Origin of the sequence: Alteraurantiacibacter aquimixticola (genome assembly GCF_004965515.1) — a bacterium.
GTDB classification, from domain to species: Bacteria; Pseudomonadota; Alphaproteobacteria; order Sphingomonadales; family Sphingomonadaceae; genus Alteraurantiacibacter; species Alteraurantiacibacter aquimixticola.
This window is the reverse complement of record NZ_SSHH01000001.1, coordinates 342,226-456,165: the sequence shown is the minus strand read 5'-3', so window position 1 is coordinate 456,165 and position 113,940 is coordinate 342,226. Positions and strand designations below refer to the sequence as shown.

Annotated in this window: 104 protein-coding genes, 2 tRNA genes and 2 pseudogenes (2 of these 108 cut by a window edge); 53 read left to right on the top strand and 55 right to left on the bottom strand. The window is 63.6% G+C overall.

Annotation, left to right across the window (positions count from 1 at the left end):
* From E5222_RS16865 to E5222_RS01890, 5 genes are all read right to left on the bottom strand, one after another.
* Positions 1–561: the 5' portion of a cell wall hydrolase gene (locus E5222_RS16865; RefSeq protein WP_342773159.1), read on the bottom strand. Its footprint begins 429 nt before the window's first position; 561 of the gene's 990 nt are visible here — the first part of the coding sequence; its start codon is at positions 559–561; the stop codon falls past the left edge of the window.
* A 67-nt stretch (positions 562–628) separates the two neighbouring features.
* A complete protein-coding gene (locus E5222_RS01905; RefSeq protein WP_136691973.1) occupies positions 629–988 on the bottom strand; it encodes a Rap1a/Tai family immunity protein in 360 nt (119 codons plus the stop codon).
* A 16-nt stretch (positions 989–1,004) separates the two neighbouring features.
* The gene (locus tag E5222_RS01900) at positions 1,005–1,616 is read right to left on the bottom strand and encodes a polysaccharide biosynthesis/export family protein (protein ID WP_211196073.1); all 612 of its coding nucleotides are present in this window, start codon (positions 1,614–1,616) and stop codon (positions 1,005–1,007) included.
* The gene (locus tag E5222_RS01895; protein WP_136691971.1) at positions 1,616–2,905 is read right to left on the bottom strand and encodes an O-antigen ligase family protein; all 1,290 of its coding nucleotides are present in this window, start codon (positions 2,903–2,905) and stop codon (positions 1,616–1,618) included. Before E5222_RS01895 ends, E5222_RS01900 begins: the two co-directional genes overlap by 1 nt.
* Positions 2,906–2,986: 81 nt before the next feature.
* A complete protein-coding gene (locus tag E5222_RS01890; RefSeq protein ID WP_169053450.1) occupies positions 2,987–3,994 on the bottom strand; it encodes a glycosyltransferase family 2 protein in 1,008 nt (335 codons plus the stop codon).
* Positions 3,995–4,092: 98 nt separating this feature from the next.
* On the opposite strand from E5222_RS01890, the gene E5222_RS01885 reads away from it, so the two are divergent.
* Positions 4,093–5,196, top strand: coding sequence for a glycosyltransferase family 2 protein (locus E5222_RS01885; protein ID WP_246021510.1), 1,104 nt, complete (start codon positions 4,093–4,095; stop codon positions 5,194–5,196).
* A 433-nt stretch (positions 5,197–5,629) separates the two neighbouring features.
* Positions 5,630–6,424, top strand: a complete 795-nt coding sequence (locus E5222_RS01880; RefSeq protein ID WP_246021509.1) for a sugar transferase — start codon at positions 5,630–5,632, stop codon at positions 6,422–6,424.
* A 69-nt stretch (positions 6,425–6,493) separates the two neighbouring features.
* Here E5222_RS01880 and E5222_RS01875 read toward each other — a convergent pair whose 3' ends face one another.
* Complete coding sequence (locus tag E5222_RS01875) at positions 6,494–6,745, bottom strand: hypothetical protein (protein ID WP_136691967.1); 252 nt, start codon at positions 6,743–6,745, stop codon at positions 6,494–6,496.
* A 446-nt stretch (positions 6,746–7,191) separates the two neighbouring features.
* Here E5222_RS01875 and E5222_RS01870 point away from each other — a divergent pair, with 446 nt between their 5' ends.
* The 6 genes from E5222_RS01870 to E5222_RS01845 all read left to right on the top strand — a co-directional run bounded on the left by E5222_RS01870 (position 7,192) and on the right by E5222_RS01845 (position 13,748).
* Positions 7,192–8,310: an acyltransferase family protein gene (locus E5222_RS01870; protein ID WP_136691965.1), complete on the top strand. Its 1,119-nt coding sequence runs from the start codon at positions 7,192–7,194 to the stop codon at positions 8,308–8,310.
* Positions 8,310–9,071, top strand: a complete 762-nt coding sequence (locus E5222_RS01865; RefSeq protein WP_136691963.1) for a metallophosphoesterase family protein — start codon at positions 8,310–8,312, stop codon at positions 9,069–9,071. Before E5222_RS01870 ends, E5222_RS01865 begins: the two co-directional genes overlap by 1 nt.
* 213 nt (positions 9,072–9,284) lie before the next feature.
* Positions 9,285–10,358: a glycosyltransferase family 2 protein gene (locus E5222_RS01860; protein ID WP_169053449.1), complete on the top strand. Its 1,074-nt coding sequence runs from the start codon at positions 9,285–9,287 to the stop codon at positions 10,356–10,358.
* Between the two features lie 4 nt (positions 10,359–10,362).
* The gene (locus E5222_RS01855; protein WP_136691959.1) at positions 10,363–11,241 is read left to right on the top strand and encodes a glycosyltransferase family 25 protein; all 879 of its coding nucleotides are present in this window, start codon (positions 10,363–10,365) and stop codon (positions 11,239–11,241) included.
* Positions 11,213–12,247: a polysaccharide pyruvyl transferase family protein gene (locus E5222_RS01850; protein ID WP_136691957.1), complete on the top strand. Its 1,035-nt coding sequence runs from the start codon at positions 11,213–11,215 to the stop codon at positions 12,245–12,247. Before E5222_RS01855 ends, E5222_RS01850 begins: the two co-directional genes overlap by 29 nt.
* 4 nt (positions 12,248–12,251) lie before the next feature.
* On the top strand, positions 12,252–13,748 hold the full coding sequence (locus E5222_RS01845) for a lipopolysaccharide biosynthesis protein (RefSeq protein WP_169053448.1): 1,497 nt from the start codon (positions 12,252–12,254) through the stop codon (positions 13,746–13,748).
* Between the two features lie 16 nt (positions 13,749–13,764).
* Here the strand turns inward: E5222_RS01845 and E5222_RS01840 are convergent, their stop codons facing one another.
* Together E5222_RS01840 and E5222_RS01835 are read right to left on the bottom strand one after the other, a co-directional pair.
* A complete protein-coding gene (locus E5222_RS01840) occupies positions 13,765–14,559 on the bottom strand; it encodes a family 16 glycosylhydrolase (protein WP_136691953.1) in 795 nt (264 codons plus the stop codon).
* Positions 14,559–15,320: a class I SAM-dependent methyltransferase gene (locus E5222_RS01835; RefSeq protein WP_136691951.1), complete on the bottom strand. Its 762-nt coding sequence runs from the start codon at positions 15,318–15,320 to the stop codon at positions 14,559–14,561. Before E5222_RS01835 ends, E5222_RS01840 begins: the two co-directional genes overlap by 1 nt.
* 225 nt (positions 15,321–15,545) lie before the next feature.
* On the opposite strand from E5222_RS01835, the gene E5222_RS01830 reads away from it, so the two are divergent.
* Positions 15,546–17,141 carry an FAD-dependent oxidoreductase gene (locus E5222_RS01830; RefSeq protein WP_136691949.1) on the top strand — a complete coding sequence of 532 codons (1,596 nt, stop codon included), beginning with the start codon at positions 15,546–15,548 and terminating at the stop codon, positions 17,139–17,141.
* A 13-nt stretch (positions 17,142–17,154) separates the two neighbouring features.
* Positions 17,155–18,054 carry a glycosyltransferase family 2 protein gene (locus tag E5222_RS01825; RefSeq protein ID WP_136691947.1) on the top strand — a complete coding sequence of 300 codons (900 nt, stop codon included), beginning with the start codon at positions 17,155–17,157 and terminating at the stop codon, positions 18,052–18,054.
* Here the strand turns inward: E5222_RS01825 and cobA are convergent.
* From cobA to E5222_RS01760, 13 genes are all read right to left on the bottom strand, one after another.
* The gene (gene cobA / locus E5222_RS01820) at positions 18,051–18,863 is read right to left on the bottom strand and encodes a uroporphyrinogen-III C-methyltransferase (RefSeq protein WP_136691945.1); all 813 of its coding nucleotides are present in this window, start codon (positions 18,861–18,863) and stop codon (positions 18,051–18,053) included. The two genes, E5222_RS01825 and cobA, sit on opposite strands and share 4 nt — an antisense overlap.
* On the bottom strand, positions 18,860–21,430 hold the full coding sequence (locus E5222_RS01815; RefSeq protein WP_136691943.1) for a nitrate reductase: 2,571 nt from the start codon (positions 21,428–21,430) through the stop codon (positions 18,860–18,862). Before E5222_RS01815 ends, cobA begins: the two co-directional genes overlap by 4 nt.
* Before the next feature lie 2 nt (positions 21,431–21,432).
* On the bottom strand, positions 21,433–21,822 hold the full coding sequence (gene nirD, locus E5222_RS01810; protein WP_246021508.1) for a nitrite reductase small subunit NirD: 390 nt from the start codon (positions 21,820–21,822) through the stop codon (positions 21,433–21,435).
* Positions 21,819–24,305 (bottom strand): nitrite reductase large subunit NirB, encoded by a 2,487-nt coding sequence (gene nirB / locus E5222_RS01805; RefSeq protein WP_136691941.1) that lies wholly within the window; start codon positions 24,303–24,305, stop codon positions 21,819–21,821. Before nirB ends, nirD begins: the two co-directional genes overlap by 4 nt.
* A 223-nt stretch (positions 24,306–24,528) precedes the next feature.
* Complete coding sequence (cynS, locus tag E5222_RS01800; RefSeq protein ID WP_136691939.1) at positions 24,529–24,972, bottom strand: cyanase; 444 nt, start codon at positions 24,970–24,972, stop codon at positions 24,529–24,531.
* On the bottom strand, positions 24,969–26,756 hold the full coding sequence (locus E5222_RS01795) for a bifunctional protein-serine/threonine kinase/phosphatase (protein WP_136691937.1): 1,788 nt from the start codon (positions 26,754–26,756) through the stop codon (positions 24,969–24,971). Before E5222_RS01795 ends, cynS begins: the two co-directional genes overlap by 4 nt.
* A 69-nt stretch (positions 26,757–26,825) precedes the next feature.
* Positions 26,826–27,677 (bottom strand): formate/nitrite transporter family protein, encoded by an 852-nt coding sequence (locus E5222_RS01790; protein ID WP_136691936.1) that lies wholly within the window; start codon positions 27,675–27,677, stop codon positions 26,826–26,828.
* Between the two features lie 34 nt (positions 27,678–27,711).
* The gene (locus E5222_RS01785) at positions 27,712–28,923 is read right to left on the bottom strand and encodes an alginate export family protein (protein ID WP_136691935.1); all 1,212 of its coding nucleotides are present in this window, start codon (positions 28,921–28,923) and stop codon (positions 27,712–27,714) included.
* A 159-nt stretch (positions 28,924–29,082) separates the two neighbouring features.
* Positions 29,083–30,783, bottom strand: a complete 1,701-nt coding sequence (locus E5222_RS01780; protein ID WP_136691933.1) for an ABC transporter ATP-binding protein — start codon at positions 30,781–30,783, stop codon at positions 29,083–29,085.
* Positions 30,784–30,785: 2 nt separating this feature from the next.
* Entirely contained in the window at positions 30,786–31,850 is a 1,065-nt protein-coding gene (locus E5222_RS01775; protein WP_136691931.1) for an ABC transporter permease, read from the bottom strand.
* Between the two features lie 29 nt (positions 31,851–31,879).
* On the bottom strand, positions 31,880–33,313 hold the full coding sequence (locus E5222_RS01770; protein ID WP_136691929.1) for a CmpA/NrtA family ABC transporter substrate-binding protein: 1,434 nt from the start codon (positions 33,311–33,313) through the stop codon (positions 31,880–31,882).
* Between the two features lie 222 nt (positions 33,314–33,535).
* Positions 33,536–34,747, bottom strand: a complete 1,212-nt coding sequence (locus E5222_RS01765) for an ABC transporter substrate-binding protein (RefSeq protein ID WP_136691927.1) — start codon at positions 34,745–34,747, stop codon at positions 33,536–33,538.
* Between the two features lie 3 nt (positions 34,748–34,750).
* Positions 34,751–35,329 carry an ANTAR domain-containing response regulator gene (locus E5222_RS01760; protein ID WP_136691925.1) on the bottom strand — a complete coding sequence of 193 codons (579 nt, stop codon included), beginning with the start codon at positions 35,327–35,329 and terminating at the stop codon, positions 34,751–34,753.
* A gap of 162 nt (positions 35,330–35,491) precedes the next feature.
* Between E5222_RS01760 and E5222_RS01755 the strand changes: the two genes are divergently transcribed.
* A complete protein-coding gene (locus E5222_RS01755; RefSeq protein ID WP_136691923.1) occupies positions 35,492–35,680 on the top strand; it encodes a YgaP family membrane protein in 189 nt (62 codons plus the stop codon).
* Between the two features lie 4 nt (positions 35,681–35,684).
* Here the strand turns inward: E5222_RS01755 and E5222_RS01750 are convergent, their stop codons facing one another.
* Positions 35,685–36,908 carry a sulfotransferase family protein gene (locus tag E5222_RS01750; RefSeq protein WP_246021507.1) on the bottom strand — a complete coding sequence of 408 codons (1,224 nt, stop codon included), beginning with the start codon at positions 36,906–36,908 and terminating at the stop codon, positions 35,685–35,687.
* Between the two features lie 194 nt (positions 36,909–37,102).
* Here E5222_RS01750 and serS point away from each other — a divergent pair, with 194 nt between their 5' ends.
* From serS to E5222_RS01735, 3 genes are all read left to right on the top strand, one after another.
* Positions 37,103–38,386, top strand: coding sequence for a serine--tRNA ligase (serS, locus tag E5222_RS01745; protein ID WP_136691921.1), 1,284 nt, complete (start codon positions 37,103–37,105; stop codon positions 38,384–38,386).
* Positions 38,387–38,494: 108 nt separating this feature from the next.
* A complete protein-coding gene (gene surE, locus E5222_RS01740; RefSeq protein ID WP_136691919.1) occupies positions 38,495–39,250 on the top strand; it encodes a 5'/3'-nucleotidase SurE in 756 nt (251 codons plus the stop codon).
* Positions 39,247–40,329, top strand: coding sequence for a potassium channel family protein (locus tag E5222_RS01735; RefSeq protein WP_136691917.1), 1,083 nt, complete (start codon positions 39,247–39,249; stop codon positions 40,327–40,329). The genes surE and E5222_RS01735 overlap by 4 nt, the downstream gene beginning before the upstream one ends.
* Positions 40,330–40,335: 6 nt before the next feature.
* Here E5222_RS01735 and E5222_RS01730 read toward each other — a convergent pair whose 3' ends face one another.
* Positions 40,336–40,734: a DUF1761 domain-containing protein gene (locus tag E5222_RS01730; RefSeq protein ID WP_136691915.1), complete on the bottom strand. Its 399-nt coding sequence runs from the start codon at positions 40,732–40,734 to the stop codon at positions 40,336–40,338.
* A 76-nt stretch (positions 40,735–40,810) separates the two neighbouring features.
* Here E5222_RS01730 and rimO point away from each other — a divergent pair, with 76 nt between their 5' ends.
* Positions 40,811–42,196, top strand: coding sequence for a 30S ribosomal protein S12 methylthiotransferase RimO (gene rimO / locus E5222_RS01725; RefSeq protein WP_136691913.1), 1,386 nt, complete (start codon positions 40,811–40,813; stop codon positions 42,194–42,196).
* 359 nt (positions 42,197–42,555) lie between these two features.
* Here the strand turns inward: rimO and E5222_RS01720 are convergent, their stop codons facing one another.
* Both E5222_RS01720 and E5222_RS01715 read right to left on the bottom strand, forming a co-directional pair.
* Positions 42,556–42,840 carry a GIY-YIG nuclease family protein gene (locus tag E5222_RS01720; RefSeq protein ID WP_136691911.1) on the bottom strand — a complete coding sequence of 95 codons (285 nt, stop codon included), beginning with the start codon at positions 42,838–42,840 and terminating at the stop codon, positions 42,556–42,558.
* A 100-nt stretch (positions 42,841–42,940) separates the two neighbouring features.
* Positions 42,941–44,536 carry a hypothetical protein gene (locus tag E5222_RS01715; RefSeq protein ID WP_136691909.1) on the bottom strand — a complete coding sequence of 532 codons (1,596 nt, stop codon included), beginning with the start codon at positions 44,534–44,536 and terminating at the stop codon, positions 42,941–42,943.
* A gap of 142 nt (positions 44,537–44,678) precedes the next feature.
* Here E5222_RS01715 and E5222_RS01710 point away from each other — a divergent pair, with 142 nt between their 5' ends.
* A complete protein-coding gene (locus E5222_RS01710; protein ID WP_136691907.1) occupies positions 44,679–45,095 on the top strand; it encodes a secondary thiamine-phosphate synthase enzyme YjbQ in 417 nt (138 codons plus the stop codon).
* A 38-nt stretch (positions 45,096–45,133) separates the two neighbouring features.
* Here E5222_RS01710 and E5222_RS01705 read toward each other — a convergent pair whose 3' ends face one another.
* Positions 45,134–47,713 carry a G8 domain-containing protein gene (locus tag E5222_RS01705; protein ID WP_136691905.1) on the bottom strand — a complete coding sequence of 860 codons (2,580 nt, stop codon included), beginning with the start codon at positions 47,711–47,713 and terminating at the stop codon, positions 45,134–45,136.
* 206 nt (positions 47,714–47,919) lie between these two features.
* Between E5222_RS01705 and E5222_RS01700 the strand changes: the two genes are divergently transcribed.
* From E5222_RS01700 to E5222_RS01670, 7 genes are all read left to right on the top strand, one after another.
* Positions 47,920–48,720, top strand: a complete 801-nt coding sequence (locus E5222_RS01700; protein WP_136691903.1) for a transglutaminase-like domain-containing protein — start codon at positions 47,920–47,922, stop codon at positions 48,718–48,720.
* A gap of 151 nt (positions 48,721–48,871) precedes the next feature.
* The gene (zwf, locus tag E5222_RS01695; protein WP_136691901.1) at positions 48,872–50,302 is read left to right on the top strand and encodes a glucose-6-phosphate dehydrogenase; all 1,431 of its coding nucleotides are present in this window, start codon (positions 48,872–48,874) and stop codon (positions 50,300–50,302) included.
* A complete protein-coding gene (edd, locus tag E5222_RS01690; RefSeq protein ID WP_136691899.1) occupies positions 50,295–52,112 on the top strand; it encodes a phosphogluconate dehydratase in 1,818 nt (605 codons plus the stop codon). The genes zwf and edd overlap by 8 nt, the downstream gene beginning before the upstream one ends.
* A complete protein-coding gene (locus E5222_RS01685) occupies positions 52,112–53,092 on the top strand; it encodes a glucokinase (protein WP_136691897.1) in 981 nt (326 codons plus the stop codon). Before edd ends, E5222_RS01685 begins: the two co-directional genes overlap by 1 nt.
* Entirely contained in the window at positions 53,089–53,724 is a 636-nt protein-coding gene (gene eda / locus E5222_RS01680; protein WP_136691895.1) for a bifunctional 4-hydroxy-2-oxoglutarate aldolase/2-dehydro-3-deoxy-phosphogluconate aldolase, read from the top strand. The genes E5222_RS01685 and eda overlap by 4 nt, the downstream gene beginning before the upstream one ends.
* Positions 53,721–56,495 (top strand): phosphoenolpyruvate carboxylase, encoded by a 2,775-nt coding sequence (locus E5222_RS01675; protein WP_136691894.1) that lies wholly within the window; start codon positions 53,721–53,723, stop codon positions 56,493–56,495. Before eda ends, E5222_RS01675 begins: the two co-directional genes overlap by 4 nt.
* 91 nt (positions 56,496–56,586) lie before the next feature.
* Positions 56,587–57,321, top strand: coding sequence for a L,D-transpeptidase family protein (locus E5222_RS01670; RefSeq protein WP_136691892.1), 735 nt, complete (start codon positions 56,587–56,589; stop codon positions 57,319–57,321).
* A 113-nt stretch (positions 57,322–57,434) separates the two neighbouring features.
* Here E5222_RS01670 and tilS read toward each other — a convergent pair whose 3' ends face one another.
* From tilS to E5222_RS01645, 5 genes are all read right to left on the bottom strand, one after another.
* A complete protein-coding gene (gene tilS / locus E5222_RS01665) occupies positions 57,435–58,418 on the bottom strand; it encodes a tRNA lysidine(34) synthetase TilS (RefSeq protein ID WP_136691890.1) in 984 nt (327 codons plus the stop codon).
* The gene (locus E5222_RS01660) at positions 58,384–59,349 is read right to left on the bottom strand and encodes a tetratricopeptide repeat protein (protein ID WP_136691888.1); all 966 of its coding nucleotides are present in this window, start codon (positions 59,347–59,349) and stop codon (positions 58,384–58,386) included. The genes tilS and E5222_RS01660 overlap by 35 nt, the downstream gene beginning before the upstream one ends.
* 132 nt (positions 59,350–59,481) lie before the next feature.
* Positions 59,482–60,324: a helix-turn-helix domain-containing protein gene (locus tag E5222_RS01655; RefSeq protein ID WP_136691886.1), complete on the bottom strand. Its 843-nt coding sequence runs from the start codon at positions 60,322–60,324 to the stop codon at positions 59,482–59,484.
* A 102-nt stretch (positions 60,325–60,426) separates the two neighbouring features.
* Positions 60,427–62,700: a phosphoenolpyruvate--protein phosphotransferase gene (ptsP, locus tag E5222_RS01650; RefSeq protein WP_136691884.1), complete on the bottom strand. Its 2,274-nt coding sequence runs from the start codon at positions 62,698–62,700 to the stop codon at positions 60,427–60,429.
* 87 nt (positions 62,701–62,787) lie between these two features.
* The gene (locus E5222_RS01645; RefSeq protein WP_136691882.1) at positions 62,788–62,943 is read right to left on the bottom strand and encodes a DUF465 domain-containing protein; all 156 of its coding nucleotides are present in this window, start codon (positions 62,941–62,943) and stop codon (positions 62,788–62,790) included.
* A gap of 197 nt (positions 62,944–63,140) precedes the next feature.
* Here E5222_RS01645 and E5222_RS01640 point away from each other — a divergent pair, with 197 nt between their 5' ends.
* Together E5222_RS01640 and E5222_RS01635 are read left to right on the top strand one after the other, a co-directional pair.
* The gene (locus E5222_RS01640; RefSeq protein ID WP_136691880.1) at positions 63,141–63,338 is read left to right on the top strand and encodes a YdcH family protein; all 198 of its coding nucleotides are present in this window, start codon (positions 63,141–63,143) and stop codon (positions 63,336–63,338) included.
* A gap of 141 nt (positions 63,339–63,479) precedes the next feature.
* Positions 63,480–63,947 carry a DUF1465 family protein gene (locus E5222_RS01635; RefSeq protein ID WP_136691878.1) on the top strand — a complete coding sequence of 156 codons (468 nt, stop codon included), beginning with the start codon at positions 63,480–63,482 and terminating at the stop codon, positions 63,945–63,947.
* Between the two features lie 161 nt (positions 63,948–64,108).
* Here the strand turns inward: E5222_RS01635 and glpK are convergent, their stop codons facing one another.
* Positions 64,109–65,581 (bottom strand): glycerol kinase GlpK, encoded by a 1,473-nt coding sequence (gene glpK, locus E5222_RS01630; RefSeq protein WP_136691876.1) that lies wholly within the window; start codon positions 65,579–65,581, stop codon positions 64,109–64,111.
* On the opposite strand from glpK, the gene E5222_RS01625 reads away from it, so the two are divergent.
* From E5222_RS01625 to E5222_RS01610, 4 genes are all read left to right on the top strand, one after another.
* Positions 65,580–66,494 (top strand): MBL fold metallo-hydrolase, encoded by a 915-nt coding sequence (locus E5222_RS01625; protein ID WP_425456225.1) that lies wholly within the window; start codon positions 65,580–65,582, stop codon positions 66,492–66,494. The two genes, glpK and E5222_RS01625, sit on opposite strands and share 2 nt — an antisense overlap.
* A 66-nt stretch (positions 66,495–66,560) precedes the next feature.
* Positions 66,561–67,547 carry a quinolinate synthase NadA gene (gene nadA / locus E5222_RS01620; RefSeq protein WP_136691874.1) on the top strand — a complete coding sequence of 329 codons (987 nt, stop codon included), beginning with the start codon at positions 66,561–66,563 and terminating at the stop codon, positions 67,545–67,547.
* A gap of 432 nt (positions 67,548–67,979) precedes the next feature.
* Positions 67,980–68,180 carry a hypothetical protein gene (locus E5222_RS01615; protein WP_136691872.1) on the top strand — a complete coding sequence of 67 codons (201 nt, stop codon included), beginning with the start codon at positions 67,980–67,982 and terminating at the stop codon, positions 68,178–68,180.
* A gap of 69 nt (positions 68,181–68,249) precedes the next feature.
* Positions 68,250–69,572, top strand: a complete 1,323-nt coding sequence (locus E5222_RS01610; protein WP_136691870.1) for a DUF2254 domain-containing protein — start codon at positions 68,250–68,252, stop codon at positions 69,570–69,572.
* Between the two features lie 11 nt (positions 69,573–69,583).
* Here E5222_RS01610 and E5222_RS01605 read toward each other — a convergent pair whose 3' ends face one another.
* Both E5222_RS01605 and lipB read right to left on the bottom strand, forming a co-directional pair.
* Positions 69,584–69,859, bottom strand: coding sequence for a hypothetical protein (locus E5222_RS01605; RefSeq protein WP_211196072.1), 276 nt, complete (start codon positions 69,857–69,859; stop codon positions 69,584–69,586).
* 47 nt (positions 69,860–69,906) lie between these two features.
* Positions 69,907–70,530, bottom strand: coding sequence for a lipoyl(octanoyl) transferase LipB (gene lipB, locus E5222_RS01600; RefSeq protein ID WP_246021506.1), 624 nt, complete (start codon positions 70,528–70,530; stop codon positions 69,907–69,909).
* Between the two features lie 110 nt (positions 70,531–70,640).
* On the opposite strand from lipB, the gene E5222_RS01595 reads away from it, so the two are divergent.
* Complete coding sequence (locus tag E5222_RS01595) at positions 70,641–71,492, top strand: DUF7847 domain-containing protein (RefSeq protein ID WP_136691864.1); 852 nt, start codon at positions 70,641–70,643, stop codon at positions 71,490–71,492.
* 25 nt (positions 71,493–71,517) lie between these two features.
* Here the strand turns inward: E5222_RS01595 and E5222_RS01590 are convergent, their stop codons facing one another.
* Both E5222_RS01590 and arsC read right to left on the bottom strand, forming a co-directional pair.
* Positions 71,518–72,144, bottom strand: coding sequence for a class I SAM-dependent methyltransferase (locus E5222_RS01590; protein ID WP_136691862.1), 627 nt, complete (start codon positions 72,142–72,144; stop codon positions 71,518–71,520).
* Between the two features lie 120 nt (positions 72,145–72,264).
* Positions 72,265–72,606 carry an arsenate reductase (glutaredoxin) gene (gene arsC, locus E5222_RS01585; RefSeq protein WP_136691860.1) on the bottom strand — a complete coding sequence of 114 codons (342 nt, stop codon included), beginning with the start codon at positions 72,604–72,606 and terminating at the stop codon, positions 72,265–72,267.
* Positions 72,607–72,764: 158 nt separating this feature from the next.
* Between arsC and E5222_RS01580 the strand changes: the two genes are divergently transcribed.
* Positions 72,765–74,864, top strand: a complete 2,100-nt coding sequence (locus E5222_RS01580) for a TonB-dependent receptor (RefSeq protein ID WP_246021505.1) — start codon at positions 72,765–72,767, stop codon at positions 74,862–74,864.
* A gap of 47 nt (positions 74,865–74,911) precedes the next feature.
* On the opposite strand, the gene E5222_RS01575 is transcribed toward E5222_RS01580, so the two are convergent.
* Both E5222_RS01575 and E5222_RS01570 read right to left on the bottom strand, forming a co-directional pair.
* Positions 74,912–75,457 carry a (2Fe-2S)-binding protein gene (locus E5222_RS01575; RefSeq protein ID WP_136691858.1) on the bottom strand — a complete coding sequence of 182 codons (546 nt, stop codon included), beginning with the start codon at positions 75,455–75,457 and terminating at the stop codon, positions 74,912–74,914.
* Between the two features lie 17 nt (positions 75,458–75,474).
* The gene (locus E5222_RS01570; RefSeq protein WP_136691856.1) at positions 75,475–76,248 is read right to left on the bottom strand and encodes a class II aldolase/adducin family protein; all 774 of its coding nucleotides are present in this window, start codon (positions 76,246–76,248) and stop codon (positions 75,475–75,477) included.
* Positions 76,249–76,323: 75 nt separating this feature from the next.
* Here E5222_RS01570 and E5222_RS01565 point away from each other — a divergent pair, with 75 nt between their 5' ends.
* From E5222_RS01565 to E5222_RS01525, 9 genes are all read left to right on the top strand, one after another.
* On the top strand, positions 76,324–76,905 hold the full coding sequence (locus E5222_RS01565) for a VOC family protein (protein ID WP_246021504.1): 582 nt from the start codon (positions 76,324–76,326) through the stop codon (positions 76,903–76,905).
* 12 nt (positions 76,906–76,917) lie between these two features.
* On the top strand, positions 76,918–78,204 hold the full coding sequence (locus tag E5222_RS01560; protein WP_246021503.1) for an MFS transporter: 1,287 nt from the start codon (positions 76,918–76,920) through the stop codon (positions 78,202–78,204).
* 89 nt (positions 78,205–78,293) lie between these two features.
* Positions 78,294–78,827 (top strand): 2,4'-dihydroxyacetophenone dioxygenase family protein, encoded by a 534-nt coding sequence (locus tag E5222_RS01555; protein WP_136691853.1) that lies wholly within the window; start codon positions 78,294–78,296, stop codon positions 78,825–78,827.
* Between the two features lie 14 nt (positions 78,828–78,841).
* A complete protein-coding gene (locus tag E5222_RS01550) occupies positions 78,842–79,381 on the top strand; it encodes a 2,4'-dihydroxyacetophenone dioxygenase family protein (protein WP_136691852.1) in 540 nt (179 codons plus the stop codon).
* Between the two features lie 13 nt (positions 79,382–79,394).
* Positions 79,395–79,949 (top strand): 2,4'-dihydroxyacetophenone dioxygenase family protein, encoded by a 555-nt coding sequence (locus E5222_RS01545; protein ID WP_136691850.1) that lies wholly within the window; start codon positions 79,395–79,397, stop codon positions 79,947–79,949.
* The gene (locus tag E5222_RS01540) at positions 79,946–80,809 is read left to right on the top strand and encodes an SDR family NAD(P)-dependent oxidoreductase (protein ID WP_136691849.1); all 864 of its coding nucleotides are present in this window, start codon (positions 79,946–79,948) and stop codon (positions 80,807–80,809) included. Before E5222_RS01545 ends, E5222_RS01540 begins: the two co-directional genes overlap by 4 nt.
* Positions 80,810–80,928: 119 nt before the next feature.
* On the top strand, positions 80,929–82,047 hold the full coding sequence (locus tag E5222_RS01535; RefSeq protein WP_136691847.1) for an NAD(P)-dependent alcohol dehydrogenase: 1,119 nt from the start codon (positions 80,929–80,931) through the stop codon (positions 82,045–82,047).
* A 4-nt stretch (positions 82,048–82,051) separates the two neighbouring features.
* A complete protein-coding gene (locus E5222_RS01530; protein ID WP_136691846.1) occupies positions 82,052–83,053 on the top strand; it encodes an alcohol dehydrogenase catalytic domain-containing protein in 1,002 nt (333 codons plus the stop codon).
* A gap of 22 nt (positions 83,054–83,075) precedes the next feature.
* Complete coding sequence (locus tag E5222_RS01525; protein WP_136691845.1) at positions 83,076–84,431, top strand: MATE family efflux transporter; 1,356 nt, start codon at positions 83,076–83,078, stop codon at positions 84,429–84,431.
* A gap of 18 nt (positions 84,432–84,449) precedes the next feature.
* Here E5222_RS01525 and E5222_RS01520 read toward each other — a convergent pair whose 3' ends face one another.
* Positions 84,450–85,244: a response regulator gene (locus E5222_RS01520; protein WP_136691843.1), complete on the bottom strand. Its 795-nt coding sequence runs from the start codon at positions 85,242–85,244 to the stop codon at positions 84,450–84,452.
* A gap of 397 nt (positions 85,245–85,641) precedes the next feature.
* Here E5222_RS01520 and E5222_RS01515 point away from each other — a divergent pair, with 397 nt between their 5' ends.
* Complete coding sequence (locus E5222_RS01515; RefSeq protein WP_136691841.1) at positions 85,642–85,839, top strand: hypothetical protein; 198 nt, start codon at positions 85,642–85,644, stop codon at positions 85,837–85,839.
* Between the two features lie 9 nt (positions 85,840–85,848).
* Here E5222_RS01515 and E5222_RS01510 read toward each other — a convergent pair whose 3' ends face one another.
* Entirely contained in the window at positions 85,849–86,283 is a 435-nt protein-coding gene (locus tag E5222_RS01510) for a response regulator (RefSeq protein ID WP_136691839.1), read from the bottom strand.
* 85 nt (positions 86,284–86,368) lie between these two features.
* Positions 86,369–87,523: an N-acetyltransferase gene (locus tag E5222_RS01505; RefSeq protein ID WP_425456223.1), complete on the bottom strand. Its 1,155-nt coding sequence runs from the start codon at positions 87,521–87,523 to the stop codon at positions 86,369–86,371.
* A gap of 139 nt (positions 87,524–87,662) precedes the next feature.
* Here E5222_RS01505 and E5222_RS01500 point away from each other — a divergent pair, with 139 nt between their 5' ends.
* Positions 87,663–88,754, top strand: coding sequence for a fatty acid desaturase family protein (locus tag E5222_RS01500; RefSeq protein ID WP_136691835.1), 1,092 nt, complete (start codon positions 87,663–87,665; stop codon positions 88,752–88,754).
* 4 nt (positions 88,755–88,758) lie between these two features.
* Here the strand turns inward: E5222_RS01500 and lptG are convergent, their stop codons facing one another.
* The 5 genes from lptG to E5222_RS01475 all read right to left on the bottom strand — a co-directional run bounded on the left by lptG (position 88,759) and on the right by E5222_RS01475 (position 94,627).
* Positions 88,759–89,859, bottom strand: coding sequence for an LPS export ABC transporter permease LptG (lptG, locus tag E5222_RS01495; protein ID WP_136691833.1), 1,101 nt, complete (start codon positions 89,857–89,859; stop codon positions 88,759–88,761).
* The gene (locus tag E5222_RS01490) at positions 89,849–91,093 is read right to left on the bottom strand and encodes an LptF/LptG family permease (RefSeq protein WP_136691831.1); all 1,245 of its coding nucleotides are present in this window, start codon (positions 91,091–91,093) and stop codon (positions 89,849–89,851) included. Before E5222_RS01490 ends, lptG begins: the two co-directional genes overlap by 11 nt.
* Before the next feature lie 130 nt (positions 91,094–91,223).
* On the bottom strand, positions 91,224–91,637 hold the full coding sequence (clpS, locus tag E5222_RS01485; RefSeq protein WP_136691829.1) for an ATP-dependent Clp protease adapter ClpS: 414 nt from the start codon (positions 91,635–91,637) through the stop codon (positions 91,224–91,226).
* 154 nt (positions 91,638–91,791) lie between these two features.
* The gene (locus tag E5222_RS01480) at positions 91,792–92,547 is read right to left on the bottom strand and encodes a phasin family protein (RefSeq protein WP_136691827.1); all 756 of its coding nucleotides are present in this window, start codon (positions 92,545–92,547) and stop codon (positions 91,792–91,794) included.
* Between the two features lie 151 nt (positions 92,548–92,698).
* The gene (locus tag E5222_RS01475; protein ID WP_136691825.1) at positions 92,699–94,627 is read right to left on the bottom strand and encodes a PHA/PHB synthase family protein; all 1,929 of its coding nucleotides are present in this window, start codon (positions 94,625–94,627) and stop codon (positions 92,699–92,701) included.
* 138 nt (positions 94,628–94,765) lie between these two features.
* Between E5222_RS01475 and E5222_RS01470 the strand changes: the two genes are divergently transcribed.
* From E5222_RS01470 to E5222_RS01455, 4 genes are all read left to right on the top strand, one after another.
* Positions 94,766–95,965: an LL-diaminopimelate aminotransferase gene (locus tag E5222_RS01470; RefSeq protein WP_136692878.1), complete on the top strand. Its 1,200-nt coding sequence runs from the start codon at positions 94,766–94,768 to the stop codon at positions 95,963–95,965.
* A 116-nt stretch (positions 95,966–96,081) separates the two neighbouring features.
* Positions 96,082–96,849, top strand: a complete 768-nt coding sequence (locus E5222_RS16725) for a winged helix-turn-helix domain-containing protein (RefSeq protein ID WP_246021502.1) — start codon at positions 96,082–96,084, stop codon at positions 96,847–96,849.
* A 52-nt stretch (positions 96,850–96,901) separates the two neighbouring features.
* On the top strand, positions 96,902–98,350 hold the full coding sequence (locus E5222_RS01460; protein WP_169053447.1) for an MFS transporter: 1,449 nt from the start codon (positions 96,902–96,904) through the stop codon (positions 98,348–98,350).
* Positions 98,351–98,375: 25 nt separating this feature from the next.
* On the top strand, positions 98,376–100,034 hold the full coding sequence (locus tag E5222_RS01455; protein WP_169053446.1) for a dihydroxy-acid dehydratase: 1,659 nt from the start codon (positions 98,376–98,378) through the stop codon (positions 100,032–100,034).
* A 22-nt stretch (positions 100,035–100,056) separates the two neighbouring features.
* Here the strand turns inward: E5222_RS01455 and E5222_RS01450 are convergent, their stop codons facing one another.
* Genes E5222_RS01450 through E5222_RS01440 form a run of 3 tightly spaced genes read right to left on the bottom strand, consistent with a single transcriptional unit; the run spans position 100,057 to position 102,496 of the window.
* The gene (locus E5222_RS01450; RefSeq protein WP_136691821.1) at positions 100,057–101,100 is read right to left on the bottom strand and encodes a succinylglutamate desuccinylase/aspartoacylase family protein; all 1,044 of its coding nucleotides are present in this window, start codon (positions 101,098–101,100) and stop codon (positions 100,057–100,059) included.
* A complete protein-coding gene (rimK, locus tag E5222_RS01445; protein WP_136691819.1) occupies positions 101,100–102,005 on the bottom strand; it encodes a 30S ribosomal protein S6--L-glutamate ligase in 906 nt (301 codons plus the stop codon). The genes E5222_RS01450 and rimK overlap by 1 nt, the downstream gene beginning before the upstream one ends.
* 29 nt (positions 102,006–102,034) lie before the next feature.
* The gene (locus E5222_RS01440) at positions 102,035–102,496 is read right to left on the bottom strand and encodes an ATP-dependent zinc protease family protein (protein ID WP_136691817.1); all 462 of its coding nucleotides are present in this window, start codon (positions 102,494–102,496) and stop codon (positions 102,035–102,037) included.
* A gap of 92 nt (positions 102,497–102,588) precedes the next feature.
* Here E5222_RS01440 and E5222_RS01435 point away from each other — a divergent pair, with 92 nt between their 5' ends.
* Positions 102,589–102,864 (top strand): hypothetical protein, encoded by a 276-nt coding sequence (locus E5222_RS01435; RefSeq protein WP_136691815.1) that lies wholly within the window; start codon positions 102,589–102,591, stop codon positions 102,862–102,864.
* Between the two features lie 160 nt (positions 102,865–103,024).
* Positions 103,025–104,233 (top strand): cytochrome P450, encoded by a 1,209-nt coding sequence (locus E5222_RS01430; protein WP_136691814.1) that lies wholly within the window; start codon positions 103,025–103,027, stop codon positions 104,231–104,233.
* A 9-nt stretch (positions 104,234–104,242) separates the two neighbouring features.
* Here E5222_RS01430 and E5222_RS01425 read toward each other — a convergent pair whose 3' ends face one another.
* The gene (locus tag E5222_RS01425; protein WP_246021501.1) at positions 104,243–105,721 is read right to left on the bottom strand and encodes an FAD-dependent oxidoreductase; all 1,479 of its coding nucleotides are present in this window, start codon (positions 105,719–105,721) and stop codon (positions 104,243–104,245) included.
* A 112-nt stretch (positions 105,722–105,833) separates the two neighbouring features.
* Here E5222_RS01425 and E5222_RS01420 point away from each other — a divergent pair.
* A tRNA-Cys gene (locus tag E5222_RS01420) sits at positions 105,834–105,907 on the top strand.
* Positions 105,908–105,961: 54 nt separating this feature from the next.
* Positions 105,962–106,037: transfer RNA gene (locus E5222_RS01415), tRNA-Thr, on the top strand.
* A gap of 672 nt (positions 106,038–106,709) precedes the next feature.
* On the opposite strand, the gene E5222_RS01410 is transcribed toward E5222_RS01415, so the two are convergent.
* The 4 genes and pseudogenes from E5222_RS01410 to E5222_RS01395 all read right to left on the bottom strand — a co-directional run bounded on the left by E5222_RS01410 (position 106,710) and on the right by E5222_RS01395 (position 110,410).
* Positions 106,710–107,102: a phage integrase N-terminal SAM-like domain-containing protein gene (locus E5222_RS01410; RefSeq protein ID WP_136691812.1), complete on the bottom strand. Its 393-nt coding sequence runs from the start codon at positions 107,100–107,102 to the stop codon at positions 106,710–106,712.
* Positions 107,103–107,325: 223 nt separating this feature from the next.
* Positions 107,326–108,381 carry a methyltransferase gene (locus E5222_RS01405; RefSeq protein ID WP_136691810.1) on the bottom strand — a complete coding sequence of 352 codons (1,056 nt, stop codon included), beginning with the start codon at positions 108,379–108,381 and terminating at the stop codon, positions 107,326–107,328.
* 178 nt (positions 108,382–108,559) lie between these two features.
* Positions 108,560–109,142, bottom strand: a pseudogene (locus E5222_RS16900) (IS6 family transposase); the annotation flags it as partial.
* A 341-nt stretch (positions 109,143–109,483) separates the two neighbouring features.
* Complete coding sequence (locus tag E5222_RS01395) at positions 109,484–110,410, bottom strand: LysR family transcriptional regulator (protein ID WP_136691809.1); 927 nt, start codon at positions 110,408–110,410, stop codon at positions 109,484–109,486.
* Positions 110,411–110,555: 145 nt separating this feature from the next.
* Between E5222_RS01395 and E5222_RS01390 the strand changes: the two genes are divergently transcribed.
* From E5222_RS01390 to E5222_RS01380, 3 genes and pseudogenes are all read left to right on the top strand, one after another.
* Complete coding sequence (locus E5222_RS01390; protein ID WP_136691807.1) at positions 110,556–111,488, top strand: alpha/beta fold hydrolase; 933 nt, start codon at positions 110,556–110,558, stop codon at positions 111,486–111,488.
* Positions 111,489–111,710: 222 nt separating this feature from the next.
* Positions 111,711–112,540 (top strand): annotated as a pseudogene (locus tag E5222_RS01385) (alpha/beta fold hydrolase).
* A gap of 105 nt (positions 112,541–112,645) precedes the next feature.
* A complete protein-coding gene (locus tag E5222_RS01380; protein ID WP_136691805.1) occupies positions 112,646–113,338 on the top strand; it encodes a hydrolase in 693 nt (230 codons plus the stop codon).
* Between the two features lie 306 nt (positions 113,339–113,644).
* Here E5222_RS01380 and E5222_RS01375 read toward each other — a convergent pair whose 3' ends face one another.
* A protein-coding gene (locus E5222_RS01375; RefSeq protein WP_246021499.1) for a LysR family transcriptional regulator crosses the window boundary here: on the bottom strand, positions 113,645–113,940 show its end. It continues 655 nt past the right edge of the window; 296 of the gene's 951 nt are visible here — the last part of the coding sequence; the start codon falls outside the window, past its right edge; it ends in the stop codon at positions 113,645–113,647.

The window sequence follows — 113,940 nt, the reverse complement described above, 5'->3', positions numbered from 1 at the left end:
CGCAATGTCCTGCGCAGCGTCCCAGGCCTGCGGGATCGGCTGCCGGTTCAGCGAACCATCGCAGGTGAAGGTGAACTGGCAGCCGGTACTGCGCTCCGAACCCTGGAAAACCACGTCGCAAACCGAGTTGGGATAGGCCGGGTGATGCACGCGATTGATCACCACCTGCGCCACCGCGCGCTGCCCATCCGCCGGCTCGAAACCTGCTTCGTAATAGATCGCGGCGGTAAGGCAGTGCGCCGCAGCGTCGAAACTCTCGCTACTATCCGGCAATTGCAGGCGCATCCCCGGCGCGAAGTCCGTTTCCGCCACGGGCACCAGCGCATTGGCGATAATCGCTTCTTCGGCGGTGAGCGGCTTGAATGCCCCCGGCCCCGGCTCTGAAATGAGCGCGAGCGCATTGCCCGACGTCTCGCCATTGGCGGCCGGTGCAACAGTCTCGGGCATGGGCGAGCCTTGAGCGATGAAGCGGTCGGCCAGGAAGTAAACGGAGACGATCAGCGCAAGGCAGATCGCGCCGATCCAGATCATGCGGCCATCGGGCCCCTCAGGCTTGGTCAAGCGACCGGTCTCCGGAGCCAGACCATCGTTAGGGGGCGCCTCAAGCTCCGTAGGCGGCTCTTGGGGATCACTCTGCGCCACAGGGGAATGCTTCCTTGAGCGCTACCAGCACGACAGAGGCGGCCTGCCCCTCGCGCGCGGATGGCTCGCTTTCGATCTTGGCGAGAAAGATGTCGCGGATTTCGCTCTGCGCGGTGCCCGCAGGCATGCAGAACTCGCGCTGGTTGATCCAGATCTCATAGGCCCTGGCCGTATCGCGCACGGCGGCCATGAAGGCGAAACAGTAGCTGAGGCTCTCTGCCGAATTCTCGCCACAGCGGTCGGCAAGACCCCCAGCCGTCAAATAGCCGATCGACCCCGGCGAATCCTGCGCGACCGCCGGAGCAGCCGCTCCCGCGAGAAGGACAAGGGCCGCAGGCAGCCTCAAAGGGCGATCCCCTCGATCAAAAGAACCGCTCCGGAATCATGATCGTATCGCCCGGCTGGACGGCAACCGACGTCCCGTCGAGCCGCAGCTCACGCTCGGCATCCTCGGCCGAACGGGTGATACGCACGCGGTCGCGCTTGGCGCGATAGGTATAGCCGCCCGCGGTCGCGATAGCCTGCTGCAGCGTGAGACCGGCAACATATGGATATTCGCCGGGCCGGTTGACCTCGCCAAGGATGTAGAATGGCCGGAAGTCGATCACCTCGATCGCCAGCCGGGGGTCTTCGATATAGCCCGAAGCCAGCGCATCGCGCATGGCCACCTGCAACTGATCGACCGTGCGGTCCTGCGCCTGGACGCTTCCGATCAGCGGGAAGACGACATTGCCGTCCGCCGACACGGAATATTCGCCCGTCAGCCGCTCTTCCCCGAAGACGCGGATGCGCAGCTTGTCGCCAGCGCCAAGAAGCAAGGGAGCCGGTTCGGAAGATATCTCCGATGCTTCCATGACGGGCACCGAATAGGATGTGCAGCCGGCCAGTGCGGCAAGCGCCATTACCGGTATGAGTTTTCGCACCCCCAGCATCGCTCCACGGTGCGGCGTATCGTGTTCAACAGCATGGTTCATCAGGATCCCCTGTATTTGATCGCTGGTCTGGAAGAGTTCGTTTCGGGAGGCTGGAGCGCGTAGCGCAGCCCCATCGCCATGGCCGCAAAGAGCAGGACCGTGCCGTAATCGAAGAGCTTGAGCCCGCGCGATTCCGCGTACATCCGCGTTACCTGGTAGACCATGAAGCTGGCCCAGAACATCAGCGGCAGCGTGGGACGCGAAACGGATACGGCTACCAGTTTCACCAGGGCGAACAGGAACACCGCCGCGAACAGGATGAGCCCGACATAGCCAAGATGCACCAGCAGCTCGAGCGGCGTGTTGTGGAAGTTGAAGCCGGACCTGTTGCCGATACCCATGCTGCGCCAGATGCCTTCCGCATCGAGGTTCCCATGCAGCCAGAAGGCCGAGAAACCCAGCCCGAATACCGGGCGTTCGGCGACCAGCCGCTGCCCATGCTCCCAGATCGGAGTTCGGCCGGTCAGCGTCGGGCTCTTGCCGAAAGCCTCCATGATCCAGGTCATCAGCGGCTCGAACCACAAGTCGCGCTGGACGAACAGGATGAAGATCGTGGCGAGGCCGACAAGGCCGAGAAGGACGCGATATTGCCCCGGGATGGCCCTCGACGCCCCGAGAACGGCGAATACGCCGATGCCCAGTCCCGCACTGATGACCGCGCCTGAGGATTGCGATGCGCCGACCTGGAAAAGCTGCAGCAACAGGACCACTGCGGCGGCGGCAGACGTCAGTACCCACCTACGGCCGATCATCCGGAATAGGAACGCCAGCGAAGCAAGTGCGCCAATTGCAGCGATATCACCCATCGAATTCTTCGAGGCGACCAGGCCTGCGAAAGCCGTGCCGGTTCCGCCCCAGCTCACCGTCTGGCCGAAAATCATGCTGGCGACACTGAAGATTGCGAAGGCGCCGAATATTCCGTTGAGCGCCTTCTCGCTATCGAGGCAACTGCCCAGCAATATGCCGAGGATAGCGGTCAGCAGATACTGCACGCCATAATAGGCGGAGGTCGACGGCTCGATCGACCAGACCACCGAGAGCAGCGCGAAGGCCGGCAATAAGAGGACTATCCAGTTGGACAGCAGCGCCTGCGCGCCCTGCGCAGGCCGGACCACGAAGAAGGCCCCCAGCAGCAAGACGACCAATACCGGAACCAATGCGCCAAGACTGATCGCAAACAGCACGAAAGTAAGAGCGAGGAAGGCGAAAGCCTCATCATAGAGAGGCAGGTCGGCGTTCCTGAGACTGGGTCTCGGGATCAGCTCCGCTCGGTAATGTCCAACCGCCAACGCCGTTCTCCAAGTCTCGTCTAGACCATGTCCACCGCGCCGCCGCGGTGATCGATTGTCGCTGCCCCGGGACAAGACATGTCAGGTCTCCATCAGGTAGCGGGTTCTCAATGCCTGCCCCGCCCGCCGCTGCCTCCGCACCCGCCGCAGCCATGACGCTGCGCGATCGAGTGCGTTGGAATGGAGGATGGACAGCACCTCGCCGGGACGGCCCAGATATGAACGGAAGGCGCGCGCTATGCCGACACGCCGCCGCTCGTCGAGGAAGGCCCGGTAAAGATAACGCCGCGCAATGTGATCGCGATGGCGGCGCACCGACGCATAGGCCGGTGATCCGCGATCCATCCCGGCGAGCAGATCATTGTCGGAATCGCGCAAGGCTGCGAGATCTTCGGTCCGGTGCTGGCCGCTGAGCGAATCCGGCCGCTCGACAGCGACATAACCGCAGCCGGAGGTAATCCGGAACCGCGCACCCGATATCAGGGCGCGCAGATAGAGGGCAAAGTCCTCGCCCAGCCGCAGGCTGGAATCATAGAGGAGGCCATGCTGCTGCAGGAAGCTGCGCCGGAAGACAGGCTTGAGAAAGCCGAGTTCGGCCCGTTGCCGTCCGAAACGCGAGATGTTCGCCTCGACAAAGTCTGCAAGGGTAAGGGCACGCTCCGCCCCTGCTGACGCGCTGGTCAGCGGAAGGCCCGCCTCGCCGCCTTGCAGGACGAACATGATATTGTCGGCGGCAATGTCCCACGCCTCGGAGAGGTCGAGCAGCCGGCTGAAGCGGCCGGGAAGAAGGAAATCATCGGAATCGAGCACCGCCACGAAGGGGCTGGAAGCTTCGGCGAATCCGCGATTGCGCGCTGCTGCCGGCCCTCCGTTCCTGTCCTGCGTGAGAATGCGCAAACGGCCCGACTGGTCATCCGCAAGCCGAGCTGCCTCAACCGTCTTGTCGGAAGAGCAATCGTCGATGACGATAACTTCCGCGACCTCTGGCTCCGCGAGAGCCGAACGCACCGCCCGCCCGATCGTACCTGCCGCATTATAGGCAGCTATGATGACGGCAATACCGCGGTTCGGATCGGCACCAATGCTCACTTCGACTCCTCGCTCGCTACTGCAACATAGAACTCGGAGGTGGACGCAGGCCGAAGCCCAAGTCCCCAGGGTAGATCAACCCTTTCAGCAATTTGAGCGTGACAATCGCATTGTTGCACCGCACAATCAAGCTACTTGATCGTCATCCGTTTCGTTTTGGGGCAGTCAATCGCAGGGGGCAGCATCTGCAAATGAAGGAAAAAGCGCCGGTTCTGGTCGTCATTCCCTGCCTCAATGAGGAGGCACACCTTCCAGGCCTTCTGAAATCGCTTGCCGACGATCCGTGTAGCGGCCTGATCGTGGTGGCCGATGGCGGCAGCACCGATGGCAGCAAGCAGATCGTCCGCGATGCTGCACAGGGCGACACGCGAATTGTCCTGCTCGACAATCCGAAGCGGATCCAGAGTGCGGGCATCAACCTGGCGGTTGAGCGATATGGCGGAGACTATCGTCAATTCGTGCGTGTGGATGCGCACTGCCGCTATCCCGCCGGTTACGTCACCTCGCTTGTCGAAGCCGCCAGCCGCACCGGTGCGGGCTCGGTCGTCGTGTCGATGGTGACGGAAGCGGACCGTGGCTGTTTCCAGAAAGGTGTAGCGGCGGCGCAGAACAGCGTGCTGGGAACGGGCGGGTCGGCGCATCGGCATGTCGGCACGGGCCGATGGGTTGAACATGGCCATCACGCCCTCATGACCGTCAGCGAATTCCAGGCCGTGGGTGGCTATTGCGAGGGATTCCGCGCCAATGAAGATGCGGAGCTGGACATCAGGCTCACTCGCCGCGGCACCCGCATCTGGCTCGAAGCGCCGCTGGCAATCACCTACTTCCCCAGGCGTTCGGCAAGGCGGCTATGGACGCAATATCTTCGCTATGGCGAAGGCCGGGCGATGACGATCAAGCGCCATCGGCCTCCTGTCCGCCTTCGCCAGGTGCTGCCGCTTACGATCGTACCGGCGGTCGTTGCCGCGATACTGGCTCCGTTTCATCTGCCCGGTTCGGCTGCCTTCGCGGTGCCGCTCGCCTGCTGGGTGGTAGCAGCGTTGCTGGTCGGAGCGGCTATCGCGGCGCGACAACGTTCGTGGTGCGCACTCTGGTCCGGCGTAGCGGCGTTAATCATGCACGCCGCATGGTCGGCCGGCTTCTGGATGGAGCTGCTGCGGTCCCTGCGCAGGGTGGGCAACGCCAGGCAATCCACGGCCTGAGAAAACGCATGCGGCAAGTGCTCACTTGACGACGCAGTTGCAGCATAAAAGCGAGGAATTCGGAGCGAGACTTCGCTGCCCCGGTAATCTGATGGAAGCGGCTGCCAGCCAGCGCCAGATAGAACGGCCATCTCGCTGCAAACGCCCTATTCTGGCACAAGATGCTGTATCGACGGGCAAATTGCCCGCCCCCTCTTCACGCCGCCTGCCAGCATGTTTTACGTGCCAGACCAGCGGCATATGGGAATTTCATCGGTGTCACAGCCGTCCGGAAAAATTTGTGCAGCGCAATAATTTCGGTTGACGATTCACCGCGTTCACATACCTTAATACTTCATAAACAGGGGTGATTCGTAACTCTCTACGCAATCAGCAGACAACTGCGAGGGTCCTGACAGTCGACAGAATCCAGCTCGTTGAGGGAGCTACGATTATGAATGTGCAGAACCACAGCTTTCAGTCTGTTTCCGGGAAAAGCATCGCAAGGCGCATCGTCTCGGACGCCTCCACCGGCGTCGGCCGGTTCGACATGGAAGTCATCTGGCCTCTTGCCAAGCACACTCCGGATCTCTCCAGGGCGCGGCGCGCCGCCGAAAGGCTGGATGCCCGCGGAACGGCCGACGATCATGCGAAGCGGCTGTTCGATTTCACCCTTGCCCTGACATTGGCGATTGTTTTCGCGCCGCTGATGCTTCTGCTGGTCCTGATGGTGAAGCTGACCAGTCCCGGGCCCGTGATTTTCTGCCAGCAGCGTGTCGGCAGGAATGGCGAATTGTTTCCCTGCCTGAAGCTGCGCACCATGGTGGTGGACGCACAAGCGCGGCTCGATCACTTGCTGGCAACCGACCCGAAGGCCCGCGCCGAATGGCAGGAGGATCAGAAGCTGCGTAACGATCCGCGCATCACGCCGATCGGGCACTTCCTTCGCCGGACCAGCCTGGACGAATTGCCGCAGCTCTGGAACATCCTGATGGGGCATATGTCCTTCGTCGGACCGCGCCCGATCGTGCAGGATGAGGTGAGCCGCTATGGCGTCCATATCGGCCGCTATTGCGCGGTGCGCCCCGGGCTGACCGGGCTATGGCAGATCAGCGGCCGCAACGATGTGAGCTATTCGGAGCGCGTACGCCTCGATGTGAAATATGTGCGGCGGCACACCTTCGTCGGTGACATGTTCATCTGCGCACGGACAGTCCCCGCCATTCTCGGTTCGCGCGGCTGCTACTGAAGCAGCCCGCGGCCCGACGGAGCGGCTGTTTGTGGGTGTGGAAGGAAGCGAGGCTTTCAGCCCTGTCCTTCAGGTCATGATCAGATAGATGCCATACCAGAGCGCGAGGCTCACCAAAGCGCCGATGGCCCACCAGCGAATGCGGATACCCGAAGCCTGCTGGCCACCTGAAACGTGAGACGGAATTGCTGCGGCATCGGGCACGTCGAGTTCCTCGTTCTGCGAAGACGCCGAAGATAGCTTCAATCCGGTTTCGGAATCCCTAGGCGAACCTACGTTTTTTCCGCGACCTTCAATGTGTCGCTTGGCATTGTTGCTCATTGCACGCTCTTCCGATCCGTGACGCTCGAAACCCGCGAACCTGCCATTCGCCTCGTAGGAGCCAATCAACCTTCTTCAGCCAGCCATGGTCCATCGGGTTGCTTCCCGAATTGCGCCGATGTCGCGAGTTTGTTCCGGCTTCACCTGCGACCTTCGGTTTGATCGCGCGGCGGAACTTTCAAAACCCGACGGCACAGGCGCACCGGACTTCCAGCTGGTGGACGCGCGACCAATCGGACGCATGCATCTCCCAAGCGGCGTCTGTTGCACAAACATCGCCGGGAGGCAACGCGACCGCGCCGCGATCCTTAACGGCTTGCCCCTTTTCGAATACTCGTCGGCGCATTTCACGCTCCTGCTTTGTGCAGGCCGCGCCATCCGTATCAACCGCCAAGAAGGGCCAAAAACCGCTTTGAAACGCGCCCTGGAACACATACTATGTTGCAATGCAGCATCCGGAGGCTCTTGAGCACCCTGCAAGCAAGGCGGCTTTAACGAATGCCACCTCGTCGAAGGGAGACAGAATCGCCTGGCTCGATATCGCCAGGGGATCTTCCATCCTGCTTGTCGTGCTGTTCCACGCGTCGATCGCGGCACAGTTGGTCACGGATATCGATTCCACATACTGGCTGGTCAACGATGTCTTCGCTTACATCCGCATGCCCTTGTTCTTTGCGATATCCGGCATGCTGAGCGCCCGGGTGCTCAGCCGGGACTGGCCGATACTGCTTGAGAAGCGCGTAATCCTGCTTGGGTACCTTTACGTCCTGTGGGCGACGATCGGCTTCTTGCGCTCCCTTGCATTGGGAGCGGACAAGGCTTTTTCCAGCTGGGTCGCGCTTGTTGCATGGCCCAACGCGGTCCTCTGGTTCATCTGGGCACTCGCGATCTATTTTGTGGTTGCCAAGCTTTGCCAGGGCAGGTTCCAGAACGCGGCACTCGTCCTGTCGTTCGGTCTTTCGATCCTGGTGACTATCGACGCCCTGCCCGTGCGCTCCGTCGAACATGCCAAAGCGCTCAACTACGCCTTCTACTTCCTCTTCGGGGCTTATAGCGGGCCGTTGATCCTGGGCGTTGCCAAGCATTGGGGCGCCACGCTGATCGTGGCATCTGCAGCATATGTCGCCTTGTTCCTGGCGCTGCGGTGGGGATACGCCCCCCAACGGGTCACCGCCGTCATGTCGCTCATCGGTCTGGCCGCCGGACTGGCTGGATCTATATCGCTGAGCTACATCCCGATGGTGAAATCCGTGTTGGCGTTCTTCGGACGTAACACGCTCACAATCTATGTTGCGCACACACAGTTGTTGGGCCTGTTCGTCCCCCTCGGTGCCGACGCCGACTCCTTGCCCGGATTTGCCATCTGGGGCGCAATCGCCATGGGCGCGGCGGCGATCGGATTGTCCCTGCTCCTCCGGCCGCTCCTGGAAACGATCGGTGCGCGCTGGTTCTACGCCCTGCCCGGGCGGTTCGTGGACTGGTGGCGGACAAGAACGCAACCGCGAATGCTGGCCTATTCCGCGTCGGACGCGCGCGACAATCCGTCAACGGGGCGGTCGCGGTGATGATGCGGATGCCATACACGATGCGCAGCCGGCTGGGCCTCGGTCCGCGCGCGGGGACTGGCGAGCGTGTCTATGCCATCGGCGACGTCCACGGGAGCATCGAGCTGCTCAACCGCCTCATGGCGAAGATCAGGGAGGACCACGCCAAGAGGAAGCGGATGCCCATGCGGCTCATCGTACTGGGCGATTTCCTCGATCGCGGCGACAATTCCGCCGAGGTCCTGCAGAAGCTGCGCCTATTGGACCAGGCATCGGACAGGGTTTGCGTCTTGCTTGGCAATCATGAGAGCGCCTTGCTGGATTGCACCGAAGGGAATGCCGAGGCGCAGGAAGAATGGCTGCGATATGGCGGCGACACGACGCTACGCAGTTTCGACATCGCGCCGCCGAAAAGCGGGGAGTCCGCAGAAGCATTCGCGCTTCGGGTTACCAAGGGCATCGGCGAGGAAAACCTCGACTGGCTGCGAGACCGCCCGCTATCCGCCCGGTCGGGCGACTACTTCTTCTGCCATGCCGGCGTGCGTCCCTATATCCCGCTCCACCGGCAGAGTGCGGACGACCTGCTCACCATCCGCGATGAGTTCCTGGAAAGCGAAGTCGATCACGGGGCGGTGATCGTTCACGGCCACTCGATCGTGAATGACGGGGCCGAAATCCGGCACAACCGGATCAATGTCGACTCGGGCGCCTACCAGACCGGCAAGTTGACCGCTGTTGGCCTTGAAGGGACCGCGCAATGGCTGGTCGAGGCCTCCATCTGATCGCTTCTGGGACATTTTGCAGCGCAGCAATCGCCTTCCCTACCCTAAATTGTTGAGAAGGAAGGCCATCGCTCTGCCGGAAAGCGCCCCGTGCAGGATGAATTGTTGCATTGCACAATTAACAAGTATAGCCTTGGTTTACGTTGCGAGAACCAAGATTGGGGCACCAATTGATCCGCTTGAGCAACATGACGAATGGCAAGCACGGGGTTCATGACTGAAGCCCCGCCATCCCGCACTGCGCCCTTGGTGGAGACGCGCGACAGTTCCGCCGGGAAGCCAGCGCCGCTGGTCTCGGTCGCGATTGCGGCGTACAATTGCGAGGACTTCCTCGAAGAGGCGGTTGCGTCCGCGCTGGACCAAGGCGTTCCGGTGGAAGTTATCATCGTCGATGACGTATCGAGCGATGGCACCGCACAACTCGCCCGGCGGCTCGCGCGCGATGAGGCGCGGATCCGGGCCTTGTCCATGGAGAGCAATGGCGGCCCGGCTGCGGCGCGGAATGCTGCGCTGGACGCAGCGCGCGGCGAGTGGTTTGCCGTTCTCGATGCCGACGATTTCTACGCACCGGACCGGCTCCGCCAGCTCGTCGAGATGGCCGAGGCGGACCAGGCGGACCTGATTGCCGATGACCTGATCGTTTTCGATAATGACAATGTCACGCCGCCTTCGCGTTACCTGCGGCGGCACAAGGCGGGCAGCCGCGAATGGCTGACCCTGACCAAATATCTGAACGCGACCCGGATGTTCAGCCGAAGGCCCAATCTCGGCTTCCTCAAACCGGTCTTCCGGCTCAGCTCGCTTCGCGAAGCCGGGATTCGCTATGACGAAAGGCTGCGCATCGGCGAGGACGACCTGCTGGTGCTGCAGATGCTGATGGCGGGCATGCGTTACCGGCTGGCCGCCTTGCCCGGCTACTTTTACCGCAAGCATTCGACCTCGATCTCACACCGGCTTTCGCAGGCGAATATCGACCAGATATCGCTCGTCACGAGCGAAGTGGAACAGGCCCTTGGCAGTGCTTCTCCCGAAGAAAAGCGCGCTTTCCGCGCCAGGAAGCACTCGGTGCGCACGGCACTCGGGTTCGTCCATTTCGTCGACCATGTGAAGGCAGGACAATGGCGGCAGGCCGCCGGGATTATCCTCGAGAACCCGTCCGTCCTGCGGCTCGTGCCACTGCCGCTGACCGACCGCCTGGGGCGATGGGCCTCGCGGCGCATCAAGCCGCGCAGCACGGCGGACGCCCCTCACCCGAAATTGAACATTGCCACACAACGTACGGGGTAGAGCCTTGCTTGAAGCCAAACAGGTCGAACCGATGGAAGCGCCCGTGCCACCGGCAGCGGCGGAGCAGCCTGCCCGTCGCGTGCAGGTGCGCGTCGTGTCCTTCGCCGATGCGGCAGAGCGGCGCGCCCGTTTGACCGAGTCGATCAGCAAGGTCGATTGCGACTGGTCCTTCTTCGATGTCGTGCCCGCCGAAGGCCTCCCCGTCGCCTATGACGAGGCGAAGGCCTACGAAACCTATGGCTCCGTATTGTCGGCCGCCGAACGCAGCTGTGCGGCCAGCCATATCGCGATGATGGAAGAGTTCGTTGCCAAGGGCACCAGCGACTACCTGCTGTGCATGGAGGATGACGTCCTCCTTGACCCCTATGTCCGGCTCGATGCCATGGCCGGGTTCATGGCGCTTTGCGACGTCCACTTCATGCGCCTGTATGCCCGCTTCTTCGTGCCGGCGAACTTCCTCGGAGCGGTCGGGCGGATGGCGTTCTATCGCGCCACCTGGCCTGCGCTCGGGACCCAGTGTTTCCTCCTTTCGCGGGCCGGCGCAACGCGCCTGCTCGAAAGCTTCCATTCGACTGGTCTGATCGCACCGATCGACGTGATGCTGGACGGCTTCTGGCGAACGGACATGCCCGTCGTCGTCGCCTATCCCTTCCCCGCCATCGAGCTCGGCCTGCCTTCAAGCATTCACAACAACCGCACATTGGTCGACGAGCGCAATGATGCGCTGAGGGCTTCGATCGGGCCACGCCCGACGCGCCGCGCCAAACTCGGCGAACGTGTCGCGCGTGCCATGGCCAACCGGAAATTCCGCAGTTTCGACAAGAAGCTGGAACAGCGGATCAAGGAGAACATAAGTGCCCTCCACACAGCCTTCCATGGTTGAGGACCCCGTCGCCGAACTGGTCGGGCGGCAGCAGGCCCTGCTGAGGGACCATCTTGCGCGCTTCGTCGGGCCGGGTTCGGATTATGCCCTGCTGGATTTCCCGGACTATGCAAATGTCGGCGACAGCGCCATCTGGCTGGGCGCGATCTCCGTGCTGACGGGGCTGACCGGCCGCCAGCCATTCCTCGCCTCGCGCGCCGACGGGTTTCGTGCCGAAGCGCTCGAACGCCTTCCCGACGGAGGGGTCATCTTCATCAACGGTGGAGGCAATTTCGGCGACATCTGGCAAGGACCGCAGATGTTTCGCGAGAGCATACTGAGCAGGTTCCGCGATCGCACGATCGTCCAGTTACCGCAGAGTATCCACTATGGCGACGAAGCGGCTGCCGATCGCACCGCCAAGGTCATCGCCGATACCAGCGACTTCCACCTCTTCGTGCGCGACCACAAGAGCATGCAGTTTGCCGAGACCCGACTGAACTGCGCCGCCACCCTCGCTCCCGATTGCGCGATGGGCATGGGACCGCTCGACCGGCGCGGTCCGGTGGAAATCGACCTGCTCTGGCTGCTGCGATCCGATGTCGAGCGCGATCCGCGCAACCGCGAGGCGCCGGGTGAAGGCGCCATCGTGGAGGACTGGCTGGAGGAGCCGCCGATGCCGCGCGGCAGCCTTCGCCGCGCCGCTGTGTGGGACATGCTGAAATCCGGCTCGCTTTCGCTCGAACTCACCCGAACCCTGCTGCTCAACCGCATTGCCGCGCACAGGCTGGAGCGCGGCTTGCGCCAGCTTTCGCGCGCCCGCCATGTCGTGACCGACCGGCTGCACTCCCACATCCTTTGCGCGATGATGGGCATTCCGCATGTCGTGCTGGACAATAGCTATGGCAAGGTTTCGGGCTACAGGAACTGCTGGCATGGGGACCTGGATATTGCCGTCCTGGCAGGCTCGGCAGCAGAGATTCCCCAGGCGCTAAAGGCTCTCGATGCCCTCGGGGAGCCGACCTGACGAAATGACCCAGATCCGCTCACGCCTTGCCCGCGGCAGCATGCTGCTGATGGCCTCGCGTGTCATCATCAACGTGCTGGCCTTTGCCTCGACGATCATGCTGGCGCGCCTGCTGACCCCGGAGGATTTCGGGTTGGTGGCTATCGCAACGACGATCCTCGCCATTGCCATGGCGGTGACCCAGCTTTCGCTGGCAGAGTCCATCATCCAGCTCGACGATCCCACGCCAGACCACCTCAACACCGCTTGGACGATGGGCGTGATACGCGCGGCGATAATCGCCTCGCTCTTCGCTATCGCCGCCTATCCGACCGCCCAGTTCTTCGAGGATACTCGGTTAGCGAACATCATGTTCGCCCTCGGCGCGGGCATGATGATCAACGGCTTCGCCAACCCCCGCCGCGCCCTGTTCCAGCGGGACCTTGTTTTCAAACAAGAGTTCCTGATCGAAGTCAGCGCGAAACTCGCCATGGTTGCGACAAGCATTTCGATCGCGTGGATTTTCCGCAGCTATTGGGCGCTGATCGGCGGATTGCTGGCCAGCTACGTGATGACGGTCGGCATCGGCTATGTGCTGATGCCCTACCGGCCGCATTTCACCCTGTCGCGCTTTCGGGAGCTGTGGTCGTTCTCCTTCTGGCTGACGCTCAGCCAGGCGATGAACACGATCAACTGGCGCTTCGACCAGCTGCTGATAGGCAAGTTCATCGGGCGCGCGAGCCTTGGTGCCTATACGGTCGGCGACAACCTCGCACAGATGCCCACGCGCGAAATGACCACGCCTTTGACCAAGACGCTGTTTCCCGGCTTCGCCTCGCTCGGCAAGGACAAGGGACGCGTTGGTGCAGGCTATGCACGGGCACAGGCCATCGTCACCACCCTCGTCCTTCCGGTCGGCGTTGGTGTGGCGCTAATCGCCGATCCGGCCGTACGCCTTGGCATGGGCGAGAAATGGGCGGCCTCCATCTTCGTGATCCAGGCACTGGCATCGGTATTCGCGCTACAGACGATCGGGTCGCTGGCGCATCCGCTGGCGCTTTCGCAGGGGCGAACCAAGCTGATCTTCAAGCGCGACTGCCAGTATTTCGCGCTCCGCCTGCCGGCGATTGTCGGCGGTCTCTATTTCGGTGGCCTCACCGGTGTGGTCATCGGGCGCGTATTCGTCGGCCTGATGGGTATCGGCTTCAATGTGGCGATCGTGCGGAGGCTGGTCGATATTCCGATAAGGCGCCAGCTGCAGGCGAACCTGCGTCCGGTACTGAGCGCTATCATCATGGTTGCGGCGGTGCTGCTTGCGCGCGGCATGTGGACCCACGGGACCGAGACTTCCGACCTCGTCCTCGACCTCGCCCTCAGCATTCCCCTGGGGGCGACCGCATATATGGGCAGCCTCATCATCCTCTGGGCCATCTCCGGCTACCCGGACGGCCCCGAGCGCGAAGCCATGTCCGTCCTGGCAGCCTATCGGGACAAGTTCTTCGCCCGCAAGGAACTGAACTGAGCGCGATCGGCTGCTGCTATTCGCTGCAATGGCCGCCCGCATTCATGCTCGCCGAATAGGCGACGCAGGTAATCACCGCCTCGGTGGGCACGGCAGTCTCATCGAACCGGCCCGCCCATTCGCTCAAGGTGCGCGTGCCCCATAGCGAGAACATGACCTTCTGCCTCTCATTCGGAAGCGGGAGCTCATCGCCCTCCTCCTCATGGACGAGGCTACCGTCCACGAACCAGCGGATCGAACCGCGCTGCCAGTCGAAACCGTAGGTATGGAACCCCTCCGTCGCGTCGAAAGACAGCGGAATCGTGGTCGCCACCTTTTCGCCGCCGGTGAAATAGGTCGCCTGCATCGTCCGGGGGGACTTGCCGAGAATCTCGACATCGATCTCGTTCCACGGCTTGTTCCAGTGCGGCCCGATATAGGTGAAGAAGCCGGTGATGATCCCGCTTCCCGGCGCTGCACGCAGCCGTGCTTCGTAATAGCCGTGGCCATATGTCCCCCCCGACTGGATTTCGCCGGAGGAATAATCCGCGAACTCGGTACTGTTGGGCGCCAAAGCGATGTGCAGGCCGTCCTCAGTCCAGACCTGCATCGCGCGCCAGTCATTGACCATGTAGTCGCCATTGTACCAGCCATCGGAGACGGACCAGAAGGACCTGTCAATCGTCTCGAAACGCTCGACGAAGGGTGCCTCCCCCGTCAGCAAAACCGGCAATGGGCGCTCTCCTTGCGCGGCATCGCCGCTCCGGTCGGCAAGGGAAATGCCAGCGATCCCTGCCAGCCCGAGGACCGGCAGCAGGACCCTGGCCGGCATCACCCTTCTTCTTCCGCCGGCTTTTTCAGTTCGATGAGGACGTACCAGGCCAGCCAGCGCATGGGCGAGCGAAACAGCACGCGGTCGATGGCCGATGTCACCGAAAGCACGGCATCGCCCGGACCGGTATCGCGCAACGGCACGGAGAGCAGCGTGGTCAGGCCGTAGAAATCGAGCCGCTCGACGTCGAAATAGCGTTCGGCCAGCGTGAAGTCGCTCTTCAGCAGCGGATGCTCGTCAGGCGTGCGCGCCTCGGGCGTCATCTGGCGGTAGCGGTTGAGCACCGGATTATGGCCCAGCGGCTCCCAGAAAAGCGCGGTCCCGCCGGGCCGGAGCACTCGGCGAATGCTCTCGAAGCTCTTTTTCAGGTCGAGGTGATGGATGATCCCGCGGCCGAAGACGAGGTCGAAGGATCCATCGGGGAAGGTCATCTCCTCCGCGTTCATCTCGAGATAGTGAACGTTGGAGAGACCTCTGTTCGCAGCTGCAGCATTGGCCTTTTCGACAGCCACGGTCGAGATGTCGATCCCCGTGAGTGTTCGCGCAAGGCTGGCAAGTGTATCCCCTTGGGAAATACCACCGCAGCCATATTCCAGTATGTCCTTTCCCTTCGCCAGCTCGGCGACTCTGTTTCCGTAATGCGAAGATCCGTGCTTTATGCTTGCATAGTACTTTCCCTGCGCATCACGGACTTCCTCCGTAAATCGGGCGTCGTGGAAAGATTTTTCGTTTTCAATACGAGCGGCGGTTCCTGAGGACATGAGGCGCTCCTTCCAATTGACTTGGATGAAAAGCGTATCGAATATTGCTGCACTGCACAAGATGTGGTTTAAAGCGAGTTGAAAGAGGCGGGATTGAGTCGGCCGGGGTGTAGGAAATGCCCTGCCCGCACGCATTCCCGGTTCGATCGGCAAACGGCCCGCGACAAGACGGGCACGAGAAGCCGCAGGAGGTTCGGATGTTCGGTCAGGTCCGGACGGAGGACAATGGTGCTGCGTGATTTCAGTCTTTCGGACAATGCTGACACATTCGCCGCCGACATCTGCGTCGTCGGAGCCGGTGCCGCGGGCATAACCCTCGCCAGGGAACTGGGCGACAGGGGCTTCGACGTCATCCTGCTGGAAGGTGGGGACAAGGGGATCAGCGCGAGTGCGCAAGAGCTGTTCACCGGAGAAAGCGTAGGCGCGCCGATCGCGCTCGATGAAGGGCGCTACCGGGTTTATGGCGGCTCGACCTTGCGCTGGCGGGGCCGCTGCGCTGCCCTCGATCCAATCGATTTCGAACCGCGCCCCTGGGTACCCGATTCCGGCTGGCCCTTGGAAGCACACGATTTCGGGCAGCATTACCGGCAGGCCTGGGAATATTGCGGTTTTCGCGACTTGGGGCCCAGCGATGCGGACGTCCTGCGCAAGCGCCTGAAATTCAATGGCGACCTCGATAACAGCCCCATACGGCCGTATATCTGGCGCTTCGCTCCCACAGGTCGGGAGATCTATCAGGATTGGGCGAAGCGTTTCGGCCCCCGGCTGGAGAAGTCGCGCAATGTGACCGTCCTGCTCAATGCCAATGCCACCGCGCTCGTGCCATCGCCCTCGAACAATCATGTCGAAGCGGTGGAGATCAGTTCACGCGAGGGCAAAAGGGCGCAGATCCGGGCACGAGAGTTCATCTTTGCCTGCGGCGGGATCGAGAATGCCCGGCTCGCCCTCAACTTCGCGGAGCAGACGCCGGGCCTGTTCGAAAGCGTGAGTGATGCGCTCGGCCGCTATTTCATGCAGCACCCCAAGGCCGTGACCGCCAAGGTCCTGCCGGAGGACGGCCAGGAAATCCGCCTGCAGCGCATGTTCAACATCCTGCTGCAGCCGCGCGGCACGCAATACGAAGTGGGGCTTGCGCTCTCCGAAAAGGCGCAGCGCGACCTCCGGCTGATGAATTGCAGCGGCCACTTCCGCTACGTGGAGCGTCCCGATTCCGGATGGTGGCACGTCAAGTCGCTGATGGGGCGCAAGGGCGCGCGTTCGCCCGCCCATGTGCACTTCAAAGGCATGCTCACCGACAGCAAGCGCATTGCCAGCAACGCCGCACGCAGGCTGTGCGGGCGCCACTCCCTGCTGCCCTCGCCCGACGCGCTGTTCGTGGCCGAGGTCGAGCAGGTTCCCGACCGCGATAGCAGGGTCATGCTCCTCGATGACCGTGATGGCCTTGGGCTGCGCAAGGCCCGCATCGACTGGCGGATCAGCGAGGTAGAGCATCGCACCGTGCTCAGCTTCACCCATTTCGCGGACGTAGCGCTGCGGCGGCTGGGCTTCGGACGGCTGCAGATCGACGAGGGCTTTTCCACGCGCGGTACGATGGCGAACGGGCAGTTGCGCGAAAGCTATCACCACATCGGCGCCACGCGCATGAGCGAGACCGGTGCGACCGGCGTGGTCGACGGCAACAGCGCGGTGCACGGCGTGGACAATCTCTATTTCACCGGCTCATCGGTCATGCCGACCGGCGGCCATGCGAATCCGACCCTGACCATCGTGGCGCTGGCATTGCGGCTGGCGGACCATATGATGCAGCGGCAACCTGCCTGAGCGATCGGTGGATATGACCTCTTCGCAAGCCCTTGAAACGATCGACGTGTGCATTTGCACCTATCGCCGGCCCGAGATTGCCGGGACTCTTGCCTCGATCGCGGCGCAGGATCTGCCCGACCATTTGCGGCTCCGCGTCATCGTGGCGGATAATGACAGCACAGCTGCCCGTCTCGAGGAGATCGCAGCCTGCTGCCGTTCCTTGAACCTCGACCACATCTATGTGCATGCGCCGGAGAAGAACATCTCGCGCGCCCGCAATGCCTGCCTGGATAATGCAAGCGCGGACTGGGTAGCCTTCATCGATGATGACGAGACCGCGGAAGAGGGATGGTTGGCGGCACTGGCCGCCGCACGACCGGGCAAGAACTGCGTCTTCGGTCCGACCCGGGCGATCTACGATCCCGAGACCGCTCCCGACTGGATGATCCGCGGCGATTTCCATTCGCACAGCATGGGCCCGCGCGAAGCGGCGCATAATGGATCGACCTGCAATGTCATGATCGACCGCCTGTTCGTGGAGCGCCATGGCCTGCGTTTCCGGGAGGAGTTGGGGACAGTTGGCGGTGAGGACACGATGTTCTTCCACGACATGCTCGATAATGGCGCCAGCTTCGCCTTCGAGCCCAAGGCGATGGTATCGGAACCGGTTGCGCCGGCGCGCGCAAATCTCAAGTGGCTGCTGCGGCGTCGCTACCGCTCGGGACAAATCCATTTCCGTGCATTGCAGCGCGGGACACGGTCGAGAGTTTCTATTGCCGGCTCGGCCTTCATCCGGGTCGCCTATTGCGCGCTTGCTGCGCTATTCGCGCCCAACAAGACCGGTAAGGCGCGTAATTTGGCACGCGGCGCCCTCCATGCAGGCGTGCTTACCTCGGCCTTCGGGGCGAGCCTTTACGAAGAATACGCTTAGGCTTCAGGCTCTTGCTGTGCGAGAGTGCGGGCCAGTTCCGCTTTCGCCTCATGCAGTGCCACCTCCTCGTTGCGTTCGGCAATGCAGCCGATCAGCAGCAGCGCCGGGCCGGAGCCAAGCGCGGTCTTCGCACCGAGAGGCAGCAGGTCAAGGCGAGTGCGGAAGATCTTCTCCTCCGGCAGGCTGGCATTCTCCACCATCGCCACCGGCGTATCGCCCGCCATGCCGGCTTCCATCAGCCCTTTGGCGATCTCGGGGGCCGAGCTCTTGCCCATATAGATGGCAAGTGTCGCCTGCGGATCGGCCAGCGCCTGCCAGTCGAGCGCGAGCAGCTGCCCCTTCTTCGTGTGGGCGGTGACGAAGGTCAGCCGCCGGGCCAGTCCACGAAGGGTCAAGGAGGTGCCCAGGCTGGCCGAAGCCGCACTGGCGGCGGTGATGCCGGGGCAGATGCGCACCGAAATGCCCGCCTCGCGGCAAGCCGTCAGCTCTTCCATGGAGCGACCAAAGATCGACGGGTCGCCGCCTTTGAGACGAACCACCCGTTCACCCGCCAGCGCTGCTTCGACGATTAGCTGATCGATCGTCTTCTGGTCCTTCGAATGGCGGCCAGCGCGCTTGCCCACCGAAACGCGCCGGACATCCGCGGGGATCAGGTCGAGCACGCCCGGGCCCACCAGCGCATCGTGGAAGACCACGCTGGCAGCGCCAATCAGCCGTTCGGCCTTGCGGGTCAGCAGGTCGGGATCGCCCGGACCTGCACCGACCAGCCAGACTTCGCCCCAGACTTCGCCTTTTGCAATCTTGGTCATTCCGCAGCCTCCCTGACGGTGGCATCCGTCTCTTCTATGATCTGCGCGATCAGCGTGCGACAGGACCCGCAATTGGTCCCCGCACAGGTCGCCTCGCCAACCGCCTGAACCGTATTCGCGCCGTTGGCGGCGGCTTCGCGAATGGTGTTCTCTCCCACATCGTGACAGACGCAGACGACCTTGCCGCGATCGGGCAAGGCGATGGCGGGACGTCCGGCAAGCAACTCATGGTCGCTGGCATCGGGCGCGGCGAATTGGCGTACGATCCAGTCGCGCGCAGGCAGTTCGCCGGACCGGGTGAGATAGAGCGCGGCCAGCATCTGTCCGTCTTCATCGCCCACCGTGACCCGGCGCATGCCGCGTGCGATATCGGCGACCTCGCGCCGCATGCCCTCGGGCAGCAACGCATCGATATCCACGGCGCCCAGCCCCGCAAGCTCGGTCAGCCAGCCGCCTTTCACGCGCATTTGCGCCCAATAGGTGCAGTCGGGCTGCACGCGGGTACGGGTGAGCAGGAAGGCGCGCCATTCGGGCTGCCAGGGCGCGATATCGGCAGCGACGTTCTTGAAGGCGGGCTGGCCAGAAACGGGATCGGTCTTCGCCTCTACCAGCAGGCCCGTACGCCCGCCGCCCGAATTGGCATCGGTGAAATGCATCGGCACGAAGATCTGGCCGGTCACCTGCCCATCGCTCACCGCCACGCGATAGATGCTTTCCCCCGCCGCGCTGGAAACGCACGCCAGCCCGCCATCCTCGAGCGCAAGACGTTCGGCATCGGCGGGATGCACTTCCACCAGCGGCTCGCGTCGATGGACAGAGAGCGAGGGGCTGAGGCCGGTGCGCGTCATCGTGTGCCACTGGTCGCGATAGCGGCCGGTATTGAGCACCATTCCATCCACTTGCGTTTTAGGTGCGGTCACGGCGATCAGCCGCGCCTTGCCGTCGCTGGTGGCAAAGCCGTGCCGCAGCGGATGCGTGCCGCCCCACTGGAAGGGCAGCATCCGCTCATAATCGCGATCGCTGCAATCAGCCCATTGGGTGAGGTCGAGCTTCTTGCCATGGCGACCGGCAAGTGCCGTCATCGCCGCGTATTCGCGGAAGATTGCTGCGGGCGAGGTAAAGTCGAAGTGCCGCCCGTGTCCCAGCCGAGCGGCGACATCGCAGACGATCCGCCAGTCGGCCCGCGCCTCTCCGGGAGCAGCGAGCAGCGCCCGCTGGCGCGAGACGCGGCGTTCGGAATTGGTGACCGTCCCATCCTTCTCCGCCCAGCCGAGCGCGGGCAGGCGCACATGGGCGAACTTCGCCGTGTCGGTATCGGCAATCACGTCCGAGACCACGATGTTCGGGCAGCGCGCCAGCGCCTCGCGCACGAAGCCCGCATCGGGCATCGACACCGCCGGATTGGTCGCCATCACCCAGAGGAACTTGATCCGCCCCTCATGCACGGCGCGGAACAGGTCGACCGCCTTCAAGCCCTGCCCGGAACACAGGCGATCGGTCTTCCAGAAACCCGCGACATCGGCGCGCTCATCCTCGGAAAAGCCAAGGTGGCAGGCGAGCGTGTTGGCAAGCCCGCCCACTTCGCGTCCGCCCATCGCATTGGGCTGGCCGGTAATGCTGAAAGGTCCCGCGCCCAGCCGGTTGATGCGGCCCGTTGCGAGGTGGAAATTGATGATCGCATTGCCCTTGTCCGTCCCGCAGGCGGACTGGTTGGCACCCTGGCTGAACAGGGTGAGCATGCGCGGGCGTTCCATAAGGAGGTCGACCAGCTTGGCGAAGATCTGCGGATTGACACCATGCTCGCCGGAAAGCCCGGCGAAGAAGCCCTCGGGCACCTCGCACTGGTCGCGCAGGAACTTCGCATCCAGCCCGCCGCGCTTCGCCACCGCATCGAGCAGCGCATTGAACAGCGCGATATCGCCATCGGGGGCGACAGGAATGTGCAGGTCGGCCAGTGCCGCGGTTTCGGTGCGCCGCGGGTCGATCACGACCAGCTTCGTCCCACGCCGCTCGCGCAGTTTCTCGATCCGCTGCCAGATGACCGGATGGCACCACGCGGTGTTGGAGCCGACAAGCACGACCAGGTCCGCGCAATCGAGATCCTCGTAACTGCAAGGCACCACGTCCTCGCCGAATGCGCGGTTATGCGCGGCAACCGCACTCGCCATGCAAAGGCGCGAATTGGTGTCGATGGTCCCCGTGCCGATAAAGCCCTTGGCGAGCTTGTTGGCGACGTAATAGTCCTCGGTCAGCAACTGGCCGGAAACGTAGAAGGCCACGCTTTCGGGGCCGTGCTCGGCGATTACGCTCTGCAGGCGCTCTGCCACATCGTCCAGCGCCTCATCCCAGCTCGCTCGCCGCTCGCCCAGCATCGGGTGCAGCAAGCGGCCTTCCAGCTCCAGCGTCTCACCCAAATAGGTACCCTTGGAGCACAACCGGCCATGATTGGCAGGGTGCGTCTTGTCGCCCTTGATGGTGACTTCGCGCGCGCCCTTTACCTGAGCGGCAATTCCGCATCCCACGCCGCAATAGGCGCAGGTGGTGTTGATGGGCGCGCCCTTTGCCAAGATCAGGCCGCCGCGACCTGCGCCGCGGGCGCGGGTTCGTCAAAAGGGCCGGTAGGGATCACCGCCTCTCGCAGCAGGTAGATGCGGCCATTGTCCACTTTCAGCGGGATGGTGGGGGTGCAGCCCTTGTCATCGCCCAGCGCCTCGCCGCTTTTCAGCGAGATGCGCCAATTGTGCAGCGGACAGGAGACGCTGTCGCCATGGATGATGCCCTGGCTGAGCGGGCCCTGCTTGTGCGGGCACTTGTTGACCAGCGCGTAGAACTCGCCGCGCATGGTGTGGAAGACGGCGATCTCGTCCGCCCCTGCCACCGGCAGCGTGCGCGCCGTGCCCGGCTCGATCTGCGTGGTGGGACCGATATCGAGCCATTTGCCGACCGTGGCGGACATCATGCATTCTCCATTTCAAGCGGGCGGATTTCGGCGATGTGGCTGTGCAGGTCCTTGTGGGCGCCTGCCGCACGGCCCGCCCAGGGATCGACCTGCCAGTATTTCTGCGACAGGCGGAAGCGCGCGGCGAGGCGGGTGATCCGTTCCGGATCGTCGAACAGCTGCGACTTGATCCAGTCGAGGCCCTTGCGCTCCAGCCAGGGGGCCGTGCGTTCGAGGTAATGCGCATCCTCGCGATAGAGCTGGATGAAGGCGGCGCAATGTTCCATCGCCTCCTCCTCGGTCTCAACCTTGCACAGCAGGTCCGTGGCGCGGACCTTGATCCCGCCATTGCCGCCGACATGCAGCTCGTAACCGCTGTCGACGCAGACCACGCCGAAATCCTTGATCGTCGCTTCGGCGCAATTGCGCGGGCAGCCGCTGACGGCGATCTTGAACTTGTGCGGCATGTAGCTGCCCCAGGTCATCTTCTCGATCTTGACCCCGAGCCCGGTCGAATCCTGCGTGCCGAAGCGGCACCATTCGCTGCCGACGCAGGTCTTCACCGTGCGCAGCGCCTTGCCGTATGCGTGGCCCGAGACCATGCCGGCGGCGTTGAGATCGGCCCAGACGGCAGGAAGGTCTTCCTTCTTGATGCCGAAGATGTCGAGCCGCTGGCCGCCGGTCACCTTGACCATCGGCGCATCGTATTTCTCGACCACGTCGGCAATCGCGCGCAGTTCCTTGGGGCTGGTCAGCCCGCCCCACATGCGCGGCACGACGGAGTAGGTGCCGTCCTTCTGGATATTGGCGTGCAGGCGCTCATTGACGAAGCGGCTCTTCTCGTCATCCTCATATTCGCCGGGCCATGCGCAGAGCAGATAGTAATTGAGCGCGGGGCGGCAGCTGGAACAGCCATCGGGGGTGGTCCAGTGCAGTTCCTGCATCACCTGCGGGATGACTTTCAGTTCCTTTTCCAGGATCAGGCGGCGCACATCGTCATGGGTGAAGCTGGTGCACTTGCACATGGTCTTGGGGCCGCTTGCGACCGCGTCCTCGCCCAAAGTGATCGCCAGCAGGCTTTCGACGAGATTGGTGCAGGAGCCGCAGCTGGCCGAGGCCTTGCAGGTGGAGCGCACCGCATCGAGGCTGTGGGCGCCTCCATTGATGCACTGGACGACCTTGCCCTTGGAGACGCCGTTGCAGCCGCAGATTTCCGCATCATCCGACAGGGCGGCAACGGCGGCATTAGGGTCCGCAAGGGCACCTCCGCCGCTGGCAAAGGCCTGTCCGAAGATCAGCGCCTCGCGAATGTCGGAGATATCCTCCTCCTTCTTCAGGAGGTCGAAATACCAGTTGCCGTCGGCCGTATCGCCATAGAGCACCGCGCCGACGATCTTGCCGTCCTTGACCACCACGCGCTTGTAGATGCCGCGAGAGGCATCGCGCATCACGATATCCTCGCAATCCTCTCCGCCGGAGAAATCGCCTGCCGAAAACAAATCGATGCCCGAAACCTTAAGCTTGGTCGAGGTGACCGATCCTTCATAGCCACTGGGCTGTTCGGTCAGGTGATCTGCCAGCGATCGGCACATCTCCCACAGCGGCGCGACGAGGCCGTAGCAAGCCCCGCGATGCTGGACGCATTCGCCCACCGCCAGGATATCAGGGTCCGACGTGACCATGTGGTCATCCACCACGATCCCGCGCTCGCATTCGAGGTTCGCACCCTTGGCGAGGCCGGTCGCAGGCTTGATGCCCGCGGCCATCACCACGATGTCGGCCTTCACCTTCGTCCCGTCTTCCAGCTCGATGCCGACGACCTTGCCTTCGACGCCGTGGATCACCTTGGTGTTGGCGCTGGTGAGGATCGTCTGGCCGCGGCCTTCCAGTTCCTGCCGCAGCAGGTAGCCCGCCGCCTCGTCGAGCTGGCGTTCCATCAGTGTGGGCATGAGGTGAACGACGGTGACCTTCATGCCGCGAAGCGAGAGGCCATGCGCAGCCTCCAGCCCGAGCAGGCCACCGCCGATCACCACTGCATCACCGCCCTTCTCCGCAGCGGCGAGCATTGTGTCGACATCGTCGAGGTCGCGGAACGTCACCACGCCTTCAAGGTCGTTTCCGGGAATGGGAATGATGAAGGGATCGGAGCCGGTGGCGATCAGCAACTTGTCGTAAGGCTCTACCCGGCCCGAGCGGCTGACGACCGTCTTCGCCTCGCGATCGATATGATCGACCGGATCGCCGCCGACCAGCGTGATGCCATTGTCATCGTACCAGTCCTGCCCGTTGATCACGATCTCTTCGAAGGTCTTTTCGCCCGCCAGCACAGGGGAAAGCATGATGCGGTTGTAATTGACCCGCGGCTCGGCCCCGAAAATGGTGATGTCGTAGCGGTCGGCATCGCGCTCGAGCACTTCCTCCACCGCGCGGCAGCCGGCCATGCCGTTGCCGATCACCACCAGCTTCTCGCGCTTCGGCGTCTCGATTGTCGTCTGGGCGTTCATCGTCCAAGTCCCTTGTCGACAACGCACGCAAAAAAGCCGCCAAGTCTTGCGAAAGACTGGCGGCGCCATTGCCACGTTGTGATTTGATCTGTCAGCGAGAGGGCCGGATCGTCCACCGATGGACGGGCACAACACTTGCTGGAAATGGCAATAGCCGATTCGGGCAGGTGGCGGCAAGCCTCTTTTTGCAGTGCAGCAACGGCCCACCGCCACCGTTGCACGTTTACCAGCTTTTGTAGGGCAGGAATTTCCCGCTCATCACAACCTTTACGCGGTCGCCCTTCTCATGCTCGACTTTCTCGATCTCCATGTCGAAATCGATCGCACTCATGATCCCGTCACCGAATTTCTCCTGCACCAGCTCCTTGAAGGCCTCTCCGAAGACGCCGGTGATTTCGTACCAGCGATAGATGCAGGGATCGGTCGGCACGAGTTTGTCGAACTGCTTGGTGGGGAATTCGGTGAGCACCGTCACCGCCTCTTCCGGAAGGTCGAGCAGCTTTGCCACTTTTGCCGCCGGTTCGGGCAGCAGGCTGTTCATGCCGAGGCAGGCGGAGGTGACGAAGACCTCACTCTGCCCCGCAGCAGCGGCAATCTCCGCCCAGCTGATCTGCTTTTCGCGCTTGGCGGCGCGGATCATGGTGGTGACATCGGATTTGGTCATCATGGGTCTGACTCCTCTTTTTCTGCAGGTGGACGGCTCGGGGCAAAATCCGGCCGGGTGATGATGGAAATGACGAGTGCGGCCGCCAGCACCAACGCGATCAGCCGCCACGTGTTGAGCGAACCGCGCTGCAACAGGGGCAGCGTATTGCGCAGCAGCTCCGGATTGGGGCGGGCAAGATCGCTCACAAACTCCGCCGGTGTGGCGTAACGTTTGGCCGGATCGACGGCGACGGCACGGGCCAGCGCGGCATCGACCCATTCGGGAATGTCCGGATTGCGCGAGGCGGCGGGGATATAGGCAAGCTTGCGCTGCGCCCTTGCCGTGTCGGCGGCGGATACGCGTGCACCATAGGGCAGGCTGCCGGTCAGCATGTGGTAGGCGATGACGCCGAGCGAGAAGACATCGCTCGCAACGCTCGCCGCTTCGCCCAGATAAAGCTCGGGCGCGGAATACTGGATCGTGCCGGCATAGGCCGCATCCTCCATCTCCGGCATCGCGATCTCGTCCAGCCCCGCCACCTGGGTGGAGCCGAAATCGATGATCGTCGCATGGCCGCTCTCATCGATCATGATGTTGTGGGGGCGCAGGTCGCGATGGAGCATTTCGCGGCGGTGCATCGCCTCAAGGCCAGCGGAAACCTGGTTCACTATCCGGCGCACGGGCGCGATCTGGCCGGGCGCATTGTCGAGGATCCACTGGTGCAGCGTGCGCCCCGAAACATGGCGGCTGACCGAAAAGACATGGGCCCGCGCGGCATGCAGGGGGACGGCGGAGAGCAGGTTGGGATGGTCGAGCCGCCGCATCACCCATTCTTCCAGCAGCAGGCCGGCCAGCGCGTCGGCGTCCTGCGAGCGTTCGGTGGATGGCACCTTGATCACGACATCGGCATCGTCCTCCGCATGGCGCGCGAGATAGGCATGGCTGCGCGGCCCCGAATGCAGCTGGCGCAGGATGCGATAGCCTTCGAAATCCTGCCCCTCCTCCAGCACGGGTGCGGGGGCGAGGCGCAGGTCGCCGCCCAGCAGGTCGCCCACATCGCCCTGGGGCAGGCTCTCCACCCGCGCGATCTGCACGGTGAGGTTGTCGCCGCTGCCGCGATCGGCGGCGAGATCGGCCAGCCTCTTCGCCGCTTCGTCGAGATCGCGACATTGCTCGATGGCCGTAAGCAGGTCCGCCGTGCCGACGAATTCGTGGACGCCATCGGTCGAGAGCAGGAAGATATCGCCCGCTTCCACCGCGAGCTTGCGGTATTCGACTTCCAGCTGCGGATTGGCCCCCATGGCGCGGCCAAGATAGCTCTCCCCGCCGCCCAGATGGATGCGATGCTCCGTGGTGAGCACTTCGGCCTGCCTGCCCGTCAGGCGCAGAACCTGCGCATCGCCGACATGGAAGATATGCGCGCTGCGAGATTTGAACACGATCGCGCTCAGCGTGCAGATCAGGCCCGCCGCCTCGCGATCCTCGCCTTCTTCACGCGGGCGGTAGCGGGCGTTTTCGGCATGCATCCAGCTATTGGTCGCGCCGATCACGCATTCGCCGGACTTGCGCACGCTCCAGCCTTCGGAGGTGCAGAAATAATCGGTCAGGAAGCTGTTGACCGCGATCGCGGCGGCCTCCGCCCCGCGCCGACTGGTGCTGATGCCGTCGGCAAGGGCGAGCGCGATTCCCTTGGTGGCAAGGTCCGCGCCGTCCGGCGTCAGCGCGCCATGGAAATCCTGGTTCTCCGCCTTAGTTCCGGCGGAGGAATACTGGCCCAGCGAGATGGCAAGCGTCTGCCTGGTCATGGCCGGGGCCTGCAAGCTACGGGAGGCGGACACATCCGTCACAGCCCGCCTCCCTTGCTCGCGTCGGGGTCAGGCGACGCGGGTCAGCTTGGCGTCCGCCTCGACAGCGGCAGGCTTGCGGCTGGGGCTGGTGCGGACATGGGTGGAGTAGAGCATCAGCCCGGTGAAGGTCAGGCCGCCCACCAGGTTGCCAAGGACCACCGGGATTTCATTCCACAGCAGATAGTCACCGATGCTGAAATCGCCGCCCATCATCAGGCCACTCGGGAACAGGAACATGTTCACGATCGAATGCTCGAACACCATGTAGAAGAACAGCATGATCGGCATCCACATCGCCAGCACCTTGCCGGTGACGGTGGTCGAGACCTGCGCGCCGACCACACCGGTCGAAACCATCCAGTTGCACAGCATGGCGCGCACGAAGACCGTGATCCAGCCTGCAAGGCCATATTCGGCGTAGCCCACGGTGCGCGCTTCGCCCATTGTGGCGAAGATCAGGCCGACCGGATTGGTCTCTTCCGCGGCAAAGCCATAGGTCCAGTAGATCGCCATCATCACGGCCGTGGTCAGCGCGCCGGCAAAGTTGCCGACGAAGACGAGGCCCCAGTTCCTGAGGACTCCGCCCCATGTACAGCCTGGCCTCCTGTCCCACACGGCAAGTGGACACAGCACAAAGACGCCGGTCAACAAGTCATATCCGAGCAAATAGAGCAGGCAGAAGCCCACCGGGAACAGCACCGCGCCCGCCAGAGGCTCGCCGGTTTGCACGTTGATAGTGACGGCAAAGGCCGCCGCCAGTGCCAGAGTGGCACCCGCCATGTAGGCGCGGATCAGCGTGTCCTTGGTCGACATGAATATCTTGGATTCACCGGCGTCGACCAGCTTAGTGACGAATTCACTTGGTAGCAGATATGACATTATACCCTCCATCCATTGGGGTTAACGCTCTGAATCAGAAGCTGTATTCGGCCTGCAGCCAGAACTTCTCCGTATCGACGGCGAAGGCATTCGCGTCGTAATTGGCATATTTGAGGAGCAGACCGACCGGGCCGACCTTGAAGCCCAGCGAGGCATCCCATTCGGAGCCGTAATCGATCCCGCCGAAGTCGCTGTCGAAGTCGTGATAGATCACCGCCGCGGTCACATTGCCTACGCCCGGCAGGCTGAACTGCTTGCGCAGCCCGACATTGTAATCGCGCACGCCGGTGGCAGGCGTGGTCAGGAACAGGTCCGCCCAGCCCTGGAAAGCGTGGAGCGTCGCCATCGGCGTCTGGAACGCGGCCACGCCGTCATCGCTGCCCAGCTCCTCGTAATTGGCGGAAAGGTTGAAGCCGGCAATGGTGGTGCCCACGGTCAGGCTGATGAAATCGGCCGAGTAGTCGACCGGGTTGCTGCCGGCGTCAGCCTGCGTGGCATAGGTGGCCGAGAGGTCCAGGCTGGCCGCGCCCAGTGGCACGGCAGCACTGGCGGTCGCGCCGAAGGTCTGGCTGGAGAAGGCATCGCGCGTGTCGTAATCGACGATGTAGCTGAACGCCGTCACATCCACGACATCGAGATCGACCCCTGCATTGAGGAAGACGAAGTTGCCGTCGAAATACTCGTTCGGGCTGTCGACGCCGAAGATCGTGCGCTGGGAAATCGCCCAGACCGCATCGGCCTTGAAAGGGCCGGTGCCGACCTGAAGGCGCGCCGCATCGAAGGTCTGCTCGTTCTGCCGCCAGCCGACATTGCCGACGAAACGCGCATTGCCCATGATCACCCGCTGGCGGCCCAGCGTGCCGGTGAAGCCCTCGTCGCTATAGGAGACCTGGATCCGGTTGAGCTCCATGTTCTCCGGATCTGCGACGACCGAGAAAGGCTCCACACCATTGCCCGGCTGCGTGTCATTGTAATCGTCGATCAGCGCCGCGGTGCCCTCGCCTTCGACCAACACCTTGAAGCCCATATGCGCCAGTTCGGCGCCCAGCCGTCCGCGCAGGGTCAGCGCATCGGCATCGCCCGCAGCGTTGTCCTGCGACACGGTTTCATAGCGCAGGCGCGTATTGGCCTGGAGATCGAGCGTCCAGCCCTCCTCGATCACGATCGGATCGCCGGGGGCGGCGAGAGCCGGACTGGAAAAGCACGCGATGGCAGTGGCAGTCAGAAGACAGGTCTTGATACGCATAGAGTCACCTCCCTGGAGCCGCCCAGCACGGACGGCTCTTTCCGAAACGGAAAAAGAGAGGCGAGCTCCGTTGCCCGCCGGGCGCCGGATCGCTCCGGCTATGTCAATTGTTTCGCGACGACGGCCCCTTTGCCGCCACCGGCCCCTCCCAGGATTGCGTCAGGCTGCCTTTGCGGCGGGCCCGTGATCGTATTCGGCAAGGAAGTGCAGCACTTCCTGCCGGTATTGATAGAATTTCGGATGTTCGAGCAGTTCCTTGCGGTCGCGCGGTCGCGGCAGGTCTACCTCCAGCACCTTGCCGATGGTGGCGCGCGGGCCGTTGGTCATCATTACGACCTTGTCCGCCAGCAGGATCGCCTCGTCCACGTCATGCGTGACCATGATCGCGGTCACCTTGGTGCGGTTCCACGTCTCCACCAGCACGTCCTGCAAGTCCCAGCGGGTGAGACTGTCGAGCATGCCGAAGGGTTCGTCGAGCAGCAGCAGCCGCGGCGACAGGGCAAAGGCGCGGGCGATACCCACGCGCTGGCGCATGCCGTTGGACATTTCAGCCGCCAGCTTTTCCTTGGAATCGCCAAGACCAACACGGTCGAGATAATAGTCGACGATATCGCGCCGCTCGGCCCTGCTTGCATGCGGATAGACCCGCTCCACGCCGAGAGCGACGTTCTGCCGCGCGGTGAGCCAGGGCATCAGGCTCGGGGCCTGGAACACCACTGCCTTGTCGGGTCCGGCCGCACTGATCTCGCGATTTTCGAGCACGATACCACCGCCGGAAATCTCATTGAGACCTGCCGCCATGGTCAGCACGGTGGACTTGCCGCAACCCGAATGGCCGATCAGCGAGATAAACTCGCCCTTGTCCATGATGTGGTTGAAATCCTCGACCACTTTCAGCGGGCCTTTGGGCGTGGGGTACACCTTGTCGAGCTTGTAGAATTCCAGGTAGCGCTTCTCGACCGGGCTATGCGCCGCCTCGCGATAAGCCTGCGGGAGATTTGGGTCTCTTTGGGGCGCGAGGTCGAGCGGCGTGACATTGGGCAGCTCCACCGAGCTTTCGCCAACCGTCCCGCTTTCCGCATTCAGCGTGCCGAGATAGGAAACGATCTCCTTGCGCAGCTTCTGGAAATGGACATCGTCGTTCACCGCCTCGCGATCGCGAGGGCGGGCCACATCGACATCCCAGATCCTGCCGATCCGTGCCGCAGGTGCGGGGGTCAGCACCGCGACACGGTCGGCAAGAAGGAGCGCTTCGTCCACGTCGTTCGTGACGAGGAGAATTGTGCGACCCTCCTCCTTGCGAATGCGCTCAATTTCGTCCTGCAGCTTGGCGCGGGTCAGCGCGTCGAGCGCGGAAAGCGGCTCGTCCAGCAGCAGGATTTCGGGTTCCATGGCGAGTGCGCGGGCCACCGCAACGCGCTGGCGCATGCCGCCCGAAAGCTGGGCCGGCTTGCGGTCCATCGCATGGCCCAGGCCGACCAGTTCCACCTTCTGCTTCACCAGTGCGGCGCGTTCCGCCTTGCTCCTGTCCTTGTGCACCGCGTCTACCGCCAGCGCGACGTTGGATTCCACCGATAGCCAGGGAAACAGCGAGTAGGACTGGAAAACCAGGCCCCGATCCTTGCTGGTCCCCTCGATCGGCTTGCCTTTCAACAGGATCTGCCCGCCATCGGGTTCGACAAGCCCGGCCACCGAATTGATCAGCGTGGTCTTGCCCGCGCCCGAAAAGCCAAGGATTGCAACGAATTCGCCTTCGGCCACGTCCAGGTCGATCCCGTCGAGCACATGCGTGTCGTCGCCTGACTGGCCCTTGTAGGACTTGCTGACGCTGCGCAGCGAGAGGATGGGAGTTGCGCTCATGATCACACCGTCCTGTTCTTGGAAGCGAGCGACTGCAGAGCCATCATGATGCGGTCGAGGCCGAAGCCGATGAAACCGATCACCACCACCGCGAACATGATGCGGGCGAGCGACTGGCTGGAGCCGTTCTGGAATTCATCCCACACGAACTTGCCGAGGCCCGGGTTCTGCGCGAGCATTTCCGCCGCGATCAGCACCATCCAGCCAACGCCCAGCGACAGGCGCATGCCGGTGAAGATGTAAGGGAGCGATGCGGGCAGGACGAGCTTGGTCAGCTTCGCGAACCAGCCCAGCTTGAGCACGCGGCCGACGTTCAGGAGGTCCTTGTCGATGCTGCTGGTGCCGACCGCCGTATTGATCAGCGTGGGCCACAGCGAACACAGCATCACCACCAGTGCGGAGATGATGAAGGCCTTGGGCAGCAGCGGATCGGCGCTGCTCACCACGGCCGAAATCACCATGGTCACGATCGGCAGCCAGGCGAGCGGGCTGACCGGCTTCATGATCTGCACCAGCGGATTGATCGCCGCGTTCACTACCGGCGACAACCCGCAGACCAGCCCGATCGGCACCGCCACCAGCGTCGCCAGGATGAAGCCCAGCGCCACCGTCTGCAGCGAGGTGATGATCTGGTCAACGAAGGTGGGCGGGCCGTTATATGCGAAATCGGTCACCCGCCCGGGCGTACCGGCCTCGATATAGGCAGCATTGCGCGCATCCTGGTCGGCATAGAATTGCGATTCCACCTCATTGGCCGCACCCCATTCCTCGTACAGCGCCACGCCTTGTCCCGCCACTTCGACCGGACCGGGCAATGCGCCGAGCGAGGTATCGACCTGCGGTGCCAGCACAGCCCACAGGCCGAGGAAGATCAGGATGCCCATCATCGGGGCCAGCAGCCCCTTCATCAGCTTGGCGCCCTGACCTGCGAAGAAGGCGGGCTTTGCCTCCTTCTTCGCGCTTTCGGTTTCGGCAGGAGGCGCGGCGACCTTGCCCGCTACCGATCCCGATGCGGCCTCCACGGCCGGCTCATCGGTCGGTTGCGCATCTGCATAGACGGTTGCCATCGTACTGTTTCCTTCGCTCATTTCCGTGTTCAGCTGCCCGTGACGCCGGAGGCCGTCACGCGCTGGCCCTGCTGCAGGCCGATGTTGAACATGGAGAGGTAATTGTTGGGCTGGCGGCCATTATAGGTGATGCCGTCGATGAAGCCCGACTGGGGGCCGCGGAAGCCGTCGGTCTCCGGCACGTCGCCTTCCTCCAGCACACCCTCTTCCACCAGCCTGTTGGCGGCGGCGAGATAGAGGTCGGGGCGATAGACGGCTTCGGCGGTCTCGAAATACCAGGCGTCGGTCTTGTCCTCGGCGATCTGGCCCCAGCGGCGCATCTGCGTGAGGTACCAGATGGCATCCGAGTAGTAGGGATAGCCCGCATATTTATCGAAGAAGATGTTGAAGCCTTCCGCCGGCCGCGTGTCGCCGGGCTCGAAGGTGAAGACGCCGGTCATGGATGCGGCGATCACCTCGGCATCGGCGCCCACGTAGTTGGAACGGCTGAGAATCTCCACCGCCTCTGCACGGTTGGCGCCGCCATCGGCATCGAGCCATTGCTGCGCCTTGATGATGGCGCGCAGCAGGGCGGCGGTGGTCGCCGGGTATTTCTCGGCGAAATCCTCGCGCAGGCCGAAGACCTTTTCCGGATTGTCGTCCCAGATCTGGTCGTCGGTGATCACCGGCACGCCGATGCCCATGAACACCGCCTGCTGGTTCCAGGGCTCGCCCACGCAATAGCCTTCGATCGTACCGGCCTCCATCGTGGCGGGCATCTGCGGCGGCGGCGTGACCGAGAGGTTCACGTCCGCGCTCACCGTCCCGGTCACGTCGCCATCGGTATAGAAGCCGGGGTTGAGGCCGCCCGCCGCGAGCCAGTAGCGCAGCTCGTAATTATGCGTGCTGACGGGGAAGACCATGCCCATGTTGAAGGGACGGCCCTCGGCTTCGAATTGCTCGACCACCGGCTTCAGGTGGGAAGCGGAAATCGGGTGCACCGGCTTGCCGTCAGCGCCTTCGGGCAGGTCGTCGCGAATCTGCTCCCACACCTTGTTCGACAAGGTGATGGCATTGCCGTTGAGGTCGAGGCTGAGCGGCGCGATCAGGTCCGCCTGCGTGCCGTATCCGATGGTTGCCGCGATGGGCTGTCCGGCGAGCATGTGAGCCCCGTCCAGCTGCCCGCCGATCACGCCGTCGAGCAGCACTTTCCAGTTCGCCTGCGGTTCGAGGCGGACGTTGAGGCCCTCCTCGGCGAAGAAACCCTTTTCCAGCGCGATGGCCAGCGGCGCCATGTCGGTCAGCTTGATAAAGCCGAGCGTCAGATTGGGCTTTTCGATCGCACCGTCGAGGTTGGCGGCGACCACATTGCTCCCCCCTTCGGAGGTGCTGCCCGAACCGCAGCTGACCAGCGCAAGGCTGGCAATGCCGGCCACTGCGGCCATGGTGATACGCTTGGAAAATTCCCGCCGCGAAAAGCTCATCTGTCCCGTCTCCAGATCGGCGCAGAACGCAAAAAAGCCGCCTCGACATGGGTCCTCGCAAGGAACCAGATCGGGCGGCGACGTTGCCACGCTATGTTGAAACCGATCGAAGCGTTGATACCTGTCTCAACAGTGAGACCTGCCGCTCCGTTCGAGGCAAGAGATATGCGATTCGGCGGCGCGCAGTAAAGGCCTTTTTGCACTGCAGCGAAGATTTTCCACCTAATCCAGCGTGTCCAGATAGCTCTCGATGGTGTCCGGATCGAAAGTTCGTCCATCGAAAAACGTGTTGGAAGACAATGTGATATTGCCCTGCTGCGTGCCCACCTGTGTCAGCTTTGTCACGCTCCCTTCAACCTTTGAATTGGCTGCGGGCAAATCGTCACCGGTGCTCTTTAGTGCACTGCGGTATACGTCCGGGCGGAACACTTGCGCGGCCTTTCGCGCGTCTTCGGCATCGTAATCGAAGTGGTCCCAGCGGACCATTTGCGAATAGAGCCAGGCCGCCTGGCTGACCCATGGGAAGTTCGCCGCCTCGCTGTATTGAAACATGAAATCGGGGAAATGCACCGGCTTGTGGCCATGCGCCAGAACCAGCCGGTCCGAAATCGCGCGCGCCACCAGCTTCTCATCGGCCGCCAGATAGGGTGCGGAGGAGAGGATTCGGGCATTGCGCTCGAGATTATTCAGGTCGACGAAGTGCCGCCCCGCCTTGCGCATGGCGCGGATCAGCGCTTCCATGTCCGCGCGCCGCTCTTCCAGAACGGGCGCACGCATGGCCAGCACCTTTTCCACCCCGCGGCGCCAGATCTGCGCGGTTGCCAGCACCATTACGCCGACATCGCGCTCGACGCAGACCGAATTCCACGGTTCGCCGACGCAGGCGCCGTCGATCTCGCCACCCGCCATGGCATCGGCGACGAAGGGCGGCGCGACGGTGACGATCTCGACATCTTCATCCGGGCGAATGCCGCAGGCTGCCAGCCAGTAGCGCAGCTTGTAATTGTGGCTCGAATAGCGATGCACCACGCCGAAGCGCAGCTTGCGTCCCGACGCGTTGGCCGCCTCCACTTCGCCTTTCAGCGCCGCGCCCAATGCCGCCGGATCGGCAAACTGGCCCGGCACCGCAATGCGTTCAGCCAGCGATTTTGCCAGCGTCACGCCATTGCCGTTGAGGCCGAGGACGAAAGGCGCGACCAGCGGTTGCGCGGGCCTCCCCCGCCCCAGCGTGGTGGCAATCGCCAGCGGGGCCAGCATATGCGCGGCTTCGGTATGACCATAGAGCAGCCGGTCGAGCACGGTCGCCCAGCTGACATCCTTCACGAACTTCAGCGACAGCCCTTCTTCTTCGGCAAAGCCGTGTTCCTGGGCCAGGATCGGCAGGCAGGCATCGACCAGGGGCAGGAATCCGATGGTGATCTCTCGTGTCGTCACTCTCTATTTGCCTCCCATCAGGTCATGCGCGGTCACAACCGCCTCGGCGATCTCGGCGATCCGGCGGTTGGATGACATCGCCTTGCGCCGCAATTCGGCATAGGCTTCGGGCTCGGTCACGCCCTTGCTATCCATCAGGATGCGCTTCGCCCTGTCGATCGTCTCGCGCTCGGCCAGCTTGCCCTTGGCTTCGGCAAGGTCGGTCTGCAGCCGGGCGAAGGCATTGAAGCGCTTCACCGCCAGGTCGAGCAGCGGCTTGATGCGGTTGGAGGCAAGGCCATCGACGACATAGGCCGAGACGCCTGCATCGATGGAGGCGGCGATGGCATCGTCGTCGCTCTGGTCCACGAACATGGCGATCGGCTTCGCCAAGGCGCGGCTGACCGTGAAATACTCCTCGAGCACGTCGCGCGAGGGGTTGCCGAGGTCGATCAGCACGATATCGGGCGAAATCTCCTCGATCCGTGCGAGAAGGCCCTGGCGCTGTGTGAGGATATGGATTTCCGGCTCGTCGAGTTCGCTCAAGCCCTCCTCGATAATCGAGGCGCGCGCTGCGCTTTCATCGACAATGGCAATCTTCATTCCGCGCATATTGCATCGCAGCAATTCCGGCGCAAGCGCAACAGGCGCTAGCCTGCCGATTGCGCCTTGAACGTGCTTTTGAGAGACAGTCCAGCTTGACCTCAATCAATGGAGCAGGCGCGCAAAGGGCGCATAAGGCCTGCCAATCAAGGAGGTGACATCATGTTCGCAACCAATGTCGGCAGCACCGATCGCATCCTGCGTATGATCGTGGGCGTTATCCTGATCGCACTGGTCTTCGTAGGGCCGCAGACGCCATGGGGCTGGATCGGGATCATCCCGCTCGCGACCGGTTTCCTGCGCACTTGCCCGCTCTATTCGCTGATCGGGGTGAATACCTGCAAGAAGTAGCGGGTTACGATGCGGCGCGTTGGCGGCCTTCGCGAGTGATGCCGTAAGTCGCGACGTAATCGCCCAGCTCTTCGGCCACGCGCGCTTCGGTCAGGCCGAACTCGCTGAGGCTATAGACGTGTCGGCGGCGCTTCCCGCTGCCGGTGCGGCGCTGGTAGTCCGCCATCGCGGGCAGCGTCGGCGTGATGTCGAGGCCGAGGAAGTCGTAGACCCGGCCCATCGCGCCGCGCCAGTCGCTGTCCATCTCGTCAAAATGCACGTCGATCATCCGTTCGGCGGGAATGGAATCGCGCGCCTTGCGCATGCGTTCGATCATCACCCGTGTCTTGCGCAGCCATTCCTCGCCGATGACATGCGGATCGGCATGGTCGGAATAGATGATCGTCTGGTTCCAGGCGAGCGAGGCGGCGCTGCCGACCACCGCCACCGGGTCGCGATGGGTGAAGACCAGTCGGGCATCGGGAAACAGCTCCAGCAAGGTGGGCAGGTCCATCATGTGCTGCGGCGTCTTCAGGATCCACGGCCTCAGCGATGAACTCTGCTGCGCCCAGCCGATCAGCTGCAGCAGCCGCGCCATCTGCAAATAAGCGGGCTTGGGATCCTGCTCCTCGCACCAGCGGCCATAGGAGGGGACGAACCACTGCGCCTCGTGCTTCATGCTCCACATCGAATTGACCAGCAGGCCCAGCTCCTCCTCCGGCTGCATGGCTCCGGTGGGGTGGATGTCGAGCGTCTTCGGGTTGGAGAGCTTCGCCACCATGCCGATCCGCTTCGCCAGCGTGATCCGCGAATCCTTGCCCCCATGGGTGAAGCCGGGGCGCGGGACCGGGCTGATCGTTTCGAACTGGCGCAGATGCGAAAAGCGCCGGTCGGCCGAGAGCAGGCGGTGCATGCGCGTGGTGCCGGACCGCATGATGCCGACCACGATCACCGGGCGCGGCAACGGGCGGGCGAGGATTTCCGGATGCTCGGCAAACCATTGCTGCGCCCACAACCTGTCATCCAGCAGCTTGAGAAATTGCGCCTTCGCCGCCCATTCACCCGCAGGGTTCAGCCGCGCTTCGCAATGCAACGCATCGAGCAGGACATCGAAGGGCCGTTCGAACCACGGATCGCCGAAATCGGACAGGCCGGTGCGTTCGCTCGCCTCTTCCATCAGCAGCTGTTTGTCGAGGACCGGCTGCTTTGCCAGACCCGTGCGCCGCGCCAGCGCCATCGCCCCGCTCACCGTGTCGACGAAACGCGTGCGCCGCGGCGGCTCAATCGTCCCTTCCTGCAATGAACAAGTCCCCAAGCCAGCCGCGCGATTGCTCGCGATTACCATAGGCAAAGCTACGCGCTGCGCTCAACCCGGTTCCCCCTGCCGATGTGCGTGAAACGCCACTGGACAAGCCCCGCACCGCCAAGGCATAGCCCGCGCCCATGCATGACCTTCGTAGCATTCGCGAAAATCCCGTCGCCTTCGACGCAGCACTCGCCAAGCGCGGGCTGGAACCGCAATCCGCCACCCTGCTGGTGCTAGACGAGGACCGCCGCTCGCTGACCACCCGCCTGCAGGAAATGCAGAGCCGCCGGAACGAGGCTTCCAAGGCGATCGGCCAGGCGATGGGCCAGGGCGACAAGGACAAGGCAGAGGCGCTGAAGGCCGAAGTGGCCGAGCTGAAGCAGTCCATGCCCGCGCTGGAGGAGGAGGAGCGCGCAAAGGCCAAGGCGCTGAACGATGCGCTCGCCGCCATCCCCAACCTCCCCGCCGACGGCGTGCCCGAGGGCGCGGACGAGGACGACAACAAGGAAGTCAGCCGCTGGACGGTGCCGCGCGCCTTCCATTTCAAGCCGGCGGAACATGCCGATATGGGCCCGGCGCTGGGCATGGATTTCGAGACGGGCGCCAGCATGTCCGGCGCGCGCTTCACTTTCCTGCGCGGGCAAATGGCACGGCTCAACCGGGCGCTGGGGCAATTCATGCTCGACAGGCAGACGGGTGAGAACGGCTATACTGAATGCGCCCCGCCGCTGCTGGTGCGTGACGAGGCGCTGTTCGGCACCGGCCAGCTGCCCAAGTTTGCCGAGGACCTGTTCCGCACCACCGATGATCGCTGGCTCATCCCCACCGCCGAGGTCAGCCTGACCAATTCTGTGCGCGAGCAGATCATCGACGACCTCTCCGCCCCGATCCGCCTCACCGCCCTCACCCCCTGTTTCCGCAGCGAAGCGGGCGCGGCGGGCAAGGATACGCGCGGCTTCATCCGCCAGCACCAGTTCGACAAGGTGGAGCTCGTCTCCATCTGCCGTCCCGAGGACGCGCATACGGAACATGAGCATATGCTCGAATCCGCAGAGAGCATATTGAAGGCGCTCGAACTGCCCTATCGCGTGGTCATGCTGTGCACCGGCGACATGGGCTTCGGTGCGCGCAAGACCTTCGATATCGAGGTGTGGCTGCCGGGGCAGGACGCCTATCGCGAGATCAGCTCTGTCAGCTGGTGCGGCGACTTCCAGGCGCGGCGCATGAATGCGCGCTATCGTCCCGAAGACGGGGCCAAGAAGACCGAATTCGTCCACACGCTGAACGGCTCCGGCCTCGCGGTCGGCCGCACGCTGGTGGCGGTGCTGGAGAACTACCAGAACGAGGATGGCTCGGTCAGTGTACCGGAAGCACTGGCGCCCTATATGGGCGGGCTCCAGAAACTCGAACCAATGGGTTGAATTCGTTCGTCCTGAGCTTGTCGAAGGACCGCTTTTCCTTCACCTCTTCAGCAAAGGGAAGTACGGCCCTTCGACAAGCTCAGGGCGAACGGGACGGAAAGGCAGCGCTTGCGCATACTGCTCACCAATGACGATGGCATCCACGCACCCGGCCTCGCAGTGCTGGAGGCGATTGCCGCGACGCTGAGCGACGATGTGTGGGTCTGTGCCCCGGCGGAAGAACAGTCCGGCGCCGGCCATTCGCTCACCCTCCACCAGCCGGTCCGTCTGCGCACTTATGGCGAGAAACGCTTTGCCGTCACCGGCACGCCTACCGATGCGGTGAACCTCGGCCTGCGCAAGCTGTTTGCCGACAGGAAACCCGACCTCGTCATTTCCGGCATCAATGCGGGCGAGAACCTGGCCGACGACATCACCTATTCGGGCACCATCTCTGCCGCGATGGAAGCCGCGCTTGCGGGCATTCCGGCGATTGCCCTGTCGCAAGCCATGCGCGAACGCGGCGCGACCTTTGCCGCTGCCGAGAGCTGGGCCGCCCGCGTACTTGCTCCGCTGATCGAAGTGCCGATGGCGAAGCGCACGCTCGTCAACGTCAACTTCCCCGATTGCCCCGCCGAGCACGTGAAAGGCGTTCGCGTGGTGCGGCAGGGCTTTCATGATTACAGCCGCGGCAGCCTGGTCGAAGGCACCGATCCGCGCGGGCGCAGCTATTACTGGTTCGGGCTGGAGGAGATGGAGCACACGCTCGATCACGGCACCGACCTCGAAGCAGTGGCCGAAGGCTACGTCGCGGTCACGCCGCTGCAGCTCGACCTCACCAATCACGCCGCACTCGGCACATTGGCGGACAGGTTCGCGGAATGAGCGAGGGCGAAAAGCGTAACTCCGTCCGCCAGTCGAGGGCAAAGCGCTTCACTCCGCTGCGGCGCGCGGTCAAGGTGCCCGTCTGGGGCGATCTCGGCATTCGCCTCGGCCTCGCCTTCAGCCTGATCATGACGGTGGTCCTGATCCACTATGCCGATCGCGACGGGCTGGTCGACAATGTCGATGGGCATGTGAGTTTCCTCGACGTCGTCTATTTCACCATGATCTCCATCACCACCACCGGCTTTGGCGATATCGCCCCGATCAGCGACCGTTCGCGGCTGGTCGAAGCGCTGATCGTGACGCCGGTGCGCTTTGCGGTGCTCTTCATTTTCGTCGGCACCGCCTATAACTTCATCATCAAGAGAAGCTGGGAGAAGTTCCGTATGGCCCGCATCCAGAGCCAGCTGTCCGACCATGTGGTCGTGCTCGGTTTCGGGGTCTCCGGCTCCGAGGCAGTGAGCGAGCTGATCGAACGCGGCACCGATCCGCGCGAGATCGTTGTCATGGACCCCAACCCGGACCGGTTGGAGCAAGCCGAAGCGCTTGGCTGCAACGTGATCGAGGCCGATGCCACGCGCGACGACAGCCTTATGGCGGTGCGGATCGCGGAGGCGCAGACCGTGCTGGTTTCCGCCGGGCGCGACGATGCCAGCATCCTGATCGTGCTGACCGTCCGCCACCTCGCGCCCAATGTCCCCATCAGCGTGGTCGTGCGCGCTTCGGACAATGAGCTACTGGCGCACCAGGCGGGCGCGGACAACGTGATCAACCCGGTGCGCTTCACCGGCCTGCTGCTGGCGGGCAGCGCACAAGGGGCGCATATTGCCGACTACCTCGCCGACCTCGCCTCGGTCACCGGGCGCGTGCAGCTGGTCGAACGGCCCGTGCGGCCGGAGGAGATCGGCAAGTCGCTTAACGAACTGACCAGCGGCAAGGGCCTGCGCATCTACCGCAACGGCGGTGCGCGCGGCTTCTGGGAGGACGAGGCCGGCGCGCTGCAGGCAGGCGATATCGTGGTGGAGATCCGCCCCACCGACCTCCCCACCGCAGAGGACGAGATCTCGTCCTCGAGCTGAGGCGGCTCAGCTGAGGGCGACGAACACCCCGCCCATCGCCGCCATGCCGACCACGAAGTGCCCCGCATCGATCAGCCACAGCTTCAGCGACTTGCGCTGGTAGAGGTAGTTGATGCCGATCGCCGGGGCCATCAGGAACGCGCCGAAGCCCAGCGCGAACATCATGATCACATGCGGCTGCGGGTTGGTCCGCGCGATCAGGTGGCCGAGCATCCATGCGACCACCAGCTCCAACAGGAAGCACAGGCCGAAGATCATCGGCATGTTCGCCCCCGCCAGCTTCTCCTCCGTCAGGCCCGTTTCGCGCTGCCACGCCTTGCCGAACAGCAGGCTGTACCAGATTGCTCCCACGGCGAAGAAGGCCACCGCCCCCAGCGCCACTGCCAGCCAGTTCACCGGTCCCATAGTCCAACTCCCTTCCTGTCCGTCCTGCGCGAGAGACTAGCGCAAAGCGCCCGCCGGGTGTAGGGGCGCGCGCATCATGGCAACAAGCACCACGATACCCGAGCAGAAGCGCGTCGGCATGGTCAGCCTCGGCTGCCCCAAGGCGCTGGTCGATTCCGAGCGCATTCTCACCAAGCTGCGCGCCGACGGCTATGCCATGTCGCCCGACTATGAGGGCGCAGACGTGGTGCTCGTCAACACTTGCGGCTTCCTCGATTCCGCCAAGGAAGAGAGCCTGGAGGCGATCGGCGAGGCCATTGCCGAGAACGGCCGCGTGATCGTGACCGGCTGCATGGGTGACGAGGCGGAACTGATCCGCGCCCGCTTCCCCCAGGTCCTCGCCATCACCGGCGCGCACCAGTATGAGGACGTGGTCGAAGCCGTGCACGAAGCCGCACCGCCCTCGCAAGGTCCCTTTATCGACCTCGTCCCGCAACCCAGCGACGACATGGTGAAGCTGACCCCGCGCCACTACAGCTACCTCAAGATCAGCGAGGGCTGTAACCACTCTTGCGCCTTCTGCATCATCCCGGACCTGCGCGGCAAGCTCGCCAGCCGCCGCGTCGATGCCGTGCTGCGCGAGGCGGAGAAGCTCGTCGCCGCCGGCACCAAGGAGCTGCTGGTCATCAGCCAGGACACCTCCGCATACGGCGTCGACACCCGCCATGAGGAGCGCATGTGGAAGGGTCACCCCGTCCGCGCCCACATGACCGACCTTGCCCGCGAGCTCGGCCAGCTACGCACGGCCGAAGGCGACACGCCTTGGGTGCGCCTCCACTATGTCTACCCCTACCCCCATGTCGATGCGGTGATCCCGCTGATGGCGGAAGGACTGATCACCCCCTATCTCGACATCCCCTTCCAGCATGCGAGCCCCAAGGTACTGAAGGCCATGAAGCGCCCCGCCAATGAGGCGAAGGTGCTCGAACGCCTGAAGACATGGCGCGCAATCTGCCCGGACATCGCCATCCGCTCCAGCTTCGTGGTCGGCTTCCCGGGAGAGACCGAGGAGGACTTCCAGTACCTGCTCGACTGGCTGGAGGAAGCCCAGCTCGACCGCGTCGGCGCCTTCCGCTTCGAGCCCGTAGAAGGCGCACAGGCCAATGCCCTGCCCGACCCGGTGTCCGAGGAGGTGAAGGAGGAACGCTTCGCCCGCGTCATGGAAGTGACCGAGCGCATCAGCGCCGCCAAGCTCGCCGCCAAGGTCGGCAAGGTGATCCCCGTGATCGTGGACGAGGTGGGCGAACCCGACGAGGATGGCGATATCGGCGCCACCGCCCGCAGTCAAGCCGACGCCCCGGAGATCGACGGCGCCGTCTACCTGCGCAACGTCGCCGCGACGCTGAAGGCAGGCGACTTCATCGATATCGAGGTCGAGGAGGCCGATGCGCACGACCTGTATGGGGTACCCGCCCTCAAGTAGCGAAGCGATAGGGCGGACAGCATCGCCTCAAGTAGCGAAGCGATAGGGCGACCGAGAACGCGCCCGTTTCCCGCTGAGGTGGAACACGAAACCGGAGTAAATGTGAAAAGCTGAACGGGGGCGAGAGGCGCAGAATTGCGCGAGTTCCCGCTCGGAAGACCGCGAAAGCGTGTAACCTTCCGTTTCGCACCGTTCCATGAAGCTAGAACGCGTGGGGGTGCGGACGTGTGAAAGAGCCGAGGCTTGCCCTATCGGGACAGCTGCGCTGTAGGAAAGTCGCCGGTTGCCGCTGCCACCGTCACTCACCCCACCTCCGCTCAGCCTGAACTTGTCGAAGGCCACGCGCGAACTTCAGCCCCTCACCCTTGCCGATTTCGCGCCAACCGCGACACCAGATCCCAGTCCCCGGCGATCAGGGCCTCCTTCTTGGCCCTGCTCCACCCCTTGATCCGACGCTCCGCCGCAAACGCCTCCTCGCGCGTAGGGAATGTGTCCGACCAGACCAAGGTCACCGGCAGGCGCGCGGCAGTATATCCGCCGAGAGCCCCGCTATTGTGCCGGGCCACGCGCAAATCGATATCGTCCGTATGCCCGGCATAGTAGCTGCCGTCATTGCATCGCAGGAGGTAGGCGTAGAAGGCCATGGGGCGGGCTAACCTTGGCGCGTGGCCTTGGACAAGCTCAGGCTGAGCGGGGGTTGGCTAGATAGGCTGTCCCGGGAAATTTCGACCGATGCAGCAATGGTCAATTAGCTATATTGCCCCCGGAATCCTCATTATCCGGAATTCTACCGTCCCTGACGGTCATCCACTGCCAAGCCGGTGCGGGGATCAAGCTGTCAGGCACGATCCTGATTTCGCTTTCGAGCGGAACCCGTAGTGCATCCTCTGCGAGGATTACATCTCGAATCACAGGAAGCTTTGAAGGGCGGTATTCGAATTCATATCCTTCACGCTGCATCAGCCTGGCAATTTCCCTGCGTTCATCCTCGTCCTCCATCGCTTCCAGTAGCAACGCTACCAGCTCATCCCGCTTACCAAGGCAAAGCATGCCGCCGGCCGCCACTCGGTAACTGTCCCCGGCATTGTCGCGCAGGTAGACGAATTCCTCCTCAGCCTCGTTAGCCCGGCCGAGTTGTTGCAAGGAACATGCACGGTATTCGGACACCAGCATGCGCGCATAGGTCGATCCGTGTACGTCGGCCACTTCACCGGCTCGACCGAGTGCTGCGAGCGCCTCTTCATAACGTCCCTTTTCGAACAAGCGTATGGAGTGATTGATGGTGAAGTTGACGACCCAAGGGTGGATGTTCTCGTCAAGTGCAGCAAGTTCCACCATGAATTGATCGGCCCTTTCCGGGTCGCCGGTCGCATCGGCGGAGTAGGCGGCCAAATTCATCGCCCAGCCCAAATGCTCGTCGATTTCCCCGTCGAGATTGAAGGCTTCCCTCCAATCTGTCACCTGCTCTAGCAAATCGGCAAAGCGGCCAGCATAATACAGCGCGTATGCGTAATCTCGCAAACCCTCGCTATTGCCTGGATCTGCTTCGAATATCGACTGCTTTTCGGCCAGATCGATAGCCGCCACGCCGCGGAAGTGGAGGCCGACGCGCTCTTCCAACTGCGGCCAGATTGCCTCAAATTCCCGGTCCTGCAGCAAATTGATGTAGCTTTGCGGCTGCTTCATATAAGAGAGCAGGGTTGGCAGGTCTTCCGGGTTATTTTCCATCGCCGGCTTGATCGCGTAGCTGGCGAAATTGGCGGCATAGTCGGTGTCCATCGCATCCAAGCTGCCTGCCCTGAACGCGCGATAGGACAAGGCGCGAAGCTTTTCATGTAGGTGTTCTCGGAACAACAAGCGCAAGGCGCCGCTGGTCGCCTGTTCCGCGTCGGGTCCGTCGATTGGCGCCGCGCCATGCACGACGACCGCTTCCAGCCGCCGCAGCACCTCCTCCGTGTCCCCAGCCCAGGTCGCGATGCTCAACCCGAAGAATGGGTCGAAGGGTACGCCGCCAGCTTCAACTTCCCGAAGACTGTCCAACGCAGTTTCCCATCGCCCCTCGTCCATGGCGCAAAACATTCGAGCCAGGATCAACATGTTTCCGTAGGCCGGTGTATTGGGATGACGACGCGCAAGTTCAGAGATCGCGGGCATGCCTTCCGTGCAGGGCGCGGCAGTAGGATTGGCGAAGAAATCCTGTGCCTTCGTTCCAAGCTCGTTGTCTGGCAGGTCGCGCCAGCGAACATCGCCCTTTTCCTGCGCCGCAAGCGACGCTGCCGGCAAAAAAACAAGAGCTGCAGTGAGCAACACGCGCAGCGGCGGCATGAAATAGATCGTCATGATAGCTGTCTATTCGCTATTCAGAACATGTTTCAATGGTGAATATCGCGCGCGCTCCATGAAGCAGACGGACCAACCTTTTTGAAAGCAAAGAGGGTGAGAACCCGTGCACCAGCGCCCTCGCACCGCTATACCCACCACCATGCCCCACCACACCCAGACCTTCACCATCCCCACCTCCGGCAAGTCGCTGGTCGAGTTCACCTCCGATGTCGCGCAGTGGCTCGCCACGACCGGCGTGACCACCGGCCTCGTCACGCTGTTTTGCCGGCACACTTCCGCATCGCTCACCATCAATGAGAATGCGGCGCCGGCGGTGAAGCGGGACATGTTGCGGTGGATGGAAATGGTCGCGCCGGAGAACGCCGGATACGAGCATGATGACGAGGGGCCGGACGACATGCCCGCCCATCTGCGCGCCACGCTGACCGGTGCCTCGCTATCGATCCCTGTGGTGGACGGGCGGATGGCGCTGGGCACGTGGCAGGGCATCTACCTTGCCGAACATCGCAGCCAGCCGCATCGCCGCCAGGTCGTCGCCCATGTAATGGGCGACTAGGCCCGGCGGCTTTTGGGCCCGGCGGCGATCCGGTTGAGTTAGCCGCCGAGGCCTGTCCTGCTCACATCGATGGTCGCCTGCGCGCGCAGCTGGCCGACCTGCACGAGGACGTCGCCATCGGCGGCGGCGTCTTCGACCACGAGCTTGACCCAGAGCGAGTTGTCGTCCCGGAACCAGGCGGTCTCGCTCGCCGCGCGCAGGGCGTCGAGGCTAGCCTGCTCCGCGCCGCGGGCGGCGCTGGTGAAGCCGGGCAGCTGCAGGATCACGAAGGAGCCCTGGTCCATTTCGCGCAAGGAAATCGACATCGCATCGCGGGCGGTGTCCACCCGAACCTCCGCGCCGCTGCCGATCGTGGTTTCGCCATTATATTCGAAACGCCTGCCGTCGCGGTCGAGGATGACCGGTTCGGTGATCGGCTGATTGCCGAAATCGGGGAAGTTGCCGGCGATGTGGAAGCGGCCGATATCACCTTCGCAGACGGCAGCACCCCAGCTCGACCTGATCTGGCAGGCTTCGTCATGCGAGGCGATGCCGTTGTCGATCACGACATAGGAGCCGGGAACGCCGGTGACCGAGCCATCCCGGTCATGGAAGGCCGCACTCCTGTAGGCAGCGCGGCCACCGAAATCGGACGCCCAGCGACGATCGACGGGCGGGAAGCTGACCGGCTTGGCGTCTTCGAAGGTCAGTCCCTCGACCGAGTTATGAGTGCTCATGCCGAAGCTGGTGAACAGCAGGTAGGAAAGCGCGCCCGCATCGCGCTGGTCGTTGGCCTGGTAGTTCACGAAGCGCGTGTTCACGACTTCGTGGAGGTAATCGTAATATTCATAGCCGCGGATCGGGAAATCGGCGGCGGCGGCCGGCAGGCTGCGGCCATAGGCCACTTCCTCGGGGCTTGTCGGATTGCCGATATTGCCGCTCTCACCCACGAACAGCGAGTCAACCACGCGCGAGGTGTAGGGCGCGGCACCCGGAGCACCCGCCGCATGGGTGAAGCCGATGGCGTTGTCGGCCAGCTTCAAATTGGTGAACAGGTGATACTCGCCGCGGCCCCAGATGGCGCCGTTGCGGTTCTTGTAGGCGGTGTAGTTGTCGACGACCGATGGCACCGGCGCACTGGCCGCGTCGGAGGGATCCGCACGGCTGATATGCGCCGCGCCGCCGACGTTGAACGTGCCGTCGGGCGCTGGGCCGCGATCGAACATCAATCCGTCGAAATTGGAGTGGGCGGTATTGCCGGTGAACTCGCGCAGCTTCATCCGGCGCGGCCATGTCTGGGCGCTGATCTCCGTGCCTTCGAACTGGCCGGTCGGGTGCTGCGGAAGCGCGATCCAGAAGCCGATCTGGTCGGAGCCTGCCGCCACATTGCCGATATAGCTATTGTCCGGATTGGTGATCCAGAATGTGGAAGCCGTGTTGTCCGAGGGGATCAGGATATTGTCGGCCCGCTGCCCGTCCATCGCCTGGTGCGGCAGGGTGAGGTTGGTCGGATCGCAGGGCAGCGTCGGATGACACTTGGTCTGGATGCCGAGATTGCGGACGAATGCATTGCCCGTCTCGATCCCGTCTTCGAGGAAGAAGCAGTGGCCCACATTGTTGTAGGTCACGTTGTTTTCCACGCGCAGGTTGTTGGTGCCGTGCACCGTCACGCAGCGGCTGAACGTGTCGTGGATCGCCGAGTTGCGGATATACTGCCCTGCACCCTCGCCGATCAGGTGCCAGTGGATCGGGTAGCGCGCCAGATTCATGTGCTGGCCCATGCGGTTCAATTCGATGCCCGAGACGAACATCTTCGAGCCGACCATCGCCATGATGTGCCCGCCGAAATATGTCTCGTTCGAGTCTTCGGAGGACTGGATGAGGATATTGCGCGTCAGCAGGCCGACTTCGCCGCGCTCGTCCACGCCGAAGGTGATCTCGCCGAAATGCATGTAGTCGAGCGGCGCGTCGAGCGTCAGCACATTGCCGTCGATGGCGGCGATATGGCGCCGTTCCGCCTGTCGCGGGTTGAAGTCGGTGGAGGCGAGGACGATCTCGTCACCCACGCGCCAGCCGCTGGCATCGAGCACTTCGATTGCGCTGCTGCCGGCCTCCGCCGTGCGGGCGAGCTTGGTCCAGGTATGCTCGCGGTCGCCATGCAGGTTGAGCGTGCCGCGCATTAGCATGATCCCGCGATCGCCCATCGTGTTGAGGTCTTCGCCGGGGACATTGTCGGTCAGCGTAATGGTGGCCTTGCGCGTATGCGGCTTGTCCTCGGTGCCGATCTCCAGCTCGCCGCCGGGAACGTAGATCCACTCGGTCGAGAGCTCGATATCGCGTTCGTCGGAAAAGCGGAGCTTGCCGTTGACCGTCAGGCTGCGCAAAGCGGGCGGGCTGACGTCGAGAAGCACGTCCATGTCGCGCTCGATCGTCACCGCATCGCCCTCGTCCGGCACCTTCCCGTCGGGCCAAGTGGCGGGATCGGACCAGCGCAACGACCTGACCTGTGCCGGAGCCGCCTCGGCCTCCATATCGGCGTGGGCGTGGCTATCCTGTGCCGCAACGCCGGACCCTGCCCCAAGCAGGAGTGAAACTGGAAGAAGCGCGCAAAGACGCAACAAGCGAAGCTGCTTGGCCATGATCGACTATCCCCTCTCGTCGGGATCGTTATGTCCCGCCATTTTTTCTGGCGGCAATTGTGCATCGGATAAGCCGCTTTGCCAAGGTCTCTGTCGCCCGCGCGCCGACGCCGCTCAGGACCGGGCGGGCGAGCGCATGTGATGGGCGCGTGACTGGCGCGACAATTCGCTAGGATACTTCGCCGCGCTGACGCATTGAGGGGATGATGCCCATCGATATCAGCGCGCACTTCACTTTCCGGCTCGATCATCCGACCGACCTGCTCCTGCAGTTCGAGGCGGCGGACATTCCCGAACAGCAGGTCCTCTCCGCCGACACGCAATTGTCCGAGGCGATCCATATGGCGCGCGTGCCCGCGCAGGACGATATCGGGGAGCGGATCTGGCTGCGTGCGGAGGGCGAGGTGACGGTCGACTATTCCGCCAGCGTCGCCATTTCGCGCAACACGCATGACATCGCCGCGCTGGCCGCCCTGCCCGCGCATGAGCTGCCGGGCTCGACGGTGAAGTACCTGTTCGATTCCCGCTATTGCCAGGCGGACCGGATGCAGAGCTTCGTCGCCAGCCGCTTCGGCGCGCAGGAAGGCGGGGCCAAGATCGCCGCCATGCGTGATTGGATCGCGCAGGAAATCGCCTATGAGCCGGGCAGCAGCAATGCCACGACCACAGCGGTCGATACCTTCGTCGAAAGGCGCGGGATCTGCCGCGACTTTGCCCATGTGATGGTCTCGCTCGCCCGCGCGGCGACGATCCCGGCGCGCTATGTCAGCTGCTATGCCCCGCGCGTGACGCCGCAGGACTTCCATGCCGTGGCCGAAGTCTTCCTGGCCGACCCGACAGTCGAAGGCGGCGGTGCATGGTACCTCGTCGATGCGACTGGCATGGCGGAAGCGGACAAAACGGTGAAGATCGGTGTTGGCCGCGATGCCGCGGATGTCAGTTTCCTCACCGTCTTCGGCCTCGCGCAATTCGGCGATCACCGCGTGGAAGTGAACCCCCGCGACTGACGCCGGAAGTGCGGAACTTCACTATTGTTAGCGCTACCACTGCGAGATATGGAAGTGCAGTACGCAACGCCGGCACTGTATTCGAATGCGCTGCTATTGCAGCGCAACATATTCGGTCTAGAGTGACCGCGACACGCGACAGGGAACAGGAATGACCGCACAGGCCCATACGTTATTATTGTTCGGAGCGACGGGGGATCTGTCGCGCCGCATGCTCCTCCCCAGCCTTTGCGCGCTGCATGCCGAAGGGCTGGTGCCGGAAGACCTGCGCATCGTCGGAACCGCGCGTTCGGAGATGAGCGATGGCGAATTCCGCAATTTCTCCCGCGATGCGCTGGAGAAGTTCCTGCCCGCCGAACGGCGCGGCGGCGTCGCCGATTTCCTCAACCGGCTGCACTACCAGCAACTGGATGTGACCACGCCCGAAGGCTACAAGGAGCTGGCGAAGCAGGCTGGTCCTGGCGAGGATGTGGCGATCTTCCTCTCCACCGCGCCCAGCCTGTTCAAGCCGACGATCGAAGGGCTGCAGGCAGCCGGTCTTGCAGGTGAAGGCGCGCGCATCAGCCTGGAGAAACCGCTCGGCAACGACCTCGCCTCCAGCTGCGAGATCAACGATGCGGTCGCCTCCGCCTTTCCCGAGGAGCGGATTTTCCGCATCGACCATTACCTCGGCAAGGAGACGGTGCAGAACCTCCTCGCGCTGCGTTTCGCCAACCTGATGTTCGAGCCGCTGTGGCGTTCGCAATATATCGACCATGTGCAGATCACCGTGGCCGAGACCGTCGGCCTCGAAAGCCGGGTCGATTTCTATGACGATGCCGGCGCGCTGCGTGACATGGTGCAGAACCACATGCTGCAGCTGCTCGCTCTGGTGGCGATGGAACCGCCCTCCAGCTTCTCCGCCAATGCGGTGCGCGACGAGAAGGTGAAAGTGCTGCGCGCGCTGCGCCCCGTCTCGGCGGACGAGGTGGTGACCGGCCAGTATCGCGGCGGTGCGAGTAGCGGCAAGATAGTGCCCGGCTATGACGAGGAGCTGGGGCGTGACAGCGATACGGAGACTTTCGTCGCGCTGAAGGCGCATGTCGACAATTGGCGCTGGCGCGGCGTGCCCTTCTACATGCGCACAGGCAAGCGCCTGCACGAACGCGTGACCGAGATCGTGGTGCAGTTCAAATCGGTGCCGCACTCGATTTTCGAAGGCGCGAAGATGAGCGCGAACAAGCTCGTGATCGGCATCCAGCCGACCGAGAACGTGCAGCTCAACCTGATGGCCAAGGTGCCCGGCATCGACCAGGAGGGCATGGTGCTGCGCCCCGTCCCCCTCGATATCGCCATGCCCGATGCCTTTTCCGGCAAGGTCAAGCGCATCGCCTATGAACGCCTGCTGCTCGACCTGATCCATGGCGATCAGACGCTGTTCGTCCGGCGTGACGAGGTGGAGGCGCAATGGAAATGGATCGATGCGATCCGCGAGACCTGGGCCAAGGAAGGCATCACGCCCAGGACCTATGCCGCCGGAAGCTGGGGTCCCAGCGCCGCCATCGCCCTTGCCGAACGCGACGGGGTGAGCTGGCATGAGTAACCTCCACCCCGCGCTCGAGCGGGTGACGGACCGGATTATCGAGCGATCGAAGGACAGCCGCGCCGCCTATCTCCGGCTCATGGAGGAGGAGGGCGAGCTGCATAAGGACCGCAATGCCGCCCTGCCTTGTTCCAACCTCGCCCATGGCTTTGCCGCCGCCGAGGAAGACAAGCAGGCCATCGCCACCCGGGCCGGGCCGAATATCGGCATCATCAGCGCATACAACGACACGATCTCCGCCCACCAGCCCTATGGCGCCTACCCGCCGCGGCTGAAGCTCTATGCCCGCGAAGTGGGCGCCACGGCACAGGTGGCAGGCGCGACGCCCGCCATGTGCGACGGGGTCACGCAGGGCAAGGAGGGCATGGAGCTCTCCCTGTTCAGCCGCGACGTGATCGCTCTCGCCGCCGGGGTGGGCCTCTCGCACCACATGTATGACTCGGTGGCGTTGCTGGGCATTTGCGACAAGATCGTGCCGGGCCTACTCATGGGGAGCCTGCGCTTCGGCTGGCTGCCCGCCATGTTTGTGCCCAGCGGGCCGATGCCCAGCGGCATCCCGAACAAGGAGAAGCAGCGGGTCCGCCAGCTTTATGCCGAAGGCAAGGCGACCCGCGCCGAACTGCTCGAAAGCGAGAGCAAGTCCTACCATTCGGCGGGCACCTGCACCTTTTACGGCACGGCCAATTCGAACCAGATGATGATGGAGCTGATGGGCCTGCACATGCCGGGCGCCGCCTTCGTCACGCCGAACACGCCTTTGCGGCAGGAGCTCGACCGTGCCGCCGTCCACCGCCTCGCCGCGATCACGCGCGAGGGGAACGACTACCGCCCGCTGGCCAAGGTCGTGGACGAAAAGGCGGTGGTGAACGCCGCCGTCGGCCTGCTCGCCACCGGCGGATCGACCAACCATGCGATCCACATTCCCGCCTTCGCGCGCGCGGCCGGGATCGTGATCGACTGGACCGACCTCGCCGAGCTTTCCGCCGCCGTGCCGCTATTGAGCCGCGTCTATCCCAACGGTTCGGGCGATGTGAACCACTTCCACAATGCGGGCGGGATCGGCTTTGTCGTTGGCGAGCTGCTGAAGGCGGGTCTTGCCCACGCCGATGTGCTGACCGTCGCCGGGCAGGATGGCCTCAACGATTATGCCAAGGAACCTTGGCTCGATGGTGAGAGCCTCGCCTGGCGCGATGTGGGTGAGAGCGGCGACAAGGAGATGCTCCGCCCCGCCTCCGATCCCTTCCAGGCCGATGGCGGCATGCGGCTGGTCGAGGGCAATCTCGGCCGCGCCTGTTTCAAGACCAGCGCGGTGACAGAGGATCGCTATACGATCGAAGCGCCCTGCCGCGTCTTCTCCGACCAGCGGCAGGTGGCCCAAGCCTTCAGGGACGGCGAACTCAACCGCGACGTGATCGTCGTCGTGCGCTTCCAGGGCCCGCGCGCCAATGGCATGCCCGAACTCCACGCGCTGACCCCGGTCCTGGGCGTGCTGCAGGACAAGGGATACAAGGTGGCGCTGGTCACCGATGGCCGCATGTCGGGCGCATCGGGCAAGGTGCCCGCCGCGATCCATTGCTCGCCTGAAGCACTGGGCGGCGGTCCGCTCTCGCTGCTTGAAGATGGCGACATGGTGAAGCTGTGCGCGACCACCGGCACGCTCTCCACCACGGCGGACCTTACCAAGCGCACACCTGCCGAGGCACCCCCGCCCGCGAGCGGAACGGGTCGCGAGATCTTCGCCATGTTCCGCATCGGCGCGGACGAGGCGGAAAAGGGCGGCAGCGCCATGCTGGCGGCGGCGGGGCTGTAATGCAGATCGTCGCGATCGATGTCGGCGGCACGCATGCCCGTTTCTGCATCGCCACGCGCAGCGACGATGGAACGATCACGCTCGACGAGCCGGTAACGCTGGAGACCGAGGACCACGCCAGCTTCCAGACCGCGTGGGAGGATTACCGCGAGCGGCAGGGCGGCAGCCTGCCCGACAAGGTCGCCATCGCCATCGCCGGACCCGTAGGCGGCGATGTGATCCGCTTCACCAACAATCCGTGGATCATCCGCCCTGCCCTGATCAGGGAGAAGCTGGGCGTATCCGACTACGTGCTGGTCAATGATTTCGAGGCCGTGGCGCATGCCGTCTCCCGCGCGCCGGAGGACCAGTTCCTCCACCTTGCCGGACCGGATGAGCCCCTGCCTGCCAGCGGCACGATCAGCGTGCTCGGCCCCGGTACCGGGCTCGGCGTCGCCTGGCTGTGGCGCAATGGCAAAGGCCTCACCCATGTGCAGGCGACCGAGGGCGGCCATGTCGATTTCGCCCCGCTCGACCCGATCGAGGATGCGATCCTCGCCCGTATCCGCAAGACCCACACCCGCGTTTCGGCCGAGCGCGTCGTCTCCGGCCCGGCCATTGTCGAGATCTACGCCACGCTCGCAGCCCTCGAAGGCAAGGCCGTGCGCGAGCAGGACGATGTCGCCATCTGGACCGCCGCGCAGGACGGCAGTGATAGCCTTGCGGGCGCGGCGATGGACCGCTTCGCCCTCTCGCTCGGCTCGGTGGCGGGCGATACGGCACTGTCGCAAGGCGCCTCCGCCGTGGTCATCGCGGGCGGTCTCGGCTATCGTCTGCGCGACTATTTGCCTACATCCGGCTTTGCCGAACGCTTCTGCGCCAAGGGCCGCTTTGCCGGCATGATGGCGCGGATGCCGGTAAAGCTGATAACCCATCCGCAGCCCGGCCTGTTCGGTGCCGCGGCTGCATTCTTCCAGCGCCATGAAGGAGCTGCCGCATGAGCGATACCGCCGCCTACAACCCGCATGAGATCGAGCGCGTGATGCGCCTCGCCCCCGTGATCCCCGTGCTGGTGATCGAGGATGATGGCGAAGCGCGCGAAGTGGCCGAGGCGCTGGTCGAAGGCGGGCTGACGGCGCTGGAGGTGACCTTGCGCACGGATGCGGCGCTCAATGTGATCAAGCGCATGAACCTGGTGAAGGGCGCTGTGGTCGGTGCGGGTACCGTCACCAATTCGCGCGAACTGGGCGCAGCGCTGGATGCGGGGGCCGAATTCATCGTCTCTCCCGGCCTGACGCAGCCGCTGGGCGAAGCCGCGTTGAAGAGCGGCACACCCTTCCTTCCCGGCATTGCCACGGCGGGTGACATCATGCGCGGCATGGATATGGGCCTTGAACACTTCAAGTTCTTCCCCGCCATGGCCGCAGGCGGCATCCCTGCTTTGAAGGCCCTCGCCGCGCCCTTCTACAAGGCGAAGTTCTGCCCCACCGGCGGCATCAGCGCCCAGACCGCACCCGACTGGCTGGCGCTGCCCAGCGTGCTGTGCGTCGGCGGGTCGTGGGTCGTGCCCAAGGGCGCCTCGCCCGAGGAGATACGCGAACTCGCCAAGGCGGCGTCGAGCCTCGGCGCATGACCACGCTGGCCGACCTTACCGAACGCCTCCAGCAAAGCCATCAGCGCACGGCGGAAACGCCGCTGTTCAACCCCGTCTTCCAGCTCTCGCTGGACCTGTCGCGCATGCTCGAAAGCGGTGAGCTGTCACTGGAGGATTGCGCCGCGATCATAGCCGAACTCGAATGCGCGGCCTTGGGCCAGCGGGCGGAGCGGCTGCGCAACATGGTCGCGCCAGTCGGCCGCGATGCCAATGTCGCCGCGCTGGAAGAATGCCTGACCGAACCGACTTTCGCAGCCTTCGCGGATCGCTGGGGCAGCCCGCAGCTCCACGCCGTCTTCACCGCGCACCCGACTTTCCTGATGACGCCCGCGCAGACCGATGCAGTGGCCGCCGCTGCCGCCGCCGGAGAGGGCGTGGAACCCGATTGCGTGATCGGCGAACGTCCGCAAGTCACGCTCGCCTACGAGCACGGGCAAGCGATGCACGCCATCGCCAATGCGCAGGTCGCGCGCGATACGCTGAACGCCGCGCTGCTCGACCATGCGCGCAAAAGCTGGCCGGACGAGTGGCTGGCGATGAAGCCGCTGCCTTTCCGCTTCGCCAGCTGGGTCGGCTATGACATGGATGGCCGCACGGACATCACCTGGTCCAATTCGATCGGCTTTCGCCTTGCCGAAAAGGTCGAGCGACTCTCGCTCTATTGCGATGCGCTGGCGAAGATCGACCCCGCGCATCCGCTGCTCAACGAGCTGAAGCCGGCGACCAATTATGCCGAGGAACGCGCGGCCGATTTCGCGGGCGACCTGTCCGATCCCGCCGCGCTTTCGGTGGCCGCCAATCGCCTGACTGCCAGCGATCCGCGCAAGCTGCTTTCGCTCGCGCCCTATATCGAGCGGCTGGAACAGGAAGCGGCCGAGACCGACGATGCCGCCCGCGCCGTGGCGCTGAAGACGCTCGCCGCTTCCATGCGCGCCGATGGCCTTGGCATGGGCTGGATCCACTTCCGCGTGAACGCGAAACAGCTCAACAATGCGATCCGCCGCAAGCTTGATCCGACCGGCGCGATCGACCTCGCCAGCAAGGGCGCGATCGTCCATATCCGCCGCGCGATCGAGCAGGTGAAGCCGCACCGCTCCAACTTCGGCGCGCTCGCAATCGAAAGCTCCACCGCGATCCGGCAATTCCTGGCGATGGCGCAGATCCTCGCCCATGTGGATGCGGATGCACCGATCCGCATGCTGATCGCCGAATGCGAGGAGCCTGCGACGATCCTCGCCGCGCTCTATTTCGCCAAGCTGTTCGGGATCGAGGACAAGGTCGATATCTCGCCCCTGTTCGAGACCGAGACCGCGCTGGAACATGGCGGCCGCTTCGTCGATGCGCTGCTGGCGGAGGAGATCTATCGCGATTACGCCAAGGTGCGCGGGCGCGTGGCGATCCAGACCGGCTTTTCCGATGCTGGTCGCTTCGTAGGGCAGATCCCAGCCAGCCTCGCCATCGAGCGCCTACAGGGCCGGCTGGCCGAGGCGATGGCCGAGCACGAGATGGAAGGCGTCGCCGCGCTGATCTTCAACACCCATGGCGAAAGCATGGGCCGCGGCGCGCATCCTTCCTCGCTGGAAGACCGGCTGAACTGGCCGCTTTCGCCCTGGGCGAAGCGCCGCTTTGCCCGCGCCGGCATCATGCTGGAGCCTGAAGTGAGCTTCCAGGGCGGCGACGGTTACCTGTGGTTCTCCACCCCCGAACTGGCGCTGGCGACGCTGACGCGCATCGCCTGCATCCGCCCCGCCCATACCGATCCGGACGCGCCGAAAGACCTGTTCTATCGCCGCACCGACCTCAGCCTCGATTTCTACCGCGCGATCAAGGAGCATCAGCGCGAGCATCTGGAAAGCCGCACATACAGCCGCGCTGTGACCGCCTTCGGCCTCGGCCTGCTCAATTCCACCGGCAGCCGCGTCAGCCGCCGGCAGAGCGACCTATCCGCCGACCGCGAGATGAGCCTGCGGCAAATCCGCGCCATTCCGCACAATGCCATCCTGCAGCAGCTCGGCTATCCGGTGAATGTGATCGCCGGGATCGGCCACGCGGCGGAGGGCAATTACGAGGAGATGGCGCAGCTGTTGCAGGATAGCGAGCGCGGGCGGCAGCTGGTTCGCCTGGTGCGCGCTTCCAATGCGCTCGCCAGCGTGAAGACCGTCGCCGCACATGGTGAGCTGTTCAATTCCGCATACTGGGCCAGCCGCCCCTACCGCGGGACCGAAAGCCACCTGACTTCCGCGTGCGAGAAGCTGGCAGAGTACCTGGTGAAGGATGACCGGGTGGGCGTGTTCCGCCGCCTCGCCAGCCGCCTGCGCGTCGATGCGCTGAAATTGCACCGCCTGCTGGACCTGATCCCGGACGAGGACCCGACCGCCAACCGCGAGGAAAAGCGCCGCATGATTGGCGTGCTGCAGGCGCTGCGGCTCGCCCTGCTGCAACACATGTTCATCCGCGCGGTCAGCGTGCCGGTATTCAGCCGCGCCAATGACGTGTCGCGTGATGATGTGCTGGAAATGGTCTTCACCCTGCGCGTCGACGAGGCGCTGGCGCAGCTTCGCCGCGCCTATCCCACCAGCTTTCCCAAGATCACCGATTTCCAGCTGGATGAGCCGACCGACTATCCGGAAGGCGAGGACCACGGTTACGAGGCGATAAGGCGCGATTTCATCGATCCGATCGAGACCGCCTATGCCCTCTCGCTACGCATCAGCACGGCGATCGCGAACATCTTCGGGGCCCATGGATAAGCGTTAATTCGGGGTAACTGCCACGTCCCCTTTCGGGACTCGCGCTATGATGTTACTGTCGGCATTCAATGCTTGGGGCATGGGGGCATCCATGAATTCGCCTGCAAAATGGATTGGCGGGGCAACCGCCGTATCAGTGATGCTGATCGCCAGCATGGCTTTCGGCGGAAACGCATTGGTCGCAAAGGCCAATAATGACGAGATGGCGAGCTGGATCGAGGGCAACGACGTTCTGGCGGAGAATACCGCCGTCACCGCTGCCGCTCCCGTCGACCTGTCGCTGGACGGACAGGCAGAGGCGCTTCCGGAATTCACCTCGCAGCCGGTGGTGCAGGAGGTACCCGCCTACGATCCGGAGAATCCCTTCGTCATCAAGCGCGTCCTGCCGATCGAAGGACCGATCCGCTATGGCGAATGGCACTGGGATGACGAAGGCGTTCCCGACGGCCCTCTGGTGATGACGGTGGACTTGCAGGCGCGCGTGATCAGCGTGTTCCGCAATGGCTACGAGATCGGCGCGGCCGCGACCCTGCTCGGCACGCCCGACCACCCGACGCCCACCGGAACCTTCCCGATCCTGACCAAGGAACGGCACAATGTCTCCGAGAAATACAACAACGCCCCCATGCCCTGGACGCTACGGCTGACCTGGGACGGCGTGGCGATCCATGGCGGATCGACGGTCGAGCTCGGCTATGCCAGCCATGGCTGCATCGGCGTGCCCGACGAATTCGTCAGCCGGTTGTACGATATTGCAAAGGTTGGCGACGTGGTGATCATTACCGACGGCGTGATGACCGGCGTGGGCGGCCAGCTGGGGGGTTAGGGACCGCAGGTTGCCGTTCGCCCTGAGCTTGTCGAAGGGCCGTTCTTTCCCTTCTTCCCTTTGGCAAGACGAAAGCGGTCCTTCGACAAGCTCAGGACGAACGGAGTTGCTTGTCAGCCCGTCTTGCGCGGCGGTTCGGGGCGAACCACCCATTCCTCGCCATCAACCGTAACCAGTACGCCTGCGAGGTTGCCGCCCTCGCCCCGCTCGAGCCGGTCGAGCAGTCGTGCAAGGTCCCCGCCTTCGGGATCACCGCCGAATTCGAACAGCGCGTGACCAAGCAGACGCATCCGGATCGCTCGCGGTCCGATCGGATGAATGCGAAGCAAGCCGTCCTCCTTGCGAGAGTTGTTATGCCAAGCAATATCGCTCGCCCACCACAAGGCATCATCGGCCTCGGCGAGATGGCGGGCGGAGGCAGCCAGCATGCGCGGTTCGAGCCATTCGACTCCTTCAAGCGCCTGGCGCATGCGCACCCGCTCGAAATCGGCATCGGCGTTGGAGGGGTCTTCGACGAATCGCTGTGCCGCGGATTGAACTACAGCAAACAGCTCACGGCGGGTGAAGTCGAGCACAGGCCGGATCAGGGTGACCTTGCCTGCTTCGTCAAGCGTAACACGTTCGCGGATGCCGGAAAGCCCGGTCACGCCGACGCCACGGTTGAGCCGCATGAGCAGCGTTTCCACCTGGTCGTCTGCGTGGTGCGCGGTAGCTATAACCCCAAGTCGCCGACGCTCCGCCCAGCCGCCCAGCACTTCGTATCGCGCCTTCCGCGCCTTCGCCAGCAGATTGCCCTCGCCCACCTCGACGCGCAGCACCTCGCAGGGAATCCCCCGCGCCGTGCAAGCGACGATGACCAGCGCGCATTCATCCTTCGCCTCCGGACGCAAGCCGTGATCCACGGTCGCGACTTCGAACTGCCCCGGAATCACCGCATGGGCGAGCAGCAGCATGGCCATGGAATCGGGCCCGCCCGACACGGCGAGGCCGATCTTGCCGCCTTCGGGATTCAGCCGTTCGAGCGCCGCGCGGAACCGTTCGACAAGCTCCGGCGGAATCGGATCACTCGCAGTCGACACGGCCCCGGCTGGTGTCATAGAGCCCCTGCAGGCGGCCGGTGGCGAGCGCCGGATAGGTATCGCCGAACTCGGCCAGCGCGATGCAGGCGCGGCGGGTGTCGCCCAGCTCGATCATGCTCTCGGCAAGGTAGAGCAGGCTGTCTGCGGCGCGGGCGGCCTGCTTGTCGGACTGGTAGTTCTCGAAGAAATGCGTCGCTGCGCGGCGGGCATCGCCGGCATCGAGGAAGGCGCGGCCCAGCAGGTTGCGACCATAGGTAGTGCGCCAGTGGCTCGGATATTGCTCCACGAACATCGCCAGCTGCTGCTGCGCTTCGGGGTAATAGCCCGCATCCCACAGGCGGAAGCCATAGGTATATTCATCATCACCCCGGTCGTCGGTCACGGGCTTGGTGATGCCCTGCACACCAGCGAGCCGTTCGGGCGTGGGGCCGGCCACCGCGGGGGCCGGCGTATTTACGGTCGATGCCAGTCCGCCAAGCTCATTGCCTTCACCCACGGGGATCACGCCGGTCGGCTGGGCGGGAGCGGGAGTGGGAGTGGGAGTGGGAGTGGCTGCGACAGTGGTAGCCCGCGCCTGCTCGATCTCGTTCACCCGCATGTCGAGCAGGGCGAGGGAATTTTCGTTCACCTCGGTCGCGGCGGTCAGGCGGGCCAGCTGCTGCTCGATCGCATCGAGCCGCGCGAGCACGTCGGTCAGCGCGCTGGCGGAGGGAACGCCGGCCTGCGGGCGCTGAACCGGCTGCGCGGTGTTGGCAGTGATCTCCGGCTCGAAAAAGCGTGAATCGCCGCCGGGAAAGACCGCCCGCTGCAAGGCGCGCAGCTGCGCTTCTATGCTCTCCAGCCGGTTGTCGATCTGCGCATGTGCCGCCTGCGGGACCATCCCCGCCACCAGTGCCGCGGCGACCAGCGAGCCACCAAAGCTGCGTGCTGCCAAAATCCTGCCTGCCATTGCTTGCCTTCCCATTGTCTTCAACGCCTCGTGCCTGCGTGTCACTCGCTCACCGAATAGAGGATGAACCGTGCGGAGTGGAGCCGCCCAGCCTGGAAATCCCCCGCTACGCGTCCCGCTAAGGGACATGCCCTATAGCTGCGATAGCGGGGCACTGGCCGTGTTGACCGGTATCTCGCGCGCCAGCAGCGAGGCTGCGTCCACCGGCACGTCGCGCATGGTCACCATCTCGCTCGCAAGCGGCGGTATCAGCTGTCCGCCCACGGTGATGCGCAGCGCATCGGGGCGGCCGGTCCACAATTGCGGTCCGTCGACATCAGCAGGCACTGTGTAGCTTTCGCCCTCGGCCAGTTCACGCTCCATCAGGCGGCGCCCGGCAGCATCGTAAAAACGCACCCAGACATTGGGCGCTGTGGCGGTGAAGACCACGGCACCCGCCGGGCTTGGCTCAGCCGATTGCGTGCCCGCTTCGGCCTCTGCGGCGGCGGCCGCTGCGGCGGCTTCAGCTTCCTCGGCCTCCTGCTGCTCGACCAGCGAGGGCAGTTCGGCTGCGGGCGAAAGCGATACGCGATAGGCGGTGAACAGGCCCGCCAGGAGGATCAGCACGCCCAGGATCGAGAGCCATACCAGCCGACCGGAAGGCGCACGCGCCGGGTCGCCCGGCTCGTAACTGTCACGACGCTCACGCTCGGCGGGTGCCGCCGCATCCATTTCGGCGCGGACCATGGCAACGATGTCGTTCTCGTCCAGCCCTACTTCGCGCGCAATATTGCGGGCAAATCCGACCGCGTGGCTACGCCCGGACAGCTTGCCGAATTCGCCTTCCTCGATCGCGTTGATGTAGCGCTGGGCGATGCGCGTCCTTTCCGCGACATCCTCAACACTCAACCCGGCCTTTTCGCGCGCGAGGCGCAATTGCGGACCCACCCCGCGCGGGAGGAGTGTATCCTCAGGCATTTCGATCTGTTCGCTCATGAAATTTCCGACCGGTTCGGGCCCGCATTCGTGCGGCCCGTGATTGACGCCATCAATGGAGCGAGAGGCCGACAAGTCAAGCCGACTTGCCGCAATCGCCCGCTATTCCACCTCTATTCCGCGCTCTTCCGCCCAGGCGGACAAGGCGGCGCGCATATCCTGCGGCGGCTGGGCCATCCAGCCCTTCATCGCCTCTCCGATATCCTTGGTATCCACCTGGCGCACCAGCTCCTTGATCTGACCGATGGAAGCGGGTGTGATCGACAGGCGGCGAATGCCCAGGCCAATCAGCGCGAGCGCTTCCATGCGCCTGCCGCCCATCTCGCCGCAGACGCCCAGTTCCACACCGCTGCCCGCGCAGTTGCGCACCACGCGCTGCAGGAAGCGCAGGATCGCGGGACTCAGCCAGTCATAACGTTCCGCCAGCGAGGGATTGGCGCGGTCTGCAGCGAAGAGGAACTGCGTCAGGTCGTTCGTGCCGATCGAGATGAAGGATATCTTCGGCAGCAGCAGGTCCAGCGTCTCTGCCAGCGAGGGCACTTCCAGCATCACGCCATAGCGGATCGCGCTCGGCAGCTTGTGCTTGCGCTTCTTCAGGAAGGCGAGCTGGCCTTCGAACACCTCTTTCGCGGCATCGAATTCCCATGGCTCGGAGACCATGGGGAACATCACGTTCAATTCCCGGCCTGCCGCGCCTTCCAGCAGCGCGCGGGCCTGCACCTTCATCAGCCCTTCGCGCTCCAGCGCCAGGCGCAGCGCGCGCCAGCCCATGGCCGGGTTCTCGTCCTCGCGGCTCTTTTCGCTGGAGAGATAGGGCAGCGACTTGTCGCCGCCGATATCGACGGTGCGGAAGATCACCTTCTTGTCGCCTGCGGCATCGAGCACGTCGCGATAGAGACGCGTCTGCCGGTCGCGCTGCGGCAGGGCAGCGGATACGAGGAACTGGAATTCGGTGCGGTAGAGGCCGATGCCGTCCGCGCCCGTCAGGCTGAGCATGGCGACATCGTCACGCAGGCCCGCATTCATCATCACCTCGATCCGCTCGCCATCGCGGGTGAAGGGTTCGACATCGCGCAGCTTGGCATATTCGGCCTGCCGCTGGCGCTTCTGCACCAGCCGCGCCTCGAAAGCGTCGAGCACGCCCTGGCCCGGGCGCACGGTAACCTTGGCCGCATCGCCATCGACCAGCAGCGTATCGCCCTCGCGCACCAGCCCGCGGACGTTGCGCACGCGGCCGATCACCGGCACGCCCATGGCGCGCGCGACGATCACCACATGGGCGGTGAGGCTGCCTTCCTCCAGCACCACGGCCTTCAAGCGCCGCTTGTCATATTCGAGCAGTTCGGCGGGGCCGAGATTCTTGGCGATCAGGATGCTATCGCCATGCAGCCCCGTGGTCGCCGCCGTGCCCAGCTGGCCGGAGACGATGCGGATCAGCCGGTTGGCGAGATCCTCAAGATCATGCATCCGGTCCGCCAGCAGCGGGTCCGAAATCTCGCGCATGCGCTGGCGGGTGCGCTGCTGCACCCGCTCGATCGCGGCTTCCGCCGTCAGGCCGCTATCGATCGCCTCGTTGATGCGGCGCGACCAGCCTTCGTCATAGGCGAACATCTTGTAGGTCTCGAGCACCTGTTCATGCTCGCCATCCACGCCGAATTCGGCCTGGCCGGCCATGGTGTCGATCTGCTCGCGCATCTTGTCGAAGGCGAGATAGACGCGCTGGCGCTCGGCCTCGATATCCTCGGCCACGGTCTGTTCGATATGGATGCGCGGCTGGTGGAATACCGCTTTGCCCAGCGCCAGGCCCTTCACCAGTTTCAGACCGTCGAGCACCTGCTGCCCGCTCTGCGCTTCGGAGCGTTCGCCAAGGTCCTCCTCATCGACCAGTCCGGCATTGTGGATGAGCTCGGCCAGCACCATGGCGACCGTCTGCAGCGCCTCGATCTCCACCTCTTCATATTTGCGCGATTCGACATGCTGCACGGTCAGCACGCCGATGGCGCGGGCGCGGCGCACGATGGGCACGCCGGCGAAGGAGTGAAACTTTTCCTCGCCCGTTTCGGGGCGGTACTGGAATTCGGGATGGGTCGTCGCCTCGTCGAGGTTCAGCGTCTCGATATTCGCGGCGATGGTGCCTGTCAGGCCCTCGCCCACGCCCAGGCGAGTGACGTGGACCGCGCTCTGGTTCAGGCCGCGGGTAGCGTAAAGCTCCAGCATCCCCTCGCGCAGGAGGTAGATCGAGCACACCTCGCTATCGAGCGCTTCACCGATAATGTCGACGATGCGGTTGAGCTTGGCCTGCGCATGGGTGCGCGCGGCCATGACCTCGTGCAACTGGGTGAGGATCGATCGTGCGGCAGCGGCGGCTCCTGGCATGAGGACATGCCTAGAACATATTCACCGCTTTGGGAATGTCTCGCGAGCGAAGCTTTCGCCCGCGAGACAAGAAATGTCAGACGGCCATCAATGCAGCGAAAGCTCTTCCTTCAGCTTCAGCTTCTTCTTCTTGAGTGCCTGGATCGTCTCCATGTCGGGTGAAGGCCGGTTCATCTCTTCCTTGAGACGGCGTTCCAGCCCTTCGTGTTTTGCTTCGAGGGCGGCGACATGCGAGGATTCCATTGGCGTTCTCCTGTCGGATATGTGTGGCATGGCCCCTGTTGTTCAGGGCACAGCATGACGTTGCGAACGCGACTCGCGGACTCCCGTGAGTCGCGCAATTGTCATCAAATCACGAAAAGTCTGGATCGGCAATCGCGGGCTGCTACCAGTCGTGCCGGCAACACGATCGCAAGCAATGCGGGTGAAAGGGACCGGGCGTGACCGAAGAGGAAATGCGCAAGAGGCTGGCGGCGCTCAGGGTCGAGCATCGCGACCTCGATGCCGCTATTGCTGCGCTGACCGATACTGACGGGCCCGACCAGCTGCGGGTCGCCCGGCTGAAGAAACGCAAGCTGGCATTGAAGGACCAGATCGCGCAGATCGAGGATTACCTCACCCCCGACATCATCGCCTGACAAAGCGCCGGCCGCACCACGTCAATCAGCAAGATCCGCTAGGCGGGTAAAGCGTTTCCCATCGGGACAGGGGAAATTGAGCTGGGATATTAACGCTTACCAGTCTGGTGCAGGACCGGCGCGCGCGATAGCAAAGGCGGCATGGCCACACCCGCCAGCATCAGCCCCACCATCGTGGAGACGCTCTACCACGACGCCATCGACCTGGCCGAAGAAGCACGCTCCGTGTTCGACCTGTCGGGACGGCTGGATGCCGTGTCGGCCAATGCCGGCCTGTCGCGCGTGGCCCTGTCTTGCGAGGCGCTGCGCACCACCACGCGGATGATGCATGCGATCGCCTGGCTGCTCAATCACCGCGCCTATTTCGCCGGGGAGCTGAGCGAATTCCAGCTGCGCCGCCATGGCCGCCTGCCGCCCGCGCAACCGGAAAGCGATCCGGAACAGCTCGCCATGCTCGATCGAGAGGTGCGCGAGCTGATCGGCCGCACGAGGGCCTTTTACGCGCGCATCGCCCGGCTCGATAATGCCTGGCGCGAAAGCTACACGATGCACCCCAGCGCCATCCACCGCCTGCGCGAGCGGCTGGGTAATGCGGTGAGCGGCCTTTAGGGGGCGGCAAGCGAACCTTGGCTTAATTCGTCATTGCGAGGAGCGAAGCGACGCGGCAATCCGGAGCAGTTCCGCGCCAAGCCCTGGATTGGTTGGCCAAGGCCAGCTGCGCTTCCGCTCCGCTCGCAATGACGACCACAGGGGCCAGCGCCAACAGCAAGCTACACCTTCGCGAGAGCCTCGGCCCACGCCGCCAGCCGTGTCTCACGCCTGGCCGCATCCATTTGCGGCGTGAAACTGCTGGTCTCCCCGATCATTTCCGCCGCCGCCGCGCCCAGCGAGGGATGCAGGCCCGATCCCACCGCCGCCAGCATCGCCGCGCCGAGCGCGGTGGTCTCCACGAAAGCGGGCCGCGTCACGGGAAGGTCGAGCAGGTCGGCAATGTCCTGCACCATCCAGTCATTGGCGCTCATGCCCCCGTCGATGCGCAGCGAGGTCCATTCGACGCCATCGGCGGCATAGGCGCGGGCAAGGTCATACGTCTGGTAGGACATGGCCTCCAGCGCAGCCCTGGCCAGATGCGCCTTGCCGGTGGCGAAGGTCAGCCCGGTGATCGCGCCGCGCGCATCGGGTTGCCAGTGCGGCGCGCCGAGGCCCGTATGGGCGGGCACGATCACCACCCCGCCGCTATCCTCGATCGAGCGGGCGAGGTCTTCGGTCTCGTGCGCCGTTTCGATGACCCCGAGAGAATCGCGCAGCCACTTGATCAGGCTCCCGGCAACGAAGACCGATCCTTCCACCGCATAGCTCCGCTCCCTGCCAAGCTCGCACAATACCGTGCCCAGCAAGCGGTTGTCCGAGTGCGGCAGTTCGCTGCCCGTGCAGGTGAGGATGAAGGCGCCGGTGCCATAGGTGACCTTGGTATCGCCCGGTGCAAGGCAGCCCTGCCCGATCGTCGCCGCCTGCTGGTCGCCCGCCATGCCGGTGATGGGAATGGGCGCGCCGAGCAAGCCTGGCGCTGCCACGCCCAGCATGCCCGCATTGTCGACCACCTCCGGCAGGGCGGCAGGCGGAATGCCGAACAGGTCGCACAGCTCCAGATCGAAGCCTTCGCCATCGAGTGCCAATAGCAGCGTGCGGCTGGCATTGGACGCGTCAGTGATGTGGAGCCCGCCTGCCAGCTTGAACACAAGCCAGCTTTCCACCGTGCCGAAAGCGAGCCGCCCATCCTGCGCCGCCTTCGCTACCTCTGGCTCGTTGTCGAGCAGCCAGCGCATCTTGGTGGCGGAGAAATAGGGGTCGAGCAGCAGGCCGGTCTTGCCGCGCACCATCTCCTCATGCCCCGCCGCCTTCAGCTGGGCGCAGAATTCGGCGGTGCGGCGGTCCTGCCAGACGATGGCGCGGCACAAGGGCTCGCCCGTTTCCTTGTCCCAGGCCACCACCGTCTCGCGCTGGTTGGTGATGCCGATGGCGGCGATCCGGTCCGCGCCGCCCGCCTTCTCCACCATCGCCTGCGCGCAGGCGAGCGTGCGCTCCCAGATCTCCCCCGCATCATGCTCGACCCAGCCGGGCTTCGGATAATGCTGGGTCAGATCCTGCTGCGCCACGCCATGCTGGCGGCCATCGCCACCGAACAGCATTGCGCGTGTCGAGGTGGTCCCCTCGTCCAGCACCAGGATCAGGCGATCGGTCATGGCAATTCTCTCCCTCCTCGCCCATATGCCGCGCATGTCGCTTCCCCCGCAACCCTGGCCGACCGGCGAATGCGAAGAGCTGGAGCCGCTGGTGCGCCGAGTGCTGGCCCCCAATGGCTCGCCCTTCACCTTTACCGGCACGCAGACCTACCTTGTCGGCAGTGAGGATGGGCTGGCGGTGATCGACCCCGGCCCCGCCGATCCCCAGCACCTCGCCGCGCTGGAAGCCGCGATAGGCAATGCGCGCGTGACGGCGATCATGTGCACGCACACGCACCGCGACCACTCGCCCGCCGCCGCGCCGTTGGCGAAAAGCACCGGCGCGCCGATCATCGGCTGCGCTCCGCTGCATATCCAGAGCGACGCCCCGCGCGTGGATGCGCCTTTCGACAAGGAGTACGAGCCCGACCGCGTGCTGGCCGATGGCGAGCAGGTGACCGGCCCCGGCTGGACGCTCACCGCCGTGGCCACGCCCGGCCACACCTCCAACCACCTCTGCTACGCGCTGGAGGAAAGCGGCGCCCTGTTCACCGGCGATCACGTGATGGGCTGGTCCACCAGCGTCGTCGTCCCGCCCGATGGCGATATGGGCGACTACATGGCGAGCCTGACCAAGCTCTATGAGCGCGAGGACCGCATCTATTACCCCGCGCATGGCCCGGCAGTAACGAAGCCGCGCCAGCTGGTGCGCGGCATGGCCGGCCACCGCCGCGCGCGCGAGCGGCAGATTGTGAAGCTGCTGGCCGAACAGCCGCGCACCATCACAGAGCTGGTGCCGGTGATGTATAAGGGCGTCGCCGAATTCCTCTGGCCCGCAGCTTCGCAAAGCGTGCATGCGCATCTTATCGAGCTGGAAAAGCAGGAAAAGGTCGCACTTTCCGATGAGCAATGGTCGATTGCTCCCGGCAATTAATGCAATTTGCGGCGCAGGCGCTATATCGCACCCAGCAGACACATTTTCGCACCATGAAGAGGTAGCATGACCCTCCAGACCCTCATCCCCGCCGGCACCGACCTGCTTGAAGAGATCAACCGCCTCCGCAAGGAGAAGAACGCGATCATCCTGGCGCATTACTACCAGACGCCCGACTTGCAGGACATTGCCGACTTCGTGGGCGACAGCCTGGAGCTTTCCAAGAAGGCGGCGGAAACCGATGCGGACGTGATCGCCTTTTGCGGCGTGAAGTTCATGGCGGAGACCGCCAAGATCCTCAGCCCCGAGAAGATCGTGGTCCTGCCCGACATGGAGGCTGGCTGTTCGCTCGAAGACAGCTGCCCGCCGGACAAGTTCAAGGCTTTCCGCGAGCGGCATCCGGACCATATCGCGCTGACCTACATCAACTGTTCGACCGAGGTGAAGGCGCTGTCCGACATCATCGTTACCAGCTCGTCCGCCGAAACGATCCTGTCGCAGATCCCCGAGGACCAGAAGATCATCTTCGGGCCGGACCGCCACCTTGGCGGATACCTGTCCCGCAAGTTCAACCGCGAAATGCTGCTGTGGCCGGGCGTCTGCATCGTGCATGAAGCTTTCAGCGAGAAGGAGTTGCTGAAGCTCAAGCAGCAGCACCCCGATGCCCCCATCGCCGCGCATCCGGAATGCCCGCCGCACATTATCGACCATGCCGATTTCGTCGGCTCGACCAGCGGCATCCTCAATTTCGCCAAGACCTTCGAGGGCGACACTCTGATCGTGGCGACCGAACCGCATATCATCCACCAGATGGAAAAGGCGCTACCGGAGAAGACCTTCATCGGCGCGCCGGGTGCGGACGGAAACTGCGCCTGCAATATCTGCCCTTACATGGCGCTCAATACGATGGAGAAGCTCTACCTCTGCCTGCGTGACCTCGAACCGCGTATCGAGATCGAGGAACAGCTGCGGCTCGATGCGAAGAAGAGCCTCGACCGGATGCTGGAAATGGCCGCGGGGACTGTCGGCAAAGGTGATCTGGGGCGGGCTTAGCCCAACCGATTCGAAAAGCTCCCAAATCTCTCTCAGCCGATATCCGAACCCCTCTATTCTGCCAACTTTTCCACAGGCTCATTCGCTAAATTGATAACGATCTCAGACCCATTTTCTGTGGGTAAATCAATTCACGAGTGAGGGATTCAGAAGTCGTAGCGCCAGTCAACAAAGTCGATTTTAAGAAAAAAAACTTAAAATTCAGAAGGTTACAAGTCTCGCGGCTCTTTCCGAGAATTTCCTTTTAAATCAACTACATCAACGGAAGTCTGCCGATAATCGCCGATTCAACGCGAATACTTCAATTTTTTTGACAATATTGCTCACCCCCTATATTGTCTTGATTGTCGCTATATGTGCCTTTGCGACAATGCCTCTGCGCCTGTATGATGTGCGTATGAGCAAGGTCATTTATATATTGGACGGCGGTTCGTGAACCGCTGGCAAGCCATTTCGGAAGTCGTGAAGGCCTTCCTTGATGATGGCTCGCCCGTGTTGGCTTTCATCTGCGTTTTGCTATTCCTTTCTGTCCCAATAGTACTCTTTTCTATCGCGATTGCGTTCGGCGCTCCGGAGACGATCGCCGAAGTGGCGACTCTTGCGCTGAGCACTAAAGCGCCCGGCGCAAACTAAGAATGAGCGCTACTCGCAGGCGGCGAGTGATCGGCGCAACCAACCGCTCCCCCGCGCGTTACCCCATGCATGACAGCAGAAATCCGCTGGTTCTGGGCGCGGCTTAACGCGAATTACTGGTTCTATCCCGCGCTCTTCGCGATTGGCGGAGGGGCGCTGGCTTTCCTGCTCGTCTGGCTCGACCGCAACGGCTTTGCCGCCTTCCTGAACGACATGGAGTGGCTCACGCCCGCGCGGCCGGAGGGGGCATCGAACATGCTCACGGTCATCGCCGGGGCGATGATCGCGGTCGCTTCCACCGTGTTTTCGATCACCATCGTCGCGGTGTCCTATGCCAGCAGCACTTACGGCCCGCGCCTGCTGACCAATTTCATGGAGGACAAGGGCAACCAGCTCAGCCTCGCGACCTTCATCGGCACTTTTGTCTATGCGATCACCGTGTTGCGGACGATCCGCGCGGAGGACGAGAGCGCAGCCGACGCGGCTGAGGCCGCTGCAACCGCCCTGCCCGGCTTCGTGCCGCAGCTTTCGCTGCTCGTCGCCTACCTCCTGATGGCGCTGTCGGTTGCGGTGCTGGTGTTCTTTCTCAACCACGTCCCCTCCGGCATCCGCATTGCCAATGTGCTGGAAGGGATCGGCAAGCGGCTGATCCAGGGGATCGAGAAGACCTATCCGGACGAAGGCTCGGACGATGGCCCCACCACCAGCCCGGAAGGCGAGCCGCTCCATGCCGACCGTCCCGGCTATGTCCAGCTGATCGAATTTACCGAGCTTGCACGCATCGGAGACGAGCACGATTGCGATATCGCGCTGAAAGTGCGCACGGGCGATTTCGTCCATGACGGAATAGAGCTGGCGCAATTGCGCGGCGGCAAGCTGGATGACGATATCCGCAATAAGCTGCGAGAGCAGTTCAATCTCGGCCCCGCGCGCACGCCGGAACAGGACCCGCAATTCCTGATCGACGAGCTGGTGGAGATCGGCCTGCGCGCCCTCTCCCCCGGCATCAACGATCCCTTCACCGCAATCACCGCGCTACACTGGCTGGGCGCGGCGACGGCCGAGCTGGGCCAGCGGCGGCTGGAAAAGCGGGTCTGCGAGGAGGATGCGGAGACCTGCCGCGTCTTCCCCGTGCCTGATGATTTCGATCACTATGTCGCGCGCGGCTTCGGTGCGATCCGCAGCGCGGCGGCGACCAACCCGCTATCAACCAAGGTGATGCTGGACGTGCTGGCCAAGGCCGCACTGGCAATCGGCCCAGGAGGACGCGCGAAACGGCTGGAGCGCGAGGCGCACGACCTGCTGGACCAGGCAAGGCTTTCGATGGGCGGTCCCGACCTGGCGGAAGTCGAACAGGCCTATACGCTGCGCAGGGCGGAAATGCCCGCCTGAGCGACCAGCGCCTACTCGGTGGGCTCTCCTGCCGCCGGAAGGCCCGCCTCCTCGACGGTCGCGGGTTCCGGCGTTTCCCCGGAACCGGCTTCCGCATCCACGGAACCGGTGGCTGCGTCAGCGCTGGGCGTCGCCGGCACTTCGCGCAGCAATGGCGGTTGCGAGCGCACGCGGTCTGTGGCGATCATGGAATCGTCGATCGAGCCGGGCAGGATCTCGCCCGACGCCTCGCGCGCGTCATCCCCGGCAGGCTCCTCCACCTCGTCCCCGCAGGATGCCAGCAGCATCAGCGCGGGAATAGCCAGGGCCAGGCGTCGGTGGTGACCTCTTGTCGTCACGTATCGTCCTCCAGCGCGGCGAGAAAAGCGCCGCTCGTTTCCCGCAATGCCTCATCCCACTGCCCGGGCGCAAGGTCGATCCCGAGCCGTTCGAGGCTGGTGACGCCAAACTCGTCAATGCCGCAGGGCACGATGCCGGTGAAATGGGAAAGGTCGGGCGAAAGGTTCACCGAAAAACCGTGCATCGTCACCCAGCGCCGCACGCGCACGCCGATGGCGCCGATCTTGGCCTCGCGTCCGTCAATGTCCGTCGTCCAGATGCCCACCCTGTCCGGCACCGCCCAGCTTTCGACGCCGAAACCCGCCAGCGTCTCAATCACCCAGCGCTCCAGTCCATGCACGAAGCGGCGCACATCCTTGCCCCGGCGCGACAGGTCGAGCAGCACATAGCCCACGCGCTGGCCCGGCCCGTGATAGGTGTGCCGCCCGCCGCGCCCGGTTTCCACCACGTCGAAACGCGGGTCGAGCACTTCGGCAGGGTCCGCGCTGGTCCCGGCAGTATAGACCGGCGGGTGTTCGAGCAGCCAGATCAGCTCGGCCGCCTCTCCCGCACGGATCGCCGCATTGCGCGCTTCCTGCGCGGCCAGCGCCTCGCGATAGGGGACGGGGCTGTCTGACATGCGCCATTCGGGCGCCTCAGGGGGAAAGGGGGTATTGTCCATCGCTGGGCGATTGCGTGAAGCAGCTTGCGCGGTTTATCAAGCTACTTGCACGAAGGAGGGACAGGCCCATGAATTTCGACATGAACCGCACCTGGTCGCAAGGCGTTGCGCTGGTGCAGGCCAATTGGCAATTGCTGGCGGTGATCGCGGGGATCTTCCTGCTGATCCCGGGCATGCTGATGTATGTCGCCTTCCCCGACCTGATGACCGGCCTGCAGGGTAATCCCGATCCCGACCGGCTTGCCGCCATGTTCGGCGAAGTCGCCGGATCGCTTGTTATCTATGTTATCTTCGCCGTAATCTTCCAGATGATCGGCTATACCGCGATGATCGCGCTGATGGGCGCGGATCGCCCCACGGTGGGTGAGGCGCTGCGGCTGGGCGCGCAATGCCTGCCCACGCTGATCGGTGTCCTGCTGCTGATGATCCTTGCTTACATCGCCATCGGGATCGCGCTGGTGATTGTCACCGGGCTGGTAAGCGCGGTGGTCGGCCTGATTGGCGGCGGGGCGCTGGCAGCCGTGCTGGGCGTGATCATCGCCATCGCGATGATGGTGGTGATGCTCTACGTTTCGGTCCGTTTCTGCCTGACGACGCCGGTCGTCGCGCTGGAGGGACAGCGCAATCCGGTGGCGGCAGTGAAGCGCTCCTGGACGCTGACGGGCTCGCATTCGCGGCGGATCTTCGGCTTTTTCGCCCTGCTGTTCATTGCCTATCTCGTCATCAGCCTGCTGATCGGCGCGGTGGCCGGGCTGCTTGCATCGGCATTCGGAGGCGGCAGCGCGACCAATATCGTGCTGGGCCTGACCAATGGCGCTATGGGCGCGGTAGTGGCGATGATCCTCTGCGGCCTGCTCGTTTCCATGTACCAGCAGCTGGCCGGCAGCGGGTCCGAGAGCCTTTCGAAAACCTTCGACTAGATCTTTTTGCGGAGCGCGTGCCCGCTCAGTCCTGCCAGCCCCAGGCGAGCACGCAGGGCGGGATATTCGCCCACACGCGGGTGGAGGTGACGCGCGGGAAATGGCGCGCGGTCAGCGCACGCGCGGCGCCCGCATATTGATAGGTCAGGAAAGCCCCGCCCTTGCGGATCACCCGTGCCGTGGCAGAGGCGATGGCCGGGCCTACGCCTTCGGGCAGGGTCGAGAAGGGAAGGCCCGAGAGGACATAGTCCGCCTTCTCATGACCGATCGAGCGCACGATATCCTCCACATCCTCGGCCGAACCAAGCACGGCGTGGAAACGGCTGTCCGAGATGGTCTTGCGCAAATATTCGATGAAGAGCGGGTTGGTGTCGATCACCAGCAACTCGCCATCGCGCGGCAGGCGGTCGAGCACGGGCTGGCAGAACGTGCCCACGCCGGGGCCATATTCGACGAACAGCTTCGTATTTGCCCAGTCGACGGGCTCAAGCATCGCCTTGATGACAGCCGGGCTGGACGGCAGGATCGCACCCACCATGCGCGGATGTTCAAGGAAGCCGCGGAAGAACACGCCGGCCGGGCCGAGCGCGCGCTTGATCTTCTCCTTGAGACGCGGAATGCCGCGACTCCGGGCCAGTTCATTGCCGTTCATTGGAAGAATGCAGCCCCCTGAAAGGCCGTGCACGTGATGCGTCGCTGTGTCACAAAGCAAGCCTCGCAAAATGCGCGAAGCATTGCAACGTCTTGGCGGTAAATTGTCCCCATCACCGGATCAGGTGATGTCCGCGATGCGTTCGGGTGGACGGCACAACCGCACGCCTTTTGCCGTCTCCACCAGCGGCCGTTCGATCAGCTTGGGATCGGCGGCCATGGCATCGAGCACCGTGTCGTCATCCGCATCTGGCAGGCCGCGCTCCTTCGCATCGGTCCCGCCGAGCCGCAGCCCCTCGGCAGGGCGCATGCCCGCCGCCTTGTAGAGCCGGGCAAGCGTTTCGCGGCTGGGCGGGTCGTCGAGATAGCGGATGACCTCCACCTCGTAACCCTTCTCCTCCAGCACCTGCAGCGCCTGGCGTGACTTGCTGCAGCGCGGGTTGTGCCAGATCGTGGCCTTCATTTGCTCGCCTCTCTTCTCAATGCATTTCGTGCCTAGCCGCTCGCGGGAAGATCGCCAAGAGCTCGGATTTGCTGTTGAAAGTGCAAATGACTCTCAATAGATGCGCTTTTGAAAATCAATCTCATCAAAGCAATACACGCTAGTTTTCCGAGGGTATCTTGATCAACTCTGTTTCCTTCCGCCGCGCTGCCCTGCTCGCCACCAGCCTGAGCGCCATTGCCATCGCCCTGCCTGCCCATGCCACGGACGATGCACAGCGCGACTATCTTGGCACCGAGATCGTCGTGACCGGGGAGCGTGACGGCTATGCCGAAACCGACGGATCCACCGCCACCAAGACCGCGACCCCGCTGATCGACGTGCCGCAGGCCGTCAGCATCATCACCGCCGACCAGATGGAGGATCAGGGCGTCACCCAGCTGAACGACGCGCTGCGCTTCGTTCCCGGCGTCAGCCTGGAGACGGGCGAAGGCCACCGCGACGAGGTGTTCATCCGCGGGCAGGAAACCACCGCCGACTTCTATCTCGACGGGTTGCGCGACGATGCGCAATATTACCGCTCGCTCTACAACGTGGAACGCGTCGAGGTGCTCAAGGGCGCCAATGCGCTGATCTTCGGCCGCGGTGCGGGCGGCGGCGCGATCAACCGCGTCAGCAAGACCGCGCAAACCGGCACCAGCTTCGTGGGTGCCGCTGCGGAGATCGACACATTCGGCGCCTTCGCCCTGTCGGGTGACGTGAACACACCGCTGTCCGAAGGTGTGGCGCTGCGTATCAATGGCACATACGAAGAATTCGACAGCCACCGCGATTTCTACGAAGGCCGCTTCTTCGGCTTCTCTCCCACGCTGACGATCAATGCCGGTCCCGATACGCGCCTCACCGCCAGCTACACCTATGACGATGACGAGCGCGTGGTCGATCGCGGCGTGCCCAGCTTCAATGGCCAACCGCTGCAAGGCTATGACGAGACCTTCTTCGGCGATCCCGATTACAATCTCAGCGATGTCGAAGTGCATATCGCCCGCCTGCGCGTAGACCACGACTTCTCCAGCGCGCTCGCCTTCAATGCGAGCCTGCAATATGCCGATTACGACAAGTTCTATGCGAACCTCGTCCCCGGTGGCGGCACCACCGCGACCACGGCGACGCTTTCCGGTTACGAGAGCGGCACCGATCGCGAGAACCTGATCGGCCAGGCCAATTTGATCGGCACGTTCGAGACCGGCGCCATCGGCCACACGCTGCTGGTGGGTGCGGAATTCACCACTTCGGAGACCGACTCCATCCGCGACCGCGCACGCTTCAATGGCGGCGCCGATACCTCGATCACCGTGCCGCTGGCCGATGTGATCGCCCCGCCCGCCTTCATCCTGGAGCCGCAGCGGGCCGGCACCTCCGACCTCAACACCTTCTCCTTCTATGTGCAGGAGCAGATGGACCTCGGCGTAGTGCAGCTGATCGGCGGTGTGCGTTATGACGAGTTCGACCTCACCTCCTCCGACATCATCGGCGCTTTCGATGCGGAGCGGAAGGATTCGCGCTGGAGCCCGCGCCTCGGCGTCGTGGTGAAGCCGGTCGAGCATGTCTCGATCTATGCCAGCTGGTCGGAGACCTTCCTGCCGCAATCGGGCGACCAGTTCACCGTGCTCAACGCTACCAGCGCATCGCTGGAGCCGGAGACTTTCGAGAACCTCGAAGCCGGCGTGAAGTGGTCGATCCAGCCCGAGCTGTTCCTGACCGCCGCCATCTTCCGCCTGACGCGCGACAACACTCAGGCACCCGACTCGGCCAATCCGGGTCTGGTCGTCGCGCTGGGCGAAAGCCAGGTGGATGGCTTCGAAATCGGGCTGGCGGGCGAGCTGGCACCCAATCTCAATGTCAGCCTCGGCTATGCCTATCTCGACGGCGAGATCACGCAGACGACCACCTCCGCAGTTGCCGGCACGCCGCTGCAGCAGGTGCCCGAGCATCACGTCACCGCCTGGGCGCGCTACGACGTGACCGAACGCTTCGGCATCGGCGCGGGCGTGGTCCACATGTCGGACCAGTTCGCCAGCAGCAGCACCAATGTCGTGCTGCCTTCCTATACCCGCGTGGATGCGGCGCTCTATTTCGACGTCAGCGAACAGGTTTCGCTGCAGCTGAATGTCGAGAACCTGTTCGACGAGGAATATTACCCCTCGGCGCATGGCGACAACAACATCCAGCCCGCCGAGCCGCTGAATGCGAGCATCGGCGCAAGGCTGCGCTTCTGAGTTGAAGTATGACCGGCCCGGTGCGCTGCGAGGCGCGCCGGGTCAGCTCATTCCGCGCTATCGGCCCGCAAGGCAGGAACCGCGCGGGCAGCATCCTCCATATCGATACCCGGCGCAGGCGCGGCGCTGATCCGTTCCCGGCGGCGCGCGACGCGCCCGGCCCGCTGGATCGCGCGGACGAGGCGCGGGTAGACGCCGCAGCGGCACAAATTCGGCACGGCTTCCCTGACATCCGCCTCGGACGGATCGGGATTGCGCTGGATCAGCGCGGCGGCGGCCATCACGATACCCGGCGTGCAGAAGCCGCACTGGATCGCCTGCTCCGCCACCATCGCCTGCTGCACCGGGTGGCTGCGATCCTCGCTCAGCCCCTCGATCGTGGTGATGAAGCGCCCCTCCGCTTCGGCCAGGGTGATGAGGCAGGACCGCAGCGCCTCGCCATCGACCAGCACCATGCAGGCCCCGCAATCGCCGACGCCACAGCCATATTTGCTGCCCGTGAGGTTCGCCGCATCGCGCAACGCCCACAGCAGCGGGGTCTGCGGGTCCATGTCGAAACGGACCGGCCGGTCATTGACGGTCATCTGGGTCATGAGGGGTCAGGCAATACTCAGTTGCGCCAGGAGCTGTCGATCTTGTCGATCCGCCGCGTCCAGGCACGGAAATCGAGCTTGCCGAAATCGTCCACCAGCATCAGGTCGCGGTCGCGCTGGTGCACCTCGATCACTTCGGGCGGAACGATGATCGGTTCACCGATCGAATAGGTCTTCACCTGCACCTCGCAAGCACGCTGGAACATATAATAGAGGAAAAACATCTCGTAGATGGTCTTTCCCATCAGAACCGGGCCGTGATTGCGCAGCATCAGCACCTGCTTGTTGCCGATATTCCGCACCAGCCGCTCGCTTTCCTCGTTGCGCACGGTGATGCCTTCGAAATCGTGATAGCCCACCAGCCCTTCGAAGAAGCAGCTGTAGAAATTGTGCGGCGTCAGCCCTTCCTTCGAACAGCACACCGCCATCGTATCGGGCGTGTGCGTATGGACGATGGCATGCGCCCAATCGAGCGCCTTGTGGAAGGTCGCATGCTGGGTGAAGCCCGCCAGGTTCACGGGGTAAGGGCTCTCCGCCAGCTTGTTGCCCTGCGCATCGATCTTGACGAGGTTGGAGGCGGTCACCTCGTCCCACATCAGGCCGAAGGGATTGATCAGGAAGGCATCGCGTTCACCGGGCACGCGCAGGGTGATGTGGTTATAGATCCCCTCGCACCAGCCCATGTGATCGAAGATGCGATAGCAGGCGGCAAGGTCCAGCCGCGCCTGCCATTCCTCTTCGCTGCAATCGATCTTCGGTTCGCCCGTATCGGGCTTCAACTGAGTTGCCATCCGCTCTCTCCCTTTTCGGGGCAGATTACACAGCGAGATTGACTTTGTCGCCCTAATTGGCGAGCCAAGCGCGGCGTGACCGGTCGCAGGCTGGCAGCAGGGGAGGATTCGATGGCAGATGAGCTCGGCTTCGGCCAGCCGATGGGTGGCGTGGCGCAAACGGCATTCATTGTGCCCGACCTCAGGGCCGCGATCGGCCATTGGGTGCGCGACATGAAGGCCGGCCCCTTCTTCGTCCTGCCGAATTTGCTGACCCCGGGACAGACCTATCGCGGCAATGAAAGCACCGCCGACATCGCTCTCGCCATGGGCTTTGCCGGGCACATGCTGATCGAGCTGATCCAGCCGCTCGACGACAATCCCAGCGTCTACCGGGAAACCCGCAAGCTGCGCGGCTGGGGCTTCCACCATCTCGGCATCGCCTGCGCGGATGTGGATGCCGCCAGCGCCGACTACCAGACCCGCGGCTACCACGAAGCCTATCGCGCCGCCGTGCCGACGGGCGGCGAAGTGGTCTATCTCGACAACGGATCGGGCCCGGCCTCCGGCTTCCTCGAATTGCTACCGGTCACCCCCGGCATGAATGAGACTTTCACCCGCTTCTGGGAAGCGAGCCGCGACTGGGACGGCTCCAACCCCATCAGGCCCTTCGGATAGGACATAAGAACAATGGCAAGCACGACCGCGGCCGGGCAGCCGACCGGCAACTGGATGAAGAATTCACCCGCCTACCAGACGCTGCTGGTGTTCCTGCTGGCGCTGAATTTCGGCATCGTCTTCTTCGACCGGCAGGCGCTCAACGCGCTGATGCCTTTCGTGGAGCCGGAGCTGCAGCTTTCGCAGACGCAGATCGGCCTGCTCGCCAGCGGCCTGTCCTTCAGCTGGGCGATCGCGGCCTTCTTCGTCGGCCGCCTGTCGGACAGCCTGGGCAAGCGCAAGCTGCTGCTGGTGATCGCCACAATCGCCTTCTCGCTCTGCTCCTTCCTGTCGGGCATCGCCACCAGCTTCGTTTTCCTCTTTGCCGCCCGCCTGCTGATGGGCGCGGCCGAGGGCGGCGTGATGCCGATCAGCCATGCAATGGTGGCAAGCGAAGTCGATCCCAAGCGGCGCGGCCTGGCGCAGGGCGTGGCGCAGAACCTCGGTTCCAACCTGCTCGGCAGCTTCCTCGCCCCGGTGGTGCTGGTGGCCTTCGCCACCGCCTTCAGCTGGCGTGAGGCCTTCTATCTCGCCGCCGTACCCGGACTGCTGTCCGCAGCCCTCATCTGGTTCATGCTGGAAGAGCCGGAAAAGCCCGCCGAAACCGCGGAGGAGGAGAAGGCCGGATCGGGCAATTACTTCGCCGATGTCGCCGCCGCACTGCAGGTCCGCAACATGTGGATCTGCGTGGTCGTGGGCGTGCTGATGGTCGCCCATTTCGTGACCACCTGGGCCTTCATGCCGCTCTACCTGACCGAGGTGAAAGGATACGATCCTTCCACCATGAGCTGGATCATGGGTTCGCTGGGCATTGCCGCGGCGATCTACAGCTTCACCATTGCCGGCCTGTCCGACGTGATCGGCCGCAAGCCGGTGATGGTCTGGCTGCCGCTGCTGGCCGTGCTCGGCCCGCTCGGCGCGATGTATTACGAAGGCGGCGCTTTCGGCCTTGCGGCGATCTTCTTCGTCGGCTGGGCGGTGAACGGCGTGTTCCCGATCTTCATGGCCACCATTCCTTCCGAGACCTTCAAGCCGGTCCACCACGCCACCGTCCTCGGCCTCGCCATGGGCAGCTGCGAGGTACTGGGCGGCGTGTTCGGCCCGATCATCGGCGGCGCGCTGAACGACACATTCGGCATGGACAGCTTCCTGTGGCTGCTGATCGGCCTCTCCATCGTCAGCGGCTTTGTTGCCATGGGGCTGAAGGAAACCGCGCCTGCCGTGCTGGCGCGCAAGGGGCTTGTGGCAGAGACCGTTTAGGGTCCAAAGTACTCCTTAGACATTGTCAACTTCGCCGAGTCCCGCGCCAGACGGGACCGGTTTACCGAGAGCTGCCTGAAGGAACCCTCATGCCCGAAGCACCGACTACCGAACCATGGGCCGGCACGCCGCCCGTGCCCCACGCCTTGCGCCCCGGCGCCAAGCCCGAAGCCTATATGGCCAAGATTGCGGAGGGGCCGGAAGAATATTGGGTCCCCATCGTGGAGGATGTCTATTCCAAGCCGGTATGGATCAGCCCCAGCCTCAACATGTGGGCGGACGTGCTGATGGCCAGGAAGGCCACCATCGTGAACCGGCACTACCACCCCAAGCCCATCTGGGCCTACACGATCAGCGGCAAATGGGCTTATCTTGAGCATGAATGGACCGCCACGGCAGGCGACTTCATCTTCGAGACGCCGGGCGAGAGCCACACGCTGGTATCCTATGAACACCCTGACCCGATGAAGGTCTTCTTCGTCGTCTCCGGTCCGCTGATGTGGCTGGACGAACAGGGCAACACCACCGCCCATTTCGATGTCTTCGATTACATCGCCATGGCGCGCGAACATTACGACAAGGTCGGCATCGGCGCCGACTATGTCGACACACTGATCCGATAAGGGAGACAATCATCATGGCCACCAAACTGAAAGCCCCCCCGTCCGACACCAAGGAAATCGTCGATGTGCCTTGGGCGTACCGCGATACAGTCGCACGGCTGAGTCCGGGCGGCCGCTATATCGATGCGGAAACCGATGTAGACAGCCCATGGGTTCCTTTCGGCGACAATGCCGCCATCAAGCACCTCAGCTTCGATGTGCGCACCAACACCTATTCCAACATATTGTGGATGAAGGGTCCGGGCACGATCGGCACCCACCTGCATCGCGGCACGGTGACGATGGTCACGCTGACGGGTTCGGTCCGCTATCTGGAATATGACTGGGTGGGCACGCCGGGCGGCCTGATCCTGGAAACACCGGGCGAGGCGCATACGCTGGTCACCGAACATCCCGAAGGCTGCAAGCTGTTCGGCTGGATGAACGGCCCGATCGAATTCTACGACGCCCAGGGCACCTATATGGATACGGTCGACGTGTGGTGGTTCATCGAACACTACGAGAACCACTGCAAGGAACACGGCATTCCCATCAACCAGAAGCTCTATCTGTAAGGGAGAGGTAACGATGGCCACGCAGGAAAAGCAGCTCGGCGGGATGAAGGCCCCGCCTTCGGGCGCGTTCAAGATCGTCAACGTGCCCGAAGCGCACCAGAACATGCTCGATCAATATTGCATCGCCGGCACCTATGTCGGCCCGTCGGAGGAGGAGAGCCCGTGGGTTCCCTTCGGCGACAATGCGGCGATCCGCCACCTCGCTTTCGACGTGCGCAACAACGTCTATGCCAATGTGCTGTGGATCAAGTCCAAGGGCGTGATCGGCACGCACAAGCATCGTGGCATGGTCTGGGCGATCGGGCTGGAAGGCAGTTTCCGCTATCTCGAATATGACTGGGTCTGCCGCCCGGGAGACTTCATCACCGAATTCCCCGGCCATGCGCACACGCTGGTGACTGACGAGGAAGACGGCATGAAGGCCTTCTTCTGGATGCAGGGCGCCAACGAGTTCTACGACGAGGACGGCAATTTCGTCGAAACGCTCGACGTGTGGTGGTTCATGAATCACTACGAGACCTACTGCAAAGAGAACGGCATCGCGATCAACAAGCAGCTCTACCTGTGAGCCAGACGCCGGGTACACTCGAACAGTTCGACCTGACGGGCCGCTCTGGCCTCGTCACCGGCGCAGCCTCCGGCATCGGCCTCGCCTATGCCGAGGTGCTGGCCGAGGCTGGCGCCAAGGTCACGCTGACCGATGTGGATGCCGTTGGTGCCGAGCGCGAAGCGAAGAGGCTGCGCGACGCGGGTCATGAGGCACGTGCGGCCGGGGTCGACGTGCGCAATCTCGACCAGGTGGCTAGGGCGTTCGACGGCCATGTCGCGGCCTATGGCGGCTGCGACGTCGCCTTCGCCAATGCCGGCCTCGACGTGGGTGACGGCTTCTGGACGCCCGAGGGCGACCGCAATCCGAACGGCCAGATCGACGTCTATTCCAAGGAGAAGTGGGACACCTCGATCGCGATCAACCTGACCGGCGTGTTCCACACGGTGCGCGAAGCGGCGCGGGTGATGAAGGCGAATGAGAAGAAGGGCTACCGCCGCGGCGGCTCCATCGTCATCACCAGCTCCAATGCGGCCGAGGTGAACGAGGCGATTGTCGGCGTGCCCTATATGGCGGCCAAGGCGGGCGTGAAGCACTTCATGCGCCATTCGGCCTATGAACTCGCCGCCTACGGCATCCGCGTGAACGCCATCGCGCCCGGCCCCTTCGTCACCAATATCGGCGACGGCTGGGTGAAGAAGAACCCGGCGGCGAAGAAGGCGTGGGACGAGCTGGTGCCGGTGGGCCGCATGGCCGAAACCTACCAGATCAAGCCGCTTGCCCTGCTGCTCGCCTCGGACGCAGGCAGCTACATGACCGGCAGCCATGTGATGATCGATGGCGGCATGCAGTTGGGGCCGATCAAGCCGCTGAACGACTAGGAAGATAGGACCGTCATTGCGAGCGAAGCGAAGCAATCCAGAGCGTCTCGCGATCCGGTCTGGATTGCCGCGTCGCCTCCGGCTCCTCGCAATGACGAATGAGAGAGGAAGAGACTTCGATGACCACCCCCGCCCGCGCCGCCATCTGCCGCGGCAATTCGCAGCCCTTTTCCATCGAGGATGTCGAGCTCGACGCGCTGCGCCCCGACGAATTGCGCGTGCGCATGGTCGCTTGCGGCGTGTGCCATACCGACATGGCCGTGCGTGACGAGCAGCTGCCCGTGCCGCATCCGGTGGTGCTGGGGCATGAAGGCGCCGGGATCGTCGAGGAAGTGGGCAGCGCGGTCACCGTTGCCAAGCCCGGGGACCGGGTGGTGATGAGCTTCAACAGCTGCGGCTCCTGCCCGTCCTGCGATATCGACGCGCCGACCTATTGCTACAATTTCTTCCCGCACAACTGGTCCGGCACGCGCGCGGACGGCTCGCCGGTGATGTTCCAGAATGGCGAGACAATGAACGCCAATTTCTTCGGCCAGTCCTCCTTCGCCACCCATGCCATCGCGCATCAGGCGAATACGGTGAAAGTGCCCGACAGCGCCGCCGCGATCCCGCTCGAACGCATTGCCCCCATCGGCTGCGGCCTGATGACCGGCGCGGGCGCGGTGCTGCGCAGCATGAAGGTGCGCAAGGGCATGCCCATTGCCATTTTCGGTGCAGGCACTGTCGGCATGGCGGCGGTGATGGCGGCGAAGATCGCCGGTGCCGATCCGATCATCGCGGTGGACGTCAATGACGCGCGGCTGGAGCTCGCGAAGGAGCTGGGTGCCACCCACGCCTTCAACGCGAAGGATGATGCCATTGCCAAGATCAAGGAACTGGTGCCGCAGGGCCTCGGCTATGTTCTCGACACCACCGGCATCAATTCGGTGATCGAGGGGGCGTGGGCCCTGCTCGCGCCCAAGGGCATTTGCGGCATCGTCGGCGCGTCCGACCCGGCGGACAACCTCACCTTCAACGAAGCCGCCATGATGGGCGGCGGGCGCACGGTGATGGGAATCCTCGGCGGTGACAGCGATGTCGGCCCGTTCCTGACCGAGCTGCTCGACTATCACGTGAAGGGCCAGTTCCCCTTCGAAAAGCTGATCGGATACTTCGACTTCGACCAGATTAACGAGGCTATCCATGCCAGCGAGGATGGCTCGGTGGTGAAGCCGGTCCTGCGGATCTCGGCGGAGTAGGCACATGAAAGCCGTCACCTTCCAGGGCCTGCACACGCCGCTCGCTTTCGAGGAAATCCCCGACCCGACGCCGGGCGAGGGAGAGCTGGTGGTCAAGGTGGGCCGCTGCGGCATTTGCGGCAGCGACCTGCATATGACCGAGGATGCCGCCTATGGCTGCAAGCATGGCGACGTGCTGGGCCATGAATTCGCCGGCGAAGTGGTGGCGCTGGGCAAGGGAGCGACCGGCCAGAAGGTGGGCGACCTCGTCTCCGTCATCCCGCTGAAGAGCTGCGGCAAGTGCGAAGCCTGCCGCAAGGGCACGGTGCAATGGTGCGAGCAATTCGGCCTGCAGGGTGGCGGCTATGCCGAATATGCCGTCACCCGTCCCAACCAGTGCGTGACACTGCCCAGCGACCTGACGCTGGCCGATGGCGCGATTATCGAGCCGCTGGCGGTGGCGCTGCACGGCATCAACCTGTCCGGCATGAAGACGGGCGACAAGGTGCTGGTGCTCGGCGCCGGTCCCATCGGCCTCGCCGTCGCCTTCTGGGCGCGCCGCTTCGGCGCGGGCAAGGTGGCGGTGCAGGATATCTCCGAATTCCAGAAGAACCTCGCGCTGGAAATGGGCGCGAATGTGTTCGTGGTCGATCCGGAAAACCCGGTCGAAAGCGCGATCGAGGGACTGGGCGGCGAGGCGGATATCGTCTTCGAATGCGTCGGCATTCCCGGCCTGATCGACCAGGCGGTGAAGCAGGTGCGCCCCGATGGCAGCATCGTCCTGCTGGGCCTGTGCACCAGGCCCGATACGATCCACACCTTCCCCATGCTGTCGCGGCAGGTGCGGCTCATCACCAGCGCATTCTTCACCGTGCCGGAGTTCGAGGCGGCGCTCGACGCGCTCGACCAGGGGGCGATCCAGCCGCGGCTGCTGGTAACCGATACGATCGATCTGGCGAATACGCCCGACGTGTTCGAAAGCCTCAAAAAGCGCACGAACCAGTGCAAGGTCTTGATCGCGCCCTGAGCGCGAGGCAAAGCGCGCGCAGATGAGCCAGAAAGCCAAGCTGACGCGCGGTTCGATCACCGGGCACCTTGTGCGGCAGACGTCGCCGCTCATCATAGGCGTGACCGCGATGGTCTCCATCGGCCTCGTCGATGCCTATTTCGTCGGCCAGCTCGGCGCGACCGAGCTTGCCGCGATGAGCTTCATCTTCCCGGTCGTCACCGCGCTTTCCAGCCTCGGCGTGGGCGTGATGGCGGGCACCAGCTCGGTCGTCAGCCGCGCGCTGGGCGCCGGGCATGACGAGCGGGCGAGCCGCTGCGCGACTTTGGGCATATTGATCGGCCTTGCCACCGGCCTCGCCATCGCCGCCGCGCTGTTCCTCGGCCATGACGCGCTGTTCACCCTGCTGCAGGCCGATGGCGAGATGCTGCGCCAGACGGGCCTCTACATGATGCCCTATGCGCTGGGGTTCCCGCTGCTGCTGACCATTTCGGGATGCAACGGCGTGCTGCGCGCGCAAGGGGCAGCGAAGTCGAGCCTGGTGGTCTCGATCAGCTTTGCGCTCTCCAACTGGGTGCTCGACCCGATCCTGATCGGCGGAGCATTCGGCTTTCCGGGCTTCGGCATTGCCGGGGCCGCCTATGCCACCATCGGCGGTTTCGTGCTGGGCGCGGGCGTCGGTTTCTGGCTGGTGCAGCGTGGGGAGATTCCCTTCCGCCTGTCCGCACTGAAAGGCGGCAACCTTGCTCAGGGCGTGAAGGACGTGGCGCGCGTGGCGGTTCCTGCCGCCTTCACCAATTCGATCAACCCGGTCGGCCTTGCCGTCATGACCGCTTTCCTCGCCAAGGCGGGAGAGGCGGCGGTGGGCGGCTTCGGCGTGGGCGGACGGTTGCAGATGCTGGCGGTAGTGCCGCTGCTCGGCCTGTCGGGCTCGATCGGTGCGATCGTGGGACAGAACTGGGGCGCGGAACGGTACGACCGGGTGCGCGCGGCGATGTTGCAGGCGGGTGGCTTTTGCGTGGCCTACGGCATGTTCGCCGCGCTCGTCCTCTATCTCGCGCGCTTCTGGTTCGCCGGATTGTTCAGCGAGGATGCGGCAACGGTAGAGGCCGCCGCGCGCTATCTCCAGATTTCGGTCTGGGGCTACGCCGCCTATGGCCTGTTCATCATGGGCAATGGCAGTTTCAACGCCATAGACCATGCCTCGACCGCTTTAGGCCTGTCCTTGGCCCGTGTTCTGATCATCATGGTGCCCTTCGCCGCGCTGCTGCAAGGCGCATGGGGCGCCGATGCAGTCTATGGAGCGGAATTGCTGGCCAATGTGATAGGAGCGGCCGCCTCCATGGCACTGGCCTGGTATCTCGTCAGCCACCGCCGCAAGGACAGGGCGCCGGACTGACCGGCGCCCTTCCCATGCTCAGGAAAGCGGGCGGCTGGAGCCGAAGAACAGCGCCTGGCTGATCGCCGCGCGCACCGTGTCTTCCTGGAACGGCTTGGTGATGAGGTAGGTCGGCTCGGGCCGGTCCCCCGTCAGCAGGCGCTCAGGGTAAGCGGTGATGAAGATCACCGGCACGCTGATATCGGCGAGGATATCATCCACCGCATCAAGGCCCGAGGACCCGTCGGCCAGCTGGATGTCGGCAAGCACCAGGCCCGGCGTTGCCTTGGCGACCACTTCCTGCGCCTGTGTGCGCGTGGCGGCCGTACCGCAGATATCGTGGCCTAGCGAGCGGACGAGGTCTTCCAGCTGCATCGAAATCAGCGGCTCGTCCTCGATAATCAGCACGCTCGTGGCGCTTTCGCGATCGATCTCGGACACCGCCTCGCGCACCAGCGCTTCCACATCCGCAGCGGACATGTCCATGATCTCGCCCGCTTCTTCCGGCGTGAAGTCCTCGACAGTGGTGAGCAGCAGCGCCTGACGGTTGACCGGCGTGATTTTCTTCAGCTGGTCCTGCGCGGCAACCTCATGCAGCGAGGCGCCACCGTCATTCCCGGCAACCTCGAGATAGGCGCTGGACCACATCTTGTTGAATGCGCGGTAGAGCGGGACGCGCCCGCCGCGCAGGCTTTCGGCGACTTCGGCATCGGCGAGGGCTGCTTCCAGCGTAGCTTTGACAAAGGCATCACCGGTCTGTTGCGACCCGGTGAGAGCGCGCGCATAGCGACGCAGATACGGAAGATGAGCGGCGACTTCGGCCCCGATTGACATGCAATAACCCTTCCCGGTTGATGGTTCGCTTCCAACGCACTGCTTTGCGATGGGTTCCTGCCCCCAGCCAATAGCTTGTTCCTGCCATCGAACCATGTGGAAGCAATTGCAAGCCGTGGCCCGCCGCCCCGCTGAATCATTGCGGAAGTTTTTTGCAAAGCGCCGGGAACCGGTGGCTTTTCCGCGCATTATCCCCCTGTCACCCGCCGAGATCCCCCCTCCCGTCCAAGCGGCCGGTGACACGATCCCGAAAGGCCTCCGCTCGAAACCGGGCGGAGGCCTTTTTGGTTTCCCACCCCCGACCTCACGCAGTTTTTTCGCGGTGTGACGCCGATCACGCACGCGAATCGCCCGGCGCAGTAAAATGGGTGCATCGATGCTACTTGGGGGTAGGGCCATGACTGAGCTTGAGGAGCAGACACGTCCGGACAGTCCGACGGATGCGTCGAGCTGGGAAGCGCAGCACGCCGCTGCAATTGCCAGGATCAAGCAACAAGTGGCCTACATCGATGAACGCCTGCTGCTGATGCGGCACCTGGTCGAACCGGGAAAACAGGGGGCTGCGGGGGACGTTTTGGGGAGCGTCCCCCGCTAAGGCGCGCGGTTAGCCAAGCGCTCCGCGCAGGCGGGCGATAAAGCCGGTCTTCTTCTGGTTGAGCAGGACGTCGGCAAGCTGCGCCGGATCATAGGGCTTTTCGAACACACAACCCATCTCGCGCACTTGCGGCGGGATATCCTGCGGCGAACCGGTCGAAAAGGCGATGCGCGGCTTTTTCGGACCCAGCATGCTGACGATTTCCGCCAGCGCCCAGCCGTCGTCGCGATCGGCCAGGTGCACATCGAGGATAATCGCATCGGGGGCCTTGCGCTCCAGCTCGGCAACGGTGGCTGCCATGCTGGCACAGATCACGACATCGTTCGCGCCCGCTTCGCGCAGCGCCTGCTCCAGATCGAGCGAGAGGATAGGATCGTCTTCCACCAGCAGCACCCGGACGTTCCGCGTGCCGGACTTCGGATTTTTGTGCTTTACGCTGGCCATGGATACCCCTGAACGGGCGGCAGGCTACCGCCATGCTTTCATCAACGGGAAAAGGCACCATCCGTTCCCACCTCTACGGGCGGGATTACAGCGGTTTGGTGTAAATCCGGTATTCGCGGTTCTGCGTGGCCGCAATCGCATCGGCGATGGCGATCATGCCCTTGTTGTCTTCCAGCACCCAGCCGACTTCCGCGCGCTTCGCGCCGTGCTCACCCACGGCGTAGCGGCGGATATATTCGATCATCATGAAGGCCAGCTGGCTCGCCAGCCTTGTGTTCTGGTACTTGCGCACCACACCCATCAGCGGCACGCGGAAACCGGCGCCCTGCGGATTGCGCAGCCACCACAGGATCTTCGCCCAGTTGAAGGGGAGGAGCTTGCCGTTCATGTCCTTAAGCTTCTCGTTGAGGTCGGGCAGCGAGATCATGAAGGCAGCCGGTTCGCCATCCACCTCGGCAATCATGTTCGCGCCTTCGAGGATGATCGGCTTCAGCTTCTTGGCGCCATAGGCCTTCTCGGTCTCGGTGAAAGGCACGAAACCCCAGTTCTTCGACCACGCCTCGTTCAAGATGCCGATGATGATCTCCGCCTCTTCGGCGAATTTGCCCTTGTCGACATTGCGAATGGTGATCGCCTCGTTCCGCTCGCCCGACTTGACGATGCGGTTGACGATCGAAGGGAAGCCGTCGCCCACCTCCAGGTCATAGGTGAGCAGCCGCTTGGCGACTTCGTATCCGGCGCTTTCGACCCAGCCTTCATAGGCAGCGTTGTGATGGCCCATCATCACCATGGGCGGATGGTCGTGGCCCATGGTGAGGAGGCCCGGCTCCTCCCAGATGGAGAGGCTGATCGGGCCGAGCGAGCGGGTCATGCCCTGGCCGCGAAGCCAGTCCTCCGCCGCAGCCATCAGCGCATGGGCTACCGCTTCGTCCTCTGCTTCCAGCAGGCCCCAATTGCCGGTGCCGGGCCCCATGCCCTGCTCCACCGGCTGTTCCAGCGCCAGTTCGTCGATATGCGCGGAGATGCGGCCTACGTCGCGGCCATCGCGGCGGGCGAGGAACAATTGCATGCGCGCATGTTCGTGAAACGGGTTGCGGCCGGGGGTGAGCAATTCGACCATGTCGGCGCGCAATGGCGGCACCCAATTCGGGTCATTTGCATTCAGCCGATAAGTGAGATCGATAAAGGCATTGAGCTCACCCTTGCCGGAAACCGGCACAATATCTATTTTGTCGGCCAAGTTACGCCCTTGCATGTGCAGCTGTTCATTCGCGGTTAGCTCTGCTTATGCTTTGCGCGCGATGTCAAGCAGGCCTTTGACGTGCCGCAAGGACAAGGCCCGTCACGTCCTTCAGGAGTCTTCCCCGAGAACTGTCGCCATGACCGCTTACCAGACGACCCTTGACCCTGCCGCCGAAGGCAACAGCGCCGCCACACCGCTGCGCAAGTCGGAGATTCCGGACGACAAGGCTATGCTGCGCGCCGCGGCAGAGCTGACGCGCGATATCAGCACCGCAAGGCCCGATATCTACTGGCCGGACATGATCATCTCGGCGCTGGTCGGCTATGCGGCGCTGGCTGGCGCGATCCTGCTGCAGCCCCTCTGGCTGGCATTGCTGAGCGGCTTCGTGAGCTTCGTCGCGCTTTATCGCGCGCTGCTGTTTATCCACGAAATCACGCATCTGCACCGCAATGCGCTGCCCGGTTTCCGCACCACGTGGAACCTCCTCGTCGGCATTCCGCTGCTGACGCCCAGCCTGATGTATGAGCAGGTGCATACGATCCACCATTCGCGCATGCGCTATGGCACGCCGGAGGATCCCGAATACCTTCCGCTGGCGCTGATGAAGCCGTGGAGTCTGCCGCTGTTCCTGCTCGTCGCGCTGCTGGCGCCGGTGGGTCTGCTGCTGCGCTGGGGCGTGATCGCGCCCATCGGCCTCGTCATCCCGCCAGTTCGCAAATGGGCGTGGGAGCGCGTCTCCTCGCTCTCGATCAACCCTGCCTTCCGCCGCCGCGAGCCGGAGACCGAGGAGCAGCGCCGCTGGTTCCGCTGGCAACAGGTCGGTTCGAGCATCTGGGCGATGTTCCTGCTGACGACGCCTTTCTGGCTCGGCTGGAAGCCGCTGCTGGTGGCGATGGCCGTCACCGCCTTCGTCGCCTTCTTCAACCAGCTGCGCACCATGGTCGCGCATCTGTGGGAGAATGACGGCGAGCGCATGAGCGTGACCGCGCAATATCTCGACTCCGTCAACGTGCCGAGCATTGTGGCCGGCTTCTGGGCTCCCGTGGGTCTGCGCTATCACGCTACGCATCACCTGCTGCCCAGCCTGCCCTACCACTCGCTGCATGAGGCGCATTGCCGTATCAGCGCGCATCTGGGCGTAGAATCGACCTATCAGGGTGCGATTCACAAGGGCATGCTTCCGCTGGTGATGAAAATCAGCCGCAGCACGATGGGGCGGCGGGACTAGACGCCTATTCCTCCGTCCTGATCAGCACCGTTTCTCCGACCAGGAAGAACAGGAAGAACGGCGCCCAGGCCGCCAGCAGCGGCGGGTATCCGCCGAAGCTGCCCATGGCGAGTGCGGCATTCTCGACCACGAAATAGGCAAAGCCCAGCGCCATACCCAGCACCGCGCGGATAAAGAGGTTGCCCGAGCGCGCGAGGCCAAAGCCCGCCACCGCGCCCAGCAGCGGCATCAGCACGGCCGATAGCGGCCCGGAAATCTTGTGCCACCAGCGCCCCTCCAGCTCTGCCGTACGGCGCCCAGCGGCTTTCAGGGCGTCGATCGAATCCGCCAGCTCGCCCAGCGTCTCGGCATCGGGATCGACGCGGCGCAAGCCCACCTGGTCGAGCGTGGTGCCGGGGGCGACCAGCAGCGGCTCCTCCGCCATCTGCGTGCGCGTGGTGGCGACGGTGAAGACCTCGGCATCCTCCACCAGCCAGCCCGGTGCGGCAAAGGTGGCGCGGCTGCCGGTAACCTGGCGCGCGATCATGTCGGAATCGTCCCGCTCATAGAAGGTGACGCCGGTCAGCACGGTGTCCTCTCCCGTGCCGGACAGCGTGCGCGCCATCAGCACGTCGTTCCCGTCATTGAAGTAGACATTGAAGCGCGTTCCCGGATCGTCCGGCACCTGGCCATATTCGACATCCTGCCAGGCCTTCAGCGTTGCGGTGGCGCGGGTGACGACACGCTCATTGAAAACAAAGGTGAAGGCCGACACGATCAGTGCGGTCAGGAGCAGCGGGGCGAGGATCTGGTGCGCGGAGAGCCCCGCGGCCTTCATCGCCGTCACCTCACTGTTCTGGTTGAGCCCGGCAAGCGTGATGATCGTAGCCAGCAGCACCGAATAGGGCAGGAAGCGCTGCACCAGTTGCGGCGCGCGCAGGCTCGCATAGGTCAGCAAATCGTCCTGCCCATTGCCCGGAACGGCGAGGATGTCGCCCGTGCGGCTGAGCAGGTCGAGCATCAGCAGCACCATGACCAGCATCGCCAGCACGGCGATGATGCGCACGGCGAACATCTTGGCCAGGTAGATGGTCAGCTGGCGCGAAGGAAAGAAATCAAGCAGCAAGGGCAGAATCTTCCGCATCCGAGGTCACGGGATCGGCATTGCGCCGTGCGCGGCCGAACAGCTTCTTCACCCGCTTGGCGAGCTTGGCGTAGACATTCTCCAGCCCGGCAATCGGCTGTCCGCCGGGGACATAGGCGATCTGGTAGTACATCCAGGCGATCAGCGCGAAGAGCACCACGAAGGGCCCCCATAGCGCAAGATAGGGATCGACCCGGCCCAGCTGCGCCACATCCTCCCCGTACTGATTGACCTTGTGATAGGCGACCACGATCACGATGGAGAGGAAAATGCCCAGCGCCGATGTCGACCGTTTGGGCGGGACGGCCAGCGCCACCGCCAGCAGCGGCAGCATGATCATCATCACCACTTCGACCATGCGATAGTTGAAATTGGCAAGGCTGCCCGCGCGATCTTCTGCCGAGACTTCGGAGTTCCAGCCGATCTCCAGCAGTTCGGGCAGGATATATTCGCGCTCATCCTCCCCGCGTTCGCGGAAGCGTTCGAGCGCCGGGAGGTCGATCGGCAGATCGTGCTGGCTGAAGCTAAGCACGCGCGGCGACCCGTCGGGAACGTCATGCACGATGGTCCCATCCGTCAGCCTGAGGACGATGGTGTTGCGATCTTCCCGATTGGCGAGGAAACGCCCTTCCCGTGCGGAGATCGACAGCACCTGCCCCTCATCATTGGCGAGGCGGGCGAAAATGCCCTGCAGCTTGCGGCCATCGTCCTCGCTCGATTCGATGCGCAGCGCCATGCGGTCCTCGATCGCGTTGAACTCGCCCACCTTGATCGACGCGCCGAGCGCGCCCGAACGCAGCTCGAACTCCATCTCCTCATAGGCAAAGCGCGCCTTGGGCTGGAGGTAACCGACAATTGCGAAATTGAGCGCCATCAGTGCCAGCGTCATCAAATAGGGCACGCGCAGCAGCCGGGCATAGGACCAGCCGACCGCGCGCATCACATCGAGCTCGCTCGATATGGCCAGCTTGCGGAATGCGAAGAGGATGCCGAGCATCAGCCCCAGCGGGATGGCGAGGCCCGCATATTCGGGAATGAGGTTCAGGAGCATCTCGAACACGACATTGATCGGTCCGCCTTCGGTCGAGACGAATTCGAACAGCCGCAGCATCTTTTCCAGCAGCAACAGGCTGGCCGCGAGCACGAAGATACCGATCATCGGCACGAGGACGAGCCGGAAGATATAGCGGTCCGTGGCGGTGATGAAGTTCGACAAGGTCGGTCTCGACAGGGCTCAATGCAGATGCAGGTCATGGCCCTTAGCGAGAAATGCGCGCGAGGTCATGCCCCGATAATGTCGCGCGCCGTCCTATGATGGTTACGTTCAGGTTACGTCGCCCAGGCGCTCAGGCCTTTTCCAGCGTACATTGCAGCGGGTGCTGGTTCTCGCGAGCGAAATCCATCACCTGGTTCACCTTGGTTTCGGCCACCTCATAGGGGAAGATGCCGCACACCCCCACGCCGCGCTGGTGGACATGGAGCATGACGCGCGTCGCCTGTTCCAGGTCCATGCGGAAGAAGCGCTTGAGGACCATCACGACGAATTCCATCGGCGTGTAGTCGTCGTTCAGCATCAGCACCTTGTATTGGCTGGGTTTCTTGGGCTTGGCGCGGGTCTTGGTGGCAAGGCCGAGCTGCCCTTCCCCCTCGCCGTCGCCGCCATCACCGGGCGTGCCTGTGCCCGGACCGCCATCATCGTCACCCGGACCTGCGCAAAGTGACAACGGCAACAGAAGGGTAGGTTCGGCTTCGAAGGTCATGGCGCTGCCAGATATCGTATCGCGGCTGTCGGGTGCAAGATGGCGCGGAAATTTTGCGTCCTGAAGCAGTACGGGCCGGACAGCGCTGACGCTATCCGGCCCGATTCTGTCGCCGGGGGGAGAGGAGAGCCCGGCGAGGAAAGAAGGAAGTGCCTCAGGCGGCCTTCGACAGCTTCTCGACAGCGACGTTCACGCGCGCCGAAATCGGGGCGAACACGTCGTTCGCCAGCTTCATGGCGCTTTCGGCACCCTTGGAGCTGTTGGCGACCATCGAGTCGAAATTGCGGCGCATGATCTTGCCCTGCAGCTGGAACAGCTCGGTCGGGCTCTTGATCGCAGCCATTTCCTTGAGGTCGGCGGTCATGGTCTCATAGGCCGACTTCATGTCGTCGGCATAGCTCTTGCCCATGTCCTGCATGCCGGCAGCCATGATCTTGCCGCTTTCGACGACGGCTTCAACATTGCCCTTGGCCATTTCGGTCATGTCGGACACCATGCCGGTGCCCTTGTCATAGGCTTCCTGAGCCTTCGTCTGCATTTCGGAGACGGCATCGCTCATGGAAGAGCTCATCATATCGGTGAAGTCCTTGGTCTTGGTGGCCATGATCTTTTCCTTCAATTCGGTAACTGTGGGGGTCTGGGGGGAGGCGACTGCGGGCTTGGGGGAAGCCTTCTTCGCCGGAGTTTTTTTCACTGCTGCAGGCTTGCGCTTCGCGGCCGCCTTTTTGGCAACGGGCTTCTTGGCCACTGTCTTTTTGGCGGGAGCCTTCTTGGCCGGAGCTTCCTTAGCGGCTACCGGAGCGGCCTCTGCCGCCGGCACCACCGGGGCGGGCTTTTCCGGCTTCAGCTCGGAGGCAGCGGCGGCATAGGCCTGTTCGGCACTGCCATCATTGTCCTTCGTGTCAGCCATGTTTCCTCGCTCACTGTGCAAATCGTACAAGCAGCCTTATGCTGCGATGCACAAAATATGCATTGCACTCGCGAAGTCAAGGAATTTTTGTGCAGTGCACAATGGATTTAAGGCAGGCAATTTCAGGTAGGGAAATTCGTCCCTGCCTTTCCTAGTGCATCCTCACATATCGCCCCGGCGCATCCTCGATCGCCGGGTTGGATTTGGAGCCCGGCTTGCGGCGCCCCCTGGCCTTCACCTTCCTGGGGTCGATCTCCGAAATCCAGACGAGCCAGTCGGGCCACCAGCTGCCCGGATGCTCCTCCGCCCCGGAGACGAATTGATCGAGCGAGGCGGCGCTCCTGTCGCCCGTCCAGTACTGGTACTTGTGCGCGTCCGGCGGATTGATCACCCCGGCGATATGGCCGCTGCCCGCCAGCACGAAGCGCACGATGCCGGACAGCGTCTTGGTCAGGCGGAATACGCTCTCGGGCGGAGCGATATGATCCTCGCGCCCGGCCTGGACATAGGCGGGCGTCGCGATCAGCCCGAGGTCGATCGGCGTACCGTCCGCCTCCAGCGCATCGGGCTTCACCAGGAGGTTGTCGCGATAGCAGTTTTCCAGATATGCGGCGTGCCACTTGGCCGGCAAATTGGTGACATCGCCATTCCAGAACAGCAGGTCGAAGGCTGGATAATCCTCGCCCAGCATGTAGTGATTGACCACGTAGTTCCAGATGAGGTCGCTGCCGCGCAGCAGGTTGAAAGTCGCGGCCATGTAGCGTCCGTCCATATAGCCGCCACGGCTCGCCCGCTTGACCAGCTCCATCATCGCATCGTCGGTGAACAGCTTGAGCTGGCCAGCCTCCTCGAAATCGACCTGCGCGGTCAGGAATGTGGCGGAGGCGACCTTGAGCGATTCCCCGCGCCGCGCCAGGATTGCCAGCGTGGCGGCGAGCGTGGTGCCCGCCACGCAATAGCCCAGCGCGTGCACGCGCCCCACCTTCAGCCTCTCGCGCACCACGTCGATCGCCTCGATCTGCGCGCGAACGTAGTCGTCCCAGCCGATATGCGCGAGGCTTTCATCCGCCGATCGCCATGATACCAGTACGACGGTGAGGCCCTGGTCCACCGCCCATTTGACGAAGCTCTTCTTCGGGTTGAGGTCGAGGATGTAGAAGCGGTTGATCCATGGCGGGAAGAGCAGCAGCGGCACTTCCAGCACTTCCTCGGTGGCGGGAGAATACTGGATAAGCTGATAAAGCTCGGTCTCGTAGATCACCTTGCCCGGCGTTGCCGCGACATTCTCCCCCAGCACGAACTGGCTGGTGTCGGTATGCGTCAGCTGGCCCTTTTCGAGGTCGGCGGCGAGCCGCTCCATCCCCTTGACCAGGTTCTCGCCCTTCTGCTCGATCGTACGTTCGAGCACGACCGGGTTCATCAGCGGGAAGTTGGACGGGCTCATCGCATCGAGCACCGATTTGGTGGCGAAACGCAGCTGCTCGCGCTCGTCCTCGTCGATCCCCTCCACCTCATCCACTGCCTCGGCGACCTTTTCGGCCAGCAGCAAGTAGGTCTGGTGGATCAGGGCGAATACCGGCTGTTCGCGCCAGGCGGGATCGGCAAAGCGGCGGTCGGAGCGGGGGAAATGCGGATCACCCTCTCCCTTATGCGCCTCATCCACATCTTCACCGTCGGGCGTGAAATGCTCCAGGATGCGCCCCCACAGCTCGACGCCTTCCTCCCACAATTCCTGCTGGCGTTCGGGATCGAGCGCAGGAAACTGCTCGTACCAGGCCTGCATCACCGCCATCCATTGCGCGGGATCGGCCATGAAGGGGGCTATGAAGCAATGCCCTTCCTTGTCCTTCTTGGTGTTGAGGCGGAACCAGTTCTCCTGAAACTGCATGATCGCGGAGCCAAGCGCGTCGATATCCTCCTCGTCGGGAAGCGATTCGGCGGCCTGCGGCGCGAAGGTCTGCACCACCTGCCGCGCAGCTTCGCCCTGCAGGCGCAGCATCTCGGTAAAGATATCGGCCACGTCTTTGCCGCCTGTGGTGGTAGCGCCGCTGGACTTCTTGCCGCTGGTCTTCTTGCCCATGCCGCCATCATAGGCAGAAAAATGTTATTTGGGAGACAATCTGTTGCGCTGCTAAAGCGCGCGTTGCGCAATCTTGCGGATTCGGCCACAGATTGGGCAAGCAATGAACGAATTCACACACTGCAACAGAAGGATATGATGGACACCGAATTCTACCGCATCAAGCGCCTGCCGCCCTATGTCATCGCCGAAGTCAACGCGATGCGAGCGGCCGCGCGTGCGGAAGGGCGGGACATCATCGACCTTGGCATGGGCAATCCCGACCAGCCGCCGCCGCAGCATGTGATCGACAAGCTGTGCGAGGTGGCGCAGAATCCCGACGCACATGGCTATTCGCAGTCCAAGGGCATTCCCGGCCTGCGCAAGGCCCAGGCCAATTACTACCAGCGCCGCTTCGGGGTCGAACTCGATCCCGAAAGCGAAGTGGTGGTCACGCTCGGCTCCAAGGAAGGGCTGGCCAGCCTCGCCACCGCGATCACCGCGCCGGGCGACACGATCATGGCGCCCAATCCCAGCTACCCGATCCACACTTTCGGCTTCATCATCGCCGGCGCCTCGATCCGCTCGGTGCCGACGACGCCGGACAAGCATTACTGGGAAGCGCTGGAAGCGGCGATGAACTTCACCGTGCCGCGCCCGACCATCCTGGTGGTCAACTTCCCCTCCAACCCGACGGCGGAGGTGGTGGACCTCGAATTCTACAAGAAGCTGGTCGACTGGGCGAAGTTCCACAAGGTCTGGATCCTTTCCGATCTCGCTTATTCGGAGCTCTATTACGATGGCAATCCGACGCCTTCGATCCTGCAGGTGCCGGGGGCGAAGGACGTTGCGGTGGAATTCACCAGCCTGTCCAAGACCTACGGCATGGCCGGCTGGCGCATCGGTTTCGCGGTGGGCAACAAGACGCTGATCAGCGCGCTGACGCGGGTGAAGTCCTATATCGATTACGGCGCCTTCACGCCGATCCAGGCAGCTGCCTGCGCGGCGCTCAACGGCCCGCAAGAATATGTCGAACAGACCCGCAAGATGTATCACAAGCGGCGCGACGTGCTGGTGGAATCCTTCGCCCGTGCCGGCTGGGACATCCCGCCCCCTCCCGCTTCGATGTTCGCCTGGGCACCGCTGCCGCCGGCGCTGAAAGAGATGGGCAGCATGGAATTCGCCAAGCAGTTGCTCACCCATGCCGATCTCGCGGTCGCACCCGGCGTCGGCTATGGTGAGGATGGCGAAGGCTATGTCCGCATCGGCATGGTCGAAAACGAACAGCGGCTGCGCCAGGCCGCGCGCAACGTGAAACGCTACCTGCAGAGCATGGGGGTCAATTCTTCCGCAGCGTAGCAATGGGTGGGGGTCGCACTACCATTCCTGCGAGCACCAGTCAGGTCGGGCAAGCTACTGACTTGCCAAGCACTGCCCCTGTCGCTGACCTGCCCCTTTAAGCAGGGAGTAATGGAGTGAGTGTTTTCGGCTGGATCGCGGCGGGCGATGAACCGCCCGATCGCTGGGATATGCGGCTGCGCGACTGGAACCTGTGCAAGGGGCAGGACGGCAGCAGGGCGGACTGCAAACATGTGCTGGTCTGCAATGTGCGCCACCTGACGCAGGAACAGCGTATCGGCATGGCCGAAGCGGACCGACCGGCCTGGCGGCTCATCATGCTCGGGGTTGAGGAAGCGGCAGACCGTGCGCAGTTGCTCACCATCGGCTGCGCGGAGGCCCTGCCCTCCTGCACGTCGCTGCGCGAACTGGCGGCCAGGGCCAAGCGGGTGGACGACATGTTCGGCCTGTTGCCGCGCTGGCGCAGCCTCGGCCCCATCACGCTCGACCTTTTCCACCGCGATGCGCGCCACGGCCCGCGCTGGCTGCACCTGCATCCGCGTGAGTTCGGCGTGCTGTGGCGGCTCGCCGACACGCCGGGGGAGCGGGTAACCCGGGCGGACCTGCTCAAGGACGTATGGCGCATCAACCACGAGCCGGGGACCAACAGCGTCGAGGTGCACGTCTCGCGCCTGCGCGGCAAGCTGGCCGAAGTCGGCTGCGACAAGCTGGTGGCGACCGTGCCGGAAGGCGGCTACCGCCTGACCGGCGAGGTGCCCTTCATGCTCGCCCGTCCGCCCGCCGGAACCGATGCGCTGGACCGCTATGTGCGGCAGATCGACTGGCACGGATCGCCTGCCTGCAGCGCTCAAGCGACAATTCCGCACAATTCGCAACTGGATTAGCGGCGCTCCTACCTCTATCGTGCCCGCAAAAGTTGGTGGGAGAGGATCAACAATGGCCAGCAAGCCGGGTCAGACACTCGATGTGTCGGGATACATGCAGGGGTTACAGTTCAACCGCTACCACCTGACGCTACTCGTCCTGTGCGCGCTCGTAACTTTCTTCGACGGGCAGGACTTCTCGGCCCTTGCCTATGCCCTGCCCTATATCCGCGACGAGATGCAGATCTCCGACGAGATGACGGGCTATGTCAGCTCCGCGGCGTTCCTCGGCCAGATGATCGGGTCGCTGTTCGGCTCCTATCTCGGCGATATCTTCGGGCGGCGCCCGGTCATTATCGTCTCTACCATCGGCAGCGCGGTGCTCACCACCCTTGTCGGCTTCGCCTCCAGCCCGGAAATGCTGATCGGCCTGCGCTTCGTGTCGGGCCTCGCCATTGGCGGGTTGCTCGCCCCGGTCTGGGCGCTGGGTATCGAGAGCATGCCCAAGTCGATGCGCGCCACCTCGGTCGCGATCATCATGATGGGCTTTTCCTTCGGCGGCGCCTCAGCCGCGCCGATCGCCAACTGGACCGCACCGGTACTGGGCTGGCAGGGAATCTTCTGGGTCTGCGGCGCAATGACCGGCGTCTTTGCCCTGATCCTGTTCTTCATGCTGCCCGAAAGCACGCGCTGGATGGTGGCGACGGGCAAGCCCCGCACGCGCATCGCCCCGATGCTCGCGCGCTTCAATCCGGACTTCGAGCTGCAGCACTACGACAAGTTCATCCTCTCGGACGAGCGCAAGGTGCAGCTGAACGAAGATGGGAATGTGAACGTGCTGCTGCGGCAGGGGATCAATTTCGTACTGCGCGTGCGCGAATTGTTCATCGGCAAGCTCGCCTTTATCACTCTCTGCATCTGGGCGGCCTATTTCTGCTCCAGCTTCGCCATCTATCTTAAGAGCGCCTATGGCGTGATCTTCATGGAGAACCTGGGGATCGAGCGGCAGAACGCCGCCTGGCTTGGCTCCATCGGCGCAATCCTGGGCGCGCTCGGCGGCGCGCTGCTGCTGGCGCTGACCGAAAGGCGCGGTCCTGGCTGGATCACGCTCGCCCCGCTGATCGGCATTCCCTTCGTGGCGCTGGTGGGCACCGGCTATGTGCTGGGAGGCCCCGCCTTGATACCCGTGCTGCTGATCGGCGCGGTTATGGTCGGCGCAGGCCATGCCGCGGTGATTTCGATCACCAGCATCTACTACCCCAGCGCCGTGCGCGCGACGGGTGGCGGCTGGGCCAGCTTCATGGCCAAGTTCGCCGCCGTGGCCGCCCCGATCTACGGCTCGCAATTCCTTGTCGGTGACGGCGATGTGATGGCCAAACAGATCGGCGCGATGGACGGATACATGTTCACCGTGCTGTGCCTTGCGGGCATCGTGCTGTTCGTGCTGGTCCTGTCCTGGTTCGTGCGCGGCATGAACGAGGAGCAGGAACGCGCTTCCGCCGCCGCCCAGCCGGCCGAATAACCACCTTACGGAGTCTTCCTGCACAATGCCCCAACTGCGTTCGCTTTCCGCCAATTCCCCCGGTCGCCGCGCCAACTGGAAGGCACTCGGCCTCAGCAAGGAGGATATGGAGAAGCCCAAGATCGCGGTGGTTAATTCCTCCAGCGAACTGGCGATCTGCTACGCCCATCTCGATGGCATCGCGAAGATCGTGAAGGAGGAGATCCGCAAGGCCGGCGGGGTTCCCTTCGAAGTGCGCACCGCCGCCCCGTCCGATTTCATCACCGGCGCGGCCAAGTCCGGCTCCTATATCCTCGCGGGCCGTGACATCATCGCCAATGATATCGAGGTGCAAGTGGAAGCTGCCTTGCTCGACGGCATGATTTGCCTCACCAGCTGCGACAAGACGCCTCCGGGACACCTGATGGCGGCAGCCCGCCTCAACATTCCCACCATCCTCGTGATTGGCGGATACCAGCAGGCGGGCGAGATCGATGGCGAGCCGGTGGACGTGGAGGACGTCTGGTCAGGCCAGGTGGGCGAACGCTTCGGCGCCAAGCCCAAGTTTCCCGTCGCCGACATGGCGGAAAATGCGATCAGGGGCCCCGGCGTCTGCGCGGGCATGGCTACCGCCAACACGATGCATTCGGTGGTGGAAGCGCTGGGAATGGCGCTGCCCGGCCATGCGCCGGTGCGGGCCAACAGCCCGAAGATGCAGGACAATGCCCGCGCCGCCGCGCGCCGCATCGTGGAGATGGTGGACGAGCAGCTGCTGCCGCGCGACATTCTGACCGAAGGCGCATTCCGCAATGCCATCGCCACCGTGCTGGGCGTGTCAGGCTCCATCAATGCGATCAAGCATTTGCAGGCCACCGCGATCGAGGCGGAAAGCGATATCGATATCTTCGAGTTGTGGGAGGAGATGAGCGACATCCCCGTCCTTTCCGCCGTGCGGCCCACGGGTGATGTGCGAATCGAGCAGTTCGAGGATGCCGGCGGGGCCCGCGCCATCCTGAAGCGGCTGGAAGGGCGGATCGATACTTCGGTCATGACCTGCACCGGCAAGACGCTGGCCGAAAACCTGGCAGGCTATGTCATTCCCGGCCCCGACGTGATCCAGGCGATGGACGATCCCGTAGGCAAGGGGCCCGCCATCGCCATCCTCAAGGGCAACTTCGCCGATACCGCCGTGGTCCGCCTCGGCATTCGCGACGGATCCCGGCCCGAGGAATTTTCCGGCCCCGCGCGCGTGTTCGAAAGCACGGCGGAGTGCATGCAGGCGATCGAAGATGGGGTGGTCAAGGAAGGCGATGTCGTCATCAGCCGCAACCAGGGCCTGAAGGGCGGCCCTGCCATGGGCGGCGGCGCCTCGCTGATCCTCTTTGCGCTTGATGCTGCAGGCCTGGCGAAGACCACTGCCTTCGTCACCGACGGGCAGCTTTCGGGCCTGTGCCTGAAGGGCCTGACCGTGGCCGAAGTCGCGCCCGAAGCGGCGACCGGCGGCCCCATTGGCAAGGTGCAAGACGGCGATATCGTGGCCATCTCGGTCGCCAATCGCAGCATCGATATCGACGTTCCGGCGGAGGAACTCGCCCGCCGCGAGGGACCCGGCTACCTCAATCCCGCAACCGGCTACCTCTCCAATTTCCGCGAGGATGTGCGCGGCATGGAAACGGGCGGCGTCCTGCTTCCCGAGCGGGACTGAGGCAGCCCCGCCCCCGGAAGAATCAGAGGATCTCGTCCTCGTCGAACATCGGATCATCGGCGATCTGGGCGCTGAGTTCATCCAGCGCGCCTTCCGCCTTGGCGACCGACTTCACCCGCGCCAGGTGGAAGCAGGCATCGCCTTCATTCACCAACGGCATGACCACGCGGCCAACGATCACCCCGTCGAAGGGGGCGAGCAATTCGTCCTCCTTCTCTCCGAAAGGGTCGGTCACCGAACCCAGCACATCGCCCTTCTTCACCAGTTCACCATCGGCCTTGTAGGTCCGCAACAACCCTCCGAATGGCGCGCGGATCCACTTGCTTGAGGCGCAATATTGCGGTGCCTGCCGGGCCTTGGCGATGCCCTTGGCCGAGATCATGCCCTTGTGGCGCAAGATGCGCAGGATCCCCATCAGGCCGACGCGGACTGAAAACTCGTCATAGCGAAGCCCCTCGCCCGCCTCGAACAGCAACACGTTCTTGCCCATTGCGCGCGCTGCACCGCGCAGCGAGCCATCGCGAATGCCGGCTTCAAGGATCACGGGCGCGCCGAAAACCTGCGCCAGTTCCTGCGTCACCGGATTGTCCGGCGCCACGCGCACCTGCGGGAAGTTGGTGCGGTGGATTGCGGCGGAATGGAGATCGATCCCCAGCTCCGCCCGCGACAGGATCTCGCTGGTGAAGATATGCGCCAGGCGGGAGGCGAGCGAGCCCGTCTCCTTGCCCGGGAACATGCGGTTGAGATCACGCCGGTCCGGCAAATAACGCGAACGGCTGATGAAGCCGAAAGTGTTGACCACCGGGACCACGAGCAGCGTGCCTTTCAGCCGGTCGAGGTTCGGTGCGCGCAGCAGGCGGCGCACGATCTCGACCCCGATGATCTCGTCACCATGCACGCCGGCACTGACGAAGACGGTCGGCCCGTCCTGCTTGCCGTGGATCACATGCACCGACATCGTGACCGGCGTATGATCGGACAGCACGCTGACCGGCAGGTCGATCGTCTTGCGCGTGCCGGGTGCGACAGTCTCCGATCCGATTGCGAAATCGGCGCGTTTTACCATTAACCCTTACCCTTGGTCTTTGTCGCGCCGGGCTTGGCCTTCTTCTCCAGGTGCTCGATGATCATGCCGGCGATATCGAGGCCGGTAGCCTTCTCCACCCCTTCGAGGCCGGGCGAGGAATTGACCTCCATCACCACCGGACCGTGGTTGGAACGCAGCATGTCCACGCCGCAGACCGCCAGGCCCATGGCCTTGGCGGAGCGCACGGCGGTCGAACGCTCCTCCGGCGTCAGCTTCACCACGCGGGCCGAGCCGCCACGATGCAGGTTGGAACGGAATTCGCCTTCCGCGCCCGAACGCTTCATCGCCGCCACGACCCTGCCACCCACCACGATGGCGCGGATATCGGTGCCGCCGGCTTCCTTGATGAATTCCTGCAGCAGGATGTTCACGCCCGCGCCGCGGAAAGCCTCGACCACGGATTTCGCCGAACGGTCGGTATCGGCAAGCACCACACCGATGCCCTGCGTGCCTTCCAGCAGCTTGATCACCACGGGGGCGCCACCAGCCAGCTGCAGCACCTCGTCGGTCTGCTTCGGGTCATGCGCAAAGGTCGTCACCGGCAGGCCGATGCCGTCACGGGCGAGCAGCTGCATGGAACGCAGCTTGTCGCGCGAGCGGCCGATGCTGACGCTTTCGTTGAGCGGATAGACGCCCATCATCTCGAACTGGCGCAGCACGGCCAGGCCATAGAAGGTGACCGAAGCACCGATACGCGGGATCACCGCATCATAGCCGGTCAGGTTCTCGCCATTGTAGTAGATTTCCGGCCGGCGCGAGGCGATGTTCATATAGCAGCGCAGCGTGTTGATGATGTGGATCTGGTGGCCGCGCACCTCCGCAGCTTCCTTCAGGCGCTGGTGCGTATAGAGGTTCGCGTTCCGCGCGAGCATCGCAATCTTCATTCTCTGATCCTTTCCGTCTGTCTTGTTGTTCAGGCTTGCTGCGCCTGCGCGAGGTATGCCTTCTGCGTGTGCACCGCGATTCCATGGTTCTTGAGCGCCGTGCGCCCCACGATCAGGTCGAACGTCATGTTCGTCCGGTCGGCCAGCGACACGTCGACCGACCAGCAGCGATCGGCGATGCAGAACTTGGTGCGGATGATGATGCGTTCTTCGGGGACGCCGCCGGTGTTCCTGATCTCGCGCACATCGTGCACCGGGCATTCGACGACGTTCGAAACCGACCCGTCTTCATGCACGGAACGGAATCGCACCCAGTCCTCGCCGTCATTTTCAAACCGCTCGACATCCTGTGCATGGAGCGCGGAGGTGCGCGCGCCGGTGTCGATCTTGGCCTTCAGCTCGCTCAACCCGAGATCGGGCAGGCTCACATACTCCAGCCAGCCGATCACCATGACCGGCTGAGCCGACCGCTTGCCGGGCTTTTTCTGCATCAAATTTCCTCGTGATGGTCCCGTTGCCATGGGGCCCTCTAGACGGGTGATTTTATTTTGTCTATAGACAATAAAAGTTTGGAAAATGGGGAATGAAGTTGAACGATTTGGAAGCCGCGGCAGTCAGGCTGGCCGAAATGTACGGGCAGGAATTCGGCGGAAAACCTTCGGGTCGCTATCGCATTCCGCGCAAACTGCTGGCCGAGCTGATGGGCCGTCGCCGGCTGTATGAGGAAGATGTCCGCGACCTTTCCCGCGCCGTGCTGGAGCAGGGCTATGTCCTGATCGACATGGAAACCTTCTTCGTGGTGATGAGCGCCAACTCCTTCGTCAACTATCGCCGCGTGGCGAGAGAAATGGTCGGCTGAGGCAGAACAATCCGCGCCTGCATGGGGCGCCCGCCCCCTTCGCAACCGCAAATCACGCGCCGATGGCGTCAATTACCATGCTCACTACCACGCTCGCTCCCACGCAAGGGGTGCATCCGCGATTCGACAATGTCGTCGCAGAACACCTCGGGGAGCTACCATGTCCGTCAGCCAATTTGCCGAACCGCCCACGATCGCGCCCGAAGCCCTGCTTGAGGACACGCATGGCACCCTGCGTAGCCTGCGCCGCGACCATTCGCTGATCCGCTTCGGCAAACGGCAATTCCTGGTGCTGCGCGCCGAGGACGCCAATTCTGTCCTGGCCGACCCGCGCATGCGGGCGCTGGAGGGAAGCGAATATGTCCAATTGCACGATTTGCCCGAAGGCGCGGCAACCCGCTTCTTCCGGGACTTCTTCCTGCTCTCCAATGGGCAGGATCACCGCACGATCCGCTCGCTCTTTGCCCACTCATTCTCGCTGGGACGGATGACAGCGAAGCGGCCGCAAATGGGCGAGGTGGCACGCCAGATCGCCCATGAGCTGCCGCGCGGCAGACCCTTCGACTTTCTCGACCGCATGGCAGCCCGCGTCCCGGCAGAAATGATCGCCAGCCTGCTGGGCCTGGACCCCGGCGATATCCCCTATTTCAGCCAGCGGGCCTATTCGCTTGCCCTCGCATTTTCACCGATCTACCCGCATGACCGGCACGCCGAGATCGAGGTGGCCGCCGCAGAGATGTACGACTACGTCTATCGGAACCTGCAGGACCGGCTGGAAGACCCGCGCGACGACTTGCTCTCCAGCCTCGCCACCATGTGGCAGGACCAGCGGCCCATCAGCTTTTCCAGCCTCGTCCACCAGGTGATCGGCCTGATACTGGGCGGCGTGGACACGACGCGCGCTGCCTTTGCCATGCTGGTCTCGCTACTGCTCCAGCATCCGGAGCAGTGGCAGGCGGTGAAGGACGACCCCGCCCTGATCCCCGGCGCGGTGGCAGAGGGGTTGCGCTACGATCCGTCGGTCGGATCGGTGGTGCGAATTGCCACTGAACCGCTCGAGGTATGCGGTTTCCCGATTGAGCCCGGACATATCCTGCGCGTGAGCACGATGGCGGCGCTGCGCGATCCGGAAGTCTATGCCGACCCCGAACGATTCGACGTCCGCCGCACCGACCACCCGCGCATGCACCCCGTCTTCAGCCAGGGCCCGCATCGCTGCATCGGCCAGGCGCTAGCACAAATCGAGATGGAAGAGGCGCTCGGCGCGCTGGTGGATATCGCGCCGCGGATCGAGCTGGTCGAGGCACCAGCACTGACCGGCATTGGCGGGATCAGGCAGATTTCCCCGATGATCGTGCGGATCGCCTGATCGCCCGCGTCACTGCGCCGGAACGCTCTCCACCCGTGCAGCCACAACGGCCGCCTCGTCATGCAAATGCGCACCCTGTTCGCGCAGCACCTTGCGGATAGCATCCACGTCCACCGCACGCGGCTGCACGCCCTGATCCGCCGCCAGCGCCGCACCCACGCCTGCCGCATGGCCCGTCAGCCAGCATTGCGGGATCTCGCGCATGAAGCCGTGGCTGTTGGCATCGCAGCTGATATGCCGCCCGCCGACCAGCAGCCCGTCCAGGTTGCGCGGCACCAGCGAGCCATAGGGCACGCTCACCACCGGGAATTTGGGGCTGATCGAGGGGGAGACGCCCACCTCGTCCGCCACTGCCGTGCCATTGCTCCAATCCTTGCGCTCGATCCGTCCCAGACCCGCCAGACGCCGCGTATGGCGCACGCCCAGCTGGCTGGCGCTTTGCAGTGAATAGACGTTCTCGAAGCCCGGCGCATGGCGGCGGAAAAACTGGCAATGCCCCTCCATCAGCCGGTGGCTGCGGATTTCGACTTCGGTCTGGTCATCGACATTGAGGGCGGAAAGGCCACTCTGCCGCGGTCCCAGGAACAGCGCGATATCGGGCCGCCAGCTCACATAGGGCGTCTGGAAGTATCCTAGTTCCTCGCGGCCCCGCGCCATGAACTCACGCAGCTCGTTCGGATGATAGACCTTCCAGTCGATCCAGCGGTCCATGTTCACGCCGCCCAGCACCCAGCCGGTGTTCATCGAATGGTGGACGTCGCCTTCCTCGATATCGGTATCGAACTCCGCCCCGGCGCGGGCAAACATGTCGCCATCGCCGGTCGTGTCGACCACCACCTTGGCGAGCAGCGCGTTGCGGCCCTGCTTGCTTTCGAAGATCACGCCCTTGGCCGTGCCGTCCTCTACCAGCGGGCGCGCGGCCCAGGCATGGAAGACGATGCGGACGCCAGCCTCCAGCAGCATTTCCTGCGCATTGAGCTTCATCCGCTCCGGATCGAGCGTGGGCGCCCATTGCACGATGCCGTGAAAGGCGGTGGTGCGGTTGGACCAATAGGCGAACTTGTCATGGTCGGTGCTGCCCCAATCCTCCTTCGGGGGACCGGCCACAGCCTCGGGCGGCATGCGGTCGATGAATTCGCGCGCGAAACCCTGGATCACGTGATTGCCCTGCCAATCGGTCATGCGGTCGATCCACATGACGAGGCCGCCCGTGGAAAGCCCGCCGAGGCAGTTATAGCGTTCCACCAGCGTCACATCCGCACCGGCCTTGGCCGCAGCCCAAGCAGCCGCGCAACCGGCGGGACCGCCACCGATCACGGCGACATCGCACGTGTGATAGATATCGATCTCGCGCGCATCCTCGCGGATAGTACCCGTGCCATTGGGCGGCGGCAGGTTGCGCGCGCTGCTTTCAAACACGTCGGAGCCCAGGAAGCGCTCCTCGCTGTGGCCCTCGACGCTGGCCATCTTCACTTCATCATTTGCCATATGCCGGCCGATCTATCGCCCCATATGGCAAGCGGCAAGCGAGGTGGTCAGGAAAGGATTGCATAGACCCTCTCCATTCGCTAGTTGCCCGCGCTCTCCATTGGGGAAATGAGGCCCGATGGCGGAGTGGTTACGCAGAGGACTGCAAATCCTTGCACGCCGGTTCGATTCCGGCTCGGGCCTCCACATTTTCGGCCATTGCGCTGGCGATAAACCGGCGATAATGGCCCCGGGAAGAGTGCCGCTTTAGCTCAGTTGGTAGAGCACATCATTCGTAATGATGGGGTCAGGTGTTCGAGTCACCTAAGCGGCACCACTTTTCATGAATGGCGGAAAGCCGCCATTTCTTGCTAACCCCATTCAAGACAGCTGAGAACTCTCGATTGAGTAGGGCGCCCCAGTGTCGGTTTTGCGCCCCGTTTCGGTCACTAGAGACGGTTCGCTTGGTCCCCGAAAGCGGACATGACCTCGTGAACCGGGAATGACAGCAAAGTCGTCCGATGCTGGACGGCAGGTTACAACCGCATATACGGAATAGCGAACATAGGGCTGCGTCGGTGTCTCCACGCGCAAGGCCTTGGCAAGCGCCCGAATTGTCAGTCCCTAGCTGCTGAGGTTACCCCGCCATCTGGGACAGGTTTGCTGCAAAGTTTAACTCAAGCCGAAGCGGTCATGCCGCGAACTTGGTTATGTGTGCCTCCATGAATGAACTTGCACCTTTACCAAGGAGCCAACACAGTTAGAGTAAATTGAACTGAATGATATTCTGAATCTGGGGTATGCATGCTGAATAGAGGCTCTGAATGGCGCAGGTGAGAGCCATATATTAATGCTCCGTGGACGGTCATGAATAACCAGTTTAGCGGACCAAATGCGTGGAACGATTACCTAACCGCACTCGAACAACCTCCCCGAAGCGCAAAGAAATCGAGTCGACAAGCCCGAACAAACCTTGGCTGCCTGCGATGTCGGCGGGTGCCACGAGTTCCTACCTGGTGAACATCATCATGGATGCAAGCCGGCCTTTGGAGATCGACCACAGCCGCTTCAGCTCGGGCTGGGTCAGCACCACCGGGATATTGCGGGCGTGAGCGGTGCGGACCAGCTTGCGGTCGAGCGTATGCGTGAAGAAGAACCGCAATGCTGCGACTATGCTGTTCATGGTCGGCGCCGGTACGCCTGCTGTCTGCTGCTCGATCTGGAACCGGCGAATATCTTCGGCGCTCGCGGTGTGGGGTGAGCGCTCTAGCCAGGTTGCGAACCGCCCGACATCGCGCAGATGGTTACGCTGCGTATCATGGCTGAAGCGGCGCATGGTCAAGTCTTGGATCAGCCGCTGGCGAAGCAGGCTGACCGGACCAATCGGAATAATCTCGTTCATTGATCGACTCTTCAGGTTGAAGGAGCTGAAAGGGTCTGCATATGGCGGACATCGCTCAATCCAAGCGGTGCGCTCGTGGGCCTGCGCTTACCTCAACGCCAGCGCCACTCCGGCGTAGCGGGTTCGTGCTACGGTCGGATGCGGACCGCGCAAGGCGGGCGCCAGCGCTGAGACAGCCCTTGCGGTGCGGGACCGCGCTATTGCCCTGCGGTCCGCCCTTCCCTCAGTCGCCGCCCTGCCCGGCCGATACTGCGGCGGGGGCAGGCGCAAGAGGTGCGCGCTCCTGCACCACCAGCAACCCTGCCTCGAACAATCGCGTCATGGCGCCCGCCACCGCGGCGCCCGGTTCGCCGCGCCCAGCGGCGTCCACGGGACGCCAGTCGCCCTCGTGGCGCAGTTCGATCCCCCCGCCGAGCGCTTCGAGCGCATCCCATTCCGCCAGTGGCATTTCGAGGCCCCGGCGCAAGGCGCCGCGCGGCAGGTGCAGATGCGCGCTCTCGTCCCTTCCATCGCCCGCGCCGACGCTGCGGTAGCGAATGAGGGTCGCCGCCGCGAGATCAGCTGCGGCGACGAAGCTCGTGGTCGATGCGCTTTCCTCCAGCGCCAGGCGGGCATCGATATGGCGCAGCGCATGATCGAGGTCGAAATCCTCCCACACGTCCTTGTCCGAGCGGAGCGTCCAGCCGCCCGCTTGCGCCGTGCGGCGGATGGTGAGGACCAGCGGAGCGAGCAGGTCCAGCCCGCAGGCGCGCAAGTGCCGCAGGAGCATACGCACGTCCCCGCGATAGCGCGCATAGCCGTGCTTCAGCGCCCCGATGCTGGCGCGGATGGCATATTCCTCGGCGCTAACCGGCTGGCCGATCAGGCAGAGCGACTGGCAACCATCGCGCGGCTCGCCGCCAGCTTGCGACAAATGGCCGGAAATCCCGCCTCCGATCTCGCCGACAATCACCGCCACGCCGCCCTCGGTCAGGTGATCGGGCGCCCCGGCCACCACCTTGCGCCACAAGCCGTCGCCGCGCGCGCCGCCGTCGCGGAAGACGGCAGGCGAGGCAGCGGGCGGCGTCGGCATGAAGGGCGGCTGGCTGACCAGCAGGTCGAACCGCTCCCCTGCGACCGGCGCGAATAGGTCGCCGCAGCGAAATTCCACGTTGTCGAACCCGTTTAACCGCGCATTGAGCACGAGGAAGGCTCCGGCGCGCGGGTTGATGTCGGTCCCGACCGCAATTGCGGCGCCGCGCGCGAGGTGCAGCAGGATCGCACCCGCACCGCACCCGATCTGATCCTCCCCCGGTGCACGAACTGTCGATCAGCTTCACCTACCTGTGCATTGCAGTGCACTTCAAAGGCGGTAGGCTCCCCGGGCGAAATTGCAGGCCAGATCGGTGGCCAGCGTGCTGTCAGTCTAATCGCAACTTGGCTCCGATCGCCGCATCAATCCCCTTCCCGCGGTCAGATCAGGCCAGGAGGTTTTGCCACTCGGCCAGTGCAGCCGAGCGGTTCGCTTTATAAGTCATGCTGTCGGTGAAGTGGCAGTCGAGATTGAGGTGGTTGTAGACGTTGTGATGGACAGCGGCGAACCTCTGTCAGCTCTTCATCTGTCGAAACCCGAGCATGACACGTTACCCCGTCTTCGGAAAGGCAGGTGGCCGTTCTCGACCCTGTTGTTGGCCCAGCGTCCCACCTCCCGCTTGCTGGCATTGCCAAGTTCTGCCATCGCGACCTTGTACGAACGCAGACCCTCGGTGGTTATCTCCTCAGGAGATCCGTGCCGTTTCAGCGCCTTTTTATGAACCGCAAGGCGCCTTTCTTGTCGCGGGTCTTCGTCACGTAGCTTTCGAGGGCCTCGCCCTCCTAGTCGACCGCGCGCCAGAGGTAATGCATCTCGCCGTTGATCATCACGTAGACCTCGTCGAGGTACCACTTCCACTGTCTGAAACCTCTCATCCTGCTTATGCGCTGGCGGCTGATGTCAGCTGCGAACAGCGGACCGAACCTGTCCCACCAATGCCGCACCGTCTCGTGACAGATACCCCCTCCCACCGAAAGTGACCTGACACCACGGAAACGCTGGAGAGGCTCCCGGCGGCCCGGCCCTCACATAGGACGGGTTCCAATTGGACTGGCCGGATTGTGGAAAGCCCAGCCCGAAAGCTGACAGTCTCCTGTCGGCCCTTTCGAGCCAGTCTGCTTTTGCGCCCTCCATGCGGTCATTCGAAGCAATCGTAGCTGTGCCCAGAAGCAGACGTCTGATCACGTCCGCTCAAATGGGTAGGGGATGCACCGTCTGCGGCACTCTGACCAGCTGGCAGAATTGGATGACTTTGCAGCATGTGACGGGATGAAGCCGGGAGCTGGCCCTCTCGTCTGATCTCAACCAATCAAGCGACAATATCCGCTCGAGGAATGGCTAGCCCCTCATCCCAATAGGGTGGGCTTCCGAAAGCCAATTTCAAATGATCGATGAGCGCTCGCAGTTTGACCGAAGGCCCATGTTCACGATGAAAGGCTATCAAAATTGGGGTGATGTCCGGGTCGACGCCGATGTTGAGCAATTCGAGCTTGCCGGCCTTGATCGCTCGAAAACTGTGAAAGGTAGGAAGCCAAGCGATGCCGAGACCCGCGATGGCGGCATCTCGCATCGCGTAACATGAACTGACCCGAAGTCGCGGCGTTACATGCGCTACGACACGCTCGATTTCAGCCTCAAAGCTCCAATCGTTTGGTCCCCGGTCGAGATAATGGATTGCCTGGTGCTCTTGCAATTCATCGACCGAACCTGGCCTGCCGCACCGGTCAAGATACGACGGAGCTGCCACAAGTGTGCGGCGGCTGAAGGCGAGCTCCTCTGTCGCTAGGTTCGGAAGTGGCACAGGGGAAATCCGCACGAGCGCGTCAAACGAAGTGCCCAGATCGCCGATCCGGTCATCAAAGTCTGCTGTGACTTTTACCTGCGGATACAGTGCCATGAAATCGTAGAGGGCCGGCCCCAGATGCAGGTCGCCGAAGGCACGCGGGACGACAAGGCGAAGTGGACCCGAAACTTCTCCCCGCCGCCGGGCTACGTCTTCCTTGGCCTCGTTGGTTTCCGCAACAATGCGCCGCGCTCGCTCGAGCAGCGCGTTCCCGTCTTCGGTTAGCGTGTGACTGCGGCTGTTGCGGATCATCAGCTTGGTGCCGAGCGAATGTTCGAGCTCGATCAACCTCTCGCTGACAGTCGATCTGGACACGCCCAGCAAGCGGGCCGCTCCGTTTATCGACCCATTGTCCGCCACGGCAACAAAGGCCACTATTCCGTCGAGCTTCATGGGTCGGAATCTCCGGAAGATTGGTTCGGATCTTCCCGCCTTCCCCCTTACTCTAGTTCCGATCATAAAACCAACGGGCGCTCAGGCGAAACGAGGCGCCCTTGTCGGTCGCAGTTCTCCTACTTGAGCCAGGAAGGGCCAAGGCATGAAACCAGCTTCGTTCTTGTCGATGTGCCTGGTCGTGACCCTGTGGCTCTCCTCCACGGCTGCCACTGCGCAGGACTTCGTGTTCCCGACCAGCTTCCGCACACAGGAGGTCGCCACCAACGGAACCACCCTGCATGTGCGGATCGGCGGCAGCGGACCCGCAGTGCTGCTCCTCCATGGCTATGCCGAGACGGGCGACATGTGGGCGCCGCTCGCGCGGGATTTGATGCGCGACCACACGGTGATCGTGCCGGACCTGCGCGGCATGGGTCTGTCCGCACGGCCGCCTTTGGGGTATGATAAAAAGACCCAGGGTCAGGACATGGCCGGCCTGCTGGACGCATTGGACGTAACAGAGACCGACCTCGTTACCCATGACATCGGAAACATGGTGGGCTTTGCCTTTGCCGCGCAGCACCGCGACCGGGTCAGACGCTTCGTGCTGATGGATGCACCGCTACCCGGCGTCGGCCCGTGGGAGGATATCCTGAAGAATCCCTTGTTGTGGCACTTCCGGTTCGGAGGTCCCGACATGGAACGCCTGGTGGCCGGACGCGAGCGAATCTATCTCGACCGGTTCTGGAACGAGTTCTCCGCCGATCCGGCCCGGTTCGCCGAAACGTCCCGCGAACACTACGCGCGCCTCTATGCAGCACCCGGAGCCATGCACGCAGGCTTCGCACAGTTCGCGGCCTTCGATCAGGACGCGCTCGACAACCAGGCCTTTCTTGCCGAAGGCAAGCTGACCATGCCTGTACTCGCAATTGGCGGCGCGCAGTCCTTCGGCTCCACCATGGCAAGCGTGACGCGGTTTGCGGCAACCGATGTTTCGGAAGGCGTCATCCCAGATGCCGGGCACTGGCTGATGGAGGAACAGCCCGAGACGACCGTAAGAATGATCCGCGACTTCATTGGTCGCGACCATGGATGATGGCCAAGTGCTAGAAGGCATCCGGCCAGCAATTGCACCGGCTGCGGTGCCAGGGCGCGATCCCTCCCACAGCCCCTTCGGTGCCATCTTGACAGATCAGGGTGAAGGCGCCGCCGGCGCAGGAACCTGCATTTTCTGGCGGCTGCATCGGTTGGAATAGCGCTCACGAACATGCCTGGAGTTGCACTTTCAAATCCCGCCATTTCCCAAGGCGAACGAAGAATGGGTACGCTCACCACCAAGGACGGTACCGAGATCTTCTACAAGGATTGGGGACCGCGCGACGCCCGGCCGATCGTGTTTCACCACGGCTGTCCGCTCAGCGCCGATGACTGGGACAACCAGACGATGTTCTTCTTGCTCGCAGGCTGCCGGGTTATCGCGCATGACCGGTGCGGGCACGGCCGCTCGACACAGACCGACACCGGGATTGAGATGGAAACCTACGCCGCCGATGTGGCCGCGCTGACCGACCATCTCAATCTCGAAGGTGCGGTCCACGTGGGTCACTCCACGGGCGGAGGCGTAGTGACGCGTTACATTGCCCGTTCGAAGCCGGGCCGCGTCAGCAAGGCCGTGCTCATCGGAGCCATCCCGCCGATCATGCTCAAGACGACGGCCAGCCCCGGCGGCCTGCTGCTGGACGTGTTCGACGGCTTCCGTGCTGCGTTGGCTGCCAACCGCACACAGTTCTATCGCGACGTGGCCAGCGGGACCTTTCTACGGCTTCAACCGTCCGGGCACGACCATCAGCCAGGCCCTCATCGACAACTGGTGGCGGCAAGGCATGATGGGCGGCGCCAAGGCGCATTGCGACTGCATCAAGGCCCTCTCGGAAACAGATTTCACCGAGAATCTGCAAGCCATCACGGCGCCGGTCCTGATCATGCACGGGTGTACGATCAGATCGTGCCGATAGCCGATTCCGCCGAACTGGCTATCAAGCTGGTCAAGCGCGGTACCTCAAGACCTATCCGGGTTTTCCGCATGGCATGGCCTCAACCCAACCCGAAATTATCAACGCCGACCTGCTCGCCTTGGTCCGGAGCTGACGCGATGGCTGAAACCGCTGGTATCTTCATCCCTATCTCGCACGAGACCGACAAGCAGGTCTGGTGCCGTGAAGCGCACTGACACCTCTTTCGAGGAGCAATCCCATGACCTTCCGAGCCGAAAAGCTGATCAATCCCGACGACACACTGTTCATCTTCATCGACCACCAGCCGCAGATGGCCTTTGGCGTCACCAGCATCGACCGCCAGACACTCAAGAACAACACCGTAGCACTCGCCAAGGCGGCCAAGCTGTTCGGTGTGCCGATCGTCCTGACCGCGGTCGAGACCGAGGGGTTCTCCGGCTATATCTGGCCCGAATTGCTGGACGTTGTGCAGCAAAGGCCGATCGAGCGGACCTCGATGAATTCCTGGGATTCCGGCGCGCTGGTCGCCCAGGTCCAGGCGAGCGGCAAGAAGAAGCTCGTCATCGCCGCTTTGTGGACCGAGGCCTGCCTGCTGTTCCCGACGCTGTCCGCGCTCGAGGAAGGGTTCGAGGTGTTCATCGTTACCGATGCTTCGGGCGGGACCTCGCAGGAAGCGCATGATGCGGCCGTGCGCCGGATGGAGCAGGCCGGTGCACACTCGCTGACAACGATCAACGCAGTGCTCGAACTCCAGCGCGACTGGGCCAACCGTGAAACCTACGACGAGCTTATGGACATCGTGCGCGAGCATCTGGGTGCCTATGGCATGGGCGTCGACTACGCCTACACGATGGTCCACAAGGCGCCTCAACGAGGCACCTTCCCGCACGAAGCTTCCTCTCTGGCGGGGTCGAAGGCGCCCGCTGCGTGATCCTTCGGCACGGTTTCTGGTTCCGCTCCCTGGCCGAAAGCGCGAATTCAGCTCCGCCAAGGCTCAAGAGCTCCTTGGTTGGAAGCCGCGCCCGACGGAGACCACGATCGTTGACACAGCCCGAAGCGCCATCGCGGTGGGAACTGCTTAGGCCAGACCGTGCCCCAAGCTGATGAGGCCGAGAAGGTCAATTGCCATGGCAGCTCACGCATGTTCGAAGCCAGAACCCGACAGTCCGAAACCGGCCCAAAGTTCATGCCTGGCAGGGCCGAATGCATCCATCGGTTTTGGTCGAGCCCACGCTCATCATTCTGTTCCGGAATTGCGCAGGAGGTCCTTCGGAAAGTTTGCCGCCAAGTGATCGATCAATGCCCGCACGGAGGGGGGAAGGCCGCGCCTGGTCGTGAAAACCAGATGCACAATACCCTGCTGGCCCTGCCATTCGGGCAGGACCTGAACCAGTTGGCCTGCTTCCAGCGCCCGCAAGCAGACATGCCAGGGCAGAAGGGCAATCCCCAGACCTGAAATCGCCGCTTCGCGCACCGCCGCCATGTCTTCGCATCCGAGCCGCGGGTAATGGCGGTGCATTGCCGTTCGTCCAT

What these genes read in the sequence shown, in the direction of transcription:
- E5222_RS01900 (WP_211196073.1), bottom strand. Translation starts at nt 1,616, where the DNA reads ATGAACCATGCTGTTGAACACGATACGCCGCACCGTGGAGCGATGCTG.
- E5222_RS01880 (WP_246021509.1), top strand. Translation starts at nt 5,630, where the DNA reads ATGAATGTGCAGAACCACAGCTTTCAGTCTGTTTCCGGGAAAAGCATC.
- E5222_RS01875 (WP_136691967.1), bottom strand. Translation starts at nt 6,745, where the DNA reads ATGAGCAACAATGCCAAGCGACACATTGAAGGTCGCGGAAAAAACGTA.
- E5222_RS01870 (WP_136691965.1), top strand. Translation starts at nt 7,192, where the DNA reads ATGCAGCATCCGGAGGCTCTTGAGCACCCTGCAAGCAAGGCGGCTTTA.
- E5222_RS01865 (WP_136691963.1), top strand. Translation starts at nt 8,310, where the DNA reads ATGATGCGGATGCCATACACGATGCGCAGCCGGCTGGGCCTCGGTCCG.
- E5222_RS01860 (WP_169053449.1), top strand. Translation starts at nt 9,285, where the DNA reads ATGACTGAAGCCCCGCCATCCCGCACTGCGCCCTTGGTGGAGACGCGC.
- E5222_RS01845 (WP_169053448.1), top strand. Translation starts at nt 12,252, where the DNA reads ATGACCCAGATCCGCTCACGCCTTGCCCGCGGCAGCATGCTGCTGATG.
- E5222_RS01840 (WP_136691953.1), bottom strand. Translation starts at nt 14,559, where the DNA reads ATGCCGGCCAGGGTCCTGCTGCCGGTCCTCGGGCTGGCAGGGATCGCT.
- E5222_RS01835 (WP_136691951.1), bottom strand. Translation starts at nt 15,320, where the DNA reads ATGTCCTCAGGAACCGCCGCTCGTATTGAAAACGAAAAATCTTTCCAC.
- E5222_RS01830 (WP_136691949.1), top strand. Translation starts at nt 15,546, where the DNA reads ATGGTGCTGCGTGATTTCAGTCTTTCGGACAATGCTGACACATTCGCC.
- E5222_RS01825 (WP_136691947.1), top strand. Translation starts at nt 17,155, where the DNA reads ATGACCTCTTCGCAAGCCCTTGAAACGATCGACGTGTGCATTTGCACC.
- cobA (WP_136691945.1), bottom strand. Translation starts at nt 18,863, where the DNA reads ATGACCAAGATTGCAAAAGGCGAAGTCTGGGGCGAAGTCTGGCTGGTC.
- nirD (WP_246021508.1), bottom strand. Translation starts at nt 21,822, where the DNA reads ATGATGTCCGCCACGGTCGGCAAATGGCTCGATATCGGTCCCACCACG.
- nirB (WP_136691941.1), bottom strand. Translation starts at nt 24,305, where the DNA reads ATGAACGCCCAGACGACAATCGAGACGCCGAAGCGCGAGAAGCTGGTG.
- cynS (WP_136691939.1), bottom strand. Translation starts at nt 24,972, where the DNA reads ATGATGACCAAATCCGATGTCACCACCATGATCCGCGCCGCCAAGCGC.
- E5222_RS01795 (WP_136691937.1), bottom strand. Translation starts at nt 26,756, where the DNA reads ATGACCAGGCAGACGCTTGCCATCTCGCTGGGCCAGTATTCCTCCGCC.
- E5222_RS01790 (WP_136691936.1), bottom strand. Translation starts at nt 27,677, where the DNA reads ATGTCATATCTGCTACCAAGTGAATTCGTCACTAAGCTGGTCGACGCC.
- E5222_RS01785 (WP_136691935.1), bottom strand. Translation starts at nt 28,923, where the DNA reads ATGCGTATCAAGACCTGTCTTCTGACTGCCACTGCCATCGCGTGCTTT.
- E5222_RS01780 (WP_136691933.1), bottom strand. Translation starts at nt 30,783, where the DNA reads ATGAGCGCAACTCCCATCCTCTCGCTGCGCAGCGTCAGCAAGTCCTAC.
- E5222_RS01775 (WP_136691931.1), bottom strand. Translation starts at nt 31,850, where the DNA reads ATGGCAACCGTCTATGCAGATGCGCAACCGACCGATGAGCCGGCCGTG.
- E5222_RS01770 (WP_136691929.1), bottom strand. Translation starts at nt 33,313, where the DNA reads ATGAGCTTTTCGCGGCGGGAATTTTCCAAGCGTATCACCATGGCCGCA.
- E5222_RS01760 (WP_136691925.1), bottom strand. Translation starts at nt 35,329, where the DNA reads ATGAAGATTGCCATTGTCGATGAAAGCGCAGCGCGCGCCTCGATTATC.
- E5222_RS01755 (WP_136691923.1), top strand. Translation starts at nt 35,492, where the DNA reads ATGTTCGCAACCAATGTCGGCAGCACCGATCGCATCCTGCGTATGATC.
- serS (WP_136691921.1), top strand. Translation starts at nt 37,103, where the DNA reads ATGCATGACCTTCGTAGCATTCGCGAAAATCCCGTCGCCTTCGACGCA.
- E5222_RS01735 (WP_136691917.1), top strand. Translation starts at nt 39,247, where the DNA reads ATGAGCGAGGGCGAAAAGCGTAACTCCGTCCGCCAGTCGAGGGCAAAG.
- E5222_RS01730 (WP_136691915.1), bottom strand. Translation starts at nt 40,734, where the DNA reads ATGGGACCGGTGAACTGGCTGGCAGTGGCGCTGGGGGCGGTGGCCTTC.
- rimO (WP_136691913.1), top strand. Translation starts at nt 40,811, where the DNA reads ATGGCAACAAGCACCACGATACCCGAGCAGAAGCGCGTCGGCATGGTC.
- E5222_RS01720 (WP_136691911.1), bottom strand. Translation starts at nt 42,840, where the DNA reads ATGGCCTTCTACGCCTACCTCCTGCGATGCAATGACGGCAGCTACTAT.
- E5222_RS01715 (WP_136691909.1), bottom strand. Translation starts at nt 44,536, where the DNA reads ATGACGATCTATTTCATGCCGCCGCTGCGCGTGTTGCTCACTGCAGCT.
- E5222_RS01710 (WP_136691907.1), top strand. Translation starts at nt 44,679, where the DNA reads ATGCCCCACCACACCCAGACCTTCACCATCCCCACCTCCGGCAAGTCG.
- E5222_RS01705 (WP_136691905.1), bottom strand. Translation starts at nt 47,713, where the DNA reads ATGGCCAAGCAGCTTCGCTTGTTGCGTCTTTGCGCGCTTCTTCCAGTT.
- E5222_RS01700 (WP_136691903.1), top strand. Translation starts at nt 47,920, where the DNA reads ATGCCCATCGATATCAGCGCGCACTTCACTTTCCGGCTCGATCATCCG.
- zwf (WP_136691901.1), top strand. Translation starts at nt 48,872, where the DNA reads ATGACCGCACAGGCCCATACGTTATTATTGTTCGGAGCGACGGGGGAT.
- edd (WP_136691899.1), top strand. Translation starts at nt 50,295, where the DNA reads ATGAGTAACCTCCACCCCGCGCTCGAGCGGGTGACGGACCGGATTATC.
- E5222_RS01685 (WP_136691897.1), top strand. Translation starts at nt 52,112, where the DNA reads ATGCAGATCGTCGCGATCGATGTCGGCGGCACGCATGCCCGTTTCTGC.
- eda (WP_136691895.1), top strand. Translation starts at nt 53,089, where the DNA reads ATGAGCGATACCGCCGCCTACAACCCGCATGAGATCGAGCGCGTGATG.
- E5222_RS01675 (WP_136691894.1), top strand. Translation starts at nt 53,721, where the DNA reads ATGACCACGCTGGCCGACCTTACCGAACGCCTCCAGCAAAGCCATCAG.
- E5222_RS01670 (WP_136691892.1), top strand. Translation starts at nt 56,587, where the DNA reads ATGAATTCGCCTGCAAAATGGATTGGCGGGGCAACCGCCGTATCAGTG.
- tilS (WP_136691890.1), bottom strand. Translation starts at nt 58,418, where the DNA reads ATGACACCAGCCGGGGCCGTGTCGACTGCGAGTGATCCGATTCCGCCG.
- E5222_RS01660 (WP_136691888.1), bottom strand. Translation starts at nt 59,349, where the DNA reads ATGGCAGGCAGGATTTTGGCAGCACGCAGCTTTGGTGGCTCGCTGGTC.
- E5222_RS01655 (WP_136691886.1), bottom strand. Translation starts at nt 60,324, where the DNA reads ATGAGCGAACAGATCGAAATGCCTGAGGATACACTCCTCCCGCGCGGG.
- ptsP (WP_136691884.1), bottom strand. Translation starts at nt 62,700, where the DNA reads ATGCCAGGAGCCGCCGCTGCCGCACGATCGATCCTCACCCAGTTGCAC.
- E5222_RS01645 (WP_136691882.1), bottom strand. Translation starts at nt 62,943, where the DNA reads ATGGAATCCTCGCATGTCGCCGCCCTCGAAGCAAAACACGAAGGGCTG.
- E5222_RS01635 (WP_136691878.1), top strand. Translation starts at nt 63,480, where the DNA reads ATGGCCACACCCGCCAGCATCAGCCCCACCATCGTGGAGACGCTCTAC.
- E5222_RS01625 (WP_425456225.1), top strand. Translation starts at nt 65,580, where the DNA reads ATGGCAATTCTCTCCCTCCTCGCCCATATGCCGCGCATGTCGCTTCCC.
- glpK (WP_136691876.1), bottom strand. Translation starts at nt 65,581, where the DNA reads ATGACCGATCGCCTGATCCTGGTGCTGGACGAGGGGACCACCTCGACA.
- nadA (WP_136691874.1), top strand. Translation starts at nt 66,561, where the DNA reads ATGACCCTCCAGACCCTCATCCCCGCCGGCACCGACCTGCTTGAAGAG.
- E5222_RS01610 (WP_136691870.1), top strand. Translation starts at nt 68,250, where the DNA reads ATGACAGCAGAAATCCGCTGGTTCTGGGCGCGGCTTAACGCGAATTAC.
- E5222_RS01605 (WP_211196072.1), bottom strand. Translation starts at nt 69,859, where the DNA reads ATGCTGCTGGCATCCTGCGGGGACGAGGTGGAGGAGCCTGCCGGGGAT.
- lipB (WP_246021506.1), bottom strand. Translation starts at nt 70,530, where the DNA reads ATGTCAGACAGCCCCGTCCCCTATCGCGAGGCGCTGGCCGCGCAGGAA.
- E5222_RS01595 (WP_136691864.1), top strand. Translation starts at nt 70,641, where the DNA reads ATGAATTTCGACATGAACCGCACCTGGTCGCAAGGCGTTGCGCTGGTG.
- E5222_RS01590 (WP_136691862.1), bottom strand. Translation starts at nt 72,144, where the DNA reads ATGAACGGCAATGAACTGGCCCGGAGTCGCGGCATTCCGCGTCTCAAG.
- arsC (WP_136691860.1), bottom strand. Translation starts at nt 72,606, where the DNA reads ATGAAGGCCACGATCTGGCACAACCCGCGCTGCAGCAAGTCACGCCAG.
- E5222_RS01575 (WP_136691858.1), bottom strand. Translation starts at nt 75,457, where the DNA reads ATGACCCAGATGACCGTCAATGACCGGCCGGTCCGTTTCGACATGGAC.
- E5222_RS01570 (WP_136691856.1), bottom strand. Translation starts at nt 76,248, where the DNA reads ATGGCAACTCAGTTGAAGCCCGATACGGGCGAACCGAAGATCGATTGC.
- E5222_RS01560 (WP_246021503.1), top strand. Translation starts at nt 76,918, where the DNA reads ATGGCAAGCACGACCGCGGCCGGGCAGCCGACCGGCAACTGGATGAAG.
- E5222_RS01555 (WP_136691853.1), top strand. Translation starts at nt 78,294, where the DNA reads ATGCCCGAAGCACCGACTACCGAACCATGGGCCGGCACGCCGCCCGTG.
- E5222_RS01550 (WP_136691852.1), top strand. Translation starts at nt 78,842, where the DNA reads ATGGCCACCAAACTGAAAGCCCCCCCGTCCGACACCAAGGAAATCGTC.
- E5222_RS01545 (WP_136691850.1), top strand. Translation starts at nt 79,395, where the DNA reads ATGGCCACGCAGGAAAAGCAGCTCGGCGGGATGAAGGCCCCGCCTTCG.
- E5222_RS01535 (WP_136691847.1), top strand. Translation starts at nt 80,929, where the DNA reads ATGACCACCCCCGCCCGCGCCGCCATCTGCCGCGGCAATTCGCAGCCC.
- E5222_RS01530 (WP_136691846.1), top strand. Translation starts at nt 82,052, where the DNA reads ATGAAAGCCGTCACCTTCCAGGGCCTGCACACGCCGCTCGCTTTCGAG.
- E5222_RS01525 (WP_136691845.1), top strand. Translation starts at nt 83,076, where the DNA reads ATGAGCCAGAAAGCCAAGCTGACGCGCGGTTCGATCACCGGGCACCTT.
- E5222_RS01520 (WP_136691843.1), bottom strand. Translation starts at nt 85,244, where the DNA reads ATGTCAATCGGGGCCGAAGTCGCCGCTCATCTTCCGTATCTGCGTCGC.
- E5222_RS01515 (WP_136691841.1), top strand. Translation starts at nt 85,642, where the DNA reads ATGACTGAGCTTGAGGAGCAGACACGTCCGGACAGTCCGACGGATGCG.
- E5222_RS01510 (WP_136691839.1), bottom strand. Translation starts at nt 86,283, where the DNA reads ATGGCCAGCGTAAAGCACAAAAATCCGAAGTCCGGCACGCGGAACGTC.
- E5222_RS01500 (WP_136691835.1), top strand. Translation starts at nt 87,663, where the DNA reads ATGACCGCTTACCAGACGACCCTTGACCCTGCCGCCGAAGGCAACAGC.
- clpS (WP_136691829.1), bottom strand. Translation starts at nt 91,637, where the DNA reads ATGACCTTCGAAGCCGAACCTACCCTTCTGTTGCCGTTGTCACTTTGC.
- E5222_RS01480 (WP_136691827.1), bottom strand. Translation starts at nt 92,547, where the DNA reads ATGGCTGACACGAAGGACAATGATGGCAGTGCCGAACAGGCCTATGCC.
- E5222_RS01475 (WP_136691825.1), bottom strand. Translation starts at nt 94,627, where the DNA reads ATGGGCAAGAAGACCAGCGGCAAGAAGTCCAGCGGCGCTACCACCACA.
- E5222_RS01470 (WP_136692878.1), top strand. Translation starts at nt 94,766, where the DNA reads ATGGACACCGAATTCTACCGCATCAAGCGCCTGCCGCCCTATGTCATC.
- E5222_RS01460 (WP_169053447.1), top strand. Translation starts at nt 96,902, where the DNA reads ATGGCCAGCAAGCCGGGTCAGACACTCGATGTGTCGGGATACATGCAG.
- E5222_RS01455 (WP_169053446.1), top strand. Translation starts at nt 98,376, where the DNA reads ATGCCCCAACTGCGTTCGCTTTCCGCCAATTCCCCCGGTCGCCGCGCC.
- E5222_RS01450 (WP_136691821.1), bottom strand. Translation starts at nt 101,100, where the DNA reads ATGGTAAAACGCGCCGATTTCGCAATCGGATCGGAGACTGTCGCACCC.
- rimK (WP_136691819.1), bottom strand. Translation starts at nt 102,005, where the DNA reads ATGAAGATTGCGATGCTCGCGCGGAACGCGAACCTCTATACGCACCAG.
- E5222_RS01440 (WP_136691817.1), bottom strand. Translation starts at nt 102,496, where the DNA reads ATGCAGAAAAAGCCCGGCAAGCGGTCGGCTCAGCCGGTCATGGTGATC.
- E5222_RS01435 (WP_136691815.1), top strand. Translation starts at nt 102,589, where the DNA reads ATGAAGTTGAACGATTTGGAAGCCGCGGCAGTCAGGCTGGCCGAAATG.
- E5222_RS01430 (WP_136691814.1), top strand. Translation starts at nt 103,025, where the DNA reads ATGTCCGTCAGCCAATTTGCCGAACCGCCCACGATCGCGCCCGAAGCC.
- E5222_RS01425 (WP_246021501.1), bottom strand. Translation starts at nt 105,721, where the DNA reads ATGGCAAATGATGAAGTGAAGATGGCCAGCGTCGAGGGCCACAGCGAG.
- E5222_RS01410 (WP_136691812.1), bottom strand. Translation starts at nt 107,102, where the DNA reads ATGAACGAGATTATTCCGATTGGTCCGGTCAGCCTGCTTCGCCAGCGG.
- E5222_RS01395 (WP_136691809.1), bottom strand. Translation starts at nt 110,410, where the DNA reads ATGAAGCTCGACGGAATAGTGGCCTTTGTTGCCGTGGCGGACAATGGG.
- E5222_RS01390 (WP_136691807.1), top strand. Translation starts at nt 110,556, where the DNA reads ATGAAACCAGCTTCGTTCTTGTCGATGTGCCTGGTCGTGACCCTGTGG.
- E5222_RS01380 (WP_136691805.1), top strand. Translation starts at nt 112,646, where the DNA reads ATGACCTTCCGAGCCGAAAAGCTGATCAATCCCGACGACACACTGTTC.